Source organism: Enterobacter cloacae complex sp. IR5459, assembly GCF_049238005.1.
Lineage (GTDB): Bacteria > Pseudomonadota > Gammaproteobacteria > Enterobacterales > Enterobacteriaceae > Enterobacter > Enterobacter hormaechei_C.
Map to the genome: position 1 here is coordinate 1 of NZ_JBMKIG010000002.1, position 115,343 is coordinate 115,343.

Annotated in this window: 105 protein-coding genes and 1 pseudogene (1 of these 106 running past the window's edge); 44 read left to right on the forward strand and 62 right to left on the reverse strand. The window is 56.0% G+C overall.

All coding sequences use genetic code 11. The features are described from left to right. The 7 genes from ACOTX4_RS03440 to lrp all read right to left on the reverse strand — a co-directional run. On the reverse strand, positions 1-269 hold a 269-nt coding region (locus tag ACOTX4_RS03440; RefSeq protein ID WP_185807580.1), incomplete at its 3' end, for a 4Fe-4S dicluster domain-containing protein. Between the two features lie 10 nt (positions 270-279). Beyond that, positions 280-2,724 (reverse strand): dimethylsulfoxide reductase subunit A, encoded by a 2,445-nt coding sequence (gene dmsA, locus ACOTX4_RS03445; RefSeq protein ID WP_022650720.1) that lies wholly within the window; start codon positions 2,722-2,724, stop codon positions 280-282. A gap of 211 nt (positions 2,725-2,935) precedes the next feature. Next, the gene (gene serS, locus ACOTX4_RS03450) at positions 2,936-4,228 is read right to left on the reverse strand and encodes a serine--tRNA ligase (RefSeq protein WP_003858266.1); all 1,293 of its coding nucleotides are present in this window, start codon (positions 4,226-4,228) and stop codon (positions 2,936-2,938) included. 92 nt (positions 4,229-4,320) lie between these two features. Further along, a complete protein-coding gene (gene rarA, locus ACOTX4_RS03455; RefSeq protein ID WP_045332347.1) occupies positions 4,321-5,664 on the reverse strand; it encodes a replication-associated recombination protein RarA in 1,344 nt (447 codons plus the stop codon). Between the two features lie 9 nt (positions 5,665-5,673). Then, a complete protein-coding gene (gene lolA, locus ACOTX4_RS03460; protein WP_003858270.1) occupies positions 5,674-6,288 on the reverse strand; it encodes an outer membrane lipoprotein chaperone LolA in 615 nt (204 codons plus the stop codon). A gap of 127 nt (positions 6,289-6,415) precedes the next feature. Continuing rightward, entirely contained in the window at positions 6,416-10,081 is a 3,666-nt protein-coding gene (locus tag ACOTX4_RS03465) for a DNA translocase FtsK 4TM domain-containing protein (protein ID WP_174402392.1), read from the reverse strand. 135 nt (positions 10,082-10,216) lie between these two features. After that, positions 10,217-10,711 carry a leucine-responsive transcriptional regulator Lrp gene (gene lrp, locus ACOTX4_RS03470; protein WP_000228469.1) on the reverse strand — a complete coding sequence of 165 codons (495 nt, stop codon included), beginning with the start codon at positions 10,709-10,711 and terminating at the stop codon, positions 10,217-10,219. A gap of 543 nt (positions 10,712-11,254) precedes the next feature. On the opposite strand from lrp, the gene trxB reads away from it, so the two are divergent. The 5 genes from trxB to infA all read left to right on the forward strand — a co-directional run bounded on the left by trxB (position 11,255) and on the right by infA (position 17,078). Further along, a complete protein-coding gene (gene trxB, locus ACOTX4_RS03475) occupies positions 11,255-12,223 on the forward strand; it encodes a thioredoxin-disulfide reductase (RefSeq protein ID WP_003858303.1) in 969 nt (322 codons plus the stop codon). 114 nt (positions 12,224-12,337) lie between these two features. Beyond that, positions 12,338-14,104 (forward strand): heme ABC transporter permease/ATP-binding protein CydD, encoded by a 1,767-nt coding sequence (gene cydD / locus ACOTX4_RS03480; RefSeq protein ID WP_023324401.1) that lies wholly within the window; start codon positions 12,338-12,340, stop codon positions 14,102-14,104. Further along, positions 14,104-15,825: a heme ABC transporter ATP-binding protein/permease CydC gene (cydC, locus tag ACOTX4_RS03485; RefSeq protein WP_023315743.1), complete on the forward strand. Its 1,722-nt coding sequence runs from the start codon at positions 14,104-14,106 to the stop codon at positions 15,823-15,825. The genes cydD and cydC overlap by 1 nt, the downstream gene beginning before the upstream one ends. A 45-nt stretch (positions 15,826-15,870) precedes the next feature. Beyond that, positions 15,871-16,575: a leucyl/phenylalanyl-tRNA--protein transferase gene (aat, locus tag ACOTX4_RS03490; RefSeq protein ID WP_032608953.1), complete on the forward strand. Its 705-nt coding sequence runs from the start codon at positions 15,871-15,873 to the stop codon at positions 16,573-16,575. Positions 16,576-16,859: 284 nt separating this feature from the next. Continuing rightward, on the forward strand, positions 16,860-17,078 hold the full coding sequence (gene infA, locus ACOTX4_RS03495) for a translation initiation factor IF-1 (protein ID WP_002211347.1): 219 nt from the start codon (positions 16,860-16,862) through the stop codon (positions 17,076-17,078). A 71-nt stretch (positions 17,079-17,149) separates the two neighbouring features. On the opposite strand, the gene ACOTX4_RS03500 is transcribed toward infA, so the two are convergent. From ACOTX4_RS03500 to clpS, 3 genes are all read right to left on the reverse strand, one after another. Beyond that, positions 17,150-17,599, reverse strand: a complete 450-nt coding sequence (locus ACOTX4_RS03500; protein WP_048243704.1) for a hypothetical protein — start codon at positions 17,597-17,599, stop codon at positions 17,150-17,152. 419 nt (positions 17,600-18,018) lie between these two features. Continuing rightward, the gene (clpA, locus tag ACOTX4_RS03505; protein WP_006809407.1) at positions 18,019-20,298 is read right to left on the reverse strand and encodes an ATP-dependent Clp protease ATP-binding subunit ClpA; all 2,280 of its coding nucleotides are present in this window, start codon (positions 20,296-20,298) and stop codon (positions 18,019-18,021) included. A 27-nt stretch (positions 20,299-20,325) separates the two neighbouring features. Further along, a complete protein-coding gene (gene clpS / locus ACOTX4_RS03510) occupies positions 20,326-20,646 on the reverse strand; it encodes an ATP-dependent Clp protease adapter ClpS (protein WP_006174393.1) in 321 nt (106 codons plus the stop codon). A gap of 267 nt (positions 20,647-20,913) precedes the next feature. Between clpS and cspD the strand changes: the two genes are divergently transcribed. Continuing rightward, the gene (cspD, locus tag ACOTX4_RS03515) at positions 20,914-21,135 is read left to right on the forward strand and encodes a cold shock-like protein CspD (protein ID WP_006809408.1); all 222 of its coding nucleotides are present in this window, start codon (positions 20,914-20,916) and stop codon (positions 21,133-21,135) included. Between the two features lie 70 nt (positions 21,136-21,205). On the opposite strand, the gene macB is transcribed toward cspD, so the two are convergent. Together macB and macA are read right to left on the reverse strand one after the other, a co-directional pair. Further along, entirely contained in the window at positions 21,206-23,146 is a 1,941-nt protein-coding gene (macB, locus tag ACOTX4_RS03520) for a macrolide ABC transporter ATP-binding protein/permease MacB (RefSeq protein ID WP_023324397.1), read from the reverse strand. After that, entirely contained in the window at positions 23,143-24,258 is a 1,116-nt protein-coding gene (gene macA, locus ACOTX4_RS03525) for a macrolide transporter subunit MacA (RefSeq protein ID WP_017384842.1), read from the reverse strand. The genes macB and macA overlap by 4 nt, the downstream gene beginning before the upstream one ends. 159 nt (positions 24,259-24,417) lie before the next feature. Between macA and ACOTX4_RS03530 the strand changes: the two genes are divergently transcribed. Continuing rightward, complete coding sequence (locus ACOTX4_RS03530; protein WP_421635353.1) at positions 24,418-25,374, forward strand: VirK/YbjX family protein; 957 nt, start codon at positions 24,418-24,420, stop codon at positions 25,372-25,374. Here ACOTX4_RS03530 and ACOTX4_RS03535 read toward each other — a convergent pair. Beyond that, complete coding sequence (locus ACOTX4_RS03535; protein WP_023324396.1) at positions 25,371-27,029, reverse strand: ATP-dependent endonuclease; 1,659 nt, start codon at positions 27,027-27,029, stop codon at positions 25,371-25,373. The genes ACOTX4_RS03530 and ACOTX4_RS03535 overlap by 4 nt on opposite strands. A gap of 291 nt (positions 27,030-27,320) precedes the next feature. On the opposite strand from ACOTX4_RS03535, the gene aqpZ reads away from it, so the two are divergent. The 8 genes from aqpZ to ACOTX4_RS03575 all read left to right on the forward strand — a co-directional run bounded on the left by aqpZ (position 27,321) and on the right by ACOTX4_RS03575 (position 37,336). Continuing rightward, on the forward strand, positions 27,321-28,016 hold the full coding sequence (aqpZ, locus tag ACOTX4_RS03540) for an aquaporin Z (protein ID WP_026080729.1): 696 nt from the start codon (positions 27,321-27,323) through the stop codon (positions 28,014-28,016). Positions 28,017-28,196: 180 nt separating this feature from the next. Then, on the forward strand, positions 28,197-29,096 hold the full coding sequence (locus ACOTX4_RS03545) for a lysine exporter LysO family protein (protein ID WP_023324395.1): 900 nt from the start codon (positions 28,197-28,199) through the stop codon (positions 29,094-29,096). 144 nt (positions 29,097-29,240) lie between these two features. Beyond that, positions 29,241-30,893, forward strand: coding sequence for a hydroxylamine reductase (gene hcp, locus ACOTX4_RS03550; protein ID WP_017384847.1), 1,653 nt, complete (start codon positions 29,241-29,243; stop codon positions 30,891-30,893). A gap of 10 nt (positions 30,894-30,903) precedes the next feature. Next, positions 30,904-31,872, forward strand: coding sequence for an NADH oxidoreductase (hcr, locus tag ACOTX4_RS03555; RefSeq protein ID WP_045332340.1), 969 nt, complete (start codon positions 30,904-30,906; stop codon positions 31,870-31,872). Between the two features lie 152 nt (positions 31,873-32,024). After that, positions 32,025-33,743 (forward strand): ubiquinone-dependent pyruvate dehydrogenase, encoded by a 1,719-nt coding sequence (poxB, locus tag ACOTX4_RS03560; protein WP_063938284.1) that lies wholly within the window; start codon positions 32,025-32,027, stop codon positions 33,741-33,743. A gap of 38 nt (positions 33,744-33,781) precedes the next feature. After that, the gene (ltaE, locus tag ACOTX4_RS03565; protein ID WP_022650711.1) at positions 33,782-34,783 is read left to right on the forward strand and encodes a low-specificity L-threonine aldolase; all 1,002 of its coding nucleotides are present in this window, start codon (positions 33,782-33,784) and stop codon (positions 34,781-34,783) included. 10 nt (positions 34,784-34,793) lie between these two features. Next, a complete protein-coding gene (locus ACOTX4_RS03570) occupies positions 34,794-36,230 on the forward strand; it encodes an SDR family oxidoreductase (RefSeq protein ID WP_045332338.1) in 1,437 nt (478 codons plus the stop codon). Between the two features lie 92 nt (positions 36,231-36,322). Next, positions 36,323-37,336, forward strand: coding sequence for an NAD-dependent epimerase/dehydratase family protein (locus ACOTX4_RS03575; protein ID WP_017384852.1), 1,014 nt, complete (start codon positions 36,323-36,325; stop codon positions 37,334-37,336). Positions 37,337-37,481: 145 nt separating this feature from the next. On the opposite strand, the gene ACOTX4_RS03580 is transcribed toward ACOTX4_RS03575, so the two are convergent. The 15 genes from ACOTX4_RS03580 to gspC form a co-directional block, all read right to left on the reverse strand. Further along, the gene (locus ACOTX4_RS03580) at positions 37,482-39,302 is read right to left on the reverse strand and encodes a chitinase (RefSeq protein WP_045332337.1); all 1,821 of its coding nucleotides are present in this window, start codon (positions 39,300-39,302) and stop codon (positions 37,482-37,484) included. A 134-nt stretch (positions 39,303-39,436) separates the two neighbouring features. Then, complete coding sequence (gene iagB / locus ACOTX4_RS03585) at positions 39,437-39,877, reverse strand: type III secretion system invasion protein IagB (protein WP_022650708.1); 441 nt, start codon at positions 39,875-39,877, stop codon at positions 39,437-39,439. 101 nt (positions 39,878-39,978) lie between these two features. Beyond that, positions 39,979-42,681 (reverse strand): glycosyl hydrolase family 18 protein, encoded by a 2,703-nt coding sequence (locus tag ACOTX4_RS03590; RefSeq protein WP_023324390.1) that lies wholly within the window; start codon positions 42,679-42,681, stop codon positions 39,979-39,981. Between the two features lie 252 nt (positions 42,682-42,933). Then, the gene (locus ACOTX4_RS03595; RefSeq protein WP_023315730.1) at positions 42,934-43,731 is read right to left on the reverse strand and encodes a prepilin peptidase; all 798 of its coding nucleotides are present in this window, start codon (positions 43,729-43,731) and stop codon (positions 42,934-42,936) included. Then, the gene (gspM, locus tag ACOTX4_RS03600; RefSeq protein WP_022650705.1) at positions 43,728-44,213 is read right to left on the reverse strand and encodes a type II secretion system protein GspM; all 486 of its coding nucleotides are present in this window, start codon (positions 44,211-44,213) and stop codon (positions 43,728-43,730) included. The genes ACOTX4_RS03595 and gspM overlap by 4 nt, the downstream gene beginning before the upstream one ends. After that, complete coding sequence (gspL, locus tag ACOTX4_RS03605; RefSeq protein WP_023315729.1) at positions 44,210-45,343, reverse strand: type II secretion system protein GspL; 1,134 nt, start codon at positions 45,341-45,343, stop codon at positions 44,210-44,212. Before gspL ends, gspM begins: the two co-directional genes overlap by 4 nt. A gap of 15 nt (positions 45,344-45,358) precedes the next feature. Continuing rightward, on the reverse strand, positions 45,359-46,369 hold the full coding sequence (gene gspK / locus ACOTX4_RS03610) for a type II secretion system minor pseudopilin GspK (RefSeq protein WP_023315728.1): 1,011 nt from the start codon (positions 46,367-46,369) through the stop codon (positions 45,359-45,361). Beyond that, positions 46,366-47,025, reverse strand: a complete 660-nt coding sequence (gene gspJ / locus ACOTX4_RS03615; protein ID WP_023315727.1) for a type II secretion system minor pseudopilin GspJ — start codon at positions 47,023-47,025, stop codon at positions 46,366-46,368. Before gspJ ends, gspK begins: the two co-directional genes overlap by 4 nt. Further along, positions 47,022-47,402, reverse strand: coding sequence for a type II secretion system minor pseudopilin GspI (gspI, locus tag ACOTX4_RS03620; RefSeq protein ID WP_023315726.1), 381 nt, complete (start codon positions 47,400-47,402; stop codon positions 47,022-47,024). The genes gspJ and gspI overlap by 4 nt, the downstream gene beginning before the upstream one ends. After that, the gene (gene gspH, locus ACOTX4_RS03625) at positions 47,395-47,880 is read right to left on the reverse strand and encodes a type II secretion system minor pseudopilin GspH (protein ID WP_023315725.1); all 486 of its coding nucleotides are present in this window, start codon (positions 47,878-47,880) and stop codon (positions 47,395-47,397) included. Before gspH ends, gspI begins: the two co-directional genes overlap by 8 nt. Continuing rightward, positions 47,880-48,329 (reverse strand): type II secretion system major pseudopilin GspG, encoded by a 450-nt coding sequence (gspG, locus tag ACOTX4_RS03630; RefSeq protein ID WP_003858352.1) that lies wholly within the window; start codon positions 48,327-48,329, stop codon positions 47,880-47,882. The genes gspH and gspG overlap by 1 nt, the downstream gene beginning before the upstream one ends. A 3-nt stretch (positions 48,330-48,332) precedes the next feature. Continuing rightward, a complete protein-coding gene (gene gspF / locus ACOTX4_RS03635; RefSeq protein ID WP_017384864.1) occupies positions 48,333-49,541 on the reverse strand; it encodes a type II secretion system inner membrane protein GspF in 1,209 nt (402 codons plus the stop codon). After that, entirely contained in the window at positions 49,541-51,019 is a 1,479-nt protein-coding gene (gene gspE / locus ACOTX4_RS03640) for a type II secretion system ATPase GspE (RefSeq protein ID WP_045332335.1), read from the reverse strand. Before gspE ends, gspF begins: the two co-directional genes overlap by 1 nt. A 16-nt stretch (positions 51,020-51,035) precedes the next feature. Next, positions 51,036-52,958 (reverse strand): type II secretion system secretin GspD, encoded by a 1,923-nt coding sequence (gene gspD, locus ACOTX4_RS03645; RefSeq protein WP_045332334.1) that lies wholly within the window; start codon positions 52,956-52,958, stop codon positions 51,036-51,038. A gap of 13 nt (positions 52,959-52,971) precedes the next feature. Continuing rightward, positions 52,972-53,703, reverse strand: coding sequence for a type II secretion system protein GspC (gene gspC / locus ACOTX4_RS03650; protein WP_032634469.1), 732 nt, complete (start codon positions 53,701-53,703; stop codon positions 52,972-52,974). A 300-nt stretch (positions 53,704-54,003) separates the two neighbouring features. Between gspC and ACOTX4_RS03655 the strand changes: the two genes are divergently transcribed. After that, positions 54,004-55,566 (forward strand): ExeA family protein, encoded by a 1,563-nt coding sequence (locus ACOTX4_RS03655; protein WP_063938282.1) that lies wholly within the window; start codon positions 54,004-54,006, stop codon positions 55,564-55,566. Continuing rightward, on the forward strand, positions 55,566-56,198 hold the full coding sequence (locus tag ACOTX4_RS03660; RefSeq protein WP_022650696.1) for a hypothetical protein: 633 nt from the start codon (positions 55,566-55,568) through the stop codon (positions 56,196-56,198). Before ACOTX4_RS03655 ends, ACOTX4_RS03660 begins: the two co-directional genes overlap by 1 nt. Positions 56,199-56,201: 3 nt before the next feature. Here the strand turns inward: ACOTX4_RS03660 and ACOTX4_RS03665 are convergent, their stop codons facing one another. The 3 genes from ACOTX4_RS03665 to ACOTX4_RS03675 form a co-directional block, all read right to left on the reverse strand. Then, a complete protein-coding gene (locus ACOTX4_RS03665) occupies positions 56,202-56,825 on the reverse strand; it encodes a helix-turn-helix domain-containing protein (RefSeq protein ID WP_022650695.1) in 624 nt (207 codons plus the stop codon). Between the two features lie 269 nt (positions 56,826-57,094). Beyond that, positions 57,095-57,925 carry an N-acetylmuramoyl-L-alanine amidase gene (locus tag ACOTX4_RS03670; protein WP_022650694.1) on the reverse strand — a complete coding sequence of 277 codons (831 nt, stop codon included), beginning with the start codon at positions 57,923-57,925 and terminating at the stop codon, positions 57,095-57,097. Beyond that, complete coding sequence (locus ACOTX4_RS03675; protein ID WP_003858361.1) at positions 57,922-58,245, reverse strand: heavy metal-binding domain-containing protein; 324 nt, start codon at positions 58,243-58,245, stop codon at positions 57,922-57,924. The genes ACOTX4_RS03670 and ACOTX4_RS03675 overlap by 4 nt, the downstream gene beginning before the upstream one ends. Positions 58,246-58,342: 97 nt before the next feature. Here ACOTX4_RS03675 and ACOTX4_RS03680 point away from each other — a divergent pair, with 97 nt between their 5' ends. The 6 genes from ACOTX4_RS03680 to artJ all read left to right on the forward strand — a co-directional run bounded on the left by ACOTX4_RS03680 (position 58,343) and on the right by artJ (position 62,862). Further along, positions 58,343-58,861, forward strand: a complete 519-nt coding sequence (locus tag ACOTX4_RS03680) for a lipoprotein (protein WP_023315717.1) — start codon at positions 58,343-58,345, stop codon at positions 58,859-58,861. A 226-nt stretch (positions 58,862-59,087) separates the two neighbouring features. Then, positions 59,088-59,816: an arginine ABC transporter ATP-binding protein ArtP gene (gene artP, locus ACOTX4_RS03685; RefSeq protein WP_006809439.1), complete on the forward strand. Its 729-nt coding sequence runs from the start codon at positions 59,088-59,090 to the stop codon at positions 59,814-59,816. Between the two features lie 18 nt (positions 59,817-59,834). Further along, positions 59,835-60,566, forward strand: coding sequence for an arginine ABC transporter substrate-binding protein ArtI (gene artI, locus ACOTX4_RS03690; RefSeq protein WP_006174322.1), 732 nt, complete (start codon positions 59,835-59,837; stop codon positions 60,564-60,566). 6 nt (positions 60,567-60,572) lie between these two features. Then, positions 60,573-61,289 (forward strand): arginine ABC transporter permease ArtQ, encoded by a 717-nt coding sequence (gene artQ, locus ACOTX4_RS03695; RefSeq protein ID WP_003858367.1) that lies wholly within the window; start codon positions 60,573-60,575, stop codon positions 61,287-61,289. Then, the gene (gene artM / locus ACOTX4_RS03700; protein ID WP_003858369.1) at positions 61,289-61,957 is read left to right on the forward strand and encodes an arginine ABC transporter permease ArtM; all 669 of its coding nucleotides are present in this window, start codon (positions 61,289-61,291) and stop codon (positions 61,955-61,957) included. The genes artQ and artM overlap by 1 nt, the downstream gene beginning before the upstream one ends. A gap of 173 nt (positions 61,958-62,130) precedes the next feature. Next, positions 62,131-62,862 carry an arginine ABC transporter substrate-binding protein ArtJ gene (artJ, locus tag ACOTX4_RS03705; RefSeq protein ID WP_045332568.1) on the forward strand — a complete coding sequence of 244 codons (732 nt, stop codon included), beginning with the start codon at positions 62,131-62,133 and terminating at the stop codon, positions 62,860-62,862. Positions 62,863-62,937: 75 nt separating this feature from the next. On the opposite strand, the gene ACOTX4_RS03710 is transcribed toward artJ, so the two are convergent. The 11 genes from ACOTX4_RS03710 to nfsA form a co-directional block, all read right to left on the reverse strand. Then, positions 62,938-64,407: a sensor histidine kinase gene (locus tag ACOTX4_RS03710; protein WP_045332569.1), complete on the reverse strand. Its 1,470-nt coding sequence runs from the start codon at positions 64,405-64,407 to the stop codon at positions 62,938-62,940. Beyond that, entirely contained in the window at positions 64,391-65,098 is a 708-nt protein-coding gene (locus ACOTX4_RS03715) for a response regulator transcription factor (RefSeq protein ID WP_022650690.1), read from the reverse strand. The genes ACOTX4_RS03710 and ACOTX4_RS03715 overlap by 17 nt, the downstream gene beginning before the upstream one ends. A gap of 121 nt (positions 65,099-65,219) precedes the next feature. Next, a complete protein-coding gene (gene rlmC, locus ACOTX4_RS03720) occupies positions 65,220-66,347 on the reverse strand; it encodes a 23S rRNA (uracil(747)-C(5))-methyltransferase RlmC (protein WP_045332570.1) in 1,128 nt (375 codons plus the stop codon). A 40-nt stretch (positions 66,348-66,387) separates the two neighbouring features. Beyond that, a complete protein-coding gene (locus tag ACOTX4_RS03725; RefSeq protein WP_086527936.1) occupies positions 66,388-66,885 on the reverse strand; it encodes a YbjO family protein in 498 nt (165 codons plus the stop codon). A 42-nt stretch (positions 66,886-66,927) separates the two neighbouring features. Further along, positions 66,928-67,773: a putrescine ABC transporter permease PotI gene (gene potI / locus ACOTX4_RS03730; protein WP_003858378.1), complete on the reverse strand. Its 846-nt coding sequence runs from the start codon at positions 67,771-67,773 to the stop codon at positions 66,928-66,930. Next, on the reverse strand, positions 67,770-68,723 hold the full coding sequence (gene potH / locus ACOTX4_RS03735; RefSeq protein ID WP_003858381.1) for a putrescine ABC transporter permease PotH: 954 nt from the start codon (positions 68,721-68,723) through the stop codon (positions 67,770-67,772). Before potH ends, potI begins: the two co-directional genes overlap by 4 nt. Positions 68,724-68,732: 9 nt before the next feature. After that, the gene (potG, locus tag ACOTX4_RS03740) at positions 68,733-69,866 is read right to left on the reverse strand and encodes a putrescine ABC transporter ATP-binding subunit PotG (RefSeq protein WP_045332571.1); all 1,134 of its coding nucleotides are present in this window, start codon (positions 69,864-69,866) and stop codon (positions 68,733-68,735) included. A 143-nt stretch (positions 69,867-70,009) separates the two neighbouring features. Further along, positions 70,010-71,122, reverse strand: coding sequence for a spermidine/putrescine ABC transporter substrate-binding protein PotF (gene potF / locus ACOTX4_RS03745; RefSeq protein ID WP_022650689.1), 1,113 nt, complete (start codon positions 71,120-71,122; stop codon positions 70,010-70,012). Positions 71,123-71,472: 350 nt separating this feature from the next. Then, positions 71,473-71,949 (reverse strand): YbjN domain-containing protein, encoded by a 477-nt coding sequence (locus ACOTX4_RS03750; RefSeq protein ID WP_003858385.1) that lies wholly within the window; start codon positions 71,947-71,949, stop codon positions 71,473-71,475. 63 nt (positions 71,950-72,012) lie between these two features. Beyond that, entirely contained in the window at positions 72,013-72,915 is a 903-nt protein-coding gene (rimK, locus tag ACOTX4_RS03755) for a 30S ribosomal protein S6--L-glutamate ligase (RefSeq protein ID WP_032608931.1), read from the reverse strand. 64 nt (positions 72,916-72,979) lie between these two features. Continuing rightward, positions 72,980-73,702 (reverse strand): nitroreductase NfsA, encoded by a 723-nt coding sequence (nfsA, locus tag ACOTX4_RS03760; protein ID WP_003858388.1) that lies wholly within the window; start codon positions 73,700-73,702, stop codon positions 72,980-72,982. Between the two features lie 185 nt (positions 73,703-73,887). On the opposite strand from nfsA, the gene ACOTX4_RS03765 reads away from it, so the two are divergent. Continuing rightward, on the forward strand, positions 73,888-74,157 hold the full coding sequence (locus tag ACOTX4_RS03765; RefSeq protein WP_006809455.1) for a GrxA family glutaredoxin: 270 nt from the start codon (positions 73,888-73,890) through the stop codon (positions 74,155-74,157). Between the two features lie 30 nt (positions 74,158-74,187). Here the strand turns inward: ACOTX4_RS03765 and ACOTX4_RS03770 are convergent, their stop codons facing one another. Then, a complete protein-coding gene (locus ACOTX4_RS03770; RefSeq protein WP_017384878.1) occupies positions 74,188-74,562 on the reverse strand; it encodes an inner membrane protein YbjM in 375 nt (124 codons plus the stop codon). A 274-nt stretch (positions 74,563-74,836) separates the two neighbouring features. Here ACOTX4_RS03770 and ACOTX4_RS03775 point away from each other — a divergent pair, with 274 nt between their 5' ends. The 4 genes from ACOTX4_RS03775 (at position 74,837) to arsC (ending at position 79,099) form a co-directional block, all read left to right on the forward strand. Beyond that, positions 74,837-76,522 carry an aspartate:alanine antiporter gene (locus tag ACOTX4_RS03775; RefSeq protein ID WP_032610193.1) on the forward strand — a complete coding sequence of 562 codons (1,686 nt, stop codon included), beginning with the start codon at positions 74,837-74,839 and terminating at the stop codon, positions 76,520-76,522. A 488-nt stretch (positions 76,523-77,010) separates the two neighbouring features. Continuing rightward, positions 77,011-77,331 (forward strand): metalloregulator ArsR/SmtB family transcription factor, encoded by a 321-nt coding sequence (locus tag ACOTX4_RS03780; protein ID WP_045332572.1) that lies wholly within the window; start codon positions 77,011-77,013, stop codon positions 77,329-77,331. A gap of 40 nt (positions 77,332-77,371) precedes the next feature. Further along, a complete protein-coding gene (locus tag ACOTX4_RS03785; protein ID WP_045332573.1) occupies positions 77,372-78,661 on the forward strand; it encodes an arsenic transporter in 1,290 nt (429 codons plus the stop codon). A gap of 12 nt (positions 78,662-78,673) precedes the next feature. Then, on the forward strand, positions 78,674-79,099 hold the full coding sequence (arsC, locus tag ACOTX4_RS03790; RefSeq protein WP_022650684.1) for a glutaredoxin-dependent arsenate reductase: 426 nt from the start codon (positions 78,674-78,676) through the stop codon (positions 79,097-79,099). 27 nt (positions 79,100-79,126) lie between these two features. On the opposite strand, the gene ACOTX4_RS03795 is transcribed toward arsC, so the two are convergent. Beyond that, complete coding sequence (locus ACOTX4_RS03795) at positions 79,127-79,678, reverse strand: TetR/AcrR family transcriptional regulator (RefSeq protein WP_022650683.1); 552 nt, start codon at positions 79,676-79,678, stop codon at positions 79,127-79,129. Between the two features lie 82 nt (positions 79,679-79,760). Between ACOTX4_RS03795 and ACOTX4_RS03800 the strand changes: the two genes are divergently transcribed. Then, entirely contained in the window at positions 79,761-80,975 is a 1,215-nt protein-coding gene (locus tag ACOTX4_RS03800) for an MFS transporter (RefSeq protein WP_022650682.1), read from the forward strand. Then, positions 80,965-81,777 (forward strand): Cof-type HAD-IIB family hydrolase, encoded by an 813-nt coding sequence (locus ACOTX4_RS03805; RefSeq protein WP_421635354.1) that lies wholly within the window; start codon positions 80,965-80,967, stop codon positions 81,775-81,777. The genes ACOTX4_RS03800 and ACOTX4_RS03805 overlap by 11 nt, the downstream gene beginning before the upstream one ends. 524 nt (positions 81,778-82,301) lie before the next feature. Here the strand turns inward: ACOTX4_RS03805 and ACOTX4_RS03810 are convergent. Next, positions 82,302-83,534, reverse strand: a complete 1,233-nt coding sequence (locus tag ACOTX4_RS03810) for an MFS transporter (RefSeq protein WP_023315707.1) — start codon at positions 83,532-83,534, stop codon at positions 82,302-82,304. Between the two features lie 167 nt (positions 83,535-83,701). Between ACOTX4_RS03810 and ACOTX4_RS03815 the strand changes: the two genes are divergently transcribed. From ACOTX4_RS03815 to deoR, 3 genes are all read left to right on the forward strand, one after another. After that, on the forward strand, positions 83,702-84,430 hold the full coding sequence (locus ACOTX4_RS03815; RefSeq protein ID WP_032657833.1) for a phosphatase PAP2 family protein: 729 nt from the start codon (positions 83,702-83,704) through the stop codon (positions 84,428-84,430). A 7-nt stretch (positions 84,431-84,437) separates the two neighbouring features. Continuing rightward, positions 84,438-85,046 carry an undecaprenyl-diphosphate phosphatase gene (ybjG, locus tag ACOTX4_RS03820; protein WP_421635355.1) on the forward strand — a complete coding sequence of 203 codons (609 nt, stop codon included), beginning with the start codon at positions 84,438-84,440 and terminating at the stop codon, positions 85,044-85,046. 67 nt (positions 85,047-85,113) lie between these two features. Continuing rightward, a complete protein-coding gene (gene deoR / locus ACOTX4_RS03825; RefSeq protein ID WP_032624582.1) occupies positions 85,114-85,872 on the forward strand; it encodes a DNA-binding transcriptional repressor DeoR in 759 nt (252 codons plus the stop codon). An 86-nt stretch (positions 85,873-85,958) separates the two neighbouring features. Here the strand turns inward: deoR and dacC are convergent, their stop codons facing one another. After that, positions 85,959-87,164: a serine-type D-Ala-D-Ala carboxypeptidase gene (dacC, locus tag ACOTX4_RS03830; protein WP_022650677.1), complete on the reverse strand. Its 1,206-nt coding sequence runs from the start codon at positions 87,162-87,164 to the stop codon at positions 85,959-85,961. A 243-nt stretch (positions 87,165-87,407) separates the two neighbouring features. Between dacC and ACOTX4_RS03835 the strand changes: the two genes are divergently transcribed. Continuing rightward, a complete protein-coding gene (locus ACOTX4_RS03835; protein ID WP_003858411.1) occupies positions 87,408-88,034 on the forward strand; it encodes a glutathione S-transferase family protein in 627 nt (208 codons plus the stop codon). Here the strand turns inward: ACOTX4_RS03835 and ACOTX4_RS03840 are convergent, their stop codons facing one another. Continuing rightward, positions 88,035-89,153: a PQQ-dependent sugar dehydrogenase gene (locus ACOTX4_RS03840; protein ID WP_022650676.1), complete on the reverse strand. Its 1,119-nt coding sequence runs from the start codon at positions 89,151-89,153 to the stop codon at positions 88,035-88,037. Between the two features lie 106 nt (positions 89,154-89,259). Beyond that, positions 89,260-89,643: a biofilm formation regulator BssR gene (gene bssR, locus ACOTX4_RS03845; protein WP_003858412.1), complete on the reverse strand. Its 384-nt coding sequence runs from the start codon at positions 89,641-89,643 to the stop codon at positions 89,260-89,262. 216 nt (positions 89,644-89,859) lie between these two features. On the opposite strand from bssR, the gene rimO reads away from it, so the two are divergent. Then, positions 89,860-91,185 (forward strand): 30S ribosomal protein S12 methylthiotransferase RimO, encoded by a 1,326-nt coding sequence (gene rimO, locus ACOTX4_RS03850; RefSeq protein WP_022650675.1) that lies wholly within the window; start codon positions 89,860-89,862, stop codon positions 91,183-91,185. 159 nt (positions 91,186-91,344) lie between these two features. Here the strand turns inward: rimO and ACOTX4_RS03855 are convergent, their stop codons facing one another. The 8 genes from ACOTX4_RS03855 to ACOTX4_RS03890 form a co-directional block, all read right to left on the reverse strand. Next, complete coding sequence (locus tag ACOTX4_RS03855) at positions 91,345-91,899, reverse strand: helix-turn-helix transcriptional regulator (protein WP_157846200.1); 555 nt, start codon at positions 91,897-91,899, stop codon at positions 91,345-91,347. A gap of 50 nt (positions 91,900-91,949) precedes the next feature. After that, positions 91,950-92,627 (reverse strand): EAL domain-containing protein, encoded by a 678-nt coding sequence (locus ACOTX4_RS03860; protein ID WP_045332525.1) that lies wholly within the window; start codon positions 92,625-92,627, stop codon positions 91,950-91,952. A gap of 46 nt (positions 92,628-92,673) precedes the next feature. Beyond that, on the reverse strand, positions 92,674-93,183 hold the full coding sequence (locus ACOTX4_RS03865; protein ID WP_052685721.1) for a fimbrial protein: 510 nt from the start codon (positions 93,181-93,183) through the stop codon (positions 92,674-92,676). A 43-nt stretch (positions 93,184-93,226) separates the two neighbouring features. Beyond that, positions 93,227-93,742 (reverse strand): fimbrial protein, encoded by a 516-nt coding sequence (locus ACOTX4_RS03870; protein WP_045332524.1) that lies wholly within the window; start codon positions 93,740-93,742, stop codon positions 93,227-93,229. Positions 93,743-93,760: 18 nt separating this feature from the next. Then, positions 93,761-94,771 carry a fimbrial protein gene (locus ACOTX4_RS03875; RefSeq protein ID WP_072051100.1) on the reverse strand — a complete coding sequence of 337 codons (1,011 nt, stop codon included), beginning with the start codon at positions 94,769-94,771 and terminating at the stop codon, positions 93,761-93,763. Positions 94,772-94,805: 34 nt separating this feature from the next. After that, complete coding sequence (locus ACOTX4_RS03880; RefSeq protein WP_045332523.1) at positions 94,806-97,337, reverse strand: fimbria/pilus outer membrane usher protein; 2,532 nt, start codon at positions 97,335-97,337, stop codon at positions 94,806-94,808. A gap of 51 nt (positions 97,338-97,388) precedes the next feature. Then, the gene (locus tag ACOTX4_RS03885) at positions 97,389-98,066 is read right to left on the reverse strand and encodes a fimbrial biogenesis chaperone (RefSeq protein ID WP_045332522.1); all 678 of its coding nucleotides are present in this window, start codon (positions 98,064-98,066) and stop codon (positions 97,389-97,391) included. A 61-nt stretch (positions 98,067-98,127) separates the two neighbouring features. After that, entirely contained in the window at positions 98,128-98,658 is a 531-nt protein-coding gene (locus tag ACOTX4_RS03890; protein WP_045332521.1) for a fimbrial protein, read from the reverse strand. Positions 98,659-99,064: 406 nt separating this feature from the next. Between ACOTX4_RS03890 and ACOTX4_RS03895 the strand changes: the two genes are divergently transcribed. The 4 genes and pseudogenes from ACOTX4_RS03895 to ACOTX4_RS03910 all read left to right on the forward strand — a co-directional run bounded on the left by ACOTX4_RS03895 (position 99,065) and on the right by ACOTX4_RS03910 (position 101,715). Further along, positions 99,065-99,727, forward strand: coding sequence for a winged helix-turn-helix transcriptional regulator (locus ACOTX4_RS03895; protein WP_045332520.1), 663 nt, complete (start codon positions 99,065-99,067; stop codon positions 99,725-99,727). An 86-nt stretch (positions 99,728-99,813) separates the two neighbouring features. Beyond that, positions 99,814-100,452: a winged helix-turn-helix transcriptional regulator gene (locus ACOTX4_RS03900; RefSeq protein WP_052685722.1), complete on the forward strand. Its 639-nt coding sequence runs from the start codon at positions 99,814-99,816 to the stop codon at positions 100,450-100,452. 155 nt (positions 100,453-100,607) lie between these two features. Then, positions 100,608-100,922 (forward strand): annotated as a pseudogene (locus ACOTX4_RS03905) (C40 family peptidase); the annotation flags it as partial. A gap of 331 nt (positions 100,923-101,253) precedes the next feature. Continuing rightward, positions 101,254-101,715 (forward strand): hypothetical protein, encoded by a 462-nt coding sequence (locus ACOTX4_RS03910; protein ID WP_045332519.1) that lies wholly within the window; start codon positions 101,254-101,256, stop codon positions 101,713-101,715. Positions 101,716-101,833: 118 nt separating this feature from the next. Here ACOTX4_RS03910 and gsiD read toward each other — a convergent pair whose 3' ends face one another. Genes gsiD through iaaA form a run of 5 tightly spaced genes read right to left on the reverse strand, consistent with a single transcriptional unit; the run spans position 101,834 to position 108,056 of the window. Continuing rightward, positions 101,834-102,745, reverse strand: coding sequence for a glutathione ABC transporter permease GsiD (gsiD, locus tag ACOTX4_RS03915; protein WP_003858425.1), 912 nt, complete (start codon positions 102,743-102,745; stop codon positions 101,834-101,836). Between the two features lies 1 nt (position 102,746). Then, complete coding sequence (gsiC, locus tag ACOTX4_RS03920; RefSeq protein WP_006809475.1) at positions 102,747-103,667, reverse strand: glutathione ABC transporter permease GsiC; 921 nt, start codon at positions 103,665-103,667, stop codon at positions 102,747-102,749. A gap of 5 nt (positions 103,668-103,672) precedes the next feature. Further along, on the reverse strand, positions 103,673-105,211 hold the full coding sequence (gene gsiB, locus ACOTX4_RS03925) for a glutathione ABC transporter substrate-binding protein GsiB (protein WP_045336955.1): 1,539 nt from the start codon (positions 105,209-105,211) through the stop codon (positions 103,673-103,675). Between the two features lie 23 nt (positions 105,212-105,234). Further along, complete coding sequence (gene gsiA, locus ACOTX4_RS03930; protein ID WP_048209045.1) at positions 105,235-107,106, reverse strand: glutathione ABC transporter ATP-binding protein GsiA; 1,872 nt, start codon at positions 107,104-107,106, stop codon at positions 105,235-105,237. An 11-nt stretch (positions 107,107-107,117) separates the two neighbouring features. Continuing rightward, positions 107,118-108,056: a beta-aspartyl-peptidase gene (gene iaaA / locus ACOTX4_RS03935; RefSeq protein ID WP_063401545.1), complete on the reverse strand. Its 939-nt coding sequence runs from the start codon at positions 108,054-108,056 to the stop codon at positions 107,118-107,120. Between the two features lie 189 nt (positions 108,057-108,245). Between iaaA and moeA the strand changes: the two genes are divergently transcribed. Then, the gene (gene moeA / locus ACOTX4_RS03940; protein WP_022650670.1) at positions 108,246-109,478 is read left to right on the forward strand and encodes a molybdopterin molybdotransferase MoeA; all 1,233 of its coding nucleotides are present in this window, start codon (positions 108,246-108,248) and stop codon (positions 109,476-109,478) included. Between the two features lies 1 nt (position 109,479). Next, on the forward strand, positions 109,480-110,232 hold the full coding sequence (gene moeB / locus ACOTX4_RS03945) for a molybdopterin-synthase adenylyltransferase MoeB (protein ID WP_032608915.1): 753 nt from the start codon (positions 109,480-109,482) through the stop codon (positions 110,230-110,232). A gap of 89 nt (positions 110,233-110,321) precedes the next feature. On the opposite strand, the gene fsa is transcribed toward moeB, so the two are convergent. Beyond that, positions 110,322-110,984: a fructose-6-phosphate aldolase gene (fsa, locus tag ACOTX4_RS03950; RefSeq protein ID WP_017384896.1), complete on the reverse strand. Its 663-nt coding sequence runs from the start codon at positions 110,982-110,984 to the stop codon at positions 110,322-110,324. A gap of 127 nt (positions 110,985-111,111) precedes the next feature. On the opposite strand from fsa, the gene ACOTX4_RS03955 reads away from it, so the two are divergent. The 3 genes from ACOTX4_RS03955 to ACOTX4_RS03965 form a co-directional block, all read left to right on the forward strand. Further along, complete coding sequence (locus ACOTX4_RS03955; protein WP_022650667.1) at positions 111,112-112,011, forward strand: glycyl-radical enzyme activating protein; 900 nt, start codon at positions 111,112-111,114, stop codon at positions 112,009-112,011. Positions 112,012-112,015: 4 nt separating this feature from the next. After that, on the forward strand, positions 112,016-114,448 hold the full coding sequence (locus tag ACOTX4_RS03960; protein ID WP_346399458.1) for a formate C-acetyltransferase/glycerol dehydratase family glycyl radical enzyme: 2,433 nt from the start codon (positions 112,016-112,018) through the stop codon (positions 114,446-114,448). A 219-nt stretch (positions 114,449-114,667) separates the two neighbouring features. Then, on the forward strand, positions 114,668-115,343 hold the 5' portion of the coding sequence (locus tag ACOTX4_RS03965; protein ID WP_045331551.1) for a Cof-type HAD-IIB family hydrolase. 140 nt of this gene lie beyond the right edge of the window; only the first 676 of its 816 coding nucleotides appear in the window; the start codon lies at positions 114,668-114,670; the stop codon falls past the right edge of the window.

Consider the following 115,343-nt stretch of genomic DNA (forward strand, 5'->3'; position numbering starts at 1 on the left):
CCGTCGTCGCGCTTGTGCATTGCCCCGCTCGGGCAGACCTTGGTGCAGGCCGGATCTTCGCAGTGGTTGCAGGCAATCGACAGGTAATAGGCGAAGACATTCTGATGCCAGACGCCGTTATCCTCCTGCCAGTCGCCGCCCGCGTATTCATAAATACGACGGAAGCTAACGTCCGGGGTCAGATCTTTGTAATCCTTGCAGGCCAGCTCGCAGGTTTTGCACCCGGTGCAGCGGCTGGAATCAATAAAAAATCCATACTGGGTTGTCATCGGTTACTCCTTACGCCTTTTCAACCTGAACGAGGTTTGTGTGGGATGGGTTGCCCTTCGCCAGCGGCGATGGACGCTGCGTAGTGAGAACGTTGATGCAGCCCGCCTGATCGATACGGTTCGCATCCGGGTTATACCAGGCCCCTTCCCCCAGCGCGACAACGCCAGGCATCATACGCGGAGTCACTTTAGCTTCGATATGCACTTCACCACGTCCGTTGAAGATACGTACGCGATCGCCATTACTAATGCCGCGCGCTTTCGCATCCATCGGGTTGATCCACATCTCCTGTCGGCAGGCCGCTTTCAGTACGTCAACGTTGCCGTAGGTGGAGTGAACACGCGCTTTGTAGTGGAAACCAGTCAACTGAAGCGGGAATTTCTCCGTCAGCGGATCGTTGTAGTTTTCGAAGCCTGGCGTATAAATCGGCAGCGGATCGATAACGTCCCCTTCCGGCAATTCCCACGTTGCGGCAATTTTTGCCAGCTCTTCGGAGTAGATCTCGATTTTGCCCGACGGCGTGGTCAGCGGATTGGCCTGCGGATCGTCGCGGAAGGCTTTATACGCCACGTGATGCCCTTCCGGATCGCGCTGCTTGTACATGCCCTGCTTGCGGAAGGTATCGAAGTCCGGCAGGTCAGGAATGGCTTTGCGGGAAAGCTCGTGCAGATGGCGCATCCACCCTTCCTGAGTACGTCCTTCAGTGAACTGCTGCTCAACGCCAAGACGTTTCGCCAGCTCGGAAGTCATCTCATAGATGGTTTTGCACTCGAAGCGCGGTTTGATGGCCTGGTCAGTGAAGATCACATAGGACATGTTGCCGCAGGAGGCATCCAGCGCGAAATCCATCTGCTCAGACGCGGTGCAGTCTGGAAGCAGAATATCGGCATACTTTGCCGATGAGGTCATGTGGCAGTCGATCACCACAATCATTTCGCACTTCTTGTCGTCCTGCAAAATTTCATGGGTGCGGTTGATCTCTGAGTGCTGGTTGATCAGGCAGTTACCGGCATAGTTCCAGATCATTTTGATCGGCACGTCCAGCTTATCTTTGCCCCGAACACCGTCGCGCAGCGCGGTCATTTCCGGGCCGCGCTCGATCGCATCCGTCCACATAAACATGGAGATGCTGGTCTGAACCGGGTTATCCAGCGTTGGCATACGTTCAAACGGTACTTCATACGAGCCTTCACGCGCCCCGCTATTACCGCCGTGAATACCGACGTTGCCAGTCAGAATCGAGAGCATAGAAATAGCGCGGGTGGCAATTTCGCCATTCGCGTGGCGCTGAGGTCCCCAGCCCTGGCTGATATAAGCCGGTTTGGTTGAACCAATTTCACGTGCCAGCTGAACAATACGTTCGACAGGAATGCCGGTGATAGTGGATGCCCACTCCGGGGTTTTCGCCACGCCGTCGCTGCCCTGGCCAAGAATATAGGCTTTATAGTGCCCGTTAGCCGGTGCGCTGGCTGGCAGCGTCTTCTCGTCGTAACCAACGCAGTATTTATCCAGGAACGGCTGGTCGACGAGGTTTTCAGTAATCATCACATACGCCAGCGCATTGACCAGCGCCGCGTCGGTACCAGGGCGGATGGGGATCCACTCGTCTTCACGCCCTGCGCCGGTATCGGTGTAGCGCGGATCGACGATGATCATTCGTGCGTTGGATTTGGCGCGCGCCTGCTCAAGGTAATAGGTTACCCCGCCGCCGCTCATGCGCGTTTCGCCTGGGTTGTTGCCGAACAACACCACCAGTTTACTGTTCTCGATATCCGACGGGCTGTTGCCGTCTGCCCAGCCGCCGTAGGTATAGTTCAGGCCCGCGGCAATCTGTGCGGAAGAGTAGTCGCCGTAATGATTGAGATAGCCGCCGCAGCAGTTCATCAGGCGCGCCACCAGCGTTTTACCCGGCGGCCAGGAACGGGTCATGGTGCCGCCAAGCGTCCCGGTGCCGTAGTTGAGGTAGATAGATTCGTTGCCGTACTCTTTGATCAGGCGCTGCATGTTGGTCGCGATAATATCGTAGGCTTCGTCCCAGCTAATGCGCTCGAACTTCCCTTCCCCACGCTTACCGACGCGCTTCATTGGGTATTTCAGACGATCCGGGTTATATACGCGACGGCGCATTGAGCGACCACGCAGACAGGCACGAACCTGATGTAACCCTTCGTAGTTATCATCGCCGGTATTGTCGGTTTCGACATATTTGATTTCACCGTCCACCACGTGCATACGCAGTGGGCAGCGGCTACCGCAGTTAACGGTACAGGCACTCCACACCACTTTTTCCGGGGCTGAAGCGGGAGACAGAGCCTCCGCCGCCGACGCCAGTCGGGTAAAGGGGAGCGTAAAGGCGCTGCTGGCAACCGCCAGACCACCTATTGCCGTGGTTTTCATCAACCCACGGCGAGTGACCTCGGCAGCCATTAACGCTTCAGGCGCTTTGATTTTCATAAAGACTCACTTTGGTTGCTCACAAAGAAAAGAGAGGCGGCGCAAACCGCTATGTAGTTTTATTTATAACGAATTACAACGTTATTGGTGTTTTATGCTGACTTTCGTTCGGAGGAGTATTACTACTTTAGAGGGAGGGGTTATTGCTTCGTATCAAATCAGAGGCATAAAAAAAGCGCCCTGAGGCGCTTTTTTGTCTTAGAGCAAATAATTATCCGATGAACTGCTGGCCTTTCATGTAAGGGCGCAGCACTTCAGGGATCTCAATGCGCCCGTCAGCCTGCTGGTAGTTTTCCAGCACAGCAACCAGCGTACGGCCTACTGCCAGACCAGAACCGTTCAGGGTATGAACCAGACGGGTTTTCTTGTCAGATTTGCTGCGGCAACGCGCCTGCATACGACGCGCCTGGAAATCCCAGACGTTGGAGCAGGAGGAGATTTCACGGTAGGTGTTCTGCGCAGGCACCCAGACTTCAAGGTCGAAGGTTTTGCAGGCACCGAAGCCCATGTCGCCGGTGCACAGCGCCATACGACGGTATGGTAGACCCAGCAGCTCCAGCACTTTTTCCGCGTGGCCGGTCATCTCTTCCAGCGCGTCCATAGACTCTTCCGGACGAACGATCTGCACCATCTCAACTTTATCGAACTGGTGCATACGGATCAGACCGCGCGTATCGCGACCGTAAGAACCGGCTTCAGAACGGAAACATGGAGAGTGCGCAGTCAGTTTGATTGGCAGATCGTCTTCGTCGATGATCTCATCACGCACGAGGTTGGTCAGCGGCACTTCCGCAGTTGGGATCAGCGCGTAGTTGCTGCTGTCAGCTTCCTCGTCCAGCGGACGGGTATGGAACAGATCGCCGGCAAATTTCGGCAGCTGGCCTGTACCGTACAGCGTATCGTGGTTAACCAGATACGGAACGTAGGTTTCGCTGTAGCCGTGCTGCTCGGTGTGCAGATCCAGCATGAACTGCGCCAGCGCGCGGTGCAGGTGAGCAATTTGCCCTTTCATTACCACGAAGCGAGAACCGGTCAGCTTAACCGCTGCCGCAAAGTCCAGGCCCGCGTGCATTTCGCCCAGCGTCACGTGATCGCGCACTTCGAAGTCAAACTCGCGAGGCGTACCCCAGCGTTTCACTTCAACGTTGTCGTTTTCGTCTTTGCCGACAGGCACGCTGTCGTCAGGAATGTTCGGGATCGCCAGAGCAATATCGCGAATTTCAGCCTGAAGAACGTCCAGTTCAGCTTTCGCCTGATCCAGCTCTTCACCCAGTTTGTTCACTTCCAGGCGTAATGGCTCAATATCTTCCCCGCGCGCTTTCGCCTGGCCAATGGATTTCGATCGAGAATTACGCTCTGCTTGCAGATTTTCAGTTTGTACCTGCAAAACTTTACGACGCTCTTCAAGAGCGCGCAGCTTATCTACATCCAGCTTAAAGCCCCGGCGTGCCAGTTTTTCAGCGACTGCGTCTGGCTCATTACGCAGCAGATTGGGATCGAGCATGCTTATCCTGTGCTTATCGAATTAAAAAAGGAAAAAGTGACCACAGCCTGCGGCCACAGAGATATATTGCCAACATTACCGCAACGATTGAACTAACGGTAGCGTTTTATAGGGCTATTTTGATCCTGTCCGGCAAGCCAGGCGAGCTTTTCGCCAATCTTACCCTCAAGACCTCTGTTTGTAGGGTGATAATAGCGGGTTTGTGCCATCTCCAGCGGGAAATACTCCTCCCCGGCGGCGTAGGCATTGGGTTCATCATGGGCGTAGCGATACTCCTGCCCGTAACCCATTTCTTTCATCAGCTTTGTAGGGGCATTGCGAAGGTGTACCGGAACGTCGTAATCCGGACGTTCACGTGCATCCGACATCGCCGCTTTAAAGGCGGTATACACTGCATTGCTTTTCGGCGCGCAGGCCAGATAGACAATTGCCTGCGCAATGGCACGCTCACCTTCCGCGGGTCCGACGCGGGTAAAGCAGTCCCAGGCGGAAATAGCGACCTGCATGGCGCGTGGATCGGCATTACCGACATCTTCTGACGCAATGGCCAGGCAGCGACGCGCGACATATAACGGATCGCCACCGGCGGTAATGATACGCGCATACCAGTAGAGTGCCGCATCCGGCGCGCTGCCGCGCACGGATTTATGTAACGCAGAGATAAGGTCGTAGAAACGGTCGCCTTTATTATCGAAGCGCGCACTGCGTTCACCGGCAATTTCGGTGAGCAGTTCAGGCTTCAATACGCGCTTGCCCGCATCGTCCACTTCGGCCATATCGGCCATCATTTCCAGCGTATTCAGTGCCCGACGCGCATCGCCGTTGACCAGTTCAGCGATCGCACGACGCGTCTCGTCCGGCAGAACGATATCCTGTCCGCCGTAACCCCGCGCTTTGTCCTCCATCGCCTGGGTCAGAACCTTTTCGATATCCTCTGTGGTCAGGGATTTAAGCAGGTAAACGCGGGCGCGGGAAAGCAGCGCGGAGTTGAGTTCAAACGACGGGTTTTCCGTGGTTGCGCCGATGAAGAAAATCGTGCCGTCTTCAATGTGCGGCAGAAACGCATCCTGCTGGCTCTTGTTGAAACGGTGGACTTCATCAACAAACAGAATGGTGCGGCGCCCGGCATTACGGTTTTGCCGTGCGCGCTCGATCGCCTCGCGGATCTCCTTCACGCCGGAGGTAACCGCCGAGATGCGCTCAACGTCCGCGTTAGCATAGCGGGCGATCACTTCAGCGAGGGTGGTTTTGCCGGTGCCGGGTGGCCCCCAGAGGATCATGGAGTGCAGATGCCCCGCCTCAATAGCGCGCGGCAATGGTTTCCCCGCAGCCAGCAGGTGTTGCTGGCCGATGTACTGCGCTAAATTTTCTGGCCGCATACGGGCGGCCAGAGGTTGAAACGCATTATCTGAAAAATCGAGCGACAGGTTGCTCACTCATGCCTCTTACTTATTACGTTGGTCATCCACCGTTACGCCCTGCGGCGGGGTAAAGGTGAATTTCGAAGCATCTACAGCGCCGTTTTGCTGAGACTTAAGCTGATAGCTACTGCGCTGATCGTCCTGCTCAACCGCGCCGAACTGATTGATGGTACCGTTGCTGCTCACGTTAATCGTGAACTGCTTCAGATTACCGTTGCTGCCTTTTGGCGTCAGGACGAACTCATCACCGTTTTGTTTGATGTTGTACTGCTGCCAGTCGCTGGACTGGTTACGGGCAATGAGCATAAACGGCGTATTGCTGGTCGCGTCTTTCAGCCAGGTGGCGGTCGCCTGCTCAACAAACGGGTTGTAGAACCACAAGGTTTTCCCGTCGGACACCAGCACGCTTTCATCAGGCTGGGTCATGTGCCAGTTGAAGAGATTCGGGCGTTTCACCCACAAATCCCCCTGACCTTCCTGCACCGCGTTGCCGCTGCCGTCAGTCACTTTTTGCGTGAAGCTGGCGTGGAAGCTGCTCACTTTATCCAGTCGGCTTTTAAGGTCGCTGGCTGCATCAGCCCAGACGCTGCTGGCAACAAAACTGGAGAGTAATGCACAGGCGATGGCGATTTTTTTCATTGTTATTCCTTAAAATACGTCTTCCCGATATGGGGGTTCCGTTTCTATTCTGGACCTGCCTGAAGGCAGGCGACAGAAGAATATGCTTAATTTTTGCTGATTTACCCTTCTTTGCAATCGCTGAAGGTTAATCAAAAGGCGGTGGTGCCAGCACCTCTCGGTTACCGTTATGCCCCTGTTCGCTCACAATACCCTGGGCTTCCATCTGCTCGATAATACGCGCCGCGCGGTTGTAGCCGATACGGAACTGGCGCTGGACGCCGGAGATGGACGCCTTACGTTTTTCGGTGACGAAATTAACCGCCTGGTCAAATAACGGATCCAGTTCTTCGCCGCCGTCAAAACCACCGCCGCCACCTTCGCTTTCACTGTCGGAGGTAATGCCGTCAACGTATTGCGGCCGCCCGCGCGCTTTCCAGTCCTGTACCACCGCATGCACTTCCTGGTCGCGAACAAACGCACCGTGGACACGCACCGGCGAGGTGGAGTTCGGGCCGGAATAGAGCATATCACCCATTCCCAGCAGCGACTCTGCACCGCCCTGGTCAAGGATAGTACGCGAGTCAATTTTACTCGACACGGTAAACGCGATACGGGTCGGGATGTTTGCCTTAATAAGACCGGTGATAACGTCTACGGACGGACGCTGCGTTGCCAGTACCAGGTGGATGCCCGCCGCACGCGCTTTCTGTGCCAGACGCGCAATCAGCTCCTCCACTTTCTTACCAACGGTCATCATCAGGTCGGCAAATTCATCCACCAGCACCACGATGTAAGGCAGTTTTTCCAGCACCGGATGCTGGGCATCCATGCTGTCACCCGGCTTCCAGTATGGGTCCGGAATCGGACGGCCCATACGCGCCGCCTCGGCGATTTTCTCGTTATAACCGGCCAGGTTACGCACGCCCAGCGCCGACATCAGCTTGTAGCGACGCTCCATTTCATTGACGCTCCAGCGCAATGCGTTGGCGGCGTCCTTCATGTCGGTCACCACTTCCGTTAACAGGTGCGGAATGCCTTCGTAGACGGACAGTTCAAGCATTTTCGGGTCGATCATGATGAAACGCACATCTTCAGGCTGCGCTTTGTAGAGCATACTGAGGATCATGGCGTTCACCCCGACTGATTTACCGGAGCCGGTGGTACCCGCAACCAGCAGATGCGGCATCTTCGCGAGATCGGCAACCACCGGATCGCCGGCGATATCTTTACCCAGCACCACGGTCAGCGGGGACGGGTTGTCGCGGAATTTGGTGTTATCCAGAACTTCACGCAGATAAACGGTCTGGCGTTTCTTGTTTGGCAGCTCAAGGCCAACGTAAGGCTTACCTGGGATCACCTCCACCACGCGTACCGCCACGGTCGACAGAGAACGCGCCAGGTCACGGGACAGGTTAGAAATACGTGCCGCTTTTACGCCTGGCGCCAGATTCAGTTCGAAACGGGTGATCACCGGGCCAGGTGAGTAGTTCACCACGTCCGCTTTAATACGGAAGTCAGCCAGACGCGCTTCCACCAGACGGGCCATCTGTTCAAGGGCAAAGGTATCCACCGGCTCGACTTCCGCTGGCGGCGGCGTTAACAGATCCAGCGACGGCAGCGGCGTACTTGGTCGTTGCAGCGGACGGCTGTCTCCGTTACGCATCAGCAGCGGGTGAATCAGGCTTTCCTGCGGCTGTGGTGCTGGCTGCTGGAACTGCGGCTGCGGCGGTTGGGCAGGCGTCTGCGGCTGAGCATACGCCTGTGGCGCCGGTTGTTGCGGCTGCGCGTAAACCTGTGGCGGAGGCGACTGACGCACCGGTTCCGCTTCTGGCATCACGCTCGGCGTGAACAGCGGTTCGCTTGGGCCATCATCCACCAGATCTTTCATTGGTGAGAATTCGAAATCCGACAGCGAGAACGGGTTTGCCCCCGAAGGCTGCTCACCGGAATAACGCTGCTGCTGCGTAGCGGCAAACTGGCGCGCCAGCTCCGCTTCAGCCGCATCATCATCCTCCTGGTGTGAAGGCACGTCGTGCTGATACTCGTCGCCGTAGCGCTGATTCTGCTGGGCGGCAAACTGACGCGCCAGCTCGTCCTGATGCAGTTCGTCGGCATCATCTTCGTAGTCAGAACCACGCGCTTTCTCTTCCGCCATACGCTGGGAAGGCAGTTTAATGCCATAAGAGGCCAGCTCCCGGCGCGTAGGTACGCGCACGCGATTAGGGCGCGGCAATTGTGGACCAATGCCCTCTTTCACCTGAGGACGCGGCGCACCGTCGGTTGCCGGGCTGAATAGCGGAGCGGACGCGGCAGCGGCTGCCGTTGCCTGCTTCACGGTTTCTGCTCCTGACGCAACGGCTGGCGCTGGGTCTACAGGTGCAACGCTCGCAGAAGGCGCTTTTACAACAGGCTCCTGCACCGGCTCAGGCACGGGCTGATACCAGGCGGCAAGCTGCTCGCGCTCACGGGCACGGCGCTCTTCCACTTCTTCAAAATAGTACAATGGCGGACGTGATGGCTTCGCTTCCTCCACCACTTCGGGTTCAGACACCGGCGCAACATATGGCTGTTCAGGCACAGCGGGTTCGGGCGTATAAGCCTGATACGGCTGTTGCGGCTCGCTGGCAGGCTCAGACGGCTGATACGATTGCTGACACTGTTCCTGCTGCACAGGAATATAGCTTTCAGGCTCCGGCGCAATGGTCGGTTCAGGCGTATGGACGCCTGGCGCAGTCTGCCAGTCCACCTGCGGTTGCTGGATCGCGGACTCCGGTGCCGGAACAGGCGAGGACGGCATCACGGCTTCAACAGGCGCAACATGGGCCTGCGCAGCCGTCGTTGCGGCGGCAGCAGCGGCTACCGGTTCAGTCACGGAATGACCATGCAACAGCGGATCGTATTCGTCATACTCACCCGGCGTAGCTCGATGACCAGAGAACAACACATCATCAGGATCGACGGCCGCACCGCGATACTCAATCTGCTCGTCTTCATCCATACGTTTGCCGGAGAAAAGCGCGGCATCCGTTTTACGGCCTAACGGGTTAGCGAATTTTTCAGCAACGCGCTGGCGGCGTGCCAGAGCACCGCGCAGAATACGGGCACGGCGGGATTCACGACGCTGCACAGGTGCCTCGTCTTCCTCTTCGTATTCATCTTCATATTCGTCTTCATCGACCCACGTATCATCACGACGGGTACGATTGCTGGCAAACGTCAGCAGAGTCAGAATAAAGCTGCCGATTTTTTCGGCAATGCTCACCCAGGACCAGCCGGTAAACAGCGTCAGGCCCGCCGCCCAGATGCAGAGCAGCGCCAGCGTGCCGCCGCTGCTGTGAAGCATCGGTTGCAGCGCGGAGCTCAACAGGCTGCCAATCACACCGCCGGAGGCGAAATACCAGATGTCATCGGCATTGATCGCCGCCAGTCCGCAGGAGGTGAGGATCAGCGCCAGGGCGCCAATCAGGCGCAGCGAAACGGCAAAATAATCGATGTAGTCGTCGTTCTGTCGATGACGCCAGGCAAACCAGCATCCGCCAATAATGATGACAGGAAGGGTATAGGCCATCACACCGAAAATGAAGAAGAGCGTGTCCGCAAGCCAGGCGCCGGGAACGCCACCCAAATTATGGATAGGCTCATGCCATGCGGTTTGCGACCAGCTGGGATCTGAGGGGTTGAAACTGAGTAAGGCAGCCATCAGCCAGACGGCAAAAAGGGCAATAACAATCAGTAACGCCTCAAGGAGACGACGTCCGCTGCTTAGCTTAGATAATGTGACTTCTTTGTCTTCAGTGTATTCCTGGCTCAAGAAAGGCTCTCCAGGTATCAGGCATGTCCTGCCTGTGTGCTAAAACGGACAACAGCGCCGGGACTCCCCGGCACTGTTGCTGTATGGATTAACAGGAGTGTAATCAAACTACACTGATTTTGCACCTGTTCCGTGTTAGCGCGTCTTAATAACCAGACGATTGCTCTGTTTGACCTCTTCCATCACCACATAAGTACGGGTGTCGTTCACGCCTGGCAGACGCAGCAGGGTTTCCCCCAGCAGCTTACGGTAGGCGGACATATCAGGCACACGGGTTTTTAACAGGTAGTCAAAATCACCGGAAACCAGATGACACTCTTGAATTTCTTCAAGTTTTTGTACAGCGGCGTTAAATTGCTCAAACACATCTGGTGCACCACGATTCAGAGTAATCTCAACAAATACCAGAAGTGAGGCATCCAGATAATGCGGGTTCAGCAGAGCCGTATAGCCCTGAATAAAACCCTGTCTTTCCAGTCGACGCACACGCTCAAGGCACGGCGTCGGGGAAAGTCCCACACGTTTTGAAAGCTCGACGTTGGAAATACGCCCATCCTTTTGCAATTCATTAAGAATGTTACGATCGATACGGTCGAGATCTTTGCCAGGGCGCTTCTTGCTATCTACCATTATTATTGTCTCTCTGTATTCCTTCCCTACTCCTGCCTGGACCCTGTGCACATCACTGTTCAGAGCCTGTACCCGTTATTCATCACATCGCCTGGTTATGTATTAGACGCGATGTGGATTCGGGTTCTGCGGTAAGAAGACCGTTGCCCGAAAGCAGTCACAGACATCACGTATGGCGTCTGTCCACACCATGCGTAGATTTCACTGACCCGGTAAAAATGGCATTTCCGTGCATGTCTATGCGGCATGCAGTTCGTGCGTCTTTTTTTCTTCCTTGAATGTTTTCGCAAAAGCGCAGGGGATTGTCAAAGCAAAACATCGATTTTTAGTACAAGATGCCGGATATTCATTACGGAGGGGTATTAATCCTCATTTTATTGCCTTATAAACGCGCTGTTTTCAGTAGCAGACGTGATGTGACCGCCTCTGACCCATAGGGCGCGTCTATTGCATATATCGGAAGCAAAACTGCCGTGCTCTTTTTTTACGGCAACAAATTCCCTACAATCCAGCCCATTGCCTGCCAACAACAATGGGGATCTCATGGGCACGACCAAACACAGTAAGCTGCTAATCCTTGGATCTGGACCTGCGGGTTATACCGCAGCGGTCTATGCTGCACGCGCTAACCTGCAACCGGTACTGATCACCGGGATGGAAAAAGGCGGTCAGTTGACCACCACCACGGAAGTGGAAAACTGGCCGGGCGACCCGAACGACCTGACCGGGCCGCTGCTGATGGAGCGCATGCACGAGCATGCCGCCAAATTCGAAACCGAAATCCTGTTCGACCACATCAATAAAGTGGATTTGCAGAACCGTCCGTTCCGCCTGACGGGTGACAGCGGCGAATACACCTGCGATGCGCTGATCATCGCCACCGGCGCCTCTGCCCGCTATCTCGGTCTGCCGTCTGAAGAAGCGTTCAAAGGCCGCGGCGTGTCAGCCTGCGCGACCTGCGACGGTTTCTTCTATCGCAACCAGAAAGTTGCGGTGATCGGCGGCGGCAACACCGCTGTGGAAGAAGCGCTGTATCTGGCAAATATTGCCTCAGAAGTACACCTGATCCACCGTCGCGACACCTTCCGCGCGGAGAAGATCCTGATCAAACGCCTGATGGACAAAGTGGCGAGCGGTAACATTGTGCTGCATACCAACCGTACGCTGGAAGAAGTAACTGGCGATCAGATGGGCGTGGCGGGACTGCGTATCCGTGATACCCAGAACACCGATAACGTCGAAACGCTGGAAGTGGCAGGCCTGTTTGTGGCAATCGGTCACAGCCCGAACACGGCTATCTTTGAAGGTCAGCTGGAGCTGGAGAACGGCTACATTAAAGTGCAGTCTGGCATTCACGGCAACGCCACCCAGACCAGCGTTCCGGGTGTCTTCGCAGCTGGTGACGTGATGGACCATATTTATCGTCAGGCGATCACCTCTGCGGGCACCGGTTGTATGGCCGCGCTGGACGCAGAACGCTATCTGGACGGGCTGGCTGAACAAGGTAAATAATCTTTACAAGTCAGTAACAAACGTAAATAAAGGCGGCCACTGGTCGCCTTTATTTTTGCTCACGTGTAACATGCAGATGTCTAATTTCTTATAACGTCACCTGCAAAGTACGCAATGGAAAAAACCCGTCAACAAGAGTTAACCCGCTGGCTGAAACAGCAAAGCGTTCTGTCCCGCCGCTGGCTTATGATTTCCCGCGTTCTGGGATTTATCAGCGGTCTGTTGATTGTTGCCCAGGCATGGCTGCTGGCCCGCATTCTCAACCATATGATCATGGAGAACATCCCGCGCGAAGCGCTGCTGTTGCCGTTTATCGTTCTGGCGCTGGTTTTCGTTCTGCGTGCGTGGGTGGTCTGGCTGCGCGAGCGGGTTGGGTTCCATGCCGGGCAGCACATCCGCTATGAGATCCGCCGCAAGGTGCTCGATCGGCTTTCAGAAGCCGGGCCTGCGTGGATCCAGGGCAAGCCGGCCGGTAGCTGGGCGACGCTGATCCTTGAGCAAATCGACGATATGCACGATTACTACGCGCGTTATCTTCCGCAGATGGCGCTGGCGGTGTTTGTGCCTCTGATGATTGTTATCGCCATCTTCCCGGTTAACTGGGTGGCGGCGCTGATCCTGCTGGGGACCGCCCCGCTGATCCCGCTGTTTATGGCGATGGTCGGCATGGGCGCGGCTGATGCTAACCGCCGCAACTTCCTGGCGCTGGGTCGGTTGAGCGGTCATTTCCTGGACCGTCTGCGCGGTATGGAAACCCTGCGGATCTTTGGTCGTGGTGAAGCGGAAACCGAAAACATTCGCCTGGCGTCGCAGGATTTTCGTCAGCGCACCATGGAAGTGTTGCGCATGGCCTTTCTCTCTTCTGGCGTACTTGAATTTTTCACCTCCCTGTCGATTGCGCTGGTGGCGGTTTACTTTGGTTTCTCCTACCTCGGCGCGCTGGACTTTGGTCACTACGGTACGGCGGTTACGCTTTCCGCTGGGTTCCTGGCGCTGATCCTGGCCCCAGAATTTTTCCAGCCGCTTCGCGATCTCGGCACCTTTTACCATGCCAAAGCGCAGGCGGTGGGTGCTGCCGACAGCCTGAAAACCTTCATGGAAACGCCGCTGGCGCATCCGGAGCGTGGTGAGGTAACGCTGAATACGAACGATCCGGTGACCATTGAAGCACAGGATTTTTCTGTTCTGTCGCCTGAAGGCAAAGTACTGGCCGGTCCGCTGAACTTTACCCTGCCTGCCGGGCAACGTGTGGTGCTGGTGGGTACCAGCGGCTCAGGTAAAAGCTCATTGTTGAATGCGCTTTCAGGTTTTATGGCGTACACCGGATCGCTGCGTATCAACAAAACGGAGCTGCGCGAGCTCGATCCTGATGCCTGGCGTAAACAGCTAAGCTGGGTGGGGCAAAACCCGCAGCTGCCAGCTCCGACGCTTCGCGAGAATGTGCTGCTGGCACGCCCGGATGCGCGTGACGATGAGCTGCAATCGGTCCTCGACCGCGCCTGGGTCAGCGAGTTTCTGCCGCTGCTTGCGCAGGGTATCGATACCGTCATTGGCGATCAGTCTGCCGGGCTGTCAGTAGGCCAGGCACAGCGCGTCGCGGTTGCCCGTGCGCTGCTGAACCCCTCTTCGCTAATGCTGCTGGACGAACCCGCCGCCAGCCTGGACGCTCACAGCGAGCAGCGCGTGATGGATGCGCTTAACGCAGCCTCACGCCAGCAAACCACCCTGATGGTGACTCACCAGCTGGAAGGTATTGCCGACTGGGATCAGATCTGGGTGATGGAAAACGGACACATTGTTGAGCAAGGCGATTACGCCGCGCTTGTTGCCGCGCAGGGGCCGTTTGCGACCCTGCTGGCGAACCGTCAGGAGGATATCTGATGCGCGCCCTGCTTCCGTATCTTGCACTGTATAAACGCCACAAATGGATGCTGACGCTCGGGATCGTGCTGGCGATCGTCACGCTGCTGGCCAGCATCGGTCTGCTTACGCTTTCCGGCTGGTTCCTCTCCGCGTCTGCGGCCGCAGGCTTTGCCGGGCTGTACAGCTTTAACTACATGCTGCCTGCCGCCGGGGTGCGCGGTACGGCGATTACGCGAACTGCCGGGCGCTACTTCGAGCGTCTGGTCAGCCACGACGCGACCTTCCGCGTGCTGCAACACCTGCGTATTTATACGTTCAGCAAACTGCTACCCCTCTCCCCTGCCGGGCTGGCACGTTTTCGACAGGGCGAATTACTCAACCGCGTGGTCGCAGATGTGGATACGCTGGATCACCTCTATCTGCGCGTCATTTCACCCATGGTGGGCGCGTTTGTGGTGATTGTCGTGGTCACGCTGGGGTTGAGTTTCCTGGATGTTCCCATCGCACTGACGCTCGGCGGCATCATGCTGATGACGCTGATTATTCTGCCACCCCTGTTTTATCGTGCAGGTAAAACCACCGGGGAAAACCTGACGCGCCTGCGCGGAGAATACCGCCAGCAGCTCACTGCCTGGTTGCAGGGACAGGCCGAGCTCACCCTTTTTGGCGCCAGCAAGCGCTACCGCGCCCGCATGGAAAATACGGAGCTGAACTGGCATGAAGCCCAGCGTCGCCAGTCTGAACTGACCGCTTTCTCCCAGGCGCTGATGATGTTAATTGGTGGGATTGCCGTAATCGCCATGCTCTGGATGGCCTCCGGTGGCGTGGGCGATAACGCGCAGCCTGGCCCGCTAATTGCGCTGTTTGTTTTCTGTGCCCTGGCAGCCTTTGAAGCCTTAGCCCCGGTTACGGGCGCCTTTCAGCATCTCGGCCAGGTGATTGCCTCTGCGCTGCGCATTACGGATATTGCCGAGCAGGAGCCGGAAGTGAAGTTCAGCGCGGGTCAAACCGCTGTGCCGGAGCAGGTCGCGCTGACGCTCAGCAATGTCACTTTCGCCTACGACAAGCCGGCGCAAAACGCGCTGGAAGACATCACCCTTTCTGTTGATGCCGGGCAGCGCATTGCGATCCTTGGCCGTACGGGATGTGGAAAATCGACACTTCTGCAACTTCTCACGCGCGCGTGGGACCCACAGCAGGGCGAGATTCGGTTTAACGACGTTCCGCTGTCTGGTTTTAGCGAAGCGGCCTTGCGTAAAACGGTCAGCGTCGTGCCCCAGCGGGTGCATCTGTTCAGCGCTACGCTGCGCGATAATCTTCTTCTGGCGGCACCAGACGCCTCCGACGATACGCTGCGGGCAATGCTGGAGCAGGTTGGGCTGCACAAGCTGCTTGAAGACGATGGCTTGAACAGCTGGCTGGGTGAAGGGGGTCGACAGCTTTCCGGTGGCGAACTGCGTCGTCTGGCCATTGCGCGTGCGCTGCTGCACGATGCGCCGCTGATGTTGCTGGATGAACCGACAGAAGGACTGGATGCCACGACTGAGAGTCAAATCCTTGATTTACTGGCGAATGTGATGAAAGGTAAAACCGTACTGATGGTCACGCACCGTCTGCGCGGGCTGGTGAATTTCGATCAGATAATTGTGATGGACAACGGACACATAATTGAGCAAGGTAGTCACGCAGAGCTGCTGGCAAAACAGGGTCGCTACTACCAGTTTAAACAGCGCCTGTAGACTATATTTGTAGCGTCCTCTCTCGCGTACTGGAGTTCTGTTGTCATGCGCCTGGTGCAGCTTTCTCGCCATAATATTGCGTTCCCTTCACCGGAGGGGGCGCTGCGTGAACCTAACGGCTTGCTGGCTCTGGGCGGCGATCTCAGCCCGGCACGGCTCTTAATGGCTTACCAGCGCGGCATCTTCCCTTGGTTTTCGCCTGGCGACCCGATCTTATGGTGGTCTCCCGACCCGCGAGCCGTGCTGTGGCCTGGGCAGTTTCACCTGAGCCGCAGCATGAAGCGGTTTCATGCAAAATCACCCTTTCGCGTCACGCTCAATCACGCCTTCGGCCAGGTTATCGAAGGCTGCGCTGAAGATCGTCATGAAGGCACCTGGATAACCCGCGATATCATTATCGCCTACCACCAGCTTCATGAGCTGGGCTACGCGCACTCTATTGAAGTATGGAAAGAGGATAACCTCGTCGGCGGAATGTACGGCGTGGCGCAGGGCACGCTGTTCTGCGGCGAGTCGATGTTCTCCCGTGCCACGAATGCGTCAAAAACCGCGCTGCTGGTGTTTAGCGAGGAATTTGCCCGACGTGGCGGACGGCTGATGGATTGTCAGGTGCTGAATGAGCACACCGCCTCGCTCGGCGCCGTTGAAATCTCCCGCCGACACTATATCGAACACCTTGAACAATGCCGAAAAGAGACCCTTCCACGCGATTTTTGGGTTCCCAGAGCGCTCTTTATGCCCAATGCCTAAATGTTTTCCGCATATTTTTTATGAGGGTGTTATAATTATGCCGCAGAGTAGCTTCTGCCTGTTGCCCCGCCGCCGTTTGGGACCCTCGCTTCAGATAACGTCCTGACGTTTATCCTGTCGTCTCCCCTTTACGAATGCGCTTTCCGTTCGGTTATACCGTGACGCTTGGGCAATACGCTGAGACTGTTTTGCTGCGTTTTAAACGCGCAATTCTTTACTTAATTGAGGAATTTCGGCATTATCTTGCCGGTTCAAAACTTGGTAGTGATACCCCAGAGGATTAGATGGCCAAAGAAGACAATATTGAAATGCAGGGTACCGTACTTGATACGTTGCCTAATACCATGTTTCGCGTAGAACTGGAAAACGGTCACGTGGTAACTGCGCACATCTCCGGTAAAATGCGCAAAAACTATATCCGCATTTTGACGGGCGACAAAGTGACTGTTGAACTGACCCCGTACGACCTGAGCAAAGGCCGCATTGTCTTCCGTAGTCGCTAATTGTTTTCGCCTGTAATGGCAGATGAATATTTAAAAGGTCGGGTTATTCCCGGCCTTTTTTATTTATGGTCTTAGTGTGGCTGTGTCGGCAGATGTATAGTCATGCACGGGTTCATAGGTACGATTAAATCTTCAGCTATCGCGTGGGTAATGTCATGCAGCAGTCCCGTCAGGTGCGGCAGCATATCGCGGTCAACATGCGATACCAGCAGCACATGGTTTAACGCCCGGCAGTAGTCGCATTTCGTTTCGGTATCTTCCAGCAGCCACTCTTTTTGTCGCGGTTGCTCCGCGTCGTCCTCAAATTCAACCACCTGAAAATCACGCATTGACTCTGTGAGGCCGGATTTCACCTCTTCCAGGTAGGCTCCGAGGCAACGGCAAACGGGCTGCGTTTGCGGAAGTGATTTGCAGTCGAGGAGGATTTCGGTGAGCAGTTTGCAGCGCTCGGCCAGGGTGGGGAGAGCGGGGTTGAGTGAGAGTTCAGTGTAGAAATGGGCGAAATTGTTTTCTGTATTCATTGGGTAATTCCTTCACACACTTTGAATTTACCACCGCAGGAAACGCCAATTTGCTGGCGGCGGACGAAAAGGAATTGGCGTACCAGTGTGTGTGCTACTGGCGCTTCAAAAGAAGCTTCCGATTCGCCCGCCAGATGCAGAATTATACCCTTTTCCTTAGGGCGAACGAAGCCTGCAGCATACTGCTGCTCACACACTTTCAGGACGCCAATCCCGGCACCTGATTTTGCAGGTGCGCCGCCATTTTATTACTGTAGATTTATCCAGCAACCAACGTAGTACGAAACTGGAAAGCGCTTCGCAAAATTCCTCTGCGGTCTGTTGCCCTCACCCCAACCCTCTCCCACAGGGAGAGGGGGAAAAGCAGGCATAAAAAAACCGGGCATTCGCCCGGTTTTTAACATTAACGTTCAATTCACTCAGTGAGCCGCTTCCGGCTTGTGCTTCGCCGCACTCTGGAAATCGTACGTCAGTTCGTTCTTCGCCTGATCCAGCCCTACCGTTACCTGGCCGCCGTCCACTAGCGAGCCAAACAGCAGCTCGTTCGCCAGCGGCTTCTTCAGGTTGTCCTGAATCACGCGCGCCATCGGACGGGCGCCCATCGCACGGTCGTAGCCTTTCTCAGCCAGCCAGTTGCGGGCCTCCTGGCTCACTTCCAGCGACACGCCTTTCTGATCCAGCTGAACCTGCAACTCGACGATGAACTTGTCCACCACCTGATGGATCACCTCGGTAGACAGGTGATCGAACCAGATAATGTTGTCCAGACGGTTACGGAACTCCGGCGTGAAGATCTTCTTGATCTCTTCCATCGCATCGGTGCTGTTATCCTGGTGGATCAGGCCGATGGATTTACGCTCGGTTTCCCGCACGCCCGCGTTGGTGGTCATCACCAGCACCACGTTGCGGAAATCGGCCTTGCGCCCGTTATTATCGGTCAGCGTCCCGTTGTCCATCACCTGCAACAGGATGTTGAACACGTCCGGGTGCGCTTTCTCGATTTCATCGAGCAGCAGGACCGCGTGCGGATGCTTGATAACCGCGTCCGTAAGCAGGCCGCCCTGGTCAAAGCCCACGTAGCCCGGAGGTGCACCAATCAAACGGCTGACGGTGTGACGCTCCATATACTCGGACATATCAAAGCGCAGCAGCTCAATGCCCAGCGCTTTGGAGAGCTGAACCGTCACCTCGGTTTTCCCCACGCCGGTCGGACCGGCGAACAGGAAGGAACCAACCGGCTTGTGGTCATGCCCCAGGCCAGCACGGGCCATCTTGATCGCTTCGGTTAAGGCCTCAATGGCTTTATCCTGACCAAAGACCAGCATTTTCAGGCGATTGCCGAGGGTGCGCAGGGTATCACGGTCGCTCTGAGAAACGCTCTTCTCAGGAATACGCGCGATGCGGGCCACCACGGACTCGATATCCGCCACGTTCACGGTTTTCTTACGCTTGCTGGCTGGCATCAGGCGTGCACGCGCACCTGCCTCATCAATCACGTCGATCGCTTTATCCGGCAGATGACGATCGTTGATGTATTTCACCGCCAGCTCCACCGCCGCACGGACCGCTTTCGCGGTGTAACGCACGTCGTGGTGTGCTTCGTACTTGGTTTTCAGGCCGTTGATGATCTGCACCGTTTCGTCAACCGACGGCTCGGTAACGTCGATTTTCTGGAAACGACGCGCCAGCGCACGATCCTTCTCAAAGATGTTGCTGAACTCCTGGTACGTCGTGGAGCCCATCACGCGGATCTTGCCGCTGGAGAGCAGCGGTTTGATCAGGTTAGCGGCATCCACCTGGCCACCGGAGGCCGCACCTGCGCCGATGATGGTGTGGATCTCATCGATAAACAGGATGCTGTTGGTGTCCTGCTCCAGCTGTTTTAACAGCGCTTTGAAACGTTTTTCGAAATCACCGCGGTATTTGGTGCCCGCCAGCAGCGAGCCAATATCCAGCGAGTAGATGGTGCAGTCGGCAATCACTTCCGGCACGTCGCCCTGCACAATGCGCCAGGCCAGCCCTTCGGCAATCGCGGTTTTACCCACGCCAGATTCCCCCACCAGCAGCGGGTTGTTCTTGCGTCGACGGCACAGCACCTGGATGGCACGCTCCAGCTCTTTGTCGCGACCAATCAGCGGGTCGATACCGCCAACGCGAGCAAGCTGGTTAAGGTTGGTGGTGAAGTTTTCCATACGATCCTCCCCGCCTGCTTGCTCTTCATTGCTGTTGATCTGTCCGCTGGGATCCGATGCCTGGTTAGGCTCGTCTTTTCGCGTTCCGTGAGAGATGAAGTTAACCACGTCGAGCCGGCTGACTTCGTGTTTGCGCAGCAGGTAGGCCGCCTGGGACTCCTGTTCGCTGAAGATGGCGACTAAGACATTGGCGCCAGTCACTTCGCTACGTCCGGAAGACTGGACGTGGAAAACCGCGCGCTGCAACACGCGCTGGAAGCTGAGCGTCGGCTGCGTGTCGCGCTCTTCTTCACTGGCTGGCAGCACCGGTGTGGTTTGTTCGATGAAGGCTTCGAGTTCCTGACGTAGCGCCACCAGATCCACGGAGCAGGCTTCCAGCGCTTCGCGGGCAGATGGGTTGCTAAGCAGTGCGAGCAGCAGGTGCTCGACGGTCATAAACTCATGTCGGTGCTCACGCGCTCTGGCGAAAGCCATGTTTAAACTGAGTTCCAGTTCTTGATTGAGCATAGGCACCTCCCCCAATTTTATGCCTTATCAGGCCTTTTCCAGCGTACACAGCAACGGATGCTCGTTCTCCCTCGCATAGTCGTTCACCATCGCTACTTTGGTTTCCGCGACTTCGGCAGTGAAGATGCCGCAGATCGCTTTGCCACGATAATGAACGGTAAGCATCAGTTGCGTTGCACGTTCAACATCATAAGAAAAGAACTTTTGTAGCACGTCAATAACAAATTCCATCGGCGTGTAATCATCGTTCATTAACATAACTTTATACATAGATGGCGGTTTTAGCGCGTCGCGCACTTTATCTTCCGCCAGCTGGTCAAAATCCAGCCAATCGTTGGTCTTACCCATTATGCATAACCACTTTGAATCTACCTCAGATGTTAGATAACAATCATCTATTACTGTCATCCGCGATGTCTGTCACAAACTGTTGCAATAGCGTTAACTGCCTCAAATTTTGGTTGATTATTGTCCCAACTCCAGCGCCAAACGCTTGACGGCTTCTTCCGTTTCTCTAAATTGTACAAGCGTGAGTTGGCGAGGTTTTGAACAGCCCCCACTCCACCACCGGTTCATTCCATCTTAATTTATAAGATTTACGAAGGATGTCGAAGCATGGAAATGGGTACTGTTAAGTGGTTCAACAACGCCAAGGGGTTTGGCTTCATTTGCCCCGAAGGCGGCGGCGAGGATATCTTCGCTCACTATTCCACCATTCAGATGGATGGTTACAGGACGCTCAAAGCCGGGCAGTCCGTCCGGTTCGATGTACACCAGGGGCCAAAAGGCAATCACGCCAGTCTTATCGTGCCCGTTGAAGCAGAAACGGTTGCATAGCTCTCTGATTCATTGTGTACACCCCGCAGGCAAAATGCCAGCCCGATCGGCTGGCATTTTTATTTTCGGGCTATTCCCGCGCCAGCGCATCTACCGGATCGAGCCGCGCCGCGTTTCGCGCCGGCAGCCAGCCGAAAAGAATACCGGTGAAGGTGGAACATAAAAACGCCGTCAGGATCGCCATCGGCGAGAAGCCAATTTCCCAGCCCGGTAAGAAGAGCTGGAGCGCGAAGGCGATCATCATCGAAAGCGCAATCCCCATCGCGCCTCCCACCAGACACACCAGCACCGCTTCAATCAAAAACTGCTGGAGCACGTCGCTGGCTCTGGCCCCGACCGCCATGCGGATGCCTATCTCCCGCGTACGTTCGGTCACCGACACCAGCATAATGTTCATCACCCCAATCCCGCCGACGACCAGCGAAATCACCGCCACCAGCGTCAGGAACAGCTGAAGAGTACGTGTGGTCTTTTCCGCCGTTTTCAAGAGGCCGTCCATGTTCCAGGTGAAGAAATCCTTTTTCCCGTGGCGCAGGGTTAACAGCCGCTCAAGCTGCTGTTCCGCCAGCGCGCTGTCGTAGCCCTCCTTCACTCGCACGGTAATGGAGTTAAGCCAGGACTGCCCCATAATGCGCCCGGAAATGGTGCTGTATGGCAGCCAGACGCGCAGGATCTTGCTGCTGCCAAACATGGACTGTTTCTCTTCCGCCACACCAATCACCGTGGCGGGCATGTTACCCACCAGGATCACTTCCCCCACTACACGGGTTTTATTGGGGAAAAGCTGTCTGCGCGAGTTCGCGTCCAGCACCACCACCTGCGCCCTGCCCGCCAGCTGCTCCGCGTTGAAGGTCGCCCCTTCGCTAAAGGTCATGCCGTAGACGTTGAAGTAATCTCCGCTGACGCCGTTAGCGCTGGCCGCCACGTCAATGTTGCCGTAGCGCAGACGCAGGTTTTGCGACACGGCAGGCGTGGCGGAGTTCACCCACGGCTGCTTCTGAATAGCCGCCAGATCGTCGTATTTCAGCGCCTGCTGATACTGCGGCTCGTCGTCGCCAAAATCTTTGCCGGGGTAAACGTCGATGGTGTTAGTCCCGATGGCCCGAATATCCGCCAGCACCAGCTGTTTCGCCGCATCGCCCACCACCACAATCGACACCACCGAGGCAATACCGATAATGATGCCGAGCATGGTCAGGAGAGTGCGCATTTTGTTGGCCGCCATCGCCAGCCAGGCCATGTTCAGCGCCTCGCGGAAACCGCTGGAAAACTGGCCCCAGCCGGTGGACGCAGGCAAAGCTTCTTTCGCCGCCGCCGCTCTGGACTGACGCGGCGGCGGGTTGCTGACCAGCTCGCCGTCGTGGATCTCGATGATGCGTTCCGCCTGCGCCGCGACCTGTGGATCGTGGGTGACGATAATCACCGTATGCCCCTGATCGCGAAGCTGATGCAGGATCGCCATCACCTCTTCACCGGAATGGCTGTCGAGCGCACCGGTTGGCTCATCGGCGAGGATCACCTGTCCGCCGTTCATCAGCGCGCGGGCAATACTCACGCGCTGCTGCTGACCGCCGGAAAGCTGCGAAGGCTGATAATCAACACGCTCCGCCAGCCCAAGACGCGTTAACAGCGCCTTCGCGCGTTCAAGGCGTTTTTTGCGCTCGACGCCCGCATACACCGCCGGCACTTCCACATTCTGCGCCGCGCTCAGGTGTGAAAGCAGATGGTAACGCTGAAAGATAAAGCCAAAATGCTCGCGACGCAGCTTCGCCAGCGCGTCGCCGTCCAGGGTGGAAACATCCGTCCCGGCCACGCGATAGGTGCCGCTGGTGGGCTTATCCAGACAGCCAAGAATGTTCATCAGCGTTGATTTACCCGAGCCCGACGCCCCGACAATCGCCACCATTTCACCGGCTTCAACGCGCAGGGAGATGCCCTTCAGCACCTCCACCGGCCCGTCGCCGGACGGATAGCTGCGACGAATGTCATTCAGCTCAAGCAGCGCCGTCATTGCGCGGCTCCGGGCAGGGTTTCGCTGGTGACCACTTCTTCACCCTCTTCCAGCCCTTTTACCACCACCACGTCGGTGTCGTTACGCGCGCCAATCACTACTTCCCGCTCGCGGGTTTCGCCGTTGCGCAGCACTTTCACCTTGTAGCGATTGTCCCCGGCGGATTCGCCCAGCGCGGAGAGCGGAACCGTCAGCACGTTTTTCACGCCGGTCAGCTGGATATGCACCTGGGCGGTCATGTCCAGACGCAGCACGCCCTGCGGGTTTGGCACCTCGAAACGCGCGTAGTAGAAGATGGCGTCGTTGACCTTTTCCGGCGTCGGCAGGATATCTTTCAGCACGCCCTCATAGCGGGTTTGTGGATCGCCCAGCACCGTAAACCAGGCTTTCTGCCCCGGCTTAAGGTGAATGACGTCCGCTTCGGATACCTGGGCTTTCACCAGCATGGTGCTCATATCCGCCAGGGTCAGGATGTTTGGCGCCTGCTGCGCGGCGATGACCGTCTGGCCTTGCAGGGTGGTTATCTGCGTCACTTCCCCGGCCATTGGCGCAACGATTTGCGTGTAATCGAGGTTGGTTTTCGCCGTATCCAGCGAGGCCTGATTCCGTTTGATTTGCGCATCGATGGTGCCAATCTGCGCCTGCTTCACCGCCAGCTCCGTGGCGGCTGTGTCCAGATCCTGTTTCGAGATGGCCTGCGTTTTCGCCAGCGCCTGCTGGCGCGTCAGGGTGACCTGAGCGAGATTACGCTCCGCCTGAGCCTGCGCGCGCTGCGCGCGCAGCTCCATCAGCGTCGCTTCCACTTCGCGGATCTGGTTTTGCGCCTGCTCAGGATCGATCACGCCCAGCAGCTGGCCTTTTTTAACCTTATCGCCAATCTCAACTGACAGGGTTTTAAGCTGACCGCTGACCTGCGCGCCCACGTCAACCTTACGCAGGGCATCCAGTTTCCCCGTCGCCAGCACGTTTTGTTGCAGCTCGCCCGGACGAACAATCAGCGTTTGATACTGTGGTACCGGCGCGTTCAGTACCTTCCATAACCAGAATCCGCCCGCTAACACCACTACCGCCAGCAGCAGAAACAGCTTTCTGCGTTTTCCCTTCAGGTTCATAAATATTCCAAATAGTTGTTCTGGCTATCATCACCGTTGATTTTATCTAAACCACTCCTCAACGAAACCCCCGATCCCCGTAATCGTCGGGAATTGTTTACCCGATGTTGATAAAGCGCCTGCTGAAATAGCGATATTCCACCAGAAGCAGGATCTAACATGTCTTCCATCGTCGATACACCTTATTCAACGCTGCCCCAGCCTAAATCGGGCTGGCAACTGTTTAAAAGCCTGACATCGGGTTCCCTCACGCCGGGGCTGGCGTGGCAAAATCCGGCCTATCGACGTAAGTTTATGTTGCGCTCGCTGGCAACGCCGTTCACCACTGCGCGCCTGCTCGGAAACCTTGCAAAACAGCCCCGTCTGATGCAGATCCTGCGCGTGCAGCCCGGCCTGCCGTGCCGCCTGCACCGGCCGTGGCTGACCGTAAATATGGGTCGTCAGAATACGCTGGACGCATTGAACGATCACTATCAGATGATGAGCCGCCATCTTCCGGCGTCGCTGCTCAACGGCTACCTCTCCAGCCAGGGCATCACGCTGGTGACGTTAACGGGCAAAGAGGAACAGCAGTTTAGCGTTCGCCTGAGCGCGGATGCGTTTCTGGACAAAGAAGGGGAAGCGACCCTCACTTTTTGCGACCACCAGAACACGGTGCTGGCCGAGCTGACCTTTACGCTGTGCAAATACCAGGGCAAGACAACGCTCTTCATCGGCGGAATGCAGGGGGCGAAAGCGTATGTCCCGCACGAGCACATTCAGCTGGCGACCAAAGCCTGTCACGGACTGTTCCCAAAACGTCTGCTGGTTGAAGCGGTCATGACGCTGGCAGGCGCCTTCCCGGTCGAGCAGATCCTCGCGGTGAGTAACGCCACCCACATCTACCGCAGCTGGCGCTATCGCAAGAAAAAAGAGGGAAAATTGCTGGCTGACTATGACAGCTTCTGGCGCTCCCTTGGCGGACAGCAGCAGGATAACGGCAACTTTGCCCTGCCACTGACCATGCCACGCAAACCGATGGAAGAGATTGCGAGTAAAAAACGGTCCGAATACCGCCGCCGCTATACCCTGCTTGATAGCCTGATCCAACAGGTTTCGCAGGCGACTGACCGCTAATCGGCCCTCCCGCGAGCCAGCCAGAGGACGCGGGAGAACATTTTACGCAGCAGCGTGGGCACCGACTCCACGCCTCGCCTGCCGGCTTCCGTCGCGACTTCAATGGCCAAATCCGGTTTTGACGACCGATGGATAGCTTTGGCAATCACCCGACGCATGTTCATGGGTACATCCACCGGGATCATCGCCACGCGGTGAAAGACGTCGTCAAATCCCTGACGGTACATAAAGTGCTCCATGTCCATCGCAGGCAGCGCGGTCAGATGTTCCCGCTCCTCTTCACGATCGTTATTGAGCAGGCTGCGCACGGTCGCCGCATATTTTTTACCCGCCTCATCGCCATCCACCAGCACGTGCCACTCTATCCCCATCCGGCGCGCAAATTTGATCAGCGGTTTTAAGCCAGACTGAGCAAATTCGATCACTTTGATCCCTTCGGCATCAAAGTGGTGCCCGCACTGGCGAGCCAGCTCGTTTATCACCCAGGTTTCCGTTTCCCCTTCCACCAGCAACCAGCAGCGAGCAAACAGGGAAGAGGCACGGTTAAAACGGATATGAAACGCAATCCGTCGGCCATCTTCGGCATTTAACCCGCCGGGCCCGAGCCGGTAGGCGGTGACCCGCGACGATTCACGCACCAGGCGGCAGACATACTCTACCGGCGTCAGAGAGAGCAGCTCTCCGGAATTCGTGGTGGTGACTCGCTGCAACGGCAGCAGATTAAGAAGATGCCACGCCACGGAAAGCATAATCGGGTGGAGCCGCGTTTCCGGATCTTCCACCAGCAGCAGCGGGCGCGCGTCCCGATCCAGGCGCACCGTCCCTTTCGCCTGTAAAAGCGTGGAGAATAAACCCAGCAGGATCACCCGATGCGTACGCCCGCCGGGGCGGTCGATCATGCGGTTGATAATATCGAGATAGCGCCAGCTTCGTTGTTCATCGTGCGAGCGGCGACGCATCAGACGGTGGCGCGCCTGCCCCGTTCCCTGCTCGGAGAAGTAGTGCTCCAGCAGCTGTACCATGGCAGACAGTCCCTGACGGATCTGGCCGTCGGTGAGGTTCTGCGGCCGTGAGACCAGTTCACGGGCGAGGAAATCCAGTTCGCGGGCGGTTACTTCCACCTCGGGCATATTCGGCACGGTGCCGTTACGGATCCGCCGCATAAAACGCGCGTCGCGTAAGCGCAATACGGGGGAGAGGCGGATAAGATGTCGGGCAAGCTCGTCAATATTATCGAGCGGGATCGGATTCCCCTTCTCATCAAGAAATTCACGCAGGGTTAATACCCCGTCGTTTTGCGCCATTTCGCCCTCAAGGCGATAGAAAATACGCTGGAACCCATCTTCACAGGGAACCCAGCAGGCCGACATAGGGCGAAAACGACGCACGCGATGGCGGCCGGGCTCGGATTCGCGGAAGGTCAGAATGATATGCAGGTGTTTCTCGCGCCCGTTGACATCCCCCGGCGGAAACCAGAAGTCATCATGAACGAAGTGGTACAAGTTCTCTTCGGGCGAAAGCAGCAGCGTCAGGGCATCCAGCAGGCTGGATTTACCCCAGGCGTTTTCGCCTATCAGGACGTTGTTCTGTTCCAGTTGCAGCGACAGGCGGTTAATCCCGCGAAACCCGACAATCTCCACACGTTCGAGTAGCATACATCCCCCGCAATTCGGCCACTTTTTCCTTCAAGTTATCAGCAGTATAGCGGCAGGCTGTGGGTCACGACAGCAGAATATACGCCCCCTTAATTATTGGGCTATGCTCTAATTACCTCCGTTCTGAACAAGGATTGACATCACATTGCCTTAAATCAAATTTAGTGAATTTATTTGAGTGGCGAAGGGATGTTGATGGTTTCAAAATACTGGCTCTTTGAGTCGTCATCCCTTTATGGCGATATAACCCGCGCGCAGGAATGGGCGCGGACGTTTATTATTGAGGTGGTTATGTTCAGAAAATTAGCGGCAGAATGCTTTGGCACATTCTGGCTGGTGTTTGGTGGCTGCGGTAGCGCAGTACTGGCAGCCGCATTTCCGGAATTAGGTATTGGTTTTGTCGGCGTCGCGCTGGCATTCGGTTTAACTGTATTAACCATGGCATTCGCCGTGGGGCATATTTCCGGCGGTCATTTCAACCCGGCCGTCACATTAGGTTTATGGGCGGGCGGACGTTTCCCGGCGAAAGATATTATTGGCTATATTATTGCCCAGGTTATTGGCGGTATTATTGCCGCGGCGGTGCTGTACGTAATTGCCAGCGGAAAAGCCGGGTTTGACGCCGCGGCCAGCGGATTTGCGTCGAACGGCTTCGGCGAACACTCGCCAGGCGGCTACTCAATGCTGTCTGCTATCGTGATTGAAATTGTGCTCACCGCAGGTTTCCTGTTGGTGATCCACGGCGCAACGGACAAATACGCGCCTGCGGGCTTTGCCCCCATCGCTATTGGTCTGGCGCTGACGCTGATCCACCTCATCTCCATCCCGGTGACCAACACCTCCGTTAACCCGGCGCGCAGCACCGCGGTGGCTATTTTCCAGGGCGGCTGGGCGCTTGAACAGCTGTGGCTATTCTGGGTGATGCCAATTATCGGCGGTATTCTGGGCGGCGTGCTGTATCGCACCCTGCTGGAAAAACGCGATTAATGGTTTTCCCCCCTCTCCCTGTGGGAGAGGGCCGGGGTGAGGGCATCAGGCCGCACCACCCCAAATAGACAAGCCGGGTAAGGCGTAGCCGCCACCCGGCTTTTTTTGTAGCTTTACCTCACAGCCTTTATTGGGTAGTGTCTCTGGCGCTTAACTGATACTCAAAAGGACCGGCTGTTCATGTTCTCAGGACTCCTCATCATTCTTCTGCCCCTGATTGCGGGCTACCTTATTCCGCTGCGTCATGAATCGGCCTTAAAGCTTATTAATCGTTTTCTCAGCTGGATTGTTTACGTCATTCTGTTCTTTATGGGGATCAGCCTGGCCTTCCTGGATAATCTGGCGACGAACTTGCTTTCCATTCTGCATTATTCTGCGGTTACGGTAGTGGTTATTCTGCTGTGCAATATTGCCGCGCTGTTCTGGCTGGAACGCACTATTCCCTGGAAAAATCACCATCATCAGGAAAAGCTTCCCTCCCGTATTGCGATGGCGCTGGAATCATTAAAGCTGTGCGGCGTGGTGGTACTCGGTTTTTTACTGGGTCTGACCGGCTGGGCATTTTTACAGCACGCAACGGAAGCCAGCGAATATACGCTTATTTTCCTGCTCTTCCTGATTGGTATTCAGCTGCGAAATAATGGCATGACGCTGAAACAGATTGTCCTTAACCGCCGGGGCATGATGGTTGCCGTTATCGTTGTGGCCAGCTCACTGGCGGGGGGAGTGATTAACGCCTTTATTCTCGATCTGCCGCTGAAAACCAGCCTGGCGATGGCGTCCGGTTTCGGCTGGTATTCGCTCTCCGGTATTCTGCTGACCGAATCGTTTGGTCCGGTGATCGGCAGCGCCGCCTTCTTTAACGATCTGGCGCGCGAGCTGTTAGCCATCATGCTGATCCCCGGCCTGGTAAGCCGCAGCCGCTCTACTGCGCTGGGCCTGTGCGGGGCCACCTCAATGGACTTTACCCTGCCGGTGTTACAGCGCTCGGGAGGGCTGGAGATGGTTCCTGCCGCCATCGTACACGGCTTTATTCTGAGCTTGCTGGTACCCATTCTGATGGCGTTCTTCTCAGCCTGATACTGCTTTGGCGGTAGTGAACCTGCCGCCAAAATTGCGCTAAATCAATAACCCTCCACTTAGTATAAGAAAGCACTTTTCTCTGCTGTGGCACAGGCATAACCTTAAACATGTATCTCAAATATAACTTTAACAGGTGTGATTATGTTTTGTGTGCAATGTGAACAAACCATCCGTACCCCAGCAGGCAACGGCTGCTCTTACGCGCAGGGTATGTGCGGCAAAACCGCAGAAACGTCCGATCTCCAGGATCTGCTGATTGCGGCGCTGCAAGGCTTGTCCGCCTGGGCCTTCAAAGCCCGTGAATATGGCATTGTCGATCACTATGTCGACAGCTTTGCGCCGCGCGCATTTTTCTCCACGCTGACCAACGTTAACTTCGATTCTCCACGCATTGTGGGCTATGCCCGCGAAGCGATTGCCCTGCGTGAAGCCCTGAAAGCGCAGTGCCTGAATGCCGACGCCAGCGCCCGCGTGGACAACCCGATGGCGGAGCTACAGCTGGTGAGCGACGACCTGGGCGAGCTACAGCGTCAGGCCGCAGAATTCACCCCAAATAAGGACAAAGCGGCAATTGGAGAGAACATCCTCGGCCTGCGCCTGCTGTGCCTGTACGGTCTGAAAGGTGCTGCGGCCTATATGGAGCACGCGCACGTACTCGGCCAGTACGATAACGCTATTTACGCCCAGTACCACAAAATCATGGCATGGCTGGGCACCTGGCCTTCCGACATGAACGCCCTGCTGGAATGCTCGATGGAAATCGGCCAGATGAACTTCAAAGTGATGAGTATTCTGGATGCCGGTGAAACCAGCACCTACGGCCACCCAACGCCAACGCAGGTCAACGTCAAAGCGACCGAAGGCAAATGCATCCTGATCTCCGGTCATGACCTGAAAGATCTCTACAACCTGCTGAAGCAGACCGAAGGCACCGGCGTTAACGTCTATACCCACGGCGAAATGCTGCCCGCGCACGGCTACCCGGAGCTGCGTAAATTTAAGCATCTGATCGGTAACTACGGCAGCGGCTGGCAGAACCAGCAGGTGGAGTTCGCCCGCTTCCCTGGCCCAATTGTTATGACCTCTAACTGCATCATCGACCCGACCGTCGGCGCGTATGACGACCGTATCTGGACCCGCAGCATCGTCGGCTGGCCGGGCGTGAGCCACCTTGAAGGCGACGATTTCGGTCCGGTTATCGCTCAGGCGCAGCAGATGGCAGGCTTCCCGTACAGCGAAATCCCGCACCTCATCACCGTCGGTTTTGGCCGTGAAACCCTGCTGGGTGCGGCGGATTCCCTGATTGACCTCGTCAGCCGTGAAAAACTGCGTCACATCTTCCTTATCGGCGGCTGTGACGGCGCGCGCGGGGAACGTAACTACTTCACCGATTTCGCCACCCGCGTACCGGAAGACTGCCTGATCCTGACTCTGGCCTGCGGTAAGTACCGTTTCAACAAGCTGGACTTCGGCAACATCGAAGGTCTGCCGCGCCTGGTGGATGCGGGTCAGTGTAACGATGCGTATTCAGCCATCATTCTGGCGGTCACGCTGGCAGAGAAACTGGGCTGCGGCGTGAACGACCTGCCGCTGTCGCTGGTGCTCTCCTGGTTCGAGCAGAAAGCGATCGTTATTCTGTTGACCCTGCTCTCTCTCGGCGTGACCAACATCGTCACCGGGCCGACTGCGCCAGGCTTCCTGACGCCGGACCTGCTGGCCATCCTGAACGAGAAATTTGGTCTGCGTTCCGTGACCAACGTTGAAGATGATATGAAGCAACTGCTGAGCGCGTAAGGAGTAACTCATGACCATGCCAACCTCACAATGTCCGTGGCGGATGCAGGTTCATCACATCCATCAGGAGACGCCGGATGTGTGGACGCTGTCGCTGCTGTGCCATGACTACTACCCGTACCGCCCAGGTCAGTATGCGCTGGTTAGCGTGCGTAATTCGGCGGATACCCTGCGCGCCTACACCCTCTCCTCCACGCCGGGCGTGAGCGAATACATTACGCTCACCGTCCGTCGTATTGATGACGGCGCAGGATCCGAGTGGCTGACCCGGGACGTGAAGCGCGGGGATTACATCTGGCTGTCTGACGCGCAGGGCGAGTTTACCTGTGACGACAAGACGGAAGATAAATTCCTGCTGCTGGCGGCAGGCTGTGGCGTGACGCCGATTATGTCGATGCGTCGCTGGCTGGCGAAATACCGTCCTCAGGCCGACGTGCAGGTGATTTTCAGCGTGCGTTCCCCGGAAGATGTGATTTTTGCCGAAGAATGGCGCAACTATCCGGTGACGCTGGTCGCGGAAAACAACGCCACGCATGGCTTTGTCGCGGGGCGCCTGAGCCGCGAGCTGCTGCAAAGCGTGCCGGATATTGCGAACCGTACCGTGATGACCTGCGGCCCGGCGCCTTATATGGAGATCGTGGAGAAAGAAGTGAAAGCGCTCGGCGTGACCCGCTTCTTCAAAGAGCAGTTCTTCACGCCTGTAGCGGCAGCGGCGACCAGCGGGATGAAGTTCACGAAGCTGCAACCGGCGCAGACTTTCTTTGGCCGCGTGGGCACCACGCTGCTTGAAGCGCTTGAAAGTAACAACGTGCCGGTAGCGGCGGCCTGTCGCGCCGGGGTGTGCGGTTGCTGTAAGACCAAAGTGGTTTCCGGTGAGTACACGGTCACCAGCACCATGACGCTGACCGACGCGGAAATTGCCGAGGGCTATGTGCTGGCATGTTCGTGCCATCCGCAGGGAGACCTGGTGCTGGCATAATCTGGCGCAGTGCCCCCATTTGTTGCCGGGTGGCACTGCGTTTACCCGGCTTACGTTGTGCCTACTGCCTGTGCGTATGGAATACCAGGCAGCCAATACAGTGACTTTCTTCTAAGCTTGTAAGCGATATCACATAAAGGAGAAGGACCACCATGAAACAAACCGTGGCTGCATACATAGCGAAAACTCTTGAGCAGGCTGGCGTAAAGCGTATCTGGGGCGTCACCGGCGACTCTCTGAACGGACTCAGCGACAGCCTCAACAAGATGAAGACCATTGAATGGATGCCCACCCGCCATGAAGAGGTCGCCGCCTTTGCCGCGGGTGCCGAAGCGCAGCTCACGGGCGAACTCGCCGTCTGTGCAGGTTCCTGCGGACCGGGAAACCTGCACCTTATCAACGGTCTTTTCGACTGTCACCGCAACCATGTTCCGGTGCTGGCGATTGCCGCACATATTCCGTCATCCGAAATCGGCAGCGGCTATTTTCAGGAGACGCATCCTCAGGAGCTGTTCCGTGAATGCAGCCACTATTGCGAGCTGGTCTCATCACCGGAGCAGATTCCACAGGTGCTGGCGATAGCCATGCGTAAGGCGATCCTGAATCGCGGGGTTTCGGTGGTTGTGCTGCCGGGGGACGTGGCGCTGAAGGCCGCACCTGAAACCGCCACCACCCACTGGTACTCTGCGCCACAGCCAACCATTACCCCTGCCGAAGAAGAGCTGAAAAAGCTGGCGCAACTGCTGCGATACTCCAGCAATATCGCCCTGATGTGCGGCAGCGGCTGCGCCGGTGCGCATAAAGAGCTGGTGGAATTTGCCGGCAAGCTCAAGGCGCCAGTGGTGCACGCCCTGCGCGGGAAAGAGCACGTTGAATACGATAACCCGTACGATGTCGGCATGACCGGGCTGATCGGTTTTTCCAGCGGCTTCCACACCATGATGAACGCCGACACGCTGATCCTGCTCGGCACTCAGTTCCCGTACCGCACGTTCTACCCGACGGATGCCAAAATTATCCAGATCGACATTAATCCCGGCAGCATCGGTGCGCACAGCAAGGTGGATATGGCGCTTATCGGCGATATCAAATCCACCCTCGCCGCCCTGCTGCCGCTACTGGAAGAAAAAACGGACCGCAAATTCCTGGATAAAGCCCTGAGCGACTATCGCGATGCGCGTAAGGGGCTGGACGATCTCGCCAAACCGAGCGAAAAAGCGATCCACCCGCAGTATCTGGCGCAGCAGATCAGCCACTTCGCCGACGACGATGCCATCTTCACCTGCGACGTGGGAACGCCCACCGTCTGGGCAGCACGCTACCTGAAAATGAACGGCAAACGACGCCTGCTTGGGTCGTTCAACCATGGCTCAATGGCCAACGCCATGCCGCAGGCGCTGGGCGCAAAAGCGACGGCACCGGAACGTCAGGTGGTGGCGATGTGTGGCGACGGCGGGTTCAGTATGCTGATGGGGGATTTCCTGTCGGTGGCGCAGATGAAGCTTCCGCTGAAAATCGTGGTCTTTAACAACAGCGTGCTGGGCTTCGTGGCGATGGAGATGAAGGCCGGAGGCTACCTCACGGACGGCACCGAGCTGCACGACACCAACTTCGCCCGCATCGCCGAAGCCTGCGGTATCACCGGTATTCGGGTGGAGAAAGCCTCAGAGGTGGACGACGCCCTGCAACGCGCCTTCGCCATCGACGGCCCGGTGCTGGTGGATGTGGTGGTCGCCAAAGAAGAGCTGGCGATCCCGCCTCAAATCAAGCTGGAACAGGCCAAAGGATTTAGCCTCTACATGCTGCGCGCCATCATCAGCGGGCGCGGTGACGAGGTGATCGAACTGGCAAAAACCAACTGGCTCAGGTAAAACATCTGGCATCGCCTTTTTAAATATAAGGACATGCCATGATTGATTTACGCAGTGATACCGTTACCCGTCCGGGCCGCGCCATGCTCGAAGAGATGATGGCCGCCCCGGTCGGGGACGACGTCTACGGCGATGACCCGACGGTCAACGAACTCCAGCGCTATGCGGCCGAGCTGAGCGGTAAAGAGGCTGCTCTGTTCCTGCCCACCGGCACGCAGGCTAACCTGGTGGCGCTGCTGAGCCACTGCGAGCGCGGCGAAGAGTATATCGTTGGCCAGGGGGCGCATAACTACCTTTACGAAGCCGGCGGCGCGGCGGTGCTCGGCAGCATCCAGCCGCAGCCGATCGATGCTGCGCCGGACGGTACGCTGCCGCTGGACAAAGTCGCGGCGAAAATCAAAGCCGACGATATTCACTTCGCCCGCACTAAACTGCTGAGCCTCGAAAACACCCATAACGGTAAAGTCTTGCCGCGCGAATACCTGAAAGCGGCATGGGATTTTACCCGCGAGCGCAAGCTCGGCCTCCACGTTGACGGCGCACGTATCTTCAACGCCGTGGTGGAGTACGGCTGCGAGCTGAAAGAGATCACCCAATATTGCGACTCGTTCACCATTTGCCTCTCTAAAGGGCTGGGCACGCCGGTAGGTTCCCTGCTGGTTGGCAGCGCAGACTACATCAGACGCGCCAACCGGTGGCGCAAAATGACCGGCGGCGGGATGCGTCAGGCGGGTATTCTGGCGGCTGCCGGACTGTACGCCCTGAAAAATAACGTGTCACGCCTGAAAGACGATCACGATAATGCGGCGTGGATGGCAGCGCAGCTGCGTGAAATCGGCGCTGATGTCATGCGACACGACACCAACATGCTGTTTGTCCGCGTCGGCGATGAGCATGCTGCCGCGCTGGGCGACTTTATGAAAGCCCGAGGCGTGCTGATCAACGCCTCCCCGGTCGTGCGACTGGTGATGCATCTTGACGTTAACCGCGAGCAGTTGACCGAGGTGGTGAAACACTGGCAGGCGTTTTTACAGCGTTAAGGAGCATACCGTGCCGCAACGTATTCTGGTGCTCGGCGCCAGCGGGTATATCGGTCAGCATCTGACCACTGCGTTAAGCCAGCAGGGGCACCAGGTGCTGGCAGCGGCACGCAACACGGAACGCCTGCAAAAGCTACATTTGCCTGGCGTGACGTGTCACAACGTTGACCTTAACTGGCCGAAAGCGCTTCCTGCGCTGCTGGAAGGGGTCGATACGCTTTACTACCTTGTCCACAGCATGGGCGAAGGCGGCGATTTTATCGCCCACGAGCGTCAGGTGGCGATGAACGTTCGTGATGCGCTGCGGCAAACGCCGGTGAAGCAGGTAATTTTTTTAAGCTCACTCCAGGCGCCTGAGAACGAGCAGTCAGATCATCTGCGCGCCCGACAGCTGACGGCAGAAACGCTGCGAAGCGCCCGTATCCCCGTCACCGAACTCCGGGCAGGGATCATCGTCGGCGCGGGTTCCGCCGCGTTCGAAGTGATGCGCGATATGGTCTACAACCTGCCTGTGCTGACGCCGCCGCGCTGGGTACGCTCGCGCACCACGCCCATTGCGCTGGAGAATTTACTCCACTATCTGGTGGCATTGCTGGATCACCCGGCGGAGCAGCATCGCGTGCTGGAGGCGGCAGGCCCGGAAGTGCTGAGCTATCAGGCGCAGTTCGAACATTTTATGCGGGTGAGCGGCCGCCGCCGCTGGCTGATCCCCATCCCCTTCCCGACCCGCTGGATATCAGTGTGGTTTTTGAATGTGATCACCTCCGTGCCGCCGACGACCGCCAAAGCGCTGATCCAGGGGCTGAAGCACGATCTGCTGGCGGACGATCGCGCGCTGCGCGCCTTAATCCCTCAGGAATTGATCCGCTTTGACGACGCGGTACGTAATACGCTGAAAGAAGAAGAGAAGCTGGTGAACTCCAGCGACTGGGGCTACGACGCGCAGGCGTTTGCCCGCTGGCGGCCCGAGTACGGCTATTATCCGAAACAGGCGGGCTGTACGGTCAAAACCACGGCCAGCCTTGCAGCGCTGTGGGAAGTTGTGAACCAGATTGGCGGCAAAGAGCGCTATTTCTTCGGCAATATTCTGTGGCAAACGCGCGGCGCGCTGGATCTGCTGGTCGGTCACCGGCTGGCAAAAGGCCGCCCTGCCCATCCCTGGCTGAAGGTGGGCGATACCGTCGACAGCTGGAAGGTGATTATCGTTGAGCCGGAAAAACAGCTGGCGCTGCTGTTTGGCATGAAGGCGCCGGGGCTGGGGCGGCTCTGCTTCACCCTGAAGGACAAGGGCGACCATCGTGAACTGGACGTTCGGGCATGGTGGCATCCGCACGGAATGCCGGGTCTGTTTTACTGGTTGCTGATGATCCCGGCACACCTGTTTATCTTCCGCGGAATGGCGAAACGGATTGCGCTACTGGCAGAAGAAAAGCGGGAAAATAACTAAATAAAACTCTTAATCTTTCACCTTTCCCATTGCAACACATCGTAATTCACGAAAGAATGCGCACGAAATTCTTTTCAACACAGTGGATTGTTATGAAGGTACTGGTTACCGGGGCGACCAGCGGCTTAGGCCGAAATGCGGTCGAGTTTCTGCGCAACAAAGGCATCAGCGTGAGGGCCACCGGTCGCAATGAGGCGATGGGTAAGCTCCTGCAAAAAATGGGCGCTGAATTTGTCCATGCCGATCTGACGGAGCTGGTCTCCTCTCAGGCCAAGGTGATGCTCGCCGGTATCGATACGCTGTGGCACTGCTCCAGTTTTACCTCCCCGTGGGGTACCCAGGAAGCCTTTGATCTCGCCAACGTGCGCGCCACGCGCCGTCTGGGTGAATGGGCCGTCGCCTGGGGCGTGCGTAACTTTATTCATATTTCCTCTCCGTCGCTCTATTTCGACTATCACCACCATCGTGATATTCAGGAAGATTTCCGCCCGGCGCGCTTTGCCTGTGAGTTTGCCCGCAGTAAAGCGGCGGGCGAAGAGGTGATCGACCTGCTGGCCCAGTCAAACCCGCACACCCGCTTTACCGTGCTGCGTCCGCAGAGCCTGTTTGGGCCGCACGACAAAGTCTTCATCCCGCGACTGGCCCAGATGATGCATCACTACGGCAGCGTGCTGTTACCGCGCGGCGGCGATGCGCTGGTGGACATGACCTATTACGAAAATGCCGTTCACGCCATGTGGCTGGCGAGCCAGCCGGAATGCGATAAGCTGGTGTCGGGGCGCGCGTATAACATCACCAACGGCGAACCCTGTACCCTGCGCAGCATTGTGCAAAGGCTAATTGACGAATTAAAAATCGACTGCCGGATCCGTTCCGTTCCCTACCCAATGCTGGACATGATTGCCCGCAGCATGGAGCGTTTTGGCAGCAAATCGGCGAAAGAGCCTGCGCTGACGCATTACGGTGTGTCGAAGCTCAACTTTGATTTTACGTTGGATATTTCTCGGGCGGAGAACGAGCTGGGATATAAACCAATTGTCTCGCTGGATGAAGGGATAGTGCGTACGGCGGCGTGGTTACGGGATCACGGGAAGTTGCACCGGTAAGCGTTCCAGCCTCATGTAGGCCGGGTAAGCGCAGCGCCACCCTGCTAAAAACAGAGAGTGCGGACTGATGCCCTCACCCCGTCCCTCTCCCACAGGGAGAGGGTGCAGACACTAAAACGGCAACCCTGGGGGTTGCCGTTTGCTTTTACAGAGCCGTCCAGGCTTCAGCCCATGCCAGACCTGTGCCTGGTTCATAGTACGTTGGAGAGTTGTTACACCAGCCGCTGTACGGGAACGGTTTGCACTGGAACAGTTTACCGTGGTTGTTCACGATATCACCGGCGTTGTACTTGCTGTTCGCGCTCCATGCCGGGTAAGACGTATCTTCTCCGGATGGCGTTGCCGCTTTCGCTTTCACGTTCAGCAGGTAAGACGTGGTGCTGCTCAGCTCGCCATCGCTGACGGTCAGGCTCACTTCATACTGCTGCGCCGTCGCAGACTCTGGCGCTGTGAAGGTCACAACCGCTTTGTCCTGACCGGTAACAGTCTGACCATCCTGGGAACGCCAGGTATACGTCAGTTTGTTGCCATCAGGATCGGTAGAGCCTTCCGCACTCAGAGAAACCTGCGCACCTGCTTCCACTGCACCGATCGGACCGGCAATCTGCGCAACCGGCGCGTGGTTCACCACAACAGGTTCGACCGGGGTTTCATCCGGCGTTGGTGTTGGCGCTGGCGTTTCATCGCCAGATGGCGTCGGTGTTGGCGTGACCGGGGTTTCGTCCGGGGTAACGGAAGAACCATCATCGTTAACGATTTTCACGTTAAAGAACTTCTGCACGCACTTGCTGTAGTCACCTTCTTTAAAGGCGCTGAACGGAGTCTGGTAGCCCACCAGCTGGCAAGAGTAGGTTTTGCCGTCCGGGGTATCCGCGCTCCATCCCCAGTCCTGTTCCCAGTAAATCTTCAGGGCGCCTGCGCCACCTTCGTCGAACTGCTTCATGTTGGCGCAACCCAACACTTCATTCGCCGGAACAGGCACTTTCAGGTAGTTTGCAAACTCTTTGTAGTATTTGATACGGTTCTGAGACTGCGCAATTTCAGTCGGGCCGCCGCACTCAACGCCGCCGTTGATGATCTGGGTGGTCACACCAAAGCCCGGAACCAGACCGTTGGCTTTATCGTGGTCGTTCGGCTGCCATGTACCGTCGATCACCTGCAACATGCTTGGTTTTGGCGGCTGCGGATAGGCGAAGAAGAAGATCGCACTCGCCAGGTTCAACCAGGTGTCCGCCACCAGCTCAGGTTTGTCGAGCAGTGTACGCACGTCGCCGTACATCGCTTCAGAGAATGGACCGTAGTTGTAGTTGTAAGACAACTGTTTCGCACCGCGTCCGAAATAGCTCAGGAAATCGCCGTCTTTATCTTTACCGCAAGGCCAGGTCTGTCCTTGCCAGACGTCCGGGTTACATTCGCCGTTATAACCGCCCTTCTGCCCTTCGCTCCAGCCCATTTCACGTACGTGGACCAGCGCCTGACGCCATTCGGCTTCCGGACGCCAGCTTTCGTGGCCGCCAGTTTCCTGGGCAAAGTGGGCAAACATGGTGGCCAGCTCTTTGCGACAGATGGCGTCGCTGTCACGACCGTCATTATAGGTTTTACACAGCGCCGGGAATTTACCCACGGCTTTCAGGAAGTTGCTGTAGGTATAGGCCTGGGCGCGCAGCGGGAAGAGATATTCCCAGTCGCTGGCTTTCACAATCCCTTCAACGCGTTTAACGTTGTCCGGGTTCGCCGCCCGGCCTGGCTCAATCAGTTCGACCTGCGCGTTATCCAGCGTCTGGATGGTCTCTTTAACCGAAGCCATCAGCGGGAAGTCCGTCAGTTCCTTCTCTTTCTTCGCCAGATCGCTGGCTTTGATGGTGTACGGCTCACTGCTGGTCTCCTTCAGATTCGCAGCCTGGGCCATGAATGGCGCCACGCAGGCTCCCGCAATGAGTACACTCAGTAACGTCCTTTTGTTCATTTCAGTTTTCCTGTTCGTTTCAAATTAAATGTTAATATCCCGGCTTAGGTATTACTCCGTTAATACATAAACCACATTCAGCTGTTTTCACTTTTCGAAGAACACCTTCAGGAATTCTTCAAAAATAAAAAACGTTAATAACGTGCTGCTAATTTCAGTTGCTGATATTTGGCCCAGACCTTATGGGCATATTTCATCCTCTGCGGATAATTTTCTTTTTTCAGTCCGGCGTTATACGCGCCAACGGCTTCCCAGTTATAGCCATACACCCTGATCATCCCGGAAAGGATAGAAGCCCCGACCATGATCGAAGTACACGGCTCCGTGATTAATCGATATTCGTCGATGCCTCTGCTTTCCAGCGCGGTAAAATGCGAACTGTTGATTTGCATCAGCCCGACATCCCGCGTGCCATCACGGTTTTGCCCAACCGCATACGGATTCATACCGGATTCCACATTCGCTATCGCGTACAGTAAATAAGGATCGACATGATAATAATGCGCCGCTTTATCCCAACAATTTGCCAGTGCGCTTTGGCTTATTATTAATAACAACAAAATTAACTTTTTCATTTTTACCTGCTGACAGTTTCGGTTATTTCTCCTTACCAACATCCTGTAAAATGAATTTTGAATCACTCCCCCTCTAAAGGGGGAGTGATTAATGGGTTAGATTATTTGCAATCTGTTGATGCGCCTTCTTTTACCCATACGTCGCTGTTGGCTGGGTTATCACCACGGGTCCACCATTTCGCACGGTAAACGTTACCTTCATAGGTGGTAGTGTCGCCGCCGTTGTAGACCAGGTCAGAACGCCAGTTCATCTTCACGTTGCTCACCAGCTCCCATGCATCCACACCGAAGCCAGGCTGATTGCCCTGAGTCCAGTACTTCGCTTTCCACACCAGATGGTCGAAGCTTACGGTATCGCCACCGTTGTAGATTTTGCTGGATTCCCACGCCGCGTATTTGCTGGCGTTAGCATCCACAGGTGCATCGCAGCTTCCTTTGTCAGACGGAGGAGTCACATCATCAGCCGGAGGGGTAACGTCATCCGCCGGGTTAGTGTCTTCGTCAGCAGGTACCGGTGCAGGCGCCGCTTTCGGATTCACGGTAACCTGGACGTTAGACTGCACGCTGGTCTTACCGTCGCTCACTACCACGCTCAGGGTGTAGGTAGACGTCGAGCTCACTTCCGGCGCCGTGATATTCACGTTCGCGGAGTCAGTTCCGGTGGCGTGCATATCTGCTGGTACGCTCCAGGCGTAGGTCAGCGCATCACCGTCTGGGTCCGCAGCCTGGGCATGCAGCGCATAGGTTTCACCAGATTCAAGCGTGATCGCTTCCATTGGGTTTAAAACCGGTGCCTGGTTAGCTTTCGGCGCCTTGTTCACCACCTGGACATCAATCGCGTTGCTCAGGCCTTTTGCATCGGTCACCGTCAGGCGGAACGTCATGGTCTGGTCGGTGGTCGCTGCCGCAACATTGAAGGTCGCTTTCGCTTTGGTGCTGTTGTTGATGGTGACAGACGGACCAGAGACCTGAGTCCATTTGTAGGTAATCGCATCGCCATCAGGATCGCTGGAAGCAGAGCCATCGAGCGTGACGGTTGCCGGGCCAGACACGTTCTGATCGGCAGAGGACGCGATTGGCGCGTGGTTGGTGACCACCGGATCAACCGGAGTCGAGTCGCCGCCCAGCAGGCTTTCGTTCATCGCATTCAGAATGTCGCCGGTATCAGAGTCGATAGACCACGCGAACAGACCGCCCAGTTTATTGGCCAGAACATACTTGCCTTTCGCAGTGGTTGAACGCGCATCTTCATACGAGATCAGGTCGCCGGTGGATTTGTTGAAGACGTAAGGGGCTTCAGCGGTCGTGTCGTAGCCGTATTCCCAGCCCGGTTTGCCTTTGTATTCGTTCACGATCTGACGATAGTCAACCACGCCCGGTTCCCAGGTGCCTTTCACCATGCCGGTTGCCGTACCGGTGAATGGATTGTCACCGGTGTAGCCATGCACGCCGGTCCAGCCGCGGCCATACATGCCCGCACCCACCACGATCTTGCCTGGCTGTACACCCTGCGCAAGCAGCGCGTTAACGCCGTTTTCAGTGGTGTAATCAGTGTCCGGACGCCATGCTGGCGCACGCAGCGCAGCCTGGTGGCCGAGAACGGTGTTGCTCCAGCCGCCGTAGAAGTCGTAGCTCATCAGGAAGATGTGGTCGAGATACTGCTGAGCCGTAGTGTAATCCACGTCTTCGATCTTATCGCGACCTGCACCGATGGCGCTGGTCAGTTCATAGGTACGGCCCGTCTGTGCAGACAGCTCGTTCAGCATGGTGCGCAGGTCGTGCATCAGTGCGGTATAGGTCGCTTTATCCTGCTGCGGGTTACCCAGGTTTTCGGTTACACCGCCACCTCCCGGGAATTCCCAGTCGATATCCACGCCGTCAAAGAATTTCCACGTCTGGAGGAAATCTTTCACAGAAGAGACAAAGCGTGCTCGGATAGCCGGGTCGCCCATGTGGAAGAACGGATCGGAAAGCGTCCAGCCGCCGATAGATGGCAGCACTTTCAGGCCTGGATGCGCTTTTTTCAGCGCCATCAGCTGGCCAAAGTTACCTTTGTACGGATCATCCCAGTTGGAGACGCCAGCCTGTGGTTTTTGCAGCGCAGCCCATGGGTCGTGGATCGCCACGGTAAAGTCAGGACGGCCCTTACAGTCGTTCTGAAGCACGCGGAAGCTGTTACCACCTTCAATGGTTTTCAGGCCGTCGTTGATGCCGTCACCGCCACAGATTGGAATGAAGCCGTACAGAATGTGGTTGAGGTTTGCCGCAGGGATCTTATCAACCGGGAAGTTACGGTCGTAAACGCCCCATTCCGGGAAGTAGGCCGCAACCACTTTATCGGTATGCTTCGCGAACGCTTTGTTGTTCTCCTGGAGAGACGTATTCAGCGGCAGCAGGTGGCTACCGTCGGTGTCAGCCACAATAATCAGCTTACTGGCGCTTTTCGCACAGCCGCTGGCATTACAGACTTCAACCTGTTCCTGATAACGCCCGCCTTTTTTCACTTTAAACGTTGCAGAGCCCGTCGCACCGGCTGCGCCGGTCCACACGGTCTGTCCGTCCAGCAGAACTTTCGCAGAAGTTGGCGCATCACCACTCCAGACGTTCCACTCAACTTTTACATCCACGCCATCGTTATGCACTTTGACAAGATTGTTATAATCCTGTGCAGCCTGATCCACTTCCACCAGGGCAAATTTGTCATTGCCATAGCCGATCGTCGGTGCACCTGGCGCTGCTGCAAATGCGGAGCTGGTTGCCGCCGCAATAAAGAGCGCCAGATATTTTGGCTTCATAAATTTCATTTTTATTTCCTGATAAATTTATTTATAACGTAGTAACCCATGTCTTCCGTGAGATCATGGATGCGTTTCGCGTAATGCGTATTTAACCAACGTGAGTGCCGTGAACAAAAATTGTTGCTGCGTTGTATTCCTCCATTAAAAGATACAAGCCAAATCCCGTGTAGCTTATATCTCTTACGATACACTGAGCGTAAAGGATCGTCCTTTCCTTCCTCCATCAAAAAGATTTATAAAAAATCTTGACCTGTATATTTAAAATGTGAAAGCAATTTGCTGACTAATAAAAACCCCTATTCCAGCAAAGGCGAGATAAGGACCAAAAGAAATAGTGAGGTTATTTTTATTTAAATTATTTACGGCGAAATAACCGACAATACCGCTTAACGCTGCCGCCAGTTCAATAGAGGGCAACGCCTGCCAGCCGCACCAGGCGCCCAGCGCCGCCAGTAGCTTAAAATCCCCGTAACCCAGACCTTCTCGTCCCGTGATCAGACGAAAAGCCCAGTAGAGCAGCCAGAGCGACAGATAGCCCGCCACCGCGCCGAACAGCGCATCGCGTAGCGGCAACGTGTGGTCAAACACATGAAGCAAGAGACCTGCCCACAGCAGCGGCTGGGTCAGGCAGTCCGGAAGCAGCTGGTGCTGCCAGTCGATCATGGCCAGCGGCAGTAAAAAAGCCGCCAGTAACCACAAAGAGAACAGCGCCTGAACGTCCGGCATGCACCAGGCCGTGATGCCAAAAAACAAGGCGGAGATCAGTTCGACCAGAAAGAGTCGCAGCGGGATCGCGCTGCCGCACTGGTGGCAGCGCCCCCGTAATAAAAGCCAGCTGAGCAGCGGGATGTTTTCCCACGCGGCGAGGGCGTGCTGGCACACCGAACAGTGCGAGGCCGGAATGAGCAGATTACCGCTCCCCTCCTCATCCATCACCATCCCCGGTACGCGTTCGGCGACAACGCCAAGAAAACTGCCCACAATGCCGCCCAGGATCGCACTCATTATCGGGAACCCTACCGGAAAGGCATCCCGCATCAGCGCGAAGGTATTCATGCGTTTTTTGCCCAGGTGAGTTGCACCTGCGCTTTCACATCGCTGAGGTGGTCAACCGGCGTGAGGTTAATTTTTTGCAATCTCACACCGGTGGTCTGATTAATTTCACGCAGCCAGCTTTTTAATTCATACACATTAACCCGATTCACCACGAACGATAAAGTTTGCCCCTCCTGGCGCACATCCGTCAGCGAAAGGTTAATTTCATGGGCGCTATTCTCGACCACCGTACGCGGATTATCCGTTTTGACTAACTGGATCTGAAGATGATTTTTATCAATTTCACTGCGCATCCAGTTAAGCGTCTCTTTTTGTCTTTTAAGTGTCGATTTACTATTTTTAATCATATTATCCAAGGGGATCACTCCTGTGTAATACACCGCTGCCCCCACAATAGCAACGGCACATATTTTTAAAATGATTTTTTCCCGGGCGCTGTAATTCTGATAGCGCGCTTTCAGCTGTGCGATTCGCTCTTTCATTTATGTTTCCCTGCGATCATGGCGGTATACGGTTCGGTTGTTGAAACAGGCTGTAAGGTAAAATCAAAATTCTCACTGGTCTGGTTAACAAACGCCCGCAACGCGGGCTGGTTTTGCGCGCTGACGCTCAGCGTCAGGGTGTTTTGCTGCGCATCGTATTCCAGCAGATCGATCTCCATCGCAGGGACTGACTGCCGGGCTTTCTCCAGCTCCTCAAGCTGAAGAAAGAACCCCTTGCTCTGTTTTTTCAGGCTTTGGCCAAAGTGATATTTGATATTGGTCTGCTGCCGCATGCTGGGGAAATGGTGCTGATAAACCTGGACGATCTCCTGCTGCACCCGATTTTCCTGCTGCACCAGCATCCAGGCCATCGCAATGCGTGGCCCCAGCAGCAGACCAACAGACAGCACGCCCGCCGCCACCATCGCGGCTTTCATCCTTTTCGCTGCCCGCCCATGACCGGCCTTAAGGCTGAATTCACCGTGAAGCAGGTTAACGCGACAGGTTTGCCACTGCGGCTGGATCAGCGCCAGCGGATGCTGCCAGGCATGCTGCACGTCAATGTGCACCTTCGCAGGCGCATCGCCGTAACACCACACTTCCCCGCCCCCGGCTTTCTGCATTAACAGCGGCAGCAGGGTTGCCTCCATTTCACCCGCCACATGGGGCGATAAACGCAGCCAGTAGCCATCATCCTGCGCGACCAGCGTGCTGCCCCCTGCCGTCACGGGCAGGAGCCAGGCATCAGGCAGGGCCTGAATCACGTTTAATCCGGCCTCCTGACAGCGGGTTAATGTTGCGCGCAGGCGGTCGGCGTCAATGGCCACGGCGTCGACGTCGGCGCCTTTTTTGTGGAGTACCGTCCAGTGGAGGTTGTCCACGTCGCCAATCAGCGTCTCTTCTGCCATCCACGAGAAGGCCATTCCCTGAGAAGCCACCTTTTTCGGTAGCCTAAAATGGCGGAAAATCATGTCGCTGGCGGGTAACAGGAGACAAACGCGCGTAGCCAGGGGGTGTTCGGCCAGCATCTCCAGGCTGTCGACCACCTCGACGCGCTCGCTGCCGGACTCACACCACATTATTTTCCCGCCCTCGCGGCTGTCGGGACGAACAAAAAGTACCTGTTTCATAACGTTCTACTTTTCTTATTCAATCATTCGGTAACGACGCTGCCACGTCACGATCTCACCGGCTTCGTTATTCACCTGAAGCTGGCTGACCACGCGAAGCGTTAATTCATCGGTATTGCCGGTGTAATTCACGCGGAAGTACCGGCTGTTTATAGAAAATTGATCCACCACCTGCGGGAGATCGTCTTTTAACTGCGGGAAGGCCTGCTCCAGCGCTTTGCTGAACGCTTCCATATTTTCCCAGCCCGATTCCGGACGCGAATCCAGCAGGCGAACGGCGTCATCCCGCGTGAGTTTTCCCGGGAACATGGCCGCCAGCACGGCGGCCTGTTCCGGTTGCAGGGTGTTCACGTCCACCTTGCTGGCGGCGTCCGGCAGCGCGCATAACAGCTTGCTCACCTTTGGATATGCCGTAACAGGGAACGCCGGCAGCAGTTTGATTTCCGCGATGCTGCGCATCATCTGATTTGCCGGTTGCCGCGCGGGCACGACGCCAGCCCACGCATCGCTTTCGGCCCCCTCCTTCGCCGTGGTGCTGTCACCATCGAGATAATCCACCAGCTGGAAATAGACCGCCTCCGCCGTGCCCGGACTGAGCCCACTTTCCGTCAGAAGTTGTTCTACAATCCGCGCTTTACGCGGTGTTTCCGCCACCGCGGGAGCGCTTTGCCCCTGGGGTGCGATGTCGGCGGTCAACAGGTTATTGACGTTAAAGCAGTCCTGCGCATCTTCCACCTGGCTCACGACCGTGTAATCTTCACCCTGCGTCTCCAGCGGCTGATGCCAGTCGCCGTCCAGCGCCAGCGGCTTGCTCTCGCCGCTGGCGTCGGTCTGTAACCGGTCCTTCACCACTTTTTCCTGGGCCTGCATCGCCCAGCGCAGCTGCTGCTGGCTTACCTGATAATGCGTTTTCTGCAAATTACGGCAGAACTGCTGGCTGATTTTGGCGGCCAGCGCCGACATCATCACCAGCAAAATCAGCACCACCAGCAGGGCTACGCCCTGTTGTTGACGGATCCGCTTCATGGTCTGGTCTCCGGCGAAGGGGCAGGCGCAGGGGCTGCATCCGGGGGCGTCCCAGGCGCGTCGGCGGCTTTCTCTGGCGCCGCGGCAGCGGCCACCTCCGGCATATCACCCGGCGTGGTGAATACCCAGCGCCAGGTATCCCCGTTTTCCATCGTCAACGTAACCTCCACGCCGTCCGGCAGATGGGCGGCGTCGCTCCAGCTTTTCAGCCAGCCCTGACGATAAAACCGCCACTGCAATGATTTAACGCCGCTGACAATCGGCACTTCGTCAGGCTTAACTTCCGCCGGGCCGTCAATGACCGGCCAGACGTCGCGATACAAACGCCCCTCTTCCAGCCGCCAGCGCTCGCGCTCCAGTTGGACCGTTCCGCTCACGCCATTCAGGGTGGTCAGTTCAAGGGCATCGCCCGCCTGACGAAACAGCTCCGGCTCATTACGCGGGGCGCGCGCCTGAAGCTGGAAAAAATCACGCTCCATCAGACTCCAGGCGCGCTGAAGCTGGTTGAGCTTTGCGGCGCTGGCATCCGTCGCCGAGCTGGTACGCATCGCGCCGTCCAGAATTTGCCAGGCCAGGGTGCTGATCACCGCGAAGATAGTCAGCGCAATCATGATCTCCAGCAGGGTAAATCCGCGCTGGCGTCGCATTTTCTTCACTTGCTCTCTCCCGGCGGAATGATATGCAGGGAAATAACCGGCTGGCTCTCATCGCCTTCCGCATACACGCGTATTGTATTCGCCCAGACGTTGTCGGCCGTTTTCACCCGCTGCTTACGCCAGTTCCACCTGCGCCCGCCCATGATTTCCGTCCCCTGCTGTTCAGCATCCGGGAAGTCGGTTTTCGTGAGCTGTGCTTCCGCCAGCTGATTTTCCGCCACCCAACTGGCCTGCAAGGTATCGGCCAGGCCATGGGTAAAACGCACGTTCAGGGAGACCGAGTTCATCAGCGCCAGCGCGGCGGTGGAGAAAATCACCAGAGCGACCATCACCTCCAGCAGCGTCATCCCCTTTTGCTTTTTGTTGCCGTTAGCCATCGTTTTCTACCGATACCGGCGCCGCACCTTGCGACACCACGCGGAAATGGTGCTGTTTGTCATAACTTTGCAGCGTCAGCGTAAAGCGGCTGATTTCACCGTCCGGTAAAAAGATTACCTGCGGCTCGGACGTCACCGTCGCGGCCAGGCGCTGCGGCGAGAGCGACACATGCATCTCTTCCGGAAAATCACCTTTGGTGGAAATGCGTCCGGCAGATAATGGCACCCAGTGACGCTCGCCATTTTCATCGGCGATCGTCACCAGCTGATATTTATCGGTGGCGATCACCAGCCCGACAATATTTCCGTCCATCACCGCACGGTCTGAACCATAATCAACGAGCGCTTTTAATTGCTGGCCAAATATATCCGCGCCGCTGCGCGAAGGAATGGTGGACACCACCATCATGGCGCAACTGGCAAATATCACCAGCGCCAGAATAATTTCCAGCAACGTAAAGCCGCGTTGATTTTTCATTATTTCTCTTTCTTATCCAGAGACCAGTTGGTAATGTCATCGGCGGTATTGGCTTCGCCGTCCGGACCGGCTGAGAAGACGTCCACCGCGCCGTGTTCACCCGGGCTCACCAGCAGATAATCATTGCCCCAGGGGTCCTGCGGCAGGCGACGGATATAGCCGTCCGTGCGGTAGCCGTTCGGGATTGGCGCGATTTCAGGTTTGGTCACCAGCGCCTGCAAACCCTGCTCTGTGGTCGGGTAGCGGTGGTTATCCAGCTTGTACATATCCAGCGAGCCTTCGAGCGCGACAATATCGCTGGTTGCTTTTTGCGTATCGGCTTTTTCCTTATTGCCCATTAAATTTGGCACTACCATACTCGCCAGTACGCCGAGAATAACAATGACCACCATTAATTCGAGCAATGTGAAGCCCGCCTGGCGAGCCAGGTTTTTACGTTTTAAAGCCATGATTTAACCTACCATATTATTAAGTTGCAGAAGCGGTTGTAATATTGAAAGCACGATGAATAAAACAATCGTCGCCATGGATACCACCAGCGCCGGTTCAAAGACCGACAGCGTTAATGTAATTCGATGTTGTAAGGCCGATTCCTGATTTTCCGCCGCGCGATCCATTAAATTACCTAATTCCCCGCTCTCTTCACCGGAGGCAATCATATACAGCATGGTGGGCGGGAATAATTTCGCCTGTTCCAGCGCCGCATACAGCGACGCCCCCTGGCGCACGGTGTCGGCGGCCTGCTCCAGCACCTGCCGGGCATAGCGGTTTTCGATACCGTCCATCGCGATATACATCCCCTCCAGCAGCGGCACGCTACTGGCCTGCAAAATACTCAGGGTACGGATATAGCGGGCGCTGTTGATGGCGCAGACCAGCTTTTTAATCGGCGAGCCGTTCACCAGCCAGCTGTGCCAGCGAAAACGGTTTTTGGCATTCCTCAGCCAGGTTTTGAAGCCGATAAAGCCGCCCCCCAGAATGCCCACAATATAAATGCCCCAGGCTTGCAGGAAATCACTTACCGCAATCAGCGTCCGGGTGGTGATCGGCAGCTGCTGCTTCATGTGAGTGAACTGCTCGATCACCTGCGGCACCACCGCCACCAGCAGGATGCTGATGACCGCGATGGCGACCACAGTGAGGGTTATCGGGTAGACCATCGCCTGCGTCAGCTTACTTTTCATCTTCTGGCGCTGCTCGTTGTACTCCGCCAGCTTCTCCAGCACGTCGCCCAGGTGACCGGTTTTCTCCCCGGCCATCACCAGCGTGCAGTAAAGCTTGTCGAAGGTGCGCGGGAACTGGCTGAAGGCATCGAACAGGGTGTGGCCTTCCACCACCTTCTCGCGGATCTCCACCACCATCGCCGCCAGCTTTTTGTCTTCCGTCTGCTTCGAGATCGCCTTCAGCGCGCTCTCCAGCGGCAGCGCGGCGTTGACCAGCGTCGAAAGCTGACGGGTAAACATCGACAGCACCGGAGTGGAGAGCTTCACCCCGGTTTTCGCTTTCCCGCCAGCCGCCGTTTCGCGGGTTTCGGTAATGCTGACGGGCATCAGCTTTTGCTCGCGAAGCCACTGGCGAACCTGCTTCTGCCCCTCGGCCTGTAACGTCCCGCGCTGGGTTTTCCCCGCGGCATCCGTCGCTGTCCAGGCGTAGAAAGCCATTATGCATCCCCCCCACGCTCGGCGGTGACGCGCATGACCTCTTCCAGAGACGTCACGCCGCCGATCACCTTCAGCAGCCCGTTTTCACGCAGGCTGTAGGCCTGCTTAAAGAGCTGCGTTTCGAGGGTCATTTCGTCCTTATCTTCATGGATGGCGCGGCGCATGGCGCTGTCCACCACCAGAAATTCATGAATACCGGCGCGGCCCTGATAGCCGCTCTGACGGCAGTGTTCGCACCCCACCGCGCGGTAAATCGCTTCTGGCGGCGCGTCCATAAAGCTGAACAGCGCTTTTTCATTGGCGTCCAGCGGACTGGTGGTCCGGCAGTGCGTACACAGCCGACGCACCAGACGCTGGGCAATGACACCGAGCAACGATGAACCGATTAAGAAGGACTCCAGCCCCATATCCCGCAGACGGGTTATCGCCCCTGCGGCACTGTTGGTGTGCAGCGTCGACATCACCAGGTGACCGGTCAGCGACGCCTGCACCGCGATCTGGGCGGTCTCACCGTCACGAATTTCCCCGATCATCACCACGTCCGGGTCCTGACGCAGAATCGCGCGCAGCCCACGGGCAAAGGTCATGTCCACGCGCGGGTTAACCTGCGTCTGCCCCACCCCTTCCAGCTCGTACTCAATCGGATCTTCCACGGTCAGAATGTTGCGTTCGTGGCCGTTCAGCGCCGAGAGTATGGCGTACAGCGTGGTACTTTTACCGGAACCCGTCGGGCCGGTAACGAGGATGATCCCGTGCGGGCGGTCGATCAGCCCTTTCAGCTTCTCCAGCTCTTCATCAATCAGCCCCAGCTTGTTGATGTCGGGCTTGAGATTGCTTTTATCGAGCAGACGCATCACCACGCGCTCGCCGTACTGGGACGGAATGGTCGACACACGCACGTCGATCGCCTTGCGACCGATGCGCAGGGAGATACGGCCATCCTGGGGGAGACGTTTCTCGGCGATGTCGAGTTTCGACATCACCTTGATTCGCGATACCAGCAGCGGGGCGAGCTTACGCGCCGGTTGCAGCACCGGGCGCAGCACGCCGTCAACGCGAAAGCGAATGCTCAGGGTGCGCTCGAAGGTTTCGATATGAATATCCGACGCGCCGTCCTTCACCGCCTCGCCGAGAATGGCGTTGATCAGGCGGATCACCGGCGAGTTTTCGTCGTTATCGAGCAGATCTTCGTTATCCGGGATCTCCTCGGTTAACGCCATCAGATCGATATCCGCGTCCATGTCGTCCACCAGCTGCTGCGACACGCCGCTGCTCTGCTGCCAGATTTTGGCCAGCATCTCATCAAACGCTTCCGGCGCCAGAGTGATCGGGACGAACGCGCGTCCAAGCACCCGGCGCACCTCCAGCAGTGCTAACGCCGGGGTGTCCTCACGGATATAGACGTCATTGTCGTAAAGCAGAACGCCGTTATCTTTTGCGTAGTTGCTGCTACACAGGGATTTACTCAGTTCGTCCACGTTTTATCCCTCCGCCTTACTCTTTAAACGGATTGCGTGCCGCGGAGGTTTTCACCGGTGCGACGTGAGGGCTTGCTGAAGGAAACGCGGGCAGGACGGCATTGTCGCTCGGCTCAACAATACCGAGCTTTTTCTCTTCCACGCGCTGCATCTGGCGCACCCGGATCTGGTCATATTTCTCTTTCGAGGCTGCGCTGTAGTTGTCGTCGTCACGCAGGACGGTGGTATGAATAAACACCATCAGGTTGCGTTTAGAGGTATCCTGCGAGGTGTAGCGGAACAGCTGCCCGACCAGCGGGATATCGCCGAGCAGCGGCACTTTGGAGACGGACTGTTTGGTCACATTTTCCATCAGGCCGCCGAGCACCACCGTCTGGCCACTGTGAACCATCACTTCGTTATTGATCGTGCGCGTGTTGAAGGTTGGGCCGAGGCTCGAATCTTCCGTCGCGCTGTTGTCAACGCTGGACACTTCCTGCTCAATCTTCAGGTGGATCATGTCGCCATCGTTGATTTGCGGCACAATCTTCAGCTTGGTACCGACGGTTTTACGCTCAACGGAGTTAAACACGTTGTCGCCGCTGGTGGTTTGCGAACCGGAAAGCACCGGCACATCCTGACCGACGTTGAATGACGCTTCTTTGTTATCCAGCGTGACCACGCTTGGCGTGGAGAGGATATCGTTTTTGCCGTTGGTGGAGAGCGCGGTCATCAGCGCACCGAAATCACCGTTAAAGAAGCCGGTCGCAAGGCCCGTGAAGCTCGCCCCTTTCATGGTGCCATTTTTAATCTGGCTGATTGGCAGGCCGGTAGCGCCAAACTGCACGCCGCCGTGCTTGCTGGTCCATTGCACGCCAAGATCCAGGCCGTTACCGTCCTGCACTTCGGCAATGATCGCTTCCACCAGCACCTGCGGACGGCGAATATCCAGCTTGTCGATCACCTTCTCCAGGGAGTTCATCACATTAGGCTGCGCGGTGATCACCAGGGAGTTGGTTGACTCGTCGGCGGTGATATTCAGATCGGTTGAGGCGCTCGCGGTTTTCGCTTTGGCCGCGACCGGCTTGTCTTTCAGCTGCTCGCCAATCCCGGTCAGCACCGGCACCACTTTGGTGGCGCTGGCATATTTGAGGTAGAAGACGCGGGTGTTCCCCTCGTTATTCTGCTCGCGATCCAGCTGATGGATAAGGGAACGGGTACGCGCGCGCGCATCTTCCGAACCGCTGATCACCAGGCTGTTGGTTTCGTCATCCGCCACCACCTTGGTCGCCAGCTGCGGTGCGTTCTGCCCTTTCTGCTCTTCGTTGTTGAGGTTGTTCAACATATCCGAAAGTTCTTTGGCAGAGGCAAAGCGCAGCGGGATGATTTCGCGGCGCTGAATACCGTCTTTATCGACGCGCTGCACCAGATCCACCAGGCGGTTCACCACCGAGGCTTTACCGGTTAACAGCAGGACGTTGGACGGCTCAAAGTGCACCACGTTCCCGATGCCAGTGGCATCGTTGAGCTGACGCAGCAGCGGGGCCAGCTCGCGAACGGGTACGTTTTCCATGCGCACCACGCGGGTGATGATCTCATCACCTTTGCCCGGGTTCTTGCTGTCTGCCAGCGGCGCACCGGCGGTACGCGCCACGCTTGAGCGCACCACTTTGACCATGCCGTTGTCCAACGGGATCACCGACAGGCCGTAGAGATCCAGCACGCTCAGAAAGAATTGGTAGTACTCATCTTCCGTCAGCACGTTGTAGGTTCGGACCGAGACGGTGCCCTGGACGGACGGGTCGACCAGAATGGTTTTGTTGAGATTGCGGCCTACCGTATCGATAAACTCGCGAATATCAGTATTTTTAAAACTCGCGCTAAAGTTAGCTGCAAGCAGCGAACTGGAATATAACGACAATGCGGTCAGCGCCACGCACGCCCAGGGAAATTTTTTCATGTCTGCACACTTGTTAATTGTTTAGAACATTAACCCGAATATTTTCAAGGTGAGCGTGACGCCGCACGACGACATCCGCTTCTTTCATTTTCGACCAGTTGGCAATAATGCTTTTCGCTTTTGCTTCATCGGTCATATCGACAGAGTTAACCTGAACCGCCACATCGCCTTTTTCCAGACCTGACTGACTGTAAAAGGCGGAGGCATTCCTTGGATTTATCCTGTAGCCTTCCAGTCGGCCTTTTTCAATGATGGGTTTTAACACCAGATAATCATCAAGATGCAAACTTTCTGCGCCAGCATCTTTCGTCGATTTTGTAACCGGGCCGCTATCCACGCCCCCCTTAAAATAGTCCGGTTTATTTAACGCCAGTACCTGCGTAGCACCTTCATAATTAACCACCACATTATCTTTGTTTATTTCCTGAATAAATGCGTCGTTAAATCCGGCGAGAGGTTCACCCTCACGGTAGCTTCGCTGACCGCCTGGGGTTTTGATAACAGCAAAGGAGAGCCAGGCGTCATCACTGCGCACAATGCCCTCTATCTCCGCTGCCAGCGGGGCTTTTGCCGCATCCGCTAAGTTCTCCTGACGGACGGCAGCCGTAAAAAGCGTGAAGGGTTTATCTTCGTGCGTTTTTTTCAGCGGCTGTAGATCAGCTTTAGCCAACTTATTCGTAACTTTTTTATAATCTTTTAAGGTGAGATACCCTTGCTGGCCGCTAAAAATGAGCAGCACAAACATAATACAAGGCGTTATCCACCGTGACAGAAATGAGAACCTCATTTTTTATCCGGCCTATAGCAAAGCAAAAATAAGCAGCGTCATACTGCGCCAATATGGAGGAAAATAGTAATAAGCTGTTGCAAATACGACCACTGACTTCGCCACCAACTTTCATACAGAAAAATATTGACCGTATAAAATCCAGATGTTAGGCGCGGCCAGCTGGATATTTTTACCCTGTCTGCAAATTGACCGCTCAGGGGCATTACCTTACTTTCTGCTGCTGTTGCTATTCCTAATCAGAGACGGTCAGTCGTTATGTATCAGAGCCACTTTAATTTTAAAAATCCGCCATTCAGGACAATCACCCGTTTATCCGGTGATTTTCTGGTGCCTTATCATCAGGACGTGTTCAACCTGCTGAAAGAGAAAACCCAGCTGGCGGGTATTATCGGGCTTTTTTGCGACGACGCTCCGCTTCTGAGCCACTTCATCGACGCGCTGAAAGCCAGCAGCAATACCGTTATTGCCATCAACGCGTTTCCCAAACTGAGTGCCAGTAGCCTGCTGTACAAACTCAACCCGGGAACGAAAGCGATTAAAGATCGCATGCAGGCGGTGGATGCCGTCCTGCGCCAGTGGCAGGAGGGGAAAGCAAAATCCAGAGTGCTGACGATCGCCCATTCCGAAGCCATGAAGGAGAGCTGCCGTGAAGTCCTGGGAACGCTGCTCACGCGCGCCCAGGAGCTGAACTTCCGGCTCGCCGTGGTGCTGACGGGTGCTGCGGATCAGGAAAGCCTGCTAAAGCAACCTGAACTGCGCGAATATACGCACACACATCATGTCCTGCGCCCCCTCACCTGCTGCGAATACCTGAGCTATGTGCAGGCGCAGTGCGAAGAACACGACTGTGAACATTCGCCGTTGCCGCCTGCCCGCGTGCGCAAAATGCACACGCTGACCAAAGGCAACATCAGCAAACTGAACGCGCTGGCACACCTGTCAATGCTCGCCGCCTGGACGGAACGCGCGGCGCAGGTCAGCCCACGCCATTTACGTCTGGCGGCGGGAGAGATCCTGCCCGCCAAAAAACACGGTAAGCGCCTGGCAACCGTGGGGCTGTTTGCGTCCGTGCTGTTTGCCGCCTGCGGCTGGTATTTTACCTCGTCGATCGGCGCGCGCCTGCCGATCCAGCTGCCGGTACCCGTCAGCTGGAAACAGCAGACGCCAAAACCTGAGGCAGCCGTAGTGCCGGTTATCGACAACGAAATAGTTAATCAGCCGGATGCGATGCATCAGCTTTATCTCATGTGGGGGTATGACGCCTCGGCCGACGATGCGCTGTGCCAGAACGCCGCTAAAGTGAACCTGATGTGTAAACAGGGGAACGCGTCCCCGGAGACGCTGGCGCAGGAAGGGTATCCGTGGGTCAGTGAGCTGAAAACCAGCGGTCACCTTAACTATGCAGTGGTCGCCAGGGTCGGAGATACATCAATTGACTTGTTAATGAATAACCGGACCTGGCAGGTAAGCCGCAGCTGGTTTAACCGGCATGCGACCGGCAACTTCACCCAGTTGCACCGCCTGACACCGGAAGGAAAAGACGCGATCGGCACGGCCAGCGACAGCAAAGACATGGTCTGGCTCGATCAGCAGTTAAGCATCGCGTTGAGCCAGCCCGAAACGCATGCCCGGATCTGGACCGCAGAAATGATGAAACGCACCCGCGAGTTCCAGCAAAAAATGCATCTGCACGTGGATGGTATCCCCGGTGAAGAAACGCTGATGCAGCTGATGCGCGTGACCAACAGCACGCCGGGCGTACTGATTCAGGCAACCCGCACCACCCCGGACGCAAAAATGCAGGAGAAGAAAGCCTAATGTCGACCATCTGCCTTGCGGCCCAGCGCAGCTATACAACCGGGGAAGCGGTCTGGTTTTCGTACCGCCTCCCCAGCCTGAAAAACGTATTCGGCAAAACAGCGTTATGGCTGGTCGGGCTTTGCGCCATGCTGGTTGTCGGCCTGTATATGCACGTCTACTGGAACCTGCGCCACCCGGCACCTGAACCGGTCAACGCCAGCGTTGCCAAACCGGAAACGCAGCTTTCGGAAATGCATTACGTGTACGTGAGTAAACCGTTCCCGCATCCGCAGCCTAAAGTTGCGCCAGTGCATGTTGATGTTCCACCGATGCAGGATCTGCCGATCAGCAGTGATGATGCCGACTGGCAGCAGGCGCCCGAGGGCGCGGTGCCGCACGATACCTCGCGGGATACCTTACCCGGAACCGAGGCGCATGAGCACGATATCGCCCCCGCCAGCACGAGCAGTGAAGAGTCATCATTAACGGAATTATTTAAGCAGGCATTAAAAGAGCAGGAGCAGGATTATTCTCAAGGAAAAATTCCCGCGCCGCCGGTTGACGAAACGCAGGATAATTCACAAGCGAGTGTAAAAAACAGTGGAAATAGCCGTTCTCCTTTGAGTGAGAAAGGAGAACGGCGGGAGTAGGTGTTAATATTTTTCAGGCAGTGCGGTGAGGTTAAGCAATCGACCTTTTTCCACCACAATATATTGACCTTTTTTCAGATCAGAAAGGATTTTGATAATAGTACTACGTGCGAGGTTAGTGTATTCCTGAATGTAATCATAAACGTTAATATCACGTTGCTGATGAACAGTCAGATCGTTAATCTCATATAAAAATTCACGAACAACAGAATACGCACTGCGGGCAACCAGAACATCATCACGTTTGCTCATCACGCATATGTACCAGGAAAGGACTTTGGTCAGGTCAGGCCACAGATTTTTTTCGGTCATCAGCTGGGCGAAGACCTCTTTCTTGATCGAGCGAACGACCGTATTCGTCCGGACAAGGCCGTACATATGGGTGGCGTTGTAATACATTGACGATAGGCCGAAAAGGCATTGTCCGGTGACAGTAAACATGCACAGTTCGTCAGATTCACGTCGAAATTCGACTTCGCCGCTGACGATGACATGAATGTAACCGGAATCAGTAGTGGAAATTTTCTGCCATTTCTTTAACGTTTTTTCTTCAACGCCTGCGGTTGCAGAAATAATTCTTTCCATTTCATATTGTGGACGTAATTTTTTTCCATAGATGCTTAACATTGTTATACCCGATTTAAGATGTGATTTTTTAAAATAAGATGGCCGCGGCATTTACGCCGAACCATAAATTTTTACCTGATGAAAATCTCAAGAATAAAAATAAAAGAGTAAAGTTTTTGATTAATTCGCTACATTACTTAGCGCGCTATGTGTCCATCTTAAATCGGGATAATTTTAAGTCAATTAACTAAAAATGAAATGAGTTTGTACTTAGGATTAATCTGATAGAAACTTAAGAAAATATACTCACTCGGGGGTAATCCGAAGGTTTACCCCTGCCCGTATTTCTCTAAAAGTGCTTCGGCAATCGCCATGGTTTCCACATCCGCTACGCCATTCCATAACTGCGGGCGGAAATGCATCTGGAAAACCATGATGATGCGTTTTTGCTGTGCGGGCGTGCTGTTTTCTGGCACCTCGTAACCGTAGCGCGCCAGCAGATCGAGCAGCGCTGCGGTATCAACCTGCTGATAATGCGGTCGGCCGTTGATATAAAAATTCACCCGCGCCGGATCGGGCCAGGCCCCGATACCCTGCTGCGCCAGCTCGCGCCACGGAAACATCGGGCCAGGATCGTCTTTGCGCTGCGGGGCGATATCCGAGTGTGCCACCACGTTCTGCGGTTTTATGTCGTAGCGGGCGATGATGTCTCTGGCAAGCGGGATCAGCGCCGCAATTTGCCCCGGTTCGAAGGGGGTAAAGGTTTTCACGCCATCGGTTTGCCGCCAGCCGCGGTTTTCCAGCTCAATGCCGACGGAGGTATCATTTATGCGGTTGGTGCCACGCCAGAAGCTGATGCCCGCATGCCAGGCCAGCTCGCTCTCCGGGACCAGCTGCCAGATACGCGGTTTGCCCTGTGGAGCTGGGGGCTTTGCGGGAATGAGATAGTGAGAGCTGACGTTTTTATCGGTCAGGGTCGCAAGCGAGGTGTCGAAATCGTCGGCGGTGTAGTGAATAACCAGCACCTTTATACGCGGGTAGGCCGCCTGCGCCTGATGGCGCGTATCCAGCTCGTACGCGCCTTTATCAACGATGCCCTCTTCCGAGGCGCATCCTGCCAGCAATATCGCCAGCAGGAGGGTTGAGAGAGAACGCTTCATCGACGGGTTTTCACCGCCGTACCGCTTACGCTCACCATCAGCATGCTGGCATCTTTCCCGACCGTTTCGTAGTCGATATCAATGCCTACCACCGCATCCGCGCCCAACGCTTTGGCCTGCTCGCCCAGCTCCTTAAACGCAATGTCACGCGCTTTACGCAGCTCTTTCTCGTACGCGCCGGAGCGCCCCCCGACGATATCCCGAATGCCGGCAAAGAAGTCCCGGAATATGTTCGCGCCCAGAATCGCCTCACCGGTGACCACGCCGCAGTACTCGGTAATCGGTTGACCTTCCAGGGTTGGCGTTGTTGAAAACTGCATACTTTCTCTCCTTCTTTAGCGTTCAATGCGTTAGCAACTGCATTATCGGTTCGTTACGCTATGATTGAAAGGATAGTTAATAAATAAGGAAATCAACATGCGCTACTCTGCTTTAACGCTTTTAGTGCCATGCGCGCTGGTGCTCAGCGCCTGCACAACGCCGGTCACGCCAGCCTTTAAGGATATCGGAACCCGCAGCGGCCCTTGTATTGAGGGTGGCCCGGACGCCGTGGCGCAACAATTTTATGATTACCGTATTCAGCATCGCGGTAATGACCTGACCGCCCTGCGCCCGTACCTGAGCGATAATCTGGCGAAACTGCTCACCGACGCTTCGCGCGATCCGCAGCATAACGCCCTGCTGTCATCCGATCCGTTCTCCAGCCGCGCCACGCTGCCGGACAGCGCCGACGTCGCCAGCGCATCCACCATTCCAAATACTGACGCACGCAATATTCCCCTGCGCGTGAAGCTAACCCAGGGGACGCAAACCTGGCAGGATGAGGTGCTGATGATCCGTGAAGGCCAGTGCTGGGCAGTAGATGATGTACGCTACATTGGCGGCAGCGTTCATGCCCCGGCAGGCACCCTTCGCCAGTCGATTGAGAACCGCTAACGCATCCGTTAAATAAACGTTAACCCCGTAAAATGTCCGGCATTTCAGGCGGAATGCCGACATTTATACTCGCCCCCCTTTCCCGTCGCTATTTTGTGCTATGTTTAAGAGTAAACACGGGTTATATTTAACTTTTAACGCATAAATATTGCATAACTATTCTGTCAACGGTACTATCTGCGGCCTCAATTGCTATAGTTTGCCTGGATGAGTAAAGACTGCCCCGATGAGTATTAAACTAAACGGCATTAACTGCTTCTACGGCGCACACCAGGCGCTGTTCGACATTACGCTGAGTTGCCCGGAGGGCGAAACGCTGGTTTTGCTTGGCCCAAGCGGCGCGGGAAAAAGCTCCCTTCTGCGTGTTTTAAATCTGCTTGAAATGCCCCGTTCGGGAACGCTGGCCATCGCCGGTAACCATTTTGACTTCGCGAAAACCCCTTCTGATAAAGCGATTCGTGAACTGCGTCAAAACGTGGGCATGGTTTTCCAGCAATACAATCTCTGGCCGCATCTGACGGTGGTGCAAAACCTGATTGAAGCCCCGTGCCGCGTGCTTGGCTTAAGCAAAGACCAGGCGATGGCGCGTGCTGAAAAGCTGCTGGAACGTCTGCGTCTGAAACCGTACAGCGACCGTTATCCTCTGCATCTCTCTGGTGGTCAGCAACAGCGTGTGGCGATCGCCCGTGCGCTGATGATGGAGCCAGCGGTGCTGCTGTTCGATGAGCCGACCGCGGCGCTGGACCCGGAAATTACTGCCCAGATCGTGAGTATCATTCGTGAGCTGGCGGAAACCAACATTACCCAGGTCATCGTGACCCACGAGGTGGAAGTGGCGCGCAAAACCGCCAGCCGCGTGGTCTATATGGAAAACGGGTATATCGTTGAGCAGGGTGACGCGAGCTGCTTCACTAACCCGCAAACCGATGCCTTCAAAAACTACTTATCACACTGATGTGTTAGGGAAATTATAATGAAAAAAGTATTGATTGCCGCGCTGCTTGCTAGCGTCAGCCTTTCCGCTACCGCAGCCCAGACCATCCGTTTCGCCACTGAAGCGTCCTACCCTCCGTTTGAATCCATTGATGCGAACAACAAGATTGTTGGCTTCGACGTGGACCTGGCAAATGCCCTGTGTAAAGAGATCGACGCGACCTGTACCTTCAGCAACCAGGCGTTCGACAGCCTGATCCCAAGCCTGAAGTTCCGCCGTATCGACGCCGTAATGGCCGGTATGGACATCACACCGGAGCGTGAGAAGCAGGTTCTGTTCACCACCCCTTACTACGACAACTCGGCGCTGTTCATCGGTCAGAAAGGTAAATACGCCTCCGTTGACCTGCTGAAAGGCAAGAAAGTCGGCGTGCAGAACGGCACCACGCACCAGAAATTCATCATGGATAAGCACCCGGAAATCACCACCGTGCCGTATGACAGCTACCAGAATGCGAAACTGGACCTGCAAAACGGTCGTATCGATGCGGTGTTCGGGGATACGGCTGTCGTGACTGAATGGCTGAAAGCGAACGACAAGCTGGCTGCCGTGGGTGACAAGGTGACCGATAAAGACTACTTCGGTACAGGTCTGGGTATTGCCGTACGTCAGGGCAACACCGAGTTGCAGCAGAAATTCAACGCTGCGCTGGAAAAAGTGAAGAAAGACGGCACCTACGAAACCATCTACAAAAAATGGTTCCAGAAGTAATTCCTGATGAATGAAATTTTTCCTTTAGCAAGCGCCGCCGGGATGACCGTCGGCCTTGCCGTTTGTGCACTGATTATCGGCCTCGTACTGGCGATGTTCTTTGCGGTGTGGGAGTCCGTTAAGTGGCGCCCTGTCGCATGGCTCGGTTCAGCGCTGGTGACTGTGCTGCGTGGACTCCCGGAAATTCTGGTGGTCCTGTTTATCTATTTCGGCTCCTCACAGCTGCTGTTAACGCTGTCGGACGGCTTCACGATTAATCTCGGCTTTGCGCAAATCCCGGTGCAGATGCAGATCGAGAACTTCGACGTCAGCCCGTTCCTGTGCGGCGTGATTGCGCTCTCCCTGCTCTATTCAGCCTATGCGTCGCAAACGCTGCGCGGCGCGCTGAAAGCGGTGCCACAGGGTCAGTGGGAATCCGGTCAGGCGCTGGGCCTGTCGAAAGCGGCGATCTTCTTCCGCCTGGTGATGCCGCAGATGTGGCGTCATGCCCTGCCAGGGCTGGGTAATCAGTGGCTGGTACTGCTGAAAGATACCGCGCTGGTAAGCCTGATCAGCGTGAACGATTTGATGCTGCAAACCAAAAGTATCGCCACCCGTACGCAGGAGCCGTTTACCTGGTACATCGTCGCGGCGGCAATCTACCTGGTGATCACGTTGCTGAGCCAGTACGTTCTGAAGCGTATTGACCTGCGCGCAACGCGTTTTGAACGGAGACCAGGCTGATGCTGGATTATTTACCCGAACTGATGAAAGGGCTGCACACCAGCCTGACGCTGACCGTCGCGTCTATCATCGTGGCGCTGATCCTGGCGCTGATCTTCACCATCGTCCTGACGCTGAAAACGCCAGTGCTGGTGTGGATTGTACGTGGCTACATTACGCTCTTTACCGGTACGCCGCTGCTGGTGCAAATCTTCCTGATTTACTACGGCCCGGGGCAGTTCCCGTCGTTACAGGAATACCCGGTGATCTGGCACCTGCTCTCTGAACCGTGGCTCTGCGCCCTGATTGCCCTCTCGCTGAACAGCGCCGCCTACACCACGCAGCTGTTCTACGGTGCCATTCGCGCGATCCCGGAAGGCCAGTGGCAGTCCTGCGGAGCGCTGGGCATGAGCAAGAAGGATACGCTGGCGATCCTGCTGCCCTATGCCTTTAAGCGCGCGCTCTCTTCCTATTCCAACGAAGTCGTTCTGGTGTTCAAAAGCACCTCACTGGCCTACACCATCACCCTGATGGAAGTGATGGGCCACGGACAGCTGCTGTACGGACGCACCTACGACGTAATGGTGTTCGGTGCGGCAGGTCTGGTCTATCTGGTGGTCAACGGTCTGCTGACGCTGATGATGCGTCTTATCGAGCGTAAGGCGTTAGCGTTTGAGCGCAGGAATTAACCACGCAAATGCATAAAACGGTATTCATGGAGCGGGTAACCTGATGGGTTATCCGCTTTTTTTTGTGATTAAAATAATACTTAATCATTTTTATTGCATATAAATTCATTAACTGGCATTGTACATCCAGGCCGCAGACACGGCACATCAATAAGACAGACGGGAGCATTACAATGAAAAAGTTAGTTCTGGCCGCATTACTCGCAACCTTCGCCGCTGGCGCATCCGCCGCCGATAAAATCAATTTTGGCGTTTCTGCCACCTATCCGCCGTTTGAATCGCTGGATGCCAGCAACCAGATCGTCGGTTTCGACATTGACCTGGCGAAAGCGCTGTGCAAACAGATGCAGGCCGACTGCACCTTTACTAACCACGCGTTTGACAGCCTGATCCCGTCCCTGAAATTTAAAAAATACGATGCGGTGATCTCCGGCATGGACATTACGCCAGAGCGCAGCAAGCAGGTCGCGTTCACCGACCCGTACTACGCGAACTCTGCGGTGGTGATTGCGAAGAAAGGAGCTTATAAATCCTTCGACGAGCTGAAAGGCAAGCGCATCGGCATGGAGAACGGCACCACGCACCAGAAATACCTCCAGGACAAGCATCCTGAAGTGAAAACCGTGGCCTACGACAGCTACCAGAATGCCATTATCGACCTGAAAAATGGCCGTATCGATGGCGTATTTGGCGACACCGCAGTCGTGAATGAGTGGCTGAAAACCAACCCGCAGCTGGGTACAGCGACGGAGAAAGTGACCGATCCGCAGTATTTCGGCACTGGCCTCGGTATTGCCGTGCGTCCGGAGAACAAGGCTCTGCTTGAGAAACTGAACGGCGCGCTGAAAGCGATCAAAGCTGACGGTACGTACCAGAAAATCAGCGAGCAGTGGTTCCCTCAGTAATCTCTTTTTGCCGGGTGGTCTGGCCTGCGGGGGTGGTCTGTAGGCCGGATAAGCGCAGCGCCACCCGGCAATTTCTCATAGCGGTACAAAGAACCTGAACCGCGCCCCGCTCACGGACTCCATCAGCCTGATCCCACCGCCGTGCAGCTCCAGCATTCTCTTCACGATTAACAGCCCTAATCCCCCACGGTTCTCTCGCGACGCCTGAGGATTTAACGCTGAAGGCCGCTGGAACAAATCGTCGCGCAGCGAGGCATCTACGCCCGTACCATTGTCTGCCACTTCGACCTGAAGTCGTTCATTCTCCTGCCAGACCGCCAGACGAATTTCTCCGCCGCTCGGCGTATGACGGATGGCGTTATCCAGAAGGTTAGTGACCACGCGCTCGATCATCGACACGTCGGCGTTCACCAGCGGCAATCGCCCCGGCACATCAATACGCAGGTTCACCTCGCGCGTGCGGGCGGTAAGCTCAAACTTCTGCGCCACGTCGGAAATCAGTTCAGCCATGGCAAAACGCTCGCGCTGGGGCTTGATGCCGCCGTGCTCAAGACGCGCCAGCTCGAACAGCTGCTGCGACAGATGGCGTACCTTTTGCCCCTGACGCAGCGCGGTAGCGAGGTACTGCTGATGCTCCTGCGGCGACAGCGTGGCGGATTTGAGCGACAGCGTTTCCAGATAACCCAGCAGCGACGTCAGCGGGGTGCGTAAGTCGTGCGAAATGTTGGCGATAAACTCCCGGCGCTGGCGGTCGCTGTCGGCCAGCCGATCCCACTGAGAGGTGATTTTGCGCGCCAGCTCGATAAAGGTATTGCGCAGGATCGCCACTTCATCCTGGCCGGCAGGCTCAAGCGGCTGGGCCGCCAGCTGCTTAATCGCGCTGATGCTGTCCTGCTCCAGCCCGGCCACGTCCAGCGTGAGCTCTTTAACCGGGCGCGTCACCCAGTACCAGAGCAGCACCCCCGCCAGCAGACCAAACAGCGCCACCAGCAGCATCGACCACAGCGCCGTACTCCAGAGCGCTTTGTGCCAGGCCATCTCCGCCAGCGCGTTGGACTCTTCCCCCTGCAAAATAATGTACAGATACCCCTTCAGCTCGCCGTCCTGCCGCAGCGGGGTGGCGCTGAAGACTTTCTTATTCTGGCTTCGGGGATCGTCGCCAAACACCGGCATCACCGTCCCGCTCAGGAAATTCTGTATCGACGCGAGGTCAATTTTTTGCCGCTGAATGTGCCCCGGCGGGGCGGCATCGGCCAGGATATCGCCATCAGGCGAGACAACATACAGCTCGACGCTCGGATTAAAGGTCATCAGCCGGTCGAACAGCGGTTTTAAGGCGCTGCGATCCACCCTGCCCTGCGAATCCAGAATCGCTTCCCGCTGCACAATCTGCTGCGCCAGCCCGCCGGAGAGCCGCTGCACCATCGCGTTGCCGTACTGCATGCTACTGTAGAGCTGCACCGCACAGGCGACGGTGGCGCAGAGCAGCAGTAACACCGTAAACAGCAGCGTCAGGCGCTGGCTCAGGCTAAAGCGACGCATCATGATTCTGCTCCGCGAATTTGTAGCCTTTGCCCCAGACGGTGCGAACGATCTCCGGCTCGGCGGCATCTTTTTCTATTTTGATGCGCAGGCGGTTAATATGGGTGTTGACGGTGTGTTCGTAGCCTTCGTGCTGATACCCCCACACCTGCTCCAGCAATGCCAGCCGTGAAAAGACCTCTCCAGGATGGCGAGCAAAAAAATAGAGCAGTTCAAATTCACGCGGAGTGAGATCGACGTGTTGGCCGTTAAGACGCACGGTGCGCGCCAGCGGATCGATAGTCAGACCGTGCGCCTGAATAATGCCGTCCGTCTGCGCCTGGCCCATCGCCTGCTGTCGGCGGAACAGCGCCTTAATGCGGGCAATCAGCTCCTGCACCGAGAAAGGTTTTGCCAGATAATCATCCGCCCCGGTTTCCAGGCCGGTAATACGGTCAGTTTCACTGCTGCGGGCGCTAATGATGATAATGGGCAGGTAACGGGTCATCTGGCGGATACGGCGGCAAATCTCCAGACCATCAACATTCGGCAGCATCAGATCGAGTATCACCGCGTCCCACGGCTGTGTTTCAAGACGCTGTAAGGCGTTGCCCCCGTCGGGCTCGTGGGTAATGGCGTAGCCTTCATCTTCCAGGTTAAGACGCAGGAGTGCCGCGATATCGTGGTCATCTTCTACCAGCAGGATCTGCTTCATGGGTAAGCCTTCAATCATTTGTTATGTCGTAAGCTTACCTGATTTCGAGCGGGGGAAGAGTTCACATTTTGTTGAACATTGTGTGGGGTTTATGCCGGGGGGCGGCTTCGCCTTACCCGGCCTACGCTTTGGTTAACAACGTCAACACTTCATAATGGGCGGTATGGGGGAACATATCGAAAAGCTGAACGCGCGCGATGCGGTAGCCCGGCAGGCTGGCGATATCCTTCGCCATGGTCTGCGCGTTACAGCTGGAGTAGACGATGTACTCCGGCGCCATCTGGCTCAGGTAGTCGCAGAGCGCCTGGCCGATGCCCCGGCGCGGCGGGTTCACCAGCACCAGCTCCGGCACGTTGCCCTGCCCGGTCGCGAACTGCGTGGAGTCCAGCGCCTGGAAGTGCAGATTCGTCAGCCCCAGCTCCGCGGCGGACTGCTTCGCGCAGGCAATCGCTTCGGCGGAGATCTCAATGCCGGTGAGCTGCATGTCTGGCGTGGCACAGTGCAGGCCAAAGCCGCCGACGCCGCAGAACAGATCCCACATGTGATGAACCTGTAACGCACGCACCCAGTCGCGCGCGGTGGTGTACAGCGCGCTGGCGACGGTGGGGTTAGTCTGAAAGAAGCTTTGCGGACGGATCCACAGCGGCACGCCGTTAAAACGCTCCTCCAGCGCGTGCTGTTTGGTGAAGAAAATCTCTTTCTCCCCTTCCATGATCGCCATATGCACCGGCTGAATATTTGCGGTGATAACCTTGAGCTGCGGAAGCTGTTGCTGCAATCCCGGAAGTGCCGCGCGCAGCTGCTCCAGTTTGGTTTCCGAACGCAGCACAAAGCGCAGCATCATCCCGCCGTCGATCTGGCTTTCGGTCAGCAGAAGGTATTTCAGCTCGCCGCGCCTGCGGGCAACGTTATAGGGCGTTAACCCCGCCCGGGCGATAAACGGTTTCAGAGCGCTAAACACCGGCTCAAACGAGGCGGGATACAGCGGGCAGTCGGTTAAATCTTGCGGCGTACCGTCGCGGTGCAGCATCCCCAGCAGCGGCTTTTCAACGCTGCCGCTGACCACCATTTTGGCTTTATTGCGAAAGCCCTGCTCCGGGCCGCTGACGGGTGCGCACCACTCGCCCACCGCGTGTGCTGCCAGCAGCTGTTGCAGGTTGGCCATTTTGGCGGTGAGTTGTTGAGAGACCGGCTGTTCTATCCACTGACAGGAGCGGCAGCGTCCGGCGTCGTAGAGTGCGCACTGCATATGAAAACCTTAAGAAACAAGAGGGCTGCGATTATACACATTATTGCAGGCGGAAGAACCGCCGGCTCGAAGCTGGTGCAAATAGCAGGAACAGAACCAGCATATCCGGCAGTTTTTGCATCACCAGTGAATGGAAAATCTCACGTCGCGACTCACCGGGTATGCTGAACAGCTCCGGATAGCCATAGCCCAGCGAGGCGGCCCACAGGTAGCCTGCGGCGGTGATCTGCGTCAGCAGATACACCCAGCGCGCCCAGTTACGGCCTTTCACCAGCGAGAACGCACAGTAGATCTCAATAAACACCAGCATCAGGCTGCTGAGAAACACCAGCGTCAGATTCCAAGTCTGCGCGCTGCGGTGAATAAATTCCCCCATTCCGCGCGGACCCAGCGTGTTCATTATCATCAGCACATCCAGACAGCGGATCATAATAATGGCGAGCGCCGCCACCTGCACCAGTGCAGGGACGTTCGGACGGGCGTGCGAATGACGTGTTTTTTGTAAGAATCCCAATGTTTTTACTTCCCTGAAAAACAGTGCCGCGTCATACGCGGCACATCACTGGAAATAGTAATTCCTTCAGCCGCGTCTTGCACGCTGGATATCGCGCACACGCTGTTTTTCCGCGCGCGCCATCAAATACCAGGCGATAAATCCGACAATTCCGACCACGCCAAGGATGATGGAGGCCAGGGCGTTGATCTCCGGATTCACCCCCATCCGCACGCTGGAGAAGACCAGCATCGGCAGCGTCGTCGCGCCCGGTCCCGACACAAAGCTGGCGATAACCAGATCGTCGAGCGAGAGCGTGAACGCCAGCAGCCAGCCGGAGATCACCGCCGGCATAATCATCGGCAGCGTGATGATGAAAAAGACCTTCAGCGGCGTGGCGCCGAGATCCATCGCCGCCTCTTCAATGGAGCGATCCAGCTCGCGCAGCCGCGAGGAGATGACCACCGCCACATATGCCGTACAGAAGGTGACGTGCGCCAGCCAGATGGTGAGCATCCCGCGATCCGCTGGCCAGCCGATGGCGTGCGCCAGCGCGACAAACAGCAGCAGCAGCGACAGTCCGGTGATCACGTCCGGCATGACCAGCGGGGCGGTGATCATAAACGCAAAACCATTTGCCCCGCGGAAACGGCCAAAGCGCACCATCACCAGCGCGGCAATCGTGCCCAGCACGCAGGCCATCGTCGCCGCCAGCGCCGCAATGGTCAGGCTCAGCCCCACCGCGCTCATCATCGCATCATCGTGGAACAGCTCGCTGTACCAGCGCGTCGACCAGCCCGCCCAGACGGTGACCAGCTTAGAGCTGTTGAACGAGTAGATCACCAGCATCAGCATCGGCGCATACAGGAAGGTAAAGCCGATAATCAGGATCGCAATTCGCCACGGGGAGCGTACTACCGGTAAGTTGTTCATCCGTGGTCTCCCATCTGTTTCTGCTGATGTTTATGGAACCACATGATCGGCACGATCAGCAGCAGTAACATGACGATCGCCACCGCCGAGGCCACCGGCCAGTCGCGGTTATTGAAGAACTCCTGCCATAGCACGCGGCCAATCATGATGCTGTCCGGGCCGCCGAGCAGTTCCGGGATCACAAACTCCCCGACAGCCGGGATAAACACCAGCATCGATCCGGCGATGATCCCGCCTTTGGTGAGCGGCACAATGACGCTGAAGAAAGTCTTCAACGGGCGTGCGCCGAGATCCAGCGAGGCTTCCACCAGCGAGTAATCAATACGCGTCAGCGCCGTATAGATCGGCAGCACCATAAACGGCAGATAGGCATAGACAATCCCGATATACACCGCAAGGTTGGTATGCAGGATCGTCAGCGGCTGGTCGATCACCCCAAGCCACAGCAGGAAGTTATTCAGTATGCCGTTATTCTTCAGGATCCCCATCCACGCGTACACGCGGATCAGGAACGACGTCCACGACGGTAAAATGACCAACAGCAGTAAAATATTTCGCGTCGACGGCTTGCTGTGCGCCACTGCCCACGCCAGCGGGTAGCCCATCAACAAGCAGCAGATCGTAGAAATAGCCGCAACCTGTAACGACTGCAAATAGGCTTCGAAATAGAGCGGATCGTCGGTCAGTTGCAGGAAATTACCGAGGTTTACGGTCAGCGTCAGCTGCCCGTCGGCCCACTCCCACAGATCGGTATACGGTGGGATCGCCCGCGCCATCTCCGCCAGGCTGATCTTAAAGACGATCAGGAACGGCAGCAGAAACAGCAGGATCAGCCAGATATAGGGCATGGCGATGACCAGCTTGCGGCCATGCGCCATCTGTATGCGCGCCAGCCAGAGCGCGAAACCGCCCGGTTTTTTGACGCGGGCTGGAGGTTCAAGTGTACTCATGACCGCTCCTTATACCGTCAGGACTACGCAACTGTCCGCATCCCAGCAGAGGCTCACTTCGTCGCCCCAGGTTGGCTGTCCCTTGCGATACCGGTGTTCGTTCTGTAACTGGGCGCTGAGCATCTGGCCGCTTTTCAGGCGCACATGGTAAATCGACAGATCGCCGAGATAGGCAATGTGCACCACTTCGCCCACGGCAAAGTTATAGCCATCGGCGGGTGGCTCATCGCATAGCATGATTTTTTCCGGGCGCAGGGCAACGTAAACCGGCACGTTGTCCACCACGGAGTTATCAGAATCAACCTTCAGCGGGTGCACCAGCCCCGGCGATTCAATCACCAGACCGTCGTCCTGGCGTTCCTTCAGCAGCCCTTCGAAGACGTTCACCGAGCCGATGAACTCCGCGCTGTAGCGGGTTGTCGGGTGTTCGTAAATCTCTTCCGGCTCGCCGATCTGCACGAACTTACCGCGATTCATGATCGCAATGCGCCCGGCCATGGTCATCGCCTCTTCCTGGTCGTGAGTCACCATCACGCAGGTCACCCCAACGCGCTCGAGGATATCCACCACTTCCAGCTGCATCCGGTCGCGCAGCTTTTTATCCAGCGCGCCCATCGGCTCGTCGAGCAGTAATAATTTTGGACGCTTCGCCAGACTTCTTGCCAGCGCCACGCGCTGACGCTGGCCGCCGGAAAGCTGATGCGGCTTACGCTTCGCAAACTCCTGCATATGCACCAGGCTCAGCATCTCCGCCACGCGCGCGGCGATTTCGGCTTTCGGCAGTTTGTCCTGCTTCAGGCCGAAGGCGATGTTCTGCTCAACGGTCATGTGCGGGAACAGGGCATAGGACTGGAACATCATGTTGATGGGCCGCTGGTACGGCGGCACGCTGGAGAGGTCTACCCCATCCAGCACGATCTGCCCGGCGGTGGGCTGTTCAAACCCGGCCAGCATGCGCAGCAGGGTCGATTTACCGCAGCCGGATGCGCCGAGCAAAGCAAATATTTCACCTTTGTAGATCGTCAGGCTGACATCGTCCACGGCATGCTGGCCGTCGAAGGATTTGGTGAGGTTTCGAATTTCAAGAAGCGGGGTCAGCGCTTTACGGACTTTCGCCTGCGGGCGGGGGATCGCGTCATTCACGGGGTGCTCTCCGGCATAGATCAACACTGGTGCAAACGCACCGTCAGGGTGCGCATCGCCGGGCGGCGCTAACGCTTGCCCGGCCTACGGTATTTGTCGGCCCGGTAAGCGACGGCGCTACCGGGCAACGATATCAAACGCCGTTACTTACCACTTTTCACCTTGGTCCACGCGCGGGTACGCACACGGTCAATTTTTGGTTCCTGCACTTTCAGGGTGAAGAGCTTGGCAAACACATCGGCTGGCGGGTAGATCGCCGGATTATTGCGGATTTCTTCGCTCACCAGCGGCTCGGAGGCCTTGTTACCATTGGCGTAGTAGACGTGGTCGCTGATGTGAGCAATCACGTCCGGACGCATCAGGTAGTTGAGGAACTGATACGCTTCCTCTTTGTTTTTCGCATCAGCCGGCATCGCGAAGACGTCGAAGAACGCCAGCGCCCCCTCCTTCGGAATGAAGTAGGAAACATTCACGCCGTTTTTTGCCTCTTTCGCGCGGTTCGCCGCCTGCCAGACGTCGCCCGCCCAGCCGATGGCCACGCAGATATCCCCGTTCGCCAGGTCGTTGATATACTGAGAGGAGTGGAAGTAGCGAATATTTGGACGCAGCTTCAGTAGCAGGTCGGTCGCCGGACCGGTGTAGTCGTCAGCCTTGCTGCTGTTTGGATCCTTGCCGAGATAGTTAAGCACGGTGGCGAAAATCTCTTCCGGCGCATCGAGGAAAGAGACGCCGCAGCTTTTCAGCTTCTCGAGGTTTTCCGGCTTCAGCACCACGTCCCAGCTGTCCAGCTTGACGTCCGGGCCCAGCGCCGCTTTGACTTTATCCACGTTATAGCCAATACCGGTGGTCGCCCACAGGTAAGGCATCGCGTATTTGTTGTCCGGATCGTGCTTCGCCACCAGCTTCAGCACGTCCGGATCGAGATTTTTCCAGTTCGGTAATTTGCTCTTGTCCAGCGGCTGGAAGACACCGGCGGTCAGCTGACGCTCCAGGAAGCTTGCCGACGGCACCACCAGGTCGAAACCGGTGCTGCCCGCCATCAGTTTGCCTTCCAGCACTTCGTTGGAATCGAATACGTCGTACACAACCTTAATGCCGGTCTCTTTTTCAAAATTGGCGACGGTATCCGGCGCAATATAGTCAGACCAGTTATAGACGTGCAGCGTTTTTTGTTCCGCAGCGAGCGTGCCGGCAGAGACGGCCATCAGAGCACCCGCAACCAGACCCGATAACCATTTTTTATTCAAGGCGATCATATTGTTATTCCTTCTGAAAGCTCGTTAACAAACGAACCAAAACTGTGCAGCCTGAAGATATGCAATAATCATGCATAGTTTGTCGCTCTGCCCGAAATAAAATACCCCCCTCATCCCGGCAGGTTCCGCTCGCTTTTTTAAGCACCGCAAGAATAACTGTAGCCCGTGTCTCCGGCTATAGCCCAGACGAAAAAACGCCTTTTATCAATTTTTTATGCAGATTATGTCTACGTGATAAGCCGAAACGGCCGGAGAGGAGGTGAAAAATTCTTTAAAGAAAGGTTAAAAGCAGCAGAAAAAATGGTGTTATGCAGCCGCTCTGGCAGCGACTGCGCAAAAGTCAGACAGGCTTAGTGGAGAAAATTGGGAGATGCATCATTATTCTCGGCATCATCTTCCGCGCTATACAGCAGGTGATGTGCGTTGGCTTCCATCATTACCATGGAAATTTGCTCTTCGCTCAGGCGCATAAACCAGGCGAACTGCTTGAAGGAGAGCCCCGCGCCGGAGAATAAAGACTGGCAAACCACCAGCTTTGGCAGATTATCATCCTGTATGTCGAGAAACGCTTTCACCGTCAAAGAACTGGCGTTGATCGCTGACAGATCGGATGCCAGCGCCAGCAGCGCGGACGGCTTTACTTCAGCCAGCGCCGAGAACAGGATCACGTCGTTAATCAGATCGATTTTGGCATCAAAAATGCCGTCGAAATTTTGCATGTGAGGCAGATGCAGCGCCTGGCAGGAGTCGCATTCGAAGAAAGTAATACCGGCATCATCGAGCCATTGACGTAACGTATCCAGTGTAGGTACGACCTGTAAATCCATCGCAGTGCAGCCTCTTAAATAAAAACGTTGTCCAGATTACGCAAAAAGTGCGCGCCGATCCATTTAACCGCCCGTTTTCAGGCAAAATCCCGGCGTCGCATGGCGTTCAATCCATGCGATCATTTTACCTGCAATATCGACGCCTGTGGTTTTTTCCACCCCTTCCAGCCCCGGCGAGGCGTTAACTTCCATCACCAACGGCCCGCGGTCGGCACGCAGCAGATCGACCCCCGCCACGTCCAGGCCCAGCGTCTGCGCCGCTTTCACCGCAATCTCACGCTCGCGCTCGCTGATAAGGGCCACCCGTGCGATACCGCCGCGGTGAAGGTTAGAGCGAAAATCGCCCTCTTTCGCCTGCCGCTCTATGGCGGCCACCACTTCATTGCCCACCACAAAGCAGCGGATGTCGCACCCTTTAGCCTCTTTAATATACTCCTGCACCAGAATATGGGCATTCAGACCGCGAAACGCATCGATCACGCTTTCCGCCGCCTGACGCGTCTCCGCCAGTACCACTCCAATACCCTGCGTACCTTCCACCAGCTTAATGACCAGCGGCGCACCGCCCACCATATCGATTAAATCGCTGGTGTCGTCCGGGGAGTGGGCAATCCCGGTGACGGGCAGATCGATCCCCTGGCGCGCCAGCAGTTGCAGCGAGCGCAGCTTATCGCGGGCGCGGGAAATCGCCACGGATTCATTGAGCGGATAGCTTCCCAGCATTTCAAACTGGCGCAGCGCGGCCGTGCCGTAATAGGTGATCTGGGAGCCAATACGGGGAATTACCGCATCAAAATGCGGGAGTTTGCGGCCTTTGTAATGAATCGACGACGCCGCAGGATCGATGTTCATATAGCAGGACATCGGATCGAGGATCTCAACCTGATGTCCGCGTTTCGCCGCCGCTTCTCGCAGACGTTTACATGAATAGAGCGTTCCATCCCGGGACAATATGGCAATTTTCACCCTGCACCTCTCTAAAGACATGGTAAAAGCCTGCCTATCATACACGAGGCGCAGGAGGAATGGACTACCGCGTTGCCCAGCCCTGTTTGTGCAGGTAGTCGAGAATGAACGGGCGGTTCTCCTTGATGATGGTGCGACGAATATGGTCGCTCCAGGTGTCGCGGCGGTTGTTGCTGTCGCGCGTCAGATAGTAGTTCGCCAGCTCTTCATCGTATTGATGCAGAACGTCCTGGTCGACCGGCTGGTAGTGATTTTCATGCACCAGCATCGCAGCAGGAATGCGCGGCTTCAGATCCGGGTTGTCCGCCGGCCAGCCGAGGCACAGACCAAACAGCGGCAGCACGTGTTTCGGCAGCTTCAGCAGTTCCGTCACGCTTTCGATGTTGTTACGCAGCCCGCCAATATAGACGCCGCCAAGCCCCAGTGATTCCGCCGCCGTGAACGCGTTTTGCGCCATCAGTGCCGTATCCACAACGCCCAGCAGCAGCTGTTCCGCCAGCCCCAGCTCGGCCTCAGGGCATATTTGCAGGTGACGGTTAAAATCGGCGCAGAACACCCAGAACTCAGCCGCCTGGGCAACGTGCTTTTGTCCGCCCGTCAGCGTTACCAGCTGCTCACGCATCGCCGGATCGGTGATGCGGATAATGGAGCTGCACTGCAAAAAGCTGGAGCTGGAGGTGCCTCTTGCGCTGTCGATGATCGCGTCCCGCTGCGCCTGGGTAATTGGCTCATCGGTGAAATGGCGAATGGAACGGTGGGAACGAAGCAGGTCAATGGTTGGCGTCATTTTGTCTCTCTTTGTGTTGCGTAAAACGTATGGCAGCCAGTATAGGCAATGATCCACCTGATGTAATTGGCGAAACATAGCCTGACTGTATCAAAGTGACAGGTGAAACCTTCTTTCCATGACGGCAGGTTATCGTGCACTATAGGTGCTATTCGCCGTCAGGCTTGTTTTTTGAGGAGAGAGAAATGTTTGCAGTAATTTTTGGTCGTCCAGGATGCCCTTACTGTGTGCGCGCGAAAGAACTGGCAGAGAAACTGACTGAAGAGCGTGATGATTTCAACTTCCGTTATGTGGATATCCACGCGGAAGGCATCACTAAAGCCGATCTGGAAAAAACCGTGGGTAAACCGGTTGAAACCGTGCCGCAGATCTTCCTCGATCAGAAACACATCGGCGGCTGCACCGATTTTGAGGCCTACGCCAAAGAACACCTGGGCCTGTTTGCGGCTCAGTAATGCGAAGACGCCCTCACCCTGAGGGCGTTTTTATTTACGGTGCTTCCGCTGTTGCAGCAGGCTGCGCGTAAATAAGAAACAGAGCGCGCCCAGCGCACACCAGAAAACGCCACTCAGTAGCCACGCCACTTCCTGCCAGACGCTTCTCGACGAGAGAAACAGCACGCGCATCAGAAGCAGGCAGAGCGGGGCCGCAAGCATTGCCCCAATAAGCGGCATCACCACCTCGCCTTTACGTGAGAGAAAACCGGCTACTACCCCCGGCAGGATGAAGAACAACAGGCCCAGCTCGGGATGACCGGACGCTCTGAAGGCGCCTTTCACGTTAAAAGCGAGCGACATGCAAACGACCGTAAACAGCAAAAAACAGCTGATTACGCCAGCCCAGTTTCGTTTAAAGTTCAAACTATCCTCCTGACTTATCTCTATCAAATACAAAAATCGTCCGGTGAACGCCCAGTCAGATAAAGCAATGCGGCAATCCTTGCCAAAGCACGCGCAGAAGTCGTGCGATAATAGGTGGCTGTCGGTAGCTATTACGATTAAACTAACCGACTGCTAGTGTTTAGGGTATTTATCAGGAAGCAGGGAGATGCAAAGTGATTCCCTGACTCTGAAAACAGTAGCCCAAATAGTCCTTTCATTCAACAACTTACTGGTAAACAAGAAGTTAGCCTCCGTGAATATAAACGTCGCAGACTTGTTAAATGGGAATTACATCCTGTTATTATTTGTGGTACTGGCGCTGGGCCTTTGTCTGGGTAAATTACGCCTGGGTTCAGTTCAACTTGGTAATTCCATTGGCGTTTTAGTCGTCTCCCTGTTATTAGGTCAACAACATTTCAGTATTAACACGGACGCGCTTAACTTAGGTTTCATGCTGTTTATTTTTTGCGTAGGCGTGGAAGCCGGTCCGAACTTTTTTTCCATTTTCTTCCGAGATGGCAAAAATTACCTGATGCTGGCGCTGGTGATGGTCGGCAGCGCCCTGCTGATTGCGTTAGGGCTGGGCAAGCTGTTTGGCTGGGACATCGGCTTAACGGCCGGTATGCTGGCAGGCTCGATGACCTCCACACCGGTGCTTGTCGGCGCGGGGGATACGCTTCGTCATTCTGGCATGGCCGGCACGCCGCTTTCCTCCGCGCTGGACAACCTGAGTCTGGGCTATGCCCTGACCTATCTGATTGGTCTGGTGAGCCTGATTGTTGGCGCGCGCTATCTGCCAAAACTTCAGCATCAGGATCTCCAGACCAGCGCCCAGACCATCGCCCGCGAGCGCGGCCTGGACACGGACTCCAAACGTAAAGTTTACCTGCCGGTGATCCGCGCCTACCGCGTCGGGCCGGAGCTGGTTGCCTGGACCGACGGGAAAAACCTGCGCGAGCTGGGGATCTACCGTCAGACCGGCTGCTACATCGAACGTATCCGTCGTAACGGCATTCTGGCAAACCCGGACGGTGACGCGGTGCTCCAGATGGGCGATGACATCGCCCTTGTTGGCTACCCGGACGCCCACGCGCGTCTCGATCCGAGCTTCCGCAACGGGAAAGAGGTGTTTGACCGCGACCTGCTGGACATGCGTATTGTCACCGAAGAGATTGTGGTGAAAAACCACAATGCCGTGGGCCGCCGTCTGGCACAGCTGAAGCTGACCGACCACGGTTGTTTCCTCAACCGCGTGATCCGCAGCCAGATTGAAATGCCTATCGACGATAACGTGGTGCTCAATAAAGGCGATGTGTTGCAGGTTAGCGGCGATGCCCGACGTGTTAAAACCGTTGCCGACCGTATCGGCTTTATCTCGATCCACAGCCAGGTGACGGACCTGTTAGCCTTCTGCGCCTTCTTCATTGTCGGCCTGATGATCGGGATGATCACCTTCCAGTTCAGCAACTTTAGCTTCGGCATTGGTAATGCAGCCGGTCTGCTGTTCGCCGGGATCATGCTGGGCTTCCTGCGAGCGAACCATCCCACCTTCGGCTATATCCCTCAGGGTGCGCTGAACATGGTGAAAGAGTTCGGTCTGATGGTCTTTATGGCGGGTGTCGGCTTAAGCGCCGGGAGCGGCATTGGCAACGGCCTGGGCGCGGTCGGCTGGCAAATGTTGGTTTCCGGACTTATCGTCAGCCTGGTACCGGTGGTGATCTGTTTCCTGTTCGGCGCCTACGTGCTCCGCATGAACCGCGCCCTGCTCTTCGGGGCAATGATGGGCGCGCGCACCTGCGCACCGGCGATGGAGATCATCAGCGACACCGCGCGCAGCAACATCCCGGCGCTGGGCTATGCAGGCACCTACGCCATCGCAAACGTGCTGCTGACGCTGGCAGGTACGCTGATCATCATTATCTGGCCAGGACTCGGATAAATCTCAAGTTTGCGTGTGGCGCAAAAAATTTTCGTTACGCGCAGAACTTTTTACGCAGGGTGCAGTCATAACTAGTGCCACTGCTTTTCTTTGATGTCCCCAATTTGTGGAGCCCATCAACCCCGCCGTTTTGGTTCAAGGTTGATGGGTTTTTTGTTGCCTTAAAAAATAAACCATTAAATTCAATCAGTTACATACATAGCATTGGGTCATTGGCGACATAATGGCGACAGATTTTTTGCATGTCAGATTTGATTCCTCAAAATCGAGCTTTAAAGCTCACCCACCTCTAATTTTTGCAGCTCCGTATGAAAGCACATAGCCGACTATCAACGCCCCAAAACACCCGGCGAATTTCATCCATGTACTTTCAAACCAGAAGAATGATCCCATAGCAAAAAGCACAGCCAGAAAGGAGATAGTTCCCTCACTCGCCACAAACATATATGATTTAATGAATATGACAAAAAACCACGCAGGATCACCCGATGCTACTCCCCATCCAGCTCTTCAAAACCCTCTCCGACGAAACGCGGCTCTCCATCGTCATGCTGCTCCGTGAAGCAGGAGAATTGTGCGTCTGCGATCTCTGCTCCGCTACCAACGAGCCGCAGCCGAAAGTCTCGCGCCATATGGCCTTACTGCGCGAGGCCGGGCTGGTCATCGATCGTCGTGAGGGTAAATGGATCTACTACCGTCTCTCTCCCAACATGCCCGCGTGGGCGGCAACCGTTATCGATAACAGCTGGAACTGCCTGCGGGAAGAGACACGTATGAAGCTGAAAAACCGCCTCCCGGGCTCTTGCTGACCACAACACATTCACAAAAACAGATATAACGGAGTAAAAGATGTTTCTGGCAGGGGCTATTTTTCTGTTTACGCTGGTACTGGTCATCTGGCAACCCAGAGGGCTCAGCATCGGCTGGAGCGCGACCATTGGCGCCGTGCTGGCGCTGATGAGCGGCGTGATCCACATCAACGATATCCCTGTGGTGTGGAATATCGTCTGGAATGCGACGGCCACGTTTATCGCCGTCATCATTATCAGCCTGCTGCTGGATGAGTCCGGCTTTTTCGAGTGGGCGGCGCTGCACGTTGCTCGCTGGGGAAACGGTCGCGGGCGGTTGCTGTTTACCTGGATCGTGCTGCTGGGTGCGGCCGTGGCGGCGCTGTTCGCCAATGACGGTGCGGCATTGATCCTGACGCCTATCGTTATCGCCATGCTGCTGGCGCTGGGGTTCAGCAAGCAGGCCACGCTGGCGTTCGTGATGGCGGCGGGATTTATCGCCGATACCGCCAGCCTGCCGCTGATTGTCTCCAACCTGGTCAACATCGTCTCAGCGGACTTCTTTAAGCTGGGCTTTAGCGAATACGCCTCGGTGATGATCCCGGTTGATATCGCTGCGATTGCCGCAACGCTGGTGATGCTGCATCTGTTCTTCCGAAATGAAATCCCCCCCGAATATGACCTGGCAAAACTCCGCGAGCCTGCTTTGGCCATTCACGACCTGCCAACGTTCAGAACGGGCTGGATCGTGCTGCTGCTACTGCTCGTCGGTTTCTTTGTGCTTGAACCTCTGGGTATCCCGGTCAGCGCTATCGCAACAACTGGCGCGCTGATTTTGTTTGCCGTTGCTAAACGCGGGCACGCCATTAACACCGGAAAAGTGCTGCGCGGCGCGCCGTGGCAAATTGTTATCTTCTCGCTGGGGATGTATCTGGTGGTGTATGGCCTGCGCAACGCCGGGCTGACGGAGTCTCTTTCAGGCGTTCTTGATTACTTAGCCGGGTACGGACTCTGGGTCACCACGCTGGGAACCGGATTTATCACCGCCTTCCTGTCATCCATAATGAACAATATGCCAACGGTGCTGATTGGCGCGCTCTCCATTGAGGGTAGTGCTGCAACAGGGTTGGTTAAAGAGGCGATGATTTACGCTAACGTGATTGGCTGCGATTTGGGGCCGAAAATTACCCCCATCGGGAGCCTGGCTACCCTGCTATGGCTTCATGTGCTGGCACAGAAAAACATGACTATTACCTGGGGCTACTATTTCAGGACGGGCATCATAATGACGCTGCCAGTTCTCTTTGTGACGCTTGCCGCGCTGGCGCTACGTCTCTCCTTCACACTGTAATGAGTAACGGATATGAGCCATATCACTATCTACCACAACCCGGCCTGCGGCACGTCGCGCAATACGCTGGAGATGATCCGCAACAGCGGTACGGAACCCGAAATTATTCTCTATCTTGAGAACCCACCGTCGCGTGATGAACTGACAAGGCTGATTGCAGATATGGGGATTTCCATAGGCGATCTGCTGCGCAAAAACGTCGAGCCTTATGAGCAACTGGGCCTTTCACAGGGACATTTCACCGACGACCAGCTTATCGATTTCATGCTGCAATACCCTATTCTGATTAACCGTCCGATTGTGGTGACGCCGCTGGGTACCCGGCTGTGCCGCCCTTCTGAAGTCGTTCTCGACATCCTTCCGGACGCGCAAAAAGGGGCATTTACGAAGGAAGATGGCGAAGTCGTCGTTGACGCCAGCGGGAAAAAAATCTCCTGACATCAGGCGTGGCCGGGGCGAGCGCTATCAGACGGTATCCTCGCCTGCAATCCGCCCCACCATCACCCGGATCTCCTCCCGGGTTAACGGCGACCGGTCGGTTACAAAATGCAGCGTCATCCCCTCGATAAACGCATCCAGCGCACGGGCGGTGGCCGGATCAAACCACTGCTCAAGCGTAGTCTGGCTCATCTTCATCCAGTCCTGCATCACCGTTTTCAGCGCGGCGCTGCGGTGCATAAACGCGTATAACTGATACATCAGCGCCATATTGTGTGGCGTGGTCACGGCTGAACTGTGGATCAGCGTGGTTATGGCCTCGCACGCCCTCTCCCGCCCGGTCACCCCCGCGAAGAAATCCCGGTACTGCTGAGACATCTGCTGCGTAAACCACGTGAAGGCCTCCTCCAGAAGCGACTCCATTCCGTCGAAATAGTAGGTCATCGACCCCAGCGGCACGCCTGCGCAGGTGGCAATTTTGCGGTGCGTGACGGCATGAATACCGTGCTCAGCAATGGTGTCCAGCGTCGCCTGGAGTATCTTCTCGCGGCGGTTAGGGTCGTTCGGTGGTCTGCTCATAAAATCCTCATCCAGTTTGTGTACAAATGTACACAAAGTTGCTAGTGTTGTCGCTATTGTTGTACTTCTGGTGCTGATCCCAATGACGCTAACTTCTCCTCGCAAAGCCCTGCATCTGCGCATGTGGGCGCTGTTTATGTTCTTCTTCATCCCCGGGCTGCTGATGGCTTCCTGGGCAACGCGCACCCCGGCAATCCGCGATACGCTGTCCGTCTCGACGGCGGAGATGGGGATCGTACTGTTTGGCCTGTCGATTGGCTCGATGAGCGGCATCCTCTGCTCGGCCTGGCTGGTGAAGCGCTTTGGCACGCGCGCGGTGATTCGCACCACCATGTGCTGCGCCGTGGTGGGAATGCTCGGTCTGAGCGTGGCGCTGTGGTTCGCCTCGCCGCTGATGTTTGCCCTTGGGCTGATGGTATTTGGCGGCAGCTTTGGTGCGGCGGAAGTGGCCATTAACGTCGAGGGGGCCGCCGTCGAACAGGCGATGAACAAAACGGTGCTGCCGATGATGCATGGCTTTTACAGCCTCGGCACGCTGGCGGGCGCGGGCGTGGGGATGGCGCTGACGGCGCTGGGCATTGCGGCCAATGTGCACATTTTGCTGGCGGCGCTGGTCTGTATTATCCCGATCCTCACCGGCATCAGGGCTATTCCCGCAGGCACAGGACAACACGCCACGGACGAACAGAAGTCTGCGGAAAAAGGGTTGCCCTTTTATCGTGATTTCCAGCTAATGCTGATTGGCGTGGTGGTGCTGGCGATGGCGTTTGCTGAAGGCTCGGCCAACGACTGGCTACCGTTGCTGATGGTGGACGGGCACGGATTTAGCCCCACCTCCGGCTCGCTGATTTACGCCGGGTTTACGCTCGGCATGACCGTCGGACGCTTTACCGGGGGCTGGTTTATCGACCGTTACAGCCGCGTGGCTGTCGTCCGTGCCAGCGCCCTGCTGGGTGGGCTGGGCATCGCGATGATTATCTTTGTGGATGTGGACTGGATTGCCGGCGTGTCGGTGATCCTGTGGGGACTGGGCGCCTCCCTTGGCTTCCCGCTGACCATTTCCGCTGCCAGCGATACCGGCCCCGACGCGCCGACGCGCGTGAGCGTCGTGGCGACCACGGGCTACCTCGCTTTCCTGGTGGGCCCGCCGCTGCTTGGATTCCTCGGTGAGCACTACGGGTTACGCAGCGCGATGCTGGTGGTATTAGGGTTAGTCATTATTGCCGCCCTGGTGGCGCGAGCGGTGGCAAAACCGGAAGCAGAAACAACGTCAATGGAGAAGGGATATGAGCGTTAAACTGATTGCAGTCGACATGGATGGCTCCTTCCTGAGCGATGCGAAAACCTATAACCGCGCGCGTTTTCTGGCGCAGTACGCGCGCATGAAAGCGCAAGGCATCCGTTTTGTGGTCGCCAGCGGAAACCAGTACTACCAGCTGATCTCATTTTTCCCGGAGATCGCCCATGAAATTGCCTTCGTCGCCGAAAACGGCGGCTGGGTGGTAGATGCGGGCGAAGACGTGTTTAACGGCGAACTGTCGAAAGAGCATTTTCTGACCGTCGCCACCCTGTTAAACGACGTGCCCGGCATTGAGATAATTGCCTGCGGAAAAAACAGCGCCTACACGCTGAAAACGTATAACGACCTCTTCAAAGCGATTGCTGCGAAATACTATCACCGCCTTGAAAGCGTCAGCAGCTTTGACAACCTCAACGATATTTTCTTCAAATTCGGGCTAAACGTCTCTGACGACGAAATTCCGCGCATTCAGGCGCTGCTGCATGAGAAGCTTGGCGACATCATGGTGACGGTGACCACGGGACACGGTAGTATCGACCTGATTATCCCCGGCGTACACAAAGCTAACGGCCTGCGGATCCTGCAAGCGCGCTGGGGCATTGAGGACAGTGAAGTGGTGGCCTTTGGCGACAGCGGTAACGACGTGGAGATGCTGCGACAGGCTGGGTTTGGCTTCGCGATGGCCAATGCCAGACCGCATATTAAAGCGGTGGCCCGCTATGAAGCGCCGAACAATAATGACGAAGGGGTGCTGGACGTAATTGATAGGGTGCTGGATGGGAGGGCGCCGTTTAATTGATTCAGTGCGCTCTGGTGCCCTCACCCTAAACCTCTCCCACAGGGCTGAGGGTTCCCCACAAAATAATGCCTGCACAGACGGCCCCCTCTCCCTTGAGGGAGAGGGCTGGGGTGAGGGGGAACATACAGCTCTGGTGGTCATTCCGTTCACTTTATGTTCCTTGCTACTCTGTCACGACATGACCGGTGAACGTGCCAGGGTGGCTCAGTCGCCACCACCCTGGCGACCCGGGCTTCCGGCGGTAAATCGCCGCTTCGCGGTGCCTTCGGCTTATTCCTTCCGGCTTATCGGGGACGGGCGGAGGTAACATCCCTGTAAAGCCCGCCCTCTCGGCGCATCCCTGCGCCTCGCCCCGGCCTACAGGAAACGCCTCAGCGATTTACAGCCGGACCGAGGCATCGCTGAAAGCCCTCAGTTATTCTGAGGCAACGTTATCGCTTTTGCTTTCAAATTACTGGGGATCCCTCAGCCCACAGGGAGAGGGAACTGTCCCGAGCTCGCCTAGGGGGGAGAGGGAATAAGGATTACGGTTGCAGGGCATTTCCGACGCGTTTGTCCTTCAGGAACACCACCATCAGACCTACCCACAGCACACCGTTTGCGAGATTGAACAGGCTGAAGAGCCCGTTTCCGCCAAAAGCATAAGCATGCTTGCTCACCTCAATTCCGACGGTGAAAATCAGCATTTGCAGCATCCCCATCGCGGCAGACACCGTGCCTTTACTCATTTCACTGGCGAACAGCGTCAGGCGTACCAGACCGGCATTCGCCACGCCGATACCAAACGCGTAAATGCTCAGCCCCGCCGTCATCCACAGGTACGCATGAGACGAGGCTACGGTCGCCACCGCCGCGATAATCAGCCCTGCCGCTATGGGCCAACCGCCCATAATAATCAGCGAACGCACGGTACGGCGTGACGTCAGACGCGCCAGCACCAGGTTACCGATAATCAGCGCGCCAAAAATCGGCACCTGTAACAGGCCATACTCATAGCTGCTAAGCTGTTCGCCGCTGATGATAATGACCGGCGACTGGGCAATCCACGCCAGCAGCGGCAGGCTGACAAAGCCCGTCGCCAGCGCGCCCGCGACAAAACGGCCGTTTTTCAGCACCGCCTTATAATCACGCCCCAGCTCTTTAAGCGAGAGCTTTTCGCCCAGGCGGGTGGCGGTCTCCGGCATCGCACGGTGCAGACCAAAGAAAGAGATGGCCGCAAGCGCGGCAAAGAGCACGAACATCCCTTCCCACGGCGCGACGTGGACCCATGCGGCTCCCACCAGCGGCCCCAGAAGCGGTGCAATCAGCGCCACGTTCGCCATCAGCGCGGTAATTTTGATACATACCGCCTCCTCAAACGACTCCTGAATAGCGGCGTAGCCCACGGCACCAATAAAGCACAGGCTCACGCCCTGAAGAAAACGCAGCAACGTGAACTGCTCAATGTTCTGCGCCAGCAGCGTGGCGAGACAGGTGACGATAAACCATACCACGCCCGTCAGCATCACCGGGCGGCGGCCAATACGATCCGACAGCGGCCCTAAAAGCCACTGTAAAAACATGCCGCCCGCGAGATAGGCGGTCATCGATGTAGGTACCCACTCAATACCTGCGTTGTACTGCTCAACCACAGCCAGCATGCCTGGCTGGATCATGTCGTTGCCGATGTAGGTAGAGAATTCGTAAAGCACCAGACACAGAGGAAAAAGTAACGCCTGACGACCCAGACGATTACCGGAAGAAGAACGGTTTATCATGCAATCTCTTTAATATGAAAAAATCGCGATGAGTGTAATGAATTGCCGCTGTCTGAGATAGCAAATTAACGTGAAAAAACAGAAATAAGGCACTTATCGTTGTTGTTTAAGGTTTCCTTAAGTTGCCCTCCTTATGATAGTGCTATTTCACGTTATTGACCGAAACTATGACACACGCCGTCAGCCCTTCAGAATTATCTAAGTTACCGACAAATAAGACAAAACGCCTTTACCGTTTGCCTGCCCGCTTTTATGGTTATCAGCTTTTCGTGCTGATCGTCCTTGCGCTGCTTTTTACCTGGCTTTCGCGCGATGAATCGCTTGACCGATGGATCACCGGCTTCTGGTATGACGCGGCGACGCATCATTTCCCGCTACAGCAAAATCCGCTGCTGGATCTGCTCAACCATCGGCTGGCGAAATATGTGGCCATTGCCCTGGCCGTCATCGCGCTGGTTTACGGGACTTACAGACGCAATGCCCGGCTGGTGACGGCCGCGCTTCTGATGGGTCTGGGCGCGCTCGTTGTAGGAGCCCTGAAAAGCATGAGCCACCACAGCTGTCCGTGGGATCTGGTGGAGTATGGCGGCAAAGCCGTCTCGTATCCCCTGTTCAGCGCGATTCCGGCAGACAGCGGACCGGGACGCTGCTTTCCCGGCGGCCACGCCTCAAGCGGGTTTATGGTGATGGGGCTGTTTTTTGCCTTCTGGCGTGAACGTCCACGCCTGGCCTGGACCTTTGTCGCGTTGGGCGTTGTTATGGGGCTGCTGATGGGATTCGGGCAGGTCATGCGCGGCGCGCATTTTTTCTCTCACAACCTGTGGGCCGGGTGGTGGGTCTGGTTTTCCCAGGTGCTGGTTTACGGGCTGGTTTCCGCCTGGTTTGCTAAAGAGTAACGAGATTATGTTAGAAAATCTGAACTACGAACTGTTTTACCTGCTCAACGCCACGCCGTCGTCACCGGAATGGATGATCGATCTCGCCACCTTCATTGCGAAAGATGTGATCAGCATTGTACCGGCGCTGGCGGTGATCCTCTGGTTATGGGGACCTCGTACACAGGTCACCGCCCAGCGCCATCTGGTGATCAAAATGGCGATGGCGATCGGCGTCAGCGTGCTGGCAAGCTACGTGCTGGGCCACGCCTTCCCACACGATCGTCCGTTTGTCGATCGCGTCGGCTACAACTTCCTGCACCATGCGCCGGACGACTCGTTCCCGAGCGATCACGGCACGGTGATCTTCACCTTTGCGCTGGCCTTCCTGTTCTGGCATCGCCTGTGGTCCGGCGTAGTGCTGATGGGCGTGGCGGGCGCCATCGCCTGGTCCCGCGTCTACCTGGGCGTGCACTGGCCGCTGGATATGGTCGGCGGTTTCCTGGTGGGACTGATGGGCTGCGTCAGCGCAGCCATCCTGTGGAGCCTCTTTGGTCCGGCGCTTTATCGTGGATTATCACAGGCCTATCGCGTTCTGTTTGCCCTTCCGATCCGCAAAGGCTGGATACGTGACTAACCCCGGTCCGTCAGGTTACACTTGAGCCCCCGCCCTGCGGGGGCTCACTTTTTTAGCCCGAGGATCTATGGAAACACGTCGCGATGACCGCATTGCTCAGCTGCTCCAGGCGCTGAAGCGCAGCGATAAGCTGCATCTTAAGGAAGCCGCTACCCTGCTTGGCGTGTCTGAAATGACCATTCGTCGCGATCTGAACAGCGACAGCGCCCCCGTTGTGCTGCTTGGCGGGTATATTGTTCTGGAGCCGCGTAGCGCCAGCCATTATCTGTTAAGCGATCAAAAAACACGCCTGGTGGAGGAGAAGCGCAAAGCCGCGCGGCTCGCCGCCTCGCTGGTGCAGCCGCATCAAACGCTGTTTTTTGACTGCGGTACGACAACCCCGTGGATCATCGAGGCCATCGACAGAACCGTTCCGTTTACCGCCGTCTGTTATTCGCTAAACACCTTCCTTGCCTTGCAGGAGAAACCGGCGTGCCGGGTGATTTTGTGTGGCGGCGAATTTCATGCCAGCAACGCCATTTTCAAACCGCTGAATATTCAGGACACGCTGAGCAATGTATGCCCGGATATCGCCTTTTACTCTGCGGCGGGCGTGAATGTGAAACAGGGGGCAACCTGTTTTAATCTTGAAGAGTTACCGGTGAAACAGTGGGCGCTCAACGCCGCACAGCAGCATGTGCTGGTGGTTGATCACAGTAAATTTGGCAAGGTCCGTCCGGCAAGGATGGGTGAACTGTCGCGCTTTGACGCCATCGTCAGTGATTGCCGCCCGGATGACGAGCTGGTGGCATACGCGAAAGCGCAGCAGGTGAAGTTGATGTATTGAGGTTATGCCGGGTGGCGGCTTCGCCTTACCCGGCCTACAACGGCTCGAACGTAGGCCGGGTAAGCGCAGCGCCACCCGGCAAAAACTTAGCTGAACCAGCTGCCAAACCAGCCGTGGAATTTCATTAACACAAAGTCCCATATCCGGCTGAAGAAGCCGCCCTCTTCCACCGCTTCCATTACCACCAGCGGACGCTGCTCAATGGATTTGCCGTTAAGCTGGAAATCTATCGTCCCGACCACCTGGCCTTTTTTTAACGGCGCGGTCAGCTGTGGCTCGGTCAGGGTATAGCTCGCTTTCAGGTTTTTCAGCTGGCCGCGTGGAATGGTGACGGACCCCGCTTCACCTGCCCCCAGGTTTACTTCACTTTTATCACCAAACCAGACGCGCTGGCTGACGAAGGTGGCGTCCGGCTTAATCGGCGTGACGGTTTCAAAGAAGCGGAAACCCCAGGTCAGCAGTTTTTCTGACTCGTTAAAACGAATGCGGTCGGTTTTCGTGCCCAGCACCACCGAGATCAGGCGCATATCGCCCTGCGTCGCAGAAGCCACCAGGTTGTATCCGGCCCCGGCAGTTGTACCGGTTTTCATGCCGTCCACGTTAACATTACTGCTCCAGAGCAGGCGGTTACGGTTAGGCTGGCGAATATTATTGAAGGTAAACTCTTTCTCTTTATGGATGGCGTACTCATCCGGAACGTCATGGATCAGCGCTTTGCCCAGCAGCGCCATATCGCGCGCGGTACTGAACTGACCCGGCGCATCCAGGCCGTGAACGGTTTTAAAGGTGGTATTGGTCAGACCCAGTTTTTTCGCGTAGCCATTCATCAGCCCAATAAACGAATCCTGACTGCCCGCGACGTAATCGGCCAGCGCAATACAGGCATCATTTCCCGACTGAATAATGACCCCTTTATTCAGATCGGAAACGGAGACCTGATCACCGGGCTTCAGGAACATCACGGACGAGCCGCGCAGCGCCGGGTTACCGGTCGCCCAGGCATCTTTCCCGACGGTGACCATGTCATTCAGCTTGATCTTGCCCGCTTTCAACGCCTGGCCGACCACATAGCTGGTCATAATTTTCGTCAGGCTCGCCGGGTCGAGTTTTTCGTCGGCGTTACCTTCCGCCAGCACTTTCCCGCTGGCGTAATCCATCAGGATCCAGGCGCGCGCATCAACAGGCGGCGCTTCGGGCGCTGTCTGTTCCGCCGCATGAAGCGTTGGGGCAAAAAGGAAAAGCAGCGCCGAGCCTGCCGCCAGGCTGCGCAGAGAAGAAGTTTTTTGCGTCATAAATGCCACCCGAGTGTCCATTCTAAAAATCACGTCACAATCACCGTGTCGCAAGAAGCGATGAGTAATAGCGCACTACAGCCTTCAAAGAAACCTGTTCCAGGTAAAGTTTTTAAAGTTTATGCAATAACATTCAGATACGCTTTGATTGCGGCGTTTTTTTTAGCATCTGTTGCGTAATTGTTAGGTTTATCTCACCATGGCGAAAAGCTGACTCGGATTCACATCTCATCGGGAGTAAATATGATTACGCTGTGGGGCAGGAACAATTCGACTAACGTGAAGAAAGTGCTCTGGACGCTGGAGGAGCTGGATTTACCGTTCAACCAAATTATGGCTGGCATGGCGTTCGGGGTGAATAAAGACGCCGACTATCTGGCGATGAACCCAAACGGGCTGGTGCCGTTGCTGCGCGATGACGAGACAGACGCCACGCTGTGGGAGTCCAATACCATTGTGCGTTATCTCGCCGCGCAGTACGGCCAGGGTCGCCTGTGGGTTGAAAATCCGGCCCAGCGCGCGCAGGGCGAAAAATGGATGGACTGGGCAAACCAGACGCTTTCCCCCACGCACCGCGTGATCCTGATGGGGCTTATCCGTACGCCGGAAGCCGATCGTGATTATCCCGCCATTCATGCCGCCCAGGATGCGTGCGAGTCGCTGTTTGCGATGATGGACGACGAACTGGCGAAGCATACCTGGTTCTCCGGCGACACGTTCGGCGTGGGCGATATCGCCGTCGCCCCCTTCGTCTGGAACCTCACTAACATGGGTCTCAGCTGGACCCCGCGCCCTCACCTTGAGCGCTGGATCCAGCAGCTCAGCGAGCGCCCGGCGTATCGCAACGTGGTGATGATCCCGGTGACCTGATTACGACCCGGACGGGCTGACTTTCCAAAGCTGCCCGTCCGTCTCGTCGGTCAGCACGTACAGATAACCATCCGGCCCGACGCGCACATCGCGGATACGCTGATCTTTATCCCCAAGAATTCGCCCATCCTCCGTCACGCTATTGCCCTTCACGCTCAGCACGATGACGTCTTTCTCCTTCAGCGCGCCGATAAACAGCTTGTTTTTCCACTGCGGGAAGACGTCGCTGTTGTAGAACGCCATGCCGCTGACGGCGGGCGACACTTTCCAGACAAACAGCGGTTTTTCAGTGCCCTCAACGTGCTCGCCTTTCGCTTCCGGGATTTTCAGCCCGCTGTAATTGATCCCGTGCGTCGCCAGGGGCCAGCCGTAGTTTTTGCCCTTCTCAGGAATGTTAATCTCATCCCCACCGCGTGGTCCGTGTTCGTTGAGCCACAGCGTGTCACTCCACGGGTTCATCGCCATTCCCTGCGGGTTGCGAATGCCATAGGACCAGATTTCCGGGCGCGCTCCGGCGGTGTTCACAAACGGATTATCCGGTGGCACTTTTCCGTCCTCCGTCAGGCGCACCACCTTGCCCTGAAGCTTGTCCAGATCCTGCGCCGTCGGGCGCTGGTTGTTTTCACCCAGGCCAATAAAGAGATGGCCTTTGCCGTCGAACACCAGCCGTCCGCCAAAGTGGTTGCCGGTAGAGAGCTTCGGCATCTGTCGGAACACCACCTGGAAGCCCTCAATGCGCGACAGGTCATCGCTCAACCGCCCATAGCCCACCGCGGTACCCGCTTTGCCATCATTACCTGCCTCGGCGAAGCTGAGCCAGACCCGCCGTGATTGTGCAAAATCCGGGGCCAGCGCGACGTCCAGCAGTCCGCCCTGGCCGCTCGCCCACACTTTCGGCACGCCGACAATCGGATCGGAGAGCCCTTTCCCTGCCTGCCAGTGCTTAAGCTGCCCGTCTTTGAGCGTGATGAGCAGCCCCTTGTTATCTGGCAGAAACGCCAGCGACCAGGGGTGATCCAGTTTTGTCTGTAGCACGTCGACCTTAACCGTCTCAGGCGCTGCAAGCAGTGAAAGCGGGAATAACAAGACTGGAAGGAAAATCAGCGAGGATCGAGGCATAACGCACTCCTTTATCGACATATGGCTTAAAGATTAGCCACTGTTCCCGGGTGCGTTACCACTTTTACAAAAGCTTAATCAGAAGGGGGAGTTGCCTCCCCCGGGTTCAGTGCCGGGCAAGCGTTTCCGGCTTGTTCAGACACATGATGCAAAGCGCGAGCGTGGTCAGGCAGTTTTCAAGCTTCTCCGCGTTAACGGCAATAAAATTCGGGCAGTCGTGACGTCCGTTCATCAAACAGACCCCGGCGATGGAGAGCACCTCGGCGGCGCGGCGCAGCGCCACTAATTCGCTTTCAGCGTAGTGCGCTTTCAGGATGGGTGCTTTTTCACGCATGAAATTGCAAAGTTCAAAGAAGTTATCACGCAGATTTTCGCTTTCGCTGACTGACATATACCCTTTCGCCTTGCGGAGTTGCAGATATGCAGCCAGGTCGATTCGGGCGTTGATCAGCTTGTTAAGCAGATCGCGTTTCAGTCTGTCAACGGACATGCTATTCCTCCTCTGTCAGCCATGTTACCTCATTAAGAATAAGGTCATTTTTTGTACAATGTAATGCCTGGGATCAATAAACGATAACTGATTAACATTCTTTACAATGTTACAACGATTGCCGGCCTCAACTGCGCCATCAAGAGTGTATAAATCCCCCGCGATACGCTGTAAAATCCCGCCCTGATAACTCCATAATTGATGAATTTTTAACCTATGAGCAATGTTACGCACCCGCCGAAAATCGGCTTTGTCTCCCTGGGCTGCCCGAAGAACCTGGTGGACTCCGAACGCATCCTGACTGAACTTCGCACTGAAGGCTATGACGTGGTGCCAAGCTACGACAACGCCGACATGGTGATCGTCAACACCTGCGGCTTTATCGACAGCGCGGTTCAGGAATCCCTGGAAGCCATTGGTGAAGCCCTGACGGAAAACGGCAAAGTGATTGTGACCGGCTGCCTGGGCGCAAAAGAAGACCAGATCCGTGAAGTGCACCCGAAGGTGCTGGAGATCACCGGTCCACACAGCTACGAGCAGGTGCTGGAACATGTTCATCACTACGTCCCCAAACCAAAGCACAACCCGTTCCTGAGCCTGGTGCCGGAACAGGGCGTGAAGCTGACGCCGCGCCACTACGCCTACCTGAAAATTTCCGAAGGCTGCAACCATCGCTGCACCTTCTGCATCATCCCGTCGATGCGTGGCGATCTGGTGAGCCGTCCGATTGGCGAGGTGCTGGCAGAAGCCAAACGCCTGGCCGACGCGGGCGTGAAGGAGCTGCTGGTCATCTCCCAGGACACCTCCGCCTACGGCGTGGACGTTAAACACCGTTCCGGTTTCCACAACGGTGAGCCAGTGAAAACCAGCATGGTCGGCCTGTGCGAGCAGCTGGCTAAGCTCGGGATCTGGACGCGTCTGCACTACGTCTACCCGTACCCGCACGTTGACGATGTGATCCCGCTGATGGCGGAAGGCAAAATCCTGCCGTACCTGGATATCCCGCTACAGCATGCCAGCCCGCGCATTCTGAAGCTGATGAAACGCCCTGGCTCCGTTGACCGCCAGCTGGCGCGCATCAAGCAGTGGCGTGAAATCTGTCCGGATCTGACCCTGCGCTCCACCTTTATTGTCGGCTTCCCGGGTGAAACCGAAGAAGATTTCCAGATGCTGCTCGACTTCCTGAAAGAGGCGCGTCTGGATCGCGTCGGCTGCTTCAAGTACAGCCCGGTTGAAGGCGCAACGGCCAACGAGCTGGCGGACCAGGTACCGGAAGAGGTAAAAGAGGAGCGCTGGAACCGCTTTATGCAGCTGCAACAGCAGATCTCTGCTGAACGCTTGCAGGAGAAAGTGGGCCGCGAAATTCTGGTGATTATCGACGAAGTGGACGAAGAAGGCGCGATTGGCCGCAGCATGGCGGATGCGCCTGAAATCGACGGCGCGGTGTACCTGAACGGCGAAACCAACGTCAAGCCGGGCGATATTATTCGCGTGAAGGTCGAAAACGCCGACGAGTATGATTTGTGGGGCAGCCGGGTTTAATCTCCTCTTTGAATAACGACTGATGATGCTGTGCTTATCGGGCATAACCTGGTCCCGATAAGCTCTTGCGGTCAGGGTTGTACAATGACCGCAATTGCGCGAGGGTAGCAGCGCAACGGCAGATTATCTATGCTTTTGTTGAGGCGTTTACTGTAATAATTAGATTGCGCTTTTTTGGTTCAGCCTGCCTAAAAAGCGAAACAGGTCATAATCATTTCTCAAGCAAAATTTTCGCATTATCAAATATTTATGCGTTGTAACTGTCTTATAGGTGATATTCATATTTATCGCAACCTCCTGAAAAGAATATCCTTTATTCAATCCGGTGATTATTTCAAGCTGGGTGAGAGACAGCGAAACATGTTTACACCCGAAGCACGATTTATAACCTTGAAATTCCTGGATCTCTATCCATTTTTGCCAGGCGAAAGTAAGTTTTCGCGTAATTTCACTCAGCGGTTCGCGCCGCAGGATATAGACTATATCGGCAAAGCAGGATGGAGAAATTCGGGAATCATCTTCTTCATCAACTAAACCAATTATTATACCCTTTTGCCGCGCGCGGAGTTCCGGCAGACAGATGTAACGTTCACCATTGCAAAGCGAAAGAATAATCACATCCGCGTCAGCAATATTTTCCGATGTATAGTCGGTGATAAATTCAACATGACGATTAAACCGCTTACAGAAAAAATCGCTTAGAAAGTACTTCATACCTCTTCGAAACAGGAGGTCCGGATCATTTATTAAAATCTTTAGCATGTTCAAACCGATGTATAGCTGATATAAAATTGCTCTTCAGGCCACATAAATCCCTGGAGAAAATGGCTTCCACTCTCCTCGGCAATTTCATAATGCTGGCTATTTTCCACCCCTTCCACGAGCACGAATTGAACGTATCGGGCGCAATCTGCAATCAGCGAGCTTAAGGATGAAGGCTCTTCCAGAATAACGCTTTTATCAATTTTGACGCCATCGAATCGCGCCAGATCATCGGCTAAATCGCTGAACTGATCCGGCTTGATATCATCCAGCCAAAGTTCAGCTCCCATGGATTTGATCATCCTGACATGGGCGTTAAACGCCCGGCGTTCAGAGCAGGAAAGAGAAATAAACTCGTGCGGATCCTGGACTTCGAGAACAATCCCCTCCCGTAGCCAGGGCAGAAGGCATTGAACAGCCTGTAAAGAGCAAAGCAGTCTGGCAGGAACGTTTAAATAATAACGTTTTTTGTTTTTCATCTTATAAATAATCTGCAACTGCCAGCACAGGATATTCATACAGGTTTGATCCGATTGAGAAGCAAAGTACTGCTCATGATTAATCCCGGGCTGCAATAAACTTAATATCTCCCAGGCTTTAATTGCTTTTTCAGCCACGGAATAAATAGGTTGAAAACGTATTCCGCGTACCGCGTTTTCAAAGGATAAACGATAAGGCATAGTGCACCTTTAAATAAATATCAGAGGTTTATTGCCGTAAAGTGATCTACTGCCAGGTAAAATCGACGTTTATGACCGACTGGAATGTCCCAGCGGTGGCACTGCCCTGCGGGGTAAACATTCTGGCCGACAGGAGGAATGAGGCTGAACGCGTGCTGATGTTAACGTTCTGAGCCAGCGAATCGCCCGGTGCAACTGTCTGGCTACGATCGCGGCTGGCGATCCGAAGCGCCGTGTTGTCACTGGTGCCGCTGTTTTTCCATGCGGTGGCGTCCTGGGTATCGGGCGTGCCGCTAACTATAGCCGTCACTTTGGTCGTTCCGGCCGGACAATTGGTGAGCAGCAGGTCGAAGTCCTGCCACTCCCCGCCTTCTCCTGCGGTTTGCAGATCCCGGCGTTGCAGGGTACCTAAATCCACAGTTTTGTTAACCGTATCGGTATCCACCGTACAGGGGCTGGCAACCACGTTACCGGTCAGCGTCAGCGACGCATCAGCATAGGATAGCCATGGCAACATCATCATGAATGCGCTGGCAAGCCATTTACGTTTAAGCATGTGAAATCTCCGTTGCGCTCCAGCAGGCTGGAGCGCATTCAGGCTATTGATATTCAAAGGTTGCCGTAACCACCGAGCTAATACTGCCTGGCATCACGCCGCCGTTCTGGGTATAAGCACGTGCCCGCAGTTTGTAGGTATAGGCATTACTGGCGATAGTTCCGGAAATCGTTTTGGTATTACCCAGTTGCTCCCCTGCCTGACTTTGTACCTGAACGGCCAGGTTGGTTGCGGTGCCGGTATTACGATACATATCAGCCGGATTATTGAGATCGGCGGTGCCATGCATGGTCATAATGGCCTTCGTCGTTCCTGCCGGACAGCTGTTCAGGTTGATATCAAAATTGACCCAATCGGTGGCCGCACCTGCGGTTTGCAGCGATGACGCCTGGATATTTTGTCCAAGATCGACCGATTTCGTAATACTGTCACTGCTTACCTGACAAGGAGAGGCAATGACGTTGCCGGTAATATTCAGGGTGACCGGGTCGCCTGCCTGAGCGGAGGTATTCATCAACAGAACTATTGTTGCAGCGGCTAATACACTTAACTTTTTCATTTTATTTTCTCCTTGCTATCATTGATAAGTGAGATCTAACGTTGCTGATGCATTTGCCTTACCGGTAGTAACGGCTGTTTTGGTCTGATAATAACGAGCGGTAAGAGGGAAGGTTTCCTGACCGCCTGACGATCTTTTCAGCACAATACGGTTATTTAATATAAATGGGCTGCCATTATATAAAAGCTGCACACCAACGCCTTTAGCCACATCAGCACTTCCCTGGTTTGTTAAAGCTAATATACTTGTTGTTCCAACGTCAGGATTTTGCGTTCCATTTAATGCTACGTTAATGTTTGCACCAGCATCACAATTCAAGCCGAGGTTCTGAATATTACTTGCATTAGCAGGTGTAGTCCCTATGCTGCTCCCAAAACTTGATGCAAGCACATCACCTATTGGAAATACTAAGTTTGGTGTTGTAATAGAACATGCCACTTGAGTAATACTACCTGAGCCTGCATAAATAGGTATATTGCTGACTTGAGAGCCACCGCCGTACTGGGCAGTATATGCAATAAAAGCTGCTATCTGCCCTGATAGCGCACCAGAGGTAATATTACCTGTTTTCCATAAACGTATAATTGGCTGGAACTTAAAGTTATCAACTTCGCCAGGGTTACTGGTCCATGAATAAATTTGAGTATCCGTTGTTTGAATATAATTATTCCCTGTGAATCCCGCTCCACCTGCAGTGGTTTGCTCATACCAGCCGAAGGATATACCTACGCCGGGAACATTTGTTTGATAAACCCTGACTCCACTGGAAGAAGTAAATTTATATGGGAGTATTACGCTTTTCATACCTGTACTTGAACCTTCCGAGCCACTAGTTTGACATATATAAGCTTGAGCTAATGTGCCATAAATTTCATTAGATATAGGTTGGCCTATTGCCAGGTCCCGCTGAACAACGATGTTGCCATAGTTAACAGTATAGGGTGAACCAATAAAACTATAGTTACAGCAGTATCCTGATACACCGGAAAACAAACCGATAACCAGCAAAAATAATTTAACAACTTGCATATAGCACCTTACCTTAAAGAGAAGTGACAGATTTTCAACGACATGTTTCATTTATTATTATCACCCCTCCTTCGGATTGGTTTTCGTCATTATAATTCACTTGACACTTGCTCTTTGCGTCATCGCCCCACACAACATTCAAGGTGAATTTCGGGGACAGCCCGGTCAAATAAACCTGCCCTTTATCACCAACGATGAAGGCTTTATTATTTTCTTCTTTTATTGTTGCAATAGCACCAAAGGGAATAGGTTGACCATTACTCAGAGTTAAATTCATGAGTACTCGCATTCCTATGTTTGCGTTATATTCTGCGCGAACAATGGCCCCTCGTGTTGGAATAACAGTTTTATTTGTCAATTCAAGCTCGACATCATCAGGCAGCGTATCGGTCATCAGCGCCACGTCGTTTTTGCGGTACGGCATCAGATTGCTGACAGCGGTGTAGCCACGCCAGTCGGTTTTCGCCCCGCTCTGGTTCTGGATTCCCACCCCTTTCGCCCCTGGCGCTTTCACCAGCACGTTGGTTTCCCCCAGCGGCTGTGAGAAGGTCACGCCATCGGCATGAGCAATGATCCCGCCCTGCAGACCGTAGTTCAGACGATCGCTGTCTTTGTCGTAGCCGTAGCCCGCCGTTACTTCACCGTAGGTGCCTTTGTAATCCGCGTTAGCATTGCCGGTATACCCCACGCCGTCGGTGCCGTAACCCTGCTGCACGTTCCAGTTAAGGGCATTGTTCTCCAGTGCCGAACCGTTCAGGCCCACGTTGTGCGTAGTACCGTTGTTCTTGCTGTGGTTCATGCTGTAGTTGGCCCAGGTGCGCGGCAGGAATTTCTCCAGCGGCACGCTGACGTTCAGCGCTATTTGCTGATCCTTGTCATAGCTGGTCGTATGGCCGTAGCTATCGGTACTGCCGTTTTTGCTGTATGTATAGGTGATCCCGTAGGTCACGCTGTTCCAGGCGTTGTTATACCCGGCGCTGTAGGACTCCATGGTCTTTCCGGAATTCCAGTAATCCTCACGCACGGCGCTCAGCATCAGCGATCCGAGGTTCTGGCCGATGTTCTGGCTCATGGTCAGCTCGGCGCGGTTGCGACGGCGGTCCTGCAATGCGCTGTTGTCACCGTAGGAGTCCATCACTTCCTGCATGCCGTAATAGCCGCTGGTGGAGTAACGATAACCGGCGATGGCAAAGTTAGTGCCCGTCTCAACAAAGTTTTTGCTGTAGCGGATCCGCCAGGACTGGCCGCTGCTCTTCGGCATGCCTTCAGGGGTGCCCCACGACTGCGTCACGTCGGTGGAGAACGCGCCGAAGTCACCCATGTTTTTACCAATACCCGCCGCCAGGGACTGATACTTACTCGATTCCTGCACGCCGCCGTACAGCGTCAGACCATACGGCAGGCCATAAATGCCGGTGAGCTGAGCAAACGGGGTTTTCTCCACGTCGCTGTTGTACGAGCGATACTGGCCGCCTGTCACCGCATATTTAAAGCGCCCTTCACGCTGCAACACCGGCAGTGACGCAAAAGCCACGGTGAAGTGCTGCTCGCTGCCGTCGCTCTCTTTCACGGTGACGTCAAGATCCCCTGCGCCGCCGGTCGGGTACATATCGGTAATTTCAAACGCACCCGGCGCCACATAGCTCTGGTAAATCTGATAACCGTTCTGACGAATAACCACCTGCGCGTTGGTGCGCGCAATACCGCGCACTACAGGCGCATAGCCTTTCAGCGAATCCGGCATCATGTCGTCATCGGAGGCTAGCTGCGCCCCGCGGAACGGGATACTGTCGAACACGTCCGCCGGGGAGGAGCTGTCACCGGTGGTGAGTTGCGCCTTCAGAGGAATAATTGCCCGCTGGCCGTAGGTATAAACCGTATCCCACTTGTCGTTGCCCTTGCTGTCGCGGCTCCAGGTGGTGTAGTTACGCAGCCGCCAGGGGCCGATATTAATGCCCGGGCGCAGGTTGGCGTACTGGCTGTTGCTATCGCTGCCGTTGCCGTTACGTGCCCGGTTGTTAGATCCACTGAGGCTGTAGTTCAGTATCGCGGCGGTGATCCCTTCGTCCCACATCTCGGGCGGTACGTAGCCGCGCGCCTGCGGGGAGAGTGCCGCCTGCGGAATGCTGATCACCAGACGCTGGGCGCTGAAAAGGAACTCCGCAGAGGCCTGCGGGATCGCGCTTAACTTCGCGCACTCGCCGCCGGAGGCCAGTTCCGTGAACAGTTCGGTCTTCACGCCCCAGCTTTTCAGCTGGGCGACGCTCAGACAGGGTTGCAGTGATGCCTCGCCATCGGCACCCGTCACCGCGTCAAATTTAATATCTCGGGTATCGACAACCTGTTCGCCAAGAACGATATCGACGCGATAGGTGCCGGGTAACTGAGAACCGGACTCAAACGCTGATAGATCCGCCCCTTTCATGCCCGGGTTATCCAGCTCAATCAGTTCAGGGTTAAAATAATCGCGAGCATGAGCAGTCATTGAGACCGCCCCCAGGGCAAAAGCGATTAAAAACGCGAGACGTGCAGGTTTGAATAATATTTCCTGCTTATTGCTACTCATCGGTTATTTACTCCATCGGTACGAAACAGGTGTCCTTTACCCCAGCGCGAATTACATCGTGGCGTTATGTATGTTTCCGGTGCCGCCGTAATCATTGATAATTTTGAAGGTCACTACCCCGCCGCTGACCCCTTTAGGCAGATCGAAGCGCGCGGTTGCGCCCGGCAGAACGTACGAAACGTCTTCCAGCTTTTTACCGTTAACGTTTATTTCATTGAAATTCATCACCACATTGGTGGGGTTGGTGACCTGAATCTGGTTACCGCTGCGCTGCCAGGTTAATTTATCCGCCAGTTCTTCCGGAATAACGCCTTTTAACGCTGCCGGACGATAGATGAGCTTAATGCGGGTTTTTACCGCAATTTGCAGAGTATTATCTTTACGTGGCGCGGCGGGAATGGCTTTAATATTCAGCCAGTAGAGCGATTCTTTATCCTGCGGCAGCGCACCGGCTAATACGATACGCTCGACGTTCTGCTGATCTTTATCCAGTCGATACAGCGGCGGGGTAATAATAAAAGGTGCTTTCTCAGCACCCCCATTTAACGTTTCAACCCACGACTGAATCAAATAGGGCGTCGTGTCGGGGTTATTGACGCTAATAGAGGATTCCTTTTTATTGCCGTCATAAATGACACGCGTCCCACCAATTACCACTCCGGCATTGGCCGCTGAAACGCCAGCAGAAAGCAGCGCACAGGCAATTAAAGATTTACTCAGAAAGTGCATTTTATACCTCGATAAAAAAGGGGCCTAAAAGCCGGCCCCTGTTGTTTTCCGGCAAAGGAAATTAGTTGTAAACCACAGAGAAGTTGGCTACGGAGTTAGCTGGACCCGCAGTGACTGAAGCAACGGTAGATTCGTACTGAGCGTAGAAATCCAGGGTATTGTCAGCAGCGTCGGTCAGGGTGTAGCTATAACCGTTAGTTCCGTGCAGAGGCAAGTCAGCCTTGTCAGCGGTCATCAGGTTGATAGCAACACCGGTCGCAGCGCCAGCCACAGAGCTATCGATAGCCAGCAGAGTAGAATCAGCCGCATCAGGTGTACCGTCGAAACGCACGGCAGCTGACGTTACGGTTGCCGGGCAGTCTTTCAGCACAATGCTGAATTTAGTTGCAGCAGTCTTGTCACCGGCATTAGTGAATTCAGACTTGTTGTATCTGCCCAGTTCAACGGTCTGGTTCTGGGAACCAACGTCAACGGTGCACGCTGCGTCCAGAATTTCACCGTTGAAGTTTACGGTGCCAGCAGCAGCGAATACGTTAGACATAGACAGTGCAGCGGTAGCAACGATAGCAGCAGCGATAATATTCTTTTTCATAAATTTATTTCCTTAATAACCCTATAAGTTTCCGAAATTCAGGCAACAACATCCAGACAGTCTGATGACCATATATTTTTTTGCGCCAGTCATTTCATTTCTGATGTGCAACAGGCAGAAAGCAAAGATATTTATCAAATAACTTTATTTTCACGCACTCACTTGCTGATGCGAAATTTATAGAACTTAAACGGAGAGCACAAATAAAATTTAGGCCAACCGTAGACTTTAAATTTAACATTTAGCTAACACTGGAAATCGCTTTAAATAGCAAAACAATAATTTTTAAATAATTGTTAAAACTCCAGTCCACAATGGCACTAATGCAATATGTATTTATAAGATCATCAGATCAATAATCCTCCATATATCTTTCCCTTTATAAATATCGTCTGGAGTTAAGATAATGAATACCAAAATCATAACCGGTGCCAACCCGGGGATAATATCTGCACTAGGGACAAAACCCGTCGCTGACATTGACAAAATAATTGAACAAATTTCTCCATTTGCGACAAGCTTCCGGGCTAAAAAAGGCGAAATTTTACGTTATTATTCAGGCAATAAAAGAACCTGTTATTTACTCCATCAGGGAAGCGTTACGCTGAACCGCAGAGGTGATGGTATGGTGTTAAATTCAGAGCAGGCCACATTTATTCTGGGCGTGAGCAATCAGTTTTCTCAGTCCGAAAACCTCTATATTCGGGTCAATGAGAATGCTCTAATGAGCCGCTTACCACTTGAGCGTTTCAACCTGTTGATTGAGAGTTTTGCCCTGTGGGAGAGCCTGTGCAAACTGTTGGTGTATACCGCTTCCCGTGTCTACGAGCACTGCACCCTGATTTCGCAGATGTCCTCCTATGAGATCATTCGCTTTCATCTCCAGGAGCTGATGAATGAATCAGAGCGGATCCGCACCAGCATAACGGCGGCCAACTACATCAAAAGCCGAACCTATCTCTCCCGCAGCGGCATCATGCGCATCATCGCCGAGCTTCGTGAGGCTGGTTATATCGAACTCAATCGTGGCATTCTGGTCGCCATTAACCATCTGCCGTTAAAGTATTAACTCCCAGCCAGTCCCTCAGGTGAGCAGGATCAAAAACCGCACTATACTTGCCATAACTACGCAATATGCTTTTGACAGGCAGAGTTATGGCAACTGGAACATCTGAATCAACGATTTTACGCAAATCAGATTATACTCACCTGCTGATTGATTACCTGAAGCGCGATGCCGAAGTAAAACATATTCTCCCCCGCCGCCGTTTAAGTATGCAGGTAGGTCATGAACGCTTTTGCTATTTAGTCCTGAATGGACGCGTAACCGTTCATCGCCGCAGTGACGATCTGGCGATGGCAACCGCAACGTCACCCGCCCTGGTTGGCATTGGCAATTTGCAGCAAATGCAGATGGATGGCTATATCAAAACGCTGGTCGCAAGCGACATTGCGATCCTCAAGATGGCAACAGTTCACGATATTATCAGCGCGAACCAGCTCTGGGAGCCGCTGGCAAAACATATGATGGTTATAGCCGGTAAGCTTTTTGAGTCCAGCGAGCAGCTTTCTGCCCCTTCTGCCTATGACATCGTCCGCGCGCAGCTTAATGAGTTGTTTAATGAGGATCCCAGCGTCAGAAATAATATTACCGTCGAGTCCTATATCCGTGAAAAAACGCATCTGTCCCGCAGCGGCGTGATGCGCATCCTGGCGGGGTTAAAAAAGGGGGGATACATTGAAATGCAGCGCGGCGTGCTTATAAACATCGTTAAACTGCCAGAGAAATACTGAAGCTCCTGGTGATCCCCGTACGCAGTGCCGCCCGGCGCTGTTGAGCAGCAGTAGTCAACTTTTAGACCTATAATGAATTTGTCAAAAATAAACAATGGGTAGTGTTTCCGCATCGAGAGGCGACTCGCTGGGATCTCGTCTCCGTCTGGTAAGAAACCCATTATCAATGGGGCGGCACCACGCACAATGTCGTGGACTGTTTCGCACTGATGCAGTACCTGTTTCGCGATGCAGCGCACCTGACATTACTCCGTACTACCGGAGAACAAATCCACAGAGGGGTGAAGGTTGAAGAATTTAGCCTGAAGACCGGGGATTTAGTGTTCTTCCAGACGGGCGAACACCTTCGCCATGTCGGCGTCTATATCGGTGACAACCAGTTTATCCATGCCTCGTCCAGTCAGGGGGTCACCGTTTCTGATCTGGGCAATGTCTACTGGCAATCGCACTTCATCACTGCCCGTCGGGTGACGGAGAATGTCTGCAGCGGCATGATGTCGATTTTTTGCGAGGCGCCTTCCGGGAATAATTTGCCCTGTTTGTCGACGCATACTCTCCGCAGTATCTTCCTGTTGCGCCTGCAAAATCAGGCGTCGGGATTGACCTCCTGGTATAAGTTACAGGCGACATGGTTTACTATGTCGTACGCACGGATACACTTCAATGGTGGGCCGGGCGGGGGCGTCGCAAGACGCGCCGGTTTCCTGTAACGCCGGTAAGGTCAACCTCGTCTGGTTCCGCCACCCGTGAGATTGACCTCTTCGATGGCGGATTTAAATACCGTTACAGGAGGCTGCCACTTTGGCTACTATCACTACCCATGCTCAGGCATTATTTACAGTTCCCTTCTCTCACAACACCGACTTCAATGATCTGGCGGACCACTGCGAGCATTTTGCCCATAACCTGCTGGAAACTGACGACCCGGCGGAGAAAATGGCACTCTGCGCCCGCCTTTCTGCATGTCTTGTACTTCTACAGCCAACACTCCACGAGCCCATCCCGCCACACCTGGTGGAGCGATTTACCCTGACCGATCTGCCGTCCCGTCTGCCCGTATTCGAACCGGAAAGCGAGCTGCTGGGGCTGTACTGCCAGACGCTTACGCAGCTGCTAATCAGCAACGCAATGCCACGGGATATGGCAAAGGTAATGGAAGGGCTATTGTATGAACTGGTGAGCTTCTACGCCGATACGCTGAACGCCCCGCGCTGGCTGCAAACGCCGGAGGGACGCGTGGCGATTGATGCATTGATTGACTAAACACCCAGGCCGGGCAAATGCAGTGCTGCCCGGCACTTAAAAGCAGGAATGTAGCATTACTCGACATCGCTTCGCTTGCTCGGGCCTACAGGTTATGAGCCGTGGGTAGGTTTATCCACTACCCCTTAATCCGCGGATCCAGCGCGTCGCGCAGCCCATCCCCCAGTAAATTAAACGCCAGCACGGTCAGGAATATCGCCAGGCTCGGGAAGATCGCCACGTGTGGCGCAATCACCATATCCGCCCGCGCCTCGTTCAGCATCGCGCCCCACTCCGGCGTCGGCGGCTGTGCGCCTAACCCCAGAAACGACAGGCTGGCCGCCGAGATAATCGACACGCCTATGCGCATGGTGAAATAGACCACGATAGACGAGACCGTTCCCGGCAGAATATGGCTGAACAGGATGGTGGCATCGCTGGCTCCCATGCTGCGCGCCGACTCGATAAAGGTCTGCTGCTTCAGCACCAGCGTGTTGCCACGTACCAGACGCGCGAAAGCGGGAATCGAGAATACCGCCACGGCGATGATGACGTTCGCCATGCCGCTGCCCATCACCGCCACCACGGCAATCGCCAGCAGAATACCGGGAAAGGCAAACAGCACATCGCAGATACGCATGATGATGCGGTCCCACCAGCCTTCGTAGTACCCGGCCACCAGCCCCAACACGGTGCCAATTGCTGCGCCCATCAGCACCGCAAAGACCCCGGCCGCCAGCGAGATCTGCGCCCCTACCAGCACGCGGCTGAAAATATCGCGCCCGAGCGAGTCCACGCCAAACCAGTGCATCATCGACGGTCCATCGTTCAGCCGGTCGTAATCGAAGTAGTTTTCCGCATCAAACGGGGCTAACCAGGGGGCGATAATCGCCACCAGGATCAGCAGTAACACAAACAACCCGGCGACCATAGCGACGGGCTGACGACGGAATCGACGCCAGAACTCAATCCACGGGGTGCGAATATGGTCCGGCCTGATCCCCGGCATAGCGTTTAAAATGGCCTGGCGACGCCAGTTCAGTAATCGCATCTTACTTATACCTGATGGCCGGGTTAATGGCGGCGTACAGCACATCCACCACTAAGTTGATAAGAATAAACTCCAGCGAGAAAAGCAGGACTTCAGCCTGAATGACCGGATAGTCACGCATATCGACCGAGTCGACCAGCAGGCGCCCCAGCCCCGGCCAGTTAAAGACCTTCTCAACCACAATAGAGCCGCCCAGCAGGAAGCCGAACTGTAGCCCCATCATCGTGACCACCGGTATCATCGCATTACGAAAACCATGCTTCAGAATGACCCATTTCTCACTCACCCCTTTTGCCCGCGCGGTGCGAATGTAATCTTCGCTCAGCACGTCGACAAACGAGGCGCGGGTAAACCGAGCCATCACCGCCGCAACGGCCGCGCCAAGCGTCATAGAGGGAAGAATGTAGTGCTTCCAGGTGTCGGCCCCGACGGTCGGCAACCAGCCCAGCTCAACGGAGAAAATCTGCATCAGTAGCATGCCCAGCGCAAACGCCGGGAAAGAGATGCCGGTGACCGCCAGCGCCATACCGAGCTTATCCGGCCAGCGGTTGCGCCAGACGGCGGCGACAATCCCCGCGCCCAGGCCAAACACAACCGCCCAGCTCATACTGGCAATCGTTAACCAGAAGGTAGGCATAAAGCGGCTGGCAATCTCCTCCGACACCGGACGACGCGACACCATTGAGATGCCGAAATCGCCCTGAAGGACATTGCCAATGTAACGCAGAAATTGCCTGTACAGCGGCTGGTCAAGACCGAGCTGTTTACGCACCAGTTCAATAACCGTCGCATCCGCTTCCGGTCCGGCAATCAAACGCGCCGGATCGCCGGGCAGCATATGGACAAACAAAAACACCAGCACGGCCACAATCAGCAGCGTCGGGATAAGCCCCAGCAGGCGTTTACACACATAATTCAGCATGAGTTTTATTTTAAATCCGCGTCATCAAAGCTAAAGCCCGTATCCGGCATGATGTAAAAACCGGTCAGCGCTTTGTTGTGGGCTGAGACCAGTTTTTCCACCACCAGCGGCACCCACGGCGACTCTTTCCAGATAATGTCCTGCGCCTCTTTGTACAGGCGCGCTTTCTCTTCCGGTTTGGTGGTTTTCAGGGCATCGGCCAGATCTTTATCCACCTGCGGATTACTGTAGAACGCGGTATTGAACAGCGTTGGCGGCCAGTTCTGGGAAGCAAACAGCGGCGACAGGGACCAGTCCGCTTCACCGGTTGAAGCCGTCCAGCCGGTGTAGAACATCCGTACGCCGCTCTCTTTCTGTCCTTTGCCTTCCACTTCCGCCGCTCGCTGTCCGGCATCCATCGCCGTGACCCTGGCTTTAATGCCCACCTGCGCCAGCTGCTGCTGGGTAAATTGCAGCACCTTCTGCGCGGTACTGTGGTTATGCGACGACCACAGCGTGGTGTTAAAGCCGTTCGGATAGCCCGCCTCTTTCAGCAGCTCCCGCGCTTTCGCCGGATCGTACGGCCACGGCTGGTAGCTCTGCGCATACTCGATGGCTGGCGGCATCACGCCCGTCGCGGGAGTGGCGTAACCGGCAAAGGCCACCTTCACCAGCGCCTGACGGTTAATGGCGTAGTTGATGGCTTCGCGCACCTTCGGGTTATCGAACGGTTTCTGCGTGACGTTCATGCTGATGTAGCGCTGCATTATCGACGGGCTGGCCACCAGCTCCAGCTTGCTGTTTTTCGCCAGCAGCGCCGCCTGTTCGTAAGGAATTGGGAAGGCAAACTGCGCTTCGCCGGTTTGCAGCATCGCGGCACGGGTATTGTTGTCCACGACCGGACGCCAGGTGATGGTATCCAGCTTCGGCAGCCCCTGCTGCCAGTATCCGGCGAATTTTTTCACCTTCACAAAATCGGTCTGGTTCCAGGTAAGCAGTTCGTACGGCCCGGTTCCCACCGGGTGGAAGCCAATCTCTTTGCCGTATTTTTTCAGGGCGGCGGGCGAAATCATCGCCGTCGCGGGATGCGCCAGAATATTGATAAACGCCGAGAACGGCTCTTTCAGGGTGATCTTCACCGTCGCCGGGTCAACCACTTCGGTGCTGGCGATATTTTTATACAGGTTGTAGCGCTTAAGACCGTTCTCCGGATTGCTGGCACGGTCCAGGTTGATCTTAACCGCCTCGGCGTTGAAGTCGGTGCCGTCCTGGAACTTCACGCCGGTACGGAGCTTAACGGTATAGACCAGCCCATCGTCCGACACGGTATAGCCTTCCGCCAGCACGTTTTTCAGCTTCATCTCGCGGTCCAGGCCGAACAGCCCCTGGTAGAAAGATTTTGCCACCGCCTGAGAAAGGGTGTCGTTAGCATCATACGGATCCAGCGTCGTGAAGTTAGACCCCACAGCCACCACCACATCTTTCGCCGCGAACGCGGGGGCGGCGGCCAGCGCAGCCGTCACGCTCGCGGCAAGCAGCCATTGACGAGCAACAAAAGGAACCATTGTGTTCTCCTGCCTGTTGTAAGTTATAACCGCGAGAATGCATTGCCCTGACGCGGTGGTGCGACAAAATGACCGGGACCCACCTCACGCAGCGCCACGCGCTCAAGGGTTTCGCCCCGTTTACGAATATTGCTCGGCATTTCGTCCTGCAACAGCACGCGCTGGGCGTGACGATGCTCAGGATCGGCAACCGGTACGGCGGCCATCAGCTTGCGGGTGTACGGGTGCTGCGGGTTTTCAAACACCGCCCGACGGGGGCCGATTTCAACTATTTGCCCCATGTACATCACCGCCACGCGATGGCTGATCCGCTCCACCACCGCCATATCGTGGGAGATAAACAGAAACGCAATGCCTAAATCCCGCTGTAAATCGAGCAGGAGATTGATGATTTGCGCGCGGATGGAGACATCCAGCGCTGACACGGACTCATCCGCAATCACCACCTTCGGATTCAGGGCTAATGCCCGGGCTATGCAGATACGCTGTCGCTGACCGCCAGAAAATTCGTGCGGATAACGCCAGGCATGCTCCGGCTTCAGGCCCACGCGCTCCAGCAGCCACGCGACGCGGCGCTGCGCGGCTTCACCGTCGAGCAGGTTATGCACCCGCAGCGGCTCCATAATCGAGTACCCCACCGTATGGCGCGGATCGAGCGACGCATAAGGATCCTGGAATATAAACTGAATATCCCGGCGTACCGCCTGCAATTTACTGTTAGGTAGCGTGTCGATGCGCTCACCGTTGAAGGTGATGCTCCCCTCCTGCGACGCCACCAGCCTGAGCAGCGCCCGTCCGGTGGTGGATTTACCGCAGCCGGACTCCCCCACCAGCGCCAGCGTTTCGCCCGGCCAGAGATCAAAACTGACGTTTTCAACCGCATGCACTTCGCGCTTCACGCGATTGAGGATCCCGCTACGCAGCGGGAAACGGGTCACCAGGTCACGCACTTCGAGGATTGGCCTGCCGGGAACCACCGTATCCTGCTCGGTTTCGTCTTCCTGCTTGCCCTGTTCGGTCTGTGAGATCAGCGGAAAACGGCGCGGAAAATCACTGCCATTCATGGCCCCCAGACGCGGGACCGCCGCCAGCAGCGCTTTGGTATAAGAATGCACCGGCGCATGAAAGACCTGCTCCACCGTGCCGGTTTCCACGGCATTGCCCTGATGCATAACCAGCACCCGATCGGCAATGTCCGCCACCACCCCCATATCGTGGGTAATGAAAATCACCCCCATCTCCATCTCCTGCTGCAACACCTTAATCAGTTGCAGGATCTGGGCCTGAATGGTGACATCCAGCGCCGTGGTGGGTTCGTCCGCAATGAGTACCGCCGGACGGCACGACAGCGCCATCGCAATCATCACCCGCTGGCGCATGCCGCCGGAAAGCTGATGCGGGTAGCGGGACAAAATCGCGTGCGCCTCAGGGATACGCACCAGCTCCAGCATCCGTTTTGCTTCGTTGAGCGCCTCATCACCGCTCAGTCCCTGATGCAGGCGGATAGATTCGGCAATCTGCTCGCCCACCGGGAAAACCGGGTTCAGGGAGGTCATCGGCTCCTGAAAAATCATCGCAATGTCTGCCCCGCGCACACCCTGCATCCGGGACGCGCTCAGCTCGTTGAGATCGATAACCTGACGGTTGCGACGGCGCAACAGCATACGCTCGCTGGTGACCTGCCCGCCCGTCTGCTCAAGCAGACGCATCAGCGCCAGCGCGGTAACGGATTTACCGGAACCTGATTCGCCAACAATCGCCAGCGTCTCGCCGCGCCTGAGCGAAAACGATAAATTCTGTACTGCGGGGATGAACTGCCGCTCTTCCTGAAACGCAATATTCAGTTGGTGGACAGCCAGCACTTCGCAGTTGTCCAGCTCTTCACGGTGCGGCACGCAATGCCCCCTTATTCACGATAAATGCCTGTGCTGGGCGCATCGCCGGCATACCCCCACGCCCGGTACATTCCTTCACTGTTGAACGGCAGAGCCACGTTGCCCTCCCGATCCACCGCAATTAAGCCGCCAATCCCGCCCAGCGCCGGCAGTTTCTCCATCACTACCCGCTCGCAGGCTTCACTCAGGCTTAATCCGCCGTAATCCATTAGTGCGGTAATGTCGTAGGCCGCCAGCGCGCGGATAAACACTTCGCCGGTGCCGGTGCATGACACCGCCGCGGTGGCGTTATTGGCGTAACACCCGGCCCCCGGCAGCGGGCTGTCGCCGACGCGACCGGGAAGTTTGTTGGTGATGCCGCCTGTCGACGTCGCGGCGGCGAGGTTACCGGCTTTATCCAGCGCCACCGCGCCTACCGTGCCCATTTTGCTGCGTTCATCGAGCGGCGCGGCATGGTCCAGCTGCGTCATCCCCGCTGTACGGGCCTCCAGCAGTTGTCGGTAACGCTCCTCGGTGGAAAAAAGCTCGGGCGAGACCGTGTCCATACCGTGCTCGACGGCAAATTTTTCCGCCCCCGCCCCGGCCAGCAGCACATGCGGGCTTTGTTCCATCACCAGACGCGCGGCCAGCACCGGATTACGCAGACGGCTGACGCCCGCTACCGCGCCCGCTTTCAGGGTGACGCCGTCCATCACGCAGGCATCCAGCTCGTGCGTTTCATCGCGCGTAAAGACCGAGCCAATACCGGCATTAAACAGCGGACACTCCTCCAGCAGACGCACCGCTTCGGTCACCACGTCCAGCGCGCTGTCGCCCGCTTCCAGCATCCGCTGGCCTGTTTCCACAATGGCGTTCAGCGCATCGATATAACGCTTCTCCTGCTCGGGACTGAGCTGTGCACGGGTGATTGCCCCGGCACCGCCATGAATTGCGATAACCGCTTTACTCATTTCGCATCACCCATCAGCCTGGCTGGCTGCTTTTTCTATAAATATCATTATCGTCGACGAATCTTCAGATGATTTTTGAATATAGAAAGACGCAACTGTGATGTAAAGCGTACACCCATCGGGTCATACAGTTAGCCGCACTTTTCTGCCATAATGAGCGCTTTCGTTGTTACTCCGCAGGAGCCCACCATGGATTTTACCGCCGGACTGATGCCGCTTGAGACGGCACTCTCGCAGATGCTTGATCGTATTACTCCCCTGCACGACGTTGAGACGCTGCCGCTTGTGCGCTGTTTTGGCCGTATTGCCGCGCGCGATATCGTCTCGCCGCTGAACGTGCCGGGGTTCGATAACGCGGCGATGGACGGCTATGCCGTACGTCTGGCGGATCTGCAAACGGGTCAGCCGCTGCCGGTGGCAGGTAAAGCGTTTGCCGGGCAGCCGTTCAACGGTGAGTGGCCAGCGGGCACCTGCGTGCGTATTATGACCGGCGCGCCGGTGCCAAAGGGCTGTGAAGCCGTGGTGATGCAGGAAGAGACCGAACAAACGGACGACGGCGTGCGCTTTACCGCCAGCGTCAAAGCGGGACAAAATATCCGCCACATCGGGGAAGATATTACCCTGGGCGCAACGGTCTTTGCCGCCGGGCAAAAGCTGACGGTCGCCGAACTGCCGGTGCTGGCATCGCTTGGCATCGCGGAGATTGACGTGGTCCGCAAAGTGCGCGTGGCGGTGTTCTCCACGGGAGACGAGCTACAGCTTCCGGGTCAGCCGCTGAACGAGGGGCAGATTTACGACACCAACCGTCTGGCGGTGCACCTGATGCTTGAGCAGCTGGGCTGTGAGGTGATTAACCTCGGTATCATTCCTGACGATCCGCAAAAACTGCGCGCGGCGTTTATCGACGCTGACGCCTCTGCCGACGTGGTGATCAGCTCCGGCGGCGTATCGGTTGGCGAAGCGGATTACACCAAAACCCTGCTTGAAGAGCTGGGCGAAATCGCCTTCTGGAAGCTGGCGATTAAACCGGGCAAACCGTTCGCGTTTGGCAAACTTCCGCACAGCTGGTTCTGTGGCCTGCCGGGTAACCCGGTCTCTGCCGCGCTGACCTTCTACCAGCTGGTGATCCCGCTGCTGGCGAAGCTTTCAGGCAACAATGCCAGCCCGCTTCCGGAGCGTGTGCGCGTGCGGGCGGCAACGCGCCTCAAAAAATCACCGGGCCGTCTCGATTTCCAGCGCGGCATTCTGGCGCGCAACGCCGACGGCGAGCTGGAGGTGAGCACCACCGGGCATCAGGGTTCGCACATCTTTAGCTCCTTCAGTCAGGGTAACTGCTTTATCGTGCTGGAGCGCGATCGCGGCCACGTTGAGGCGGGCGAATGGGTTGAAGTGGAACGCTTTAACCACCTGTTCGGAGGCTGACATGACGGTGGAACTGAGCGACCCGGAGATGATGCGCTATAACCGCCAGATCGTGCTGCGCGGGTTTGATTTCGAGGGCCAGGAAGCGCTCAAGGCGGCCAGCGTGCTGGTTGTGGGTCTGGGCGGGCTGGGCTGCGCGGCAGCGCAATACCTGGCTGCGGCGGGCGTCGGCAGCATGACGCTGCTGGATTTCGACACCGTGTCGGTGTCCAACCTGCAACGCCAGACGCTGCACAGCGACGCGACGGTCGGTCAGCCTAAAGTGGAATCAGCACGCACGGCGCTGGCGCGCATTAACCCCAACGTTCAGTTCACCCTGATTGACGCGATGCTGGATGACGACGCGCTGTTTGCGCAGATTGCACGGCATGACCTGGTGCTGGACTGCACCGATAACGTCGCCATTCGCAACCAGCTCAATGCGGGCTGCTTTGCCCATAAAACGCCGCTGATTTCCGGCGCGGCCATCCGCATGGAGGGGCAAATCACCGTCTTCACCTACGCTGAAGGAGAGCCCTGCTACCGCTGCCTGAGCCGTCTGTTTGGCGAGAATGCGCTGACCTGCGTCGAGGCGGGCGTAATGGCGCCGCTGGTTGGCGTTATCGGTTCCTTGCAGGCCATGGAGGCGATCAAAGTGCTGGCGCACTATGGCACGCCCGCCGCGGGTAAAATCGTGATGTATGACGCGATGACCTGCCAGTTTCGCGAGATGAAGCTAATGCGTAATCCCGGGTGTGAGGTGTGCGAAGGTTAAAGCAAACGGCAACCTTCAGGTTGCCGTTTTAGTGTTTGCTCCCTCTCCCTGTGGGAGAGGGTTGGGGTGAGGGCATCAGGCCACACCCATCAAATAGACGTCCGCCCAAACGCCCCCTGCCAGTCCTGCTCAAACTTCACAATTGCCGCATCCACCGCCGGAGAGGTAATAAACTGCTGCGCCACGTCCAGCGGCAGCGTGATGGACTCGCACCCTGCCAGCAGGCAGTCCAGCGCCTGGCGCGGGGTTTTAAAGCTCGCCGCCAGCACTTTTGACTGCGGCGCGTGCAGGGTCAGCAACTGTTGCAGTTCGACCACCGTCTGGATCCCGTCCCCGCCCTGCGCGTCCACGCGGTTCACGTAAGGGGCCACATACTCAGCCCCCGCCAGTGCGGACAACATCCCCTGCGCGGCACCGTACACCGCCGTACCCAGCGTCGGGATCCCTTCCGCTTTCAGCATCTTGATCGCCGCCAGCCCTTCAGCGGTCACGGGCACTTTCACCACCAGGTCATTGATTATCGCGCGCAGCTTACGCGCGTCTTCCACCATCCCCTCGGCAGTCTTCGCCATCACCTGAGCGAACAGCCGGCCCTTGCCGCCCAGCGCGTCGTGCAGCGCGGGCAGCAGCTCTTCCAGGGGGGTTTTACCCGCCGCCACAATGCTTGGGTTAGTGGTCACGCCCGCCAGCGGGAAGATACGCGCCAGCTTTTTGACTGCCGCAACGTCAGATGTGTCGAGATAAAGTTCCATGATGTCACCCTCAAATTTAGCCTGCACTTACCCTATCACAGCAAAACCTGCTCAGGAATTGACCCATATCAAGATAACTTTCATTCGAAAGTAATTTAATCTTCATATGCAATCCGAGGGCAAAAAAATGATCTTCAATATACAGCGTTACTCCACCCACGACGGCCCAGGTATTCGAACCGTGGTATTCCTGAAAGGCTGCTCGCTGGGCTGTCGCTGGTGTCAGAACCCGGAAAGCCGCTCCCGCAGCCGGGACGTGCTGTTTGATGCGCGTCTGTGCCTGGACGGCTGTGAACTGTGTCAGCAGGCCGCGCCGGGGTGTGTTGAACGCGCGCTGAACGGGCTGGTCATTCATCGTGAGAAGCTTAACGACGAGACGCTCACTGCCCTCACCGACTGCTGTCCGACCCAGGCGCTTACCGTCTGCGGTGAAGAGAAGCAGGTGGAGGAGATTATGGCCACCGTGCTGCGAGACAAGCCCTTCTACGACCGCAGCGGCGGCGGGATCACCCTTTCCGGCGGCGAGCCGTTTATGAATCCTGACCTGGCGCACGCCCTGTTTAAAGCCAGCCATGAACAAGGCATTCATACCGCCGTTGAAACCTGCCTTCACGTGCCCTGGCACTATATCGAGCCGTCATTACCGTACGTCGATCTGTTCCTCGCCGACCTGAAGCATGTCGACGGAGATGTTTTCAAGCAGTGGACGGACGGTTCGGCTAAGCGCATCCTGGACAACCTGAAACGCCTGGCCGCCGCCGGGAAAACGATCACCATCCGCGTGCCGCTGATCCAGGGCTTTAACGCCGATGAAGCGTCCGTTACCGCCATTACCAATTTCGCCGCCGATGAACTCGGCGTCGATGATATTCATTTTCTGCCGTATCACACGCTGGGCATGAACAAATACACCCTGCTCGGCCAACCCTACTCTGCCCCTGACAAACCGCTGGATAACCCTGCCCTGCTGGACTTCGCGCAGCAGTACGCCTGCCAGAAAGGGTTAACCGCGACCTTACGAGGATAAACTTATGACCACCCTGAATCTCAACACCCTCAGCGAGCGCATTAAGGCGCACAAAACGGCCCTGGTGCATATCGTGAAGCCGCCGGTCTGTACCGAGCGCGCCCAGCATTACACCGAAATGTACCAGCAGCACATGGACAAGCCGATCCCGGTGCGCCGCGCCCTGGCGCTGGCGCATCACCTGGCCAAGCGTACCATCTGGATCAAGCACGACGAGCTGATCATCGGGAACCAGGCCAGCGAAGTGCGCGCCGCTCCGATCTTCCCGGAATATACCGTCTCCTGGATTGAGAAAGAGATTGACGACCTGGCGGACCGTCCGGGCGCGGGCTTTGCGGTGAGCGAAGAGAACAAGCGCGTGCTGCATGAGATCTGCCCATGGTGGCGCGGCCAGACGGTGCAGGATCGCTGCTACGGCATGTTCACCGACGAGCAGAAAGGCCTGCTGGAAACCGGCATCATCAAAGCCGAAGGCAACATGACCTCCGGCGACGCGCACCTGGCGGTGAACTTCCCGCTGGTGCTGGAGAAAGGGCTGGACGGCCTGCGCGCCAAAGTGGCCGAGCGCCGCTCACGCATCAACCTGACGGTGCTGGAAGACCTGCACGGCGATCAGTTCCTGAAAGCCATTGATATCGTGCTGGAAGCCGTCAGCCTGCACATCAAACGCTTCGCCGATCTGGCGCGCGAGATGGCCTCCAGCGAAACCCGCGAAAGCCGCCGCGACGAGCTGCTGGCGATGGCAGAAAACTGCGACGTGATTGCTCACGAGCCGCCAAAAACCTTCTGGCAGGCGCTACAGCTGTGCTACTTCATTCAGCTAATCCTGCAAATTGAGTCCAACGGTCACTCCGTCTCCTTCGCCCGTATGGACCAGTACCTTTACCCGTACTATCGCCGCGACGTGGAGCTGGACCAGAGCCTGGACCGCGAGCACGCCATCGAGCTGCTGCACAGCTGCTGGCTGAAGCTGCTGGAGGTGAACAAAATCCGCTCCGGCTCGCACTCCAAAGCCTCGGCGGGCAGCCCGCTGTATCAGAACGTCACCATCGGCGGCCAGAAGCTGGTCAACGGCGAGCCAATGGACGCGGTCAACCCGCTCTCCTACGCGATCCTCGAATCCTGCGGCCGCCTGCGCTCCACCCAGCCAAACCTGAGCGTGCGCTATCACGCGGGCATGAGCAACGACTTCCTCGACGCCTGCGTGCAGGTGATCCGCTGCGGTTTCGGCATGCCGGCGTTCAACAACGACGAAATCGTCATTCCGGAATTCATCAAGCTCGGCGTTGAACGCGACGATGCCTACGACTACGCGGCCATTGGCTGTATCGAAACCGCGGTGGGCGGCAAATGGGGCTACCGCTGCACCGGCATGAGCTTTATCAACTTCGCCCGCGTGATGCTGGCCGCGCTGGAAGGCGGCCGCGACGCCACCAGCGGCAAGGTGTTCCTGCCGCAGGAGAAAGCGCTCTCCGCCGGTAACTTCGATAACTTCGAGGAGGTGATGGCGGCGTGGGATACCCAGATCCGCTACTACACCCGCAAATCTATCGAAATTGAGTACGTGGTAGACACCATGCTGGAGGAGAACGTCCACGATATTCTCTGCTCGGCGCTGGTGGACGACTGCATCGAGCGCGCGAAAAGCATCAAGCAGGGCGGCGCGAAGTATGACTGGGTGTCCGGCCTGCAGGTGGGGATCGCCAACCTCGGCAACAGCCTGGCGGCGGTCAAGAAGCTGGTGTTCGAACAGGGCACTATCGGTCAGCAGCAGCTGGCGGCGGCGCTGGCCGATGATTTCGATGGCCTGACCCACGAGCAGCTGCGCCAGCGCCTGATCAACGGCGCGCCGAAGTACGGCAACGACGACGACAGCGTGGATATGCTGCTGACCCGCGCCTATCAGACCTATATTGAAGAGCTGAAGCAGTACCATAACCCGCGCTACGGCCGCGGCCCGATTGGCGGTAACTACTATGCGGGCACCTCTTCCATCTCCGCGAACGTGCCGTTTGGCGCAGCGACGAAGGCGACGCCGGACGGACGTAAGGCGCACACGCCGCTGGCGGAAGGGGCCAGCCCGGCTTCCGGTACCGACCACCTTGGTCCAACGGCGGTCATCGGTTCCGTGGGTAAACTGCCTACCGAGGCGATTCTCGGCGGCGTGCTGCTGAACCAGAAGCTGAATCCGTCAACGCTGGAAAACGACAGCGATCGCCAGAAGCTGATGGTGCTGCTGCGCACCTTCTTCGAGGTGCATAAGGGCTGGCATATTCAGTACAACATCGTCTCGCGCGAAACGCTGCTGGAGGCGAAGAAACACCCGGACCAGTACCGCGACCTGGTAGTGCGCGTCGCGGGTTACTCGGCGTTCTTCACCGCCCTGTCGCCGGATGCGCAGGACGATATTATCGCCCGTACTGAGCATACGCTGTAATAGTGTATCCCCTCTCCCTTGAGGGAGAGGGTTAGGGTGAGGGGGAAATGCGCACTCTGATGCCCTCACCCCGGCCCTCTCCCACGGGGAGAGGGAGAAAACACTAAAAACGGCAACCTCGGTTGCCGTTTTGCTTTTACTTTCGAATGAAATTAAATTTGTGCTCCCCGTCACCTTGTTATTAGAATGTTTCAAAACGCAGTGACCCAGGAGCACAGTATGACCGTAAAAGTTATCGTCACCGATATGGACGGAACTTTCCTTGATGATGCCAAGCAGTACGATCGTGACCGCTTCCAGGCACAGTTTAAACAGCTTAAAGCCCGCAACATTGAATTTGTTGTCGCCAGCGGCAACCAGTATTACCAGCTCATCTCGTTTTTCCCGGAACTGAAGGATCAAATCTCCTTCGTGGCGGAAAACGGCGCGCTGGTCTTCGATCACGGCGAACAGATTTTCCACGGCGAACTGACCCGCCATGAGTCGCAGATCGTGATTGGCGAACTGCTGAAAGACAAAGGGCTGAACTTCGTGGCCTGCGGGCTGGAGAGCGCCTACGTCAGCGATAAAGCGCCGGACGCGTTCGTGGCGCTAATGTCAAAGCACTACCACCGCTTAAAGCGCATCAGCGATTACCGCGACATTGACGACGTGCTGTTTAAGTTCTCCCTGAACCTGCCGGACAGCGATATTCCTAATCTGGTGGATAAACTCCACGTCTCCCTGGACGGCATCATGAAGCCGGTCACCAGCGGCTTTGGCTTTGTCGATTTGATTATCCCCGGCCTGCACAAAGCGAACGGCATCAGCCGTCTGCTGAAGCGCTGGAAAATTTCTCCGCAAGAGTGCGTGGCGATTGGCGACAGCGGCAACGATGCCGAGATGCTGAAGCTGG

Coding starts and splice junctions, on each gene's coding strand:
- dmsA (WP_022650720.1), bottom strand. CDS start 2,724: ATGAAAATCAAAGCGCCTGAAGCGTTAATGGCTGCCGAGGTCACTCGC.
- serS (WP_003858266.1), bottom strand. CDS start 4,228: ATGCTCGATCCCAATCTGCTGCGTAATGAGCCAGACGCAGTCGCTGAA.
- lolA (WP_003858270.1), bottom strand. CDS start 6,288: ATGAAAAAAATCGCCATCGCCTGTGCATTACTCTCCAGTTTTGTTGCC.
- lrp (WP_000228469.1), bottom strand. CDS start 10,711: ATGGTAGATAGCAAGAAGCGCCCTGGCAAAGATCTCGACCGTATCGAT.
- trxB (WP_003858303.1), top strand. CDS start 11,255: ATGGGCACGACCAAACACAGTAAGCTGCTAATCCTTGGATCTGGACCT.
- cydD (WP_023324401.1), top strand. CDS start 12,338: ATGGAAAAAACCCGTCAACAAGAGTTAACCCGCTGGCTGAAACAGCAA.
- cydC (WP_023315743.1), top strand. CDS start 14,104: ATGCGCGCCCTGCTTCCGTATCTTGCACTGTATAAACGCCACAAATGG.
- aat (WP_032608953.1), top strand. CDS start 15,871: ATGCGCCTGGTGCAGCTTTCTCGCCATAATATTGCGTTCCCTTCACCG.
- infA (WP_002211347.1), top strand. CDS start 16,860: ATGGCCAAAGAAGACAATATTGAAATGCAGGGTACCGTACTTGATACG.
- ACOTX4_RS03500 (WP_048243704.1), bottom strand. CDS start 17,599: ATGAATACAGAAAACAATTTCGCCCATTTCTACACTGAACTCTCACTC.
- clpA (WP_006809407.1), bottom strand. CDS start 20,298: ATGCTCAATCAAGAACTGGAACTCAGTTTAAACATGGCTTTCGCCAGA.
- clpS (WP_006174393.1), bottom strand. CDS start 20,646: ATGGGTAAGACCAACGATTGGCTGGATTTTGACCAGCTGGCGGAAGAT.
- cspD (WP_006809408.1), top strand. CDS start 20,914: ATGGAAATGGGTACTGTTAAGTGGTTCAACAACGCCAAGGGGTTTGGC.
- macB (WP_023324397.1), bottom strand. CDS start 23,146: ATGACGGCGCTGCTTGAGCTGAATGACATTCGTCGCAGCTATCCGTCC.
- macA (WP_017384842.1), bottom strand. CDS start 24,258: ATGAACCTGAAGGGAAAACGCAGAAAGCTGTTTCTGCTGCTGGCGGTA.
- ACOTX4_RS03530 (WP_421635353.1), top strand. CDS start 24,418: ATGTCTTCCATCGTCGATACACCTTATTCAACGCTGCCCCAGCCTAAA.
- ACOTX4_RS03535 (WP_023324396.1), bottom strand. CDS start 27,029: ATGCTACTCGAACGTGTGGAGATTGTCGGGTTTCGCGGGATTAACCGC.
- aqpZ (WP_026080729.1), top strand. CDS start 27,321: ATGTTCAGAAAATTAGCGGCAGAATGCTTTGGCACATTCTGGCTGGTG.
- ACOTX4_RS03545 (WP_023324395.1), top strand. CDS start 28,197: ATGTTCTCAGGACTCCTCATCATTCTTCTGCCCCTGATTGCGGGCTAC.
- hcp (WP_017384847.1), top strand. CDS start 29,241: ATGTTTTGTGTGCAATGTGAACAAACCATCCGTACCCCAGCAGGCAAC.
- hcr (WP_045332340.1), top strand. CDS start 30,904: ATGACCATGCCAACCTCACAATGTCCGTGGCGGATGCAGGTTCATCAC.
- poxB (WP_063938284.1), top strand. CDS start 32,025: ATGAAACAAACCGTGGCTGCATACATAGCGAAAACTCTTGAGCAGGCT.
- ltaE (WP_022650711.1), top strand. CDS start 33,782: ATGATTGATTTACGCAGTGATACCGTTACCCGTCCGGGCCGCGCCATG.
- ACOTX4_RS03575 (WP_017384852.1), top strand. CDS start 36,323: ATGAAGGTACTGGTTACCGGGGCGACCAGCGGCTTAGGCCGAAATGCG.
- ACOTX4_RS03580 (WP_045332337.1), bottom strand. CDS start 39,302: ATGAACAAAAGGACGTTACTGAGTGTACTCATTGCGGGAGCCTGCGTG.
- iagB (WP_022650708.1), bottom strand. CDS start 39,877: ATGAAAAAGTTAATTTTGTTGTTATTAATAATAAGCCAAAGCGCACTG.
- ACOTX4_RS03590 (WP_023324390.1), bottom strand. CDS start 42,681: ATGAAATTTATGAAGCCAAAATATCTGGCGCTCTTTATTGCGGCGGCA.
- ACOTX4_RS03595 (WP_023315730.1), bottom strand. CDS start 43,731: ATGAATACCTTCGCGCTGATGCGGGATGCCTTTCCGGTAGGGTTCCCG.
- gspM (WP_022650705.1), bottom strand. CDS start 44,213: ATGAAAGAGCGAATCGCACAGCTGAAAGCGCGCTATCAGAATTACAGC.
- gspL (WP_023315729.1), bottom strand. CDS start 45,343: ATGAAACAGGTACTTTTTGTTCGTCCCGACAGCCGCGAGGGCGGGAAA.
- gspK (WP_023315728.1), bottom strand. CDS start 46,369: ATGAAGCGGATCCGTCAACAACAGGGCGTAGCCCTGCTGGTGGTGCTG.
- gspI (WP_023315726.1), bottom strand. CDS start 47,402: ATGGCTAACGGCAACAAAAAGCAAAAGGGGATGACGCTGCTGGAGGTG.
- gspH (WP_023315725.1), bottom strand. CDS start 47,880: ATGAAAAATCAACGCGGCTTTACGTTGCTGGAAATTATTCTGGCGCTG.
- gspG (WP_003858352.1), bottom strand. CDS start 48,329: ATGGCTTTAAAACGTAAAAACCTGGCTCGCCAGGCGGGCTTCACATTG.
- gspF (WP_017384864.1), bottom strand. CDS start 49,541: ATGGCTTTCTACGCCTGGACAGCGACGGATGCCGCGGGGAAAACCCAG.
- gspD (WP_045332334.1), bottom strand. CDS start 52,958: ATGAAAAAATTTCCCTGGGCGTGCGTGGCGCTGACCGCATTGTCGTTA.
- gspC (WP_032634469.1), bottom strand. CDS start 53,703: ATGTTTGTGCTGCTCATTTTTAGCGGCCAGCAAGGGTATCTCACCTTA.
- ACOTX4_RS03655 (WP_063938282.1), top strand. CDS start 54,004: ATGTATCAGAGCCACTTTAATTTTAAAAATCCGCCATTCAGGACAATC.
- ACOTX4_RS03660 (WP_022650696.1), top strand. CDS start 55,566: ATGTCGACCATCTGCCTTGCGGCCCAGCGCAGCTATACAACCGGGGAA.
- ACOTX4_RS03665 (WP_022650695.1), bottom strand. CDS start 56,825: ATGTTAAGCATCTATGGAAAAAAATTACGTCCACAATATGAAATGGAA.
- ACOTX4_RS03670 (WP_022650694.1), bottom strand. CDS start 57,925: ATGAAGCGTTCTCTCTCAACCCTCCTGCTGGCGATATTGCTGGCAGGA.
- ACOTX4_RS03675 (WP_003858361.1), bottom strand. CDS start 58,245: ATGCAGTTTTCAACAACGCCAACCCTGGAAGGTCAACCGATTACCGAG.
- ACOTX4_RS03680 (WP_023315717.1), top strand. CDS start 58,343: ATGCGCTACTCTGCTTTAACGCTTTTAGTGCCATGCGCGCTGGTGCTC.
- artP (WP_006809439.1), top strand. CDS start 59,088: ATGAGTATTAAACTAAACGGCATTAACTGCTTCTACGGCGCACACCAG.
- artI (WP_006174322.1), top strand. CDS start 59,835: ATGAAAAAAGTATTGATTGCCGCGCTGCTTGCTAGCGTCAGCCTTTCC.
- artQ (WP_003858367.1), top strand. CDS start 60,573: ATGAATGAAATTTTTCCTTTAGCAAGCGCCGCCGGGATGACCGTCGGC.
- artM (WP_003858369.1), top strand. CDS start 61,289: ATGCTGGATTATTTACCCGAACTGATGAAAGGGCTGCACACCAGCCTG.
- artJ (WP_045332568.1), top strand. CDS start 62,131: ATGAAAAAGTTAGTTCTGGCCGCATTACTCGCAACCTTCGCCGCTGGC.
- ACOTX4_RS03710 (WP_045332569.1), bottom strand. CDS start 64,407: ATGATGCGTCGCTTTAGCCTGAGCCAGCGCCTGACGCTGCTGTTTACG.
- ACOTX4_RS03715 (WP_022650690.1), bottom strand. CDS start 65,098: ATGAAGCAGATCCTGCTGGTAGAAGATGACCACGATATCGCGGCACTC.
- rlmC (WP_045332570.1), bottom strand. CDS start 66,347: ATGCAGTGCGCACTCTACGACGCCGGACGCTGCCGCTCCTGTCAGTGG.
- potI (WP_003858378.1), bottom strand. CDS start 67,773: ATGAACAACTTACCGGTAGTACGCTCCCCGTGGCGAATTGCGATCCTG.
- potH (WP_003858381.1), bottom strand. CDS start 68,723: ATGAGTACACTTGAACCTCCAGCCCGCGTCAAAAAACCGGGCGGTTTC.
- potF (WP_022650689.1), bottom strand. CDS start 71,122: ATGATCGCCTTGAATAAAAAATGGTTATCGGGTCTGGTTGCGGGTGCT.
- ACOTX4_RS03750 (WP_003858385.1), bottom strand. CDS start 71,949: ATGGATTTACAGGTCGTACCTACACTGGATACGTTACGTCAATGGCTC.
- nfsA (WP_003858388.1), bottom strand. CDS start 73,702: ATGACGCCAACCATTGACCTGCTTCGTTCCCACCGTTCCATTCGCCAT.
- ACOTX4_RS03765 (WP_006809455.1), top strand. CDS start 73,888: ATGTTTGCAGTAATTTTTGGTCGTCCAGGATGCCCTTACTGTGTGCGC.
- ACOTX4_RS03780 (WP_045332572.1), top strand. CDS start 77,011: ATGCTACTCCCCATCCAGCTCTTCAAAACCCTCTCCGACGAAACGCGG.
- ACOTX4_RS03785 (WP_045332573.1), top strand. CDS start 77,372: ATGTTTCTGGCAGGGGCTATTTTTCTGTTTACGCTGGTACTGGTCATC.
- arsC (WP_022650684.1), top strand. CDS start 78,674: ATGAGCCATATCACTATCTACCACAACCCGGCCTGCGGCACGTCGCGC.
- ACOTX4_RS03795 (WP_022650683.1), bottom strand. CDS start 79,678: ATGAGCAGACCACCGAACGACCCTAACCGCCGCGAGAAGATACTCCAG.
- ACOTX4_RS03800 (WP_022650682.1), top strand. CDS start 79,761: ATGACGCTAACTTCTCCTCGCAAAGCCCTGCATCTGCGCATGTGGGCG.
- ACOTX4_RS03805 (WP_421635354.1), top strand. CDS start 80,965: ATGAGCGTTAAACTGATTGCAGTCGACATGGATGGCTCCTTCCTGAGC.
- ACOTX4_RS03810 (WP_023315707.1), bottom strand. CDS start 83,534: ATGATAAACCGTTCTTCTTCCGGTAATCGTCTGGGTCGTCAGGCGTTA.
- ACOTX4_RS03815 (WP_032657833.1), top strand. CDS start 83,702: ATGACACACGCCGTCAGCCCTTCAGAATTATCTAAGTTACCGACAAAT.
- ybjG (WP_421635355.1), top strand. CDS start 84,438: ATGTTAGAAAATCTGAACTACGAACTGTTTTACCTGCTCAACGCCACG.
- deoR (WP_032624582.1), top strand. CDS start 85,114: ATGGAAACACGTCGCGATGACCGCATTGCTCAGCTGCTCCAGGCGCTG.
- dacC (WP_022650677.1), bottom strand. CDS start 87,164: ATGACGCAAAAAACTTCTTCTCTGCGCAGCCTGGCGGCAGGCTCGGCG.
- ACOTX4_RS03835 (WP_003858411.1), top strand. CDS start 87,408: ATGATTACGCTGTGGGGCAGGAACAATTCGACTAACGTGAAGAAAGTG.
- ACOTX4_RS03840 (WP_022650676.1), bottom strand. CDS start 89,153: ATGCCTCGATCCTCGCTGATTTTCCTTCCAGTCTTGTTATTCCCGCTT.
- bssR (WP_003858412.1), bottom strand. CDS start 89,643: ATGTCCGTTGACAGACTGAAACGCGATCTGCTTAACAAGCTGATCAAC.
- rimO (WP_022650675.1), top strand. CDS start 89,860: ATGAGCAATGTTACGCACCCGCCGAAAATCGGCTTTGTCTCCCTGGGC.
- ACOTX4_RS03855 (WP_157846200.1), bottom strand. CDS start 91,899: ATGAAGTACTTTCTAAGCGATTTTTTCTGTAAGCGGTTTAATCGTCAT.
- ACOTX4_RS03860 (WP_045332525.1), bottom strand. CDS start 92,627: ATGCCTTATCGTTTATCCTTTGAAAACGCGGTACGCGGAATACGTTTT.
- ACOTX4_RS03865 (WP_052685721.1), bottom strand. CDS start 93,183: ATGCTTAAACGTAAATGGCTTGCCAGCGCATTCATGATGATGTTGCCA.
- ACOTX4_RS03870 (WP_045332524.1), bottom strand. CDS start 93,742: ATGAAAAAGTTAAGTGTATTAGCCGCTGCAACAATAGTTCTGTTGATG.
- ACOTX4_RS03875 (WP_072051100.1), bottom strand. CDS start 94,771: ATGCAAGTTGTTAAATTATTTTTGCTGGTTATCGGTTTGTTTTCCGGT.
- ACOTX4_RS03880 (WP_045332523.1), bottom strand. CDS start 97,337: ATGAGTAGCAATAAGCAGGAAATATTATTCAAACCTGCACGTCTCGCG.
- ACOTX4_RS03885 (WP_045332522.1), bottom strand. CDS start 98,066: ATGCACTTTCTGAGTAAATCTTTAATTGCCTGTGCGCTGCTTTCTGCT.
- ACOTX4_RS03890 (WP_045332521.1), bottom strand. CDS start 98,658: ATGAAAAAGAATATTATCGCTGCTGCTATCGTTGCTACCGCTGCACTG.
- ACOTX4_RS03895 (WP_045332520.1), top strand. CDS start 99,065: ATGAATACCAAAATCATAACCGGTGCCAACCCGGGGATAATATCTGCA.
- ACOTX4_RS03900 (WP_052685722.1), top strand. CDS start 99,814: ATGGCAACTGGAACATCTGAATCAACGATTTTACGCAAATCAGATTAT.
- gsiD (WP_003858425.1), bottom strand. CDS start 102,745: ATGCGATTACTGAACTGGCGTCGCCAGGCCATTTTAAACGCTATGCCG.
- gsiC (WP_006809475.1), bottom strand. CDS start 103,667: ATGCTGAATTATGTGTGTAAACGCCTGCTGGGGCTTATCCCGACGCTG.
- gsiB (WP_045336955.1), bottom strand. CDS start 105,211: ATGGTTCCTTTTGTTGCTCGTCAATGGCTGCTTGCCGCGAGCGTGACG.
- iaaA (WP_063401545.1), bottom strand. CDS start 108,056: ATGAGTAAAGCGGTTATCGCAATTCATGGCGGTGCCGGGGCAATCACC.
- moeA (WP_022650670.1), top strand. CDS start 108,246: ATGGATTTTACCGCCGGACTGATGCCGCTTGAGACGGCACTCTCGCAG.
- moeB (WP_032608915.1), top strand. CDS start 109,480: ATGACGGTGGAACTGAGCGACCCGGAGATGATGCGCTATAACCGCCAG.
- fsa (WP_017384896.1), bottom strand. CDS start 110,984: ATGGAACTTTATCTCGACACATCTGACGTTGCGGCAGTCAAAAAGCTG.
- ACOTX4_RS03955 (WP_022650667.1), top strand. CDS start 111,112: ATGATCTTCAATATACAGCGTTACTCCACCCACGACGGCCCAGGTATT.
- ACOTX4_RS03960 (WP_346399458.1), top strand. CDS start 112,016: ATGACCACCCTGAATCTCAACACCCTCAGCGAGCGCATTAAGGCGCAC.